Here is a 115,343-nt window from a genome sequence, read left to right as displayed (position 1 = left end):
ACCCGCGACCTGGCGCCGGTGCTGGTCAAGAAGGTTCGGCAGCTGAGCGACGCGGCGTCGCTGAAGTTCGCCCGGATCACCACCTTCACGTTCGTCACGGTCAGCATGCTGATCGCGATCGCGACCAACGGCGAGGGCGTCGTGCTGAAGATCGTCGTCGACCTGGTGGCCGCGACGATGGGCCCGATCGCGATCCCGCTGATGCTCGGCCTGCTGCCGTGGTTCAAGCGCTCCGGGCCGCGGGCCGCACTCGCCTCCTGGGCGATCGGCCTGATCGCCTGGGCGATCGTCAAGTACGGCGTCGGATCCACCGACACCACCCTGGTCGTGGCGTTGCCGCTGGCAACGTCGATGGTCATCTACATCGGCCTCGGGCTGCTGTTCCCCGAGCGCAAGGACGATGTCGACGACCTGCTCGACTCGCTCAACACCGACCCCGACGAGACCGCGGAGGTCGCCGCCCGGCGGGCCGCCGCCCTCGGCTGATCACAACTCTGGAGAAATCTCTTATGCCGAACATCAGTGTCGAACTCCTCTCCGGCCGGACCCTCGACCAGCGTCGTGAGTTCGTCACCGCGGTCACGGACGCGGCGATCGAGATCCTGAACGCCAAGCGCGAGGCCGTCCGGATCGTCTTCACCGAGATCGAGAAGTCCGACGTCGCCAACGGCGGCACCCTGGTCTCCGACGAGAACTAGCCGAACCCGCAGCGCTGCACAATTGCCCTCGACGGCCGCCGCCCACGCTCGGCGGGGCCCGTCGGGGGCTTTTGTGTAGCGCCGGCGGTCCGCCGTTCGAAATCACACCTCGACGGGCGTGGCCAGCGGTTAGGCTGCGCCCATGCGAGTAGGGGTTTTCGGAGCCACAGGTCAGGTCGGCGGCGTGATGCGCGAGTTGCTCGTCGAGCGCTCGTTCGGAGTCGACGAGATTCGGTACTTCGCCTCCGCGCGGTCCGCGGGCGCGAAGCTGCCGTTCGGCGACACCGAGGTCACCGTCGAGGATTCCGCCACGGCGGACTTCTCCGGGCTCGACCTCGCGCTGTTCTCGAACGGGAAGACGGCGTCCAAGGAGCTCGCGCCGAAGGTGGCCGCGGCCGGCGCGATCGTCGTCGACAACTCGTCGGCCTGGCGGATGGACCCCGAGGTCCCGCTGGTCGTCTCCGAGGTCAACCCCGAAGACCTCGACCACCTGCCCAAGGGCATCGTCGCGAACCCGAACTGCACCACGATGGCCGCGATGCCGGTCCTCAAGCCGCTGCACGCGGCCGCGACGCTGACCCGGCTGATCGCGACCACCTACCAGGCCGTCTCCGGCTCCGGCGGCGCCGGCGTCAGCGAGCTGGAGGAGCAGGCCCGCGCCCTCGTCGAGGCCGGCGGCCGGCTGGCCCGCGGCGCCGAGGGCATCGTGCTCCCGGAGCCGAAGGTGTACGCCGGCCCGATCGCGTTCAACGTGCTCCCGCTGGCCGGCTCGATCGTTGCCGACGGCACCGGTGAGACCGACGAGGAGCAGAAGCTCCGCAACGAGAGCCGCAAGATCCTGCACCTGCCGGAGCTCCCCGTGGCCGGCACCTGCGTTCGCGTCCCGGTCTTCACCGGCCACTCGCTGAGCATCCACGCCGAGTTCGCCGAGCCGATCACCCCGGAGCAGGCCACCGAGCTGCTCGCCGCCGCCCCCGGCGTCGCTCTCGCCGACCTCCCGACCCCCCTGCTCGCCGCCGGCCAGGACCCGTCGTACGTCGGCCGCATCCGCCAGGACCAGTCCGTCCCCGGCGGCCGCGGCCTCGTCCTCTTCGTCTCCAACGACAACCTCCGCAAGGGCGCCGCCCTCAACGCCGTCCAGATCGCCGAACTCCTCGCCACCCGCTGACCCACCCCCTCCCGCCCGCCCACCCCCTCCCCGCCCGCCCACCCCCTCCCCGCCCGCCCACCCCGTTTGGTGGGCGGGCCCAGGAGACGGCGGGTGCACCCACCGCACGCAACTCGCCCTCCCACACGTTCGTGGGTCGGCCACGTCTATGGCTGGCCAACCCACGAGTTTGACGGGTGGACCCAGGATCGGCGGGAGGGCGAGTTTGACGGGTGGACCCAGGAATCGGCGGGAGGTCGAGTTTGACGGGTGGACCCAGGAATCGGCGGGAGGGCGAGTTTGACGGGTGGACCCAGGAATCGGCGGGAGGGCTATGTGCCTGCGACTGGCCCACCCACCCGCGGGTTGGTCGGCCCACGACAGGTGGGTATGCCCGGGGCGCGGTGGGTGGGCTCGGGAAACGGGGTCAGCAGCGGTAGCGGTCCTCGGTGTAGATGCCGTTGACTGCTTTGAGGGTGTGGTCGTAGCAGCCGCTGCTGTTGAGCGACTTGAACCGAACAGTTTGGACGCCGGTCGCGTGGCGCTGGTCGCGGGGGACCCCGTAGATCCAGGCCGCGCGACCGTCGTACGTCTCGGTGCTGATCCCGCGGGTGGTCCGGATCGTGTCGTGGATCTTCAGGTCGGTGACGACGTCGTACCCGCCGGGGATCGTTGCGTGCGGCAAGAAAGTGAGCAGTCCGGTCTTGCCGTAGTCGAGGTCGGTCAGCTCGGTTTTCCCGTTACTGGTAACGATTGTGGTGTCCCGCCACTTGGCGTCGAGACGGTCGCGGGACTCACCGGCGTCCCAGGTGTGTTCGGAGGTGTTGCTGATCGTGCGCTGCACCGTCGTACGGACGCGTCCTGCCGATGTGTCGACATAGCCACTGATCTTCGCGGTCCGGCGGGCCTTGGTGTGCACCGAGCCGGCCTGGTTCGGTGTGCCGGTGACCTGGTCGGTCTTGGTGAGCGGGGCGACGTCGTACGCCGTCAGCACGCCGCGGGTCTGCGCGCGCTGCGGGTCCGTCCAGACGTGCAGGTTCGGGACGGTGAACCAGCCGCTCTGCCCGGCCGGGACGCCGTTCACATGGATCCGGAACTGATGCGGTTTGCCGTCGGTGAGCAGGCCGGCGAACGGCGTCAGGTCGTAGGTCAGCGGTTTGATGTCGAACGCGCGCGGTGCGGGGGAAGGGCGCCAGGAGTACGGGTTCGACCAGCCGCCGGTGTAGATGTACGGGTACGGCAGGGCGATCCCGGCGAGCTTGCCGTCGATCGAGACGTCGACCTCCCGGTACGGCGATCCGTCCGGGCAGGAGTAGCCGGTCTCGGCCGGAGCCGACGTGTCCCAGAACTCCTCGCAGCCACCGCCGGAGCCGGTCACGTAGACCTCGCCGAGCAGCCGGGTCGTGTTCCGCGGGAGCGTCGCCGTACCGATCAGGTCGGACTCCTCGCGACGCTGGTCCTGCAGCGGGAGGACGACGTCCGCGGTCTTGGCCGGCTTGGTCCGGCGGTCCGTGGTGTAGAAGTCGAGGGTGACGGTGATGTCGAGGACGCCGGTGTAGGTCTCGTTGACGACGTTGCCGAGCTCCATCACGACGGGCTGGGCTTTCGTGAGCAGTGGGGCGTAGGAGGTGACGTCCTTCTCGACGTCCCAGGTGATGCCGTCGGCGCTCGGCTCCGGGGTCGACGTCCGGAAGACGCCGACGCCGCCGATGGTGATGTGGCCGAGCCGGTCGTACTGGACGCCTTTCACCGCGCCGTGCAGGCGCAGCACGACCTTCGACCACGGGCCCTGGCAGGCGGCCGGGGGAGTGTAGGTCGAGGTGTACGGATCGAAGTTCCGGAACTGGTTGCGAACGATCTGCACCTCGCAGTGCCGAGTGTCCGGGACGGCGACGGCCGGGGCCGGCGTCCGCGGGTCGTCGTAGTCCGTGCCGAACTCCGGCGGGGGCGGCGCGGCCGCGGCCGGGGTCAGCCAGGTCAGCAGCAGAGCGGAGAGTGAGAGGAAGGCCACGGGCCGTATGCGCATGTTGCGGAAACGTAATGGAGAAGGACGAGGTGGGCAAGCGAGTGCCATGGTCAGCGGCCGACGGGTGCACTACTCTCCAGTCACTTGACCCCCGACGGAGGCCAATTATGAAGCCTGTCACCGATTCCGGTCAGTCCGAGCTGCTCAGCGGCCGCAAGGACACCATGGCCCGTATGTTCCTCGACCGGGTGGCGGCCACGCCCCAGCGCGAGGCGTTCCGCTTTCCGTCCGGGGAGACCTGGAAATCAGTCACCTGGGCGGAGACCGACACCCTGGGCCGCCGCCGCGCGGCCGGCCTGATCGCGCTCGGCGTCGAGCCCCAGCAGCGGGTCGGCATCGCCTGCAGCACCCGGATCGAGTGGGTCGAATGCTTCCTGGCGGGCATTCTCGCGGCCGCCGCGACGACCACGATCTACCCGACCACGATGGCCAGCGACGTCGCGTTCATCGTCGCGGACGCCGACGTCCAGGTCGTCTTCGCCGAGAACGAGGAACAGGTCGCCAAACTGCGCGACCACAAGGCCGACATCCCGTCGGTGCGCAAGGTCGTCCTGATCGACGGGACGCCGTCCGCGGAAGACGGCGACTGGGTGATCGCGCTGGCCGACCTGGACGCGCTCGGCGACGAGCACCTCGCGGCCGTCGACGAGCGGATCGCCCAGGTCACGCCGACCGACCTCTGCACGCTCATCTACACCTCCGGGACGACGGGCCGTCCCAAGGGCGTCCGGCTGCCGCACTCGGTGTGGACGTACGAAGGGGCCGCGGTCGAGGAGACCGGCGTCCTCACGCCGGACGACCTGCAGTTCCTCTGGCTGCCGCTCTCGCACGTGTTCGGGCAGGTGCTGCTCGCGGTGCAGTTCCAGATCGGGTTCGCGACCGCGATCGACGGGCGGATCGACAAGATCGTCGAGAACGCCGCGATCGTGCAGCCGACCTTCATGGCCGCCGCGCCGCGCATCTTCGAGAAGGCGCACGCGCGGATCAAGACCATGGTCGCCGGAGACGGCGGCGTCAAGGAGAAGCTCTTCCACTGGGCCTTCGGCGTCGGCGCCCGGGTCTCCGCTCTGCGTCAGCAGGGCAACGAGCCGAGCGGTCTGCTCGCCGTCCAGTTCGGCCTGGCCGACAAGATCGTGCTCTCCAAGATCCGCGCCCGCTTCGGCGGCCGCATCCGCTTCTTCGTCTCCGGCTCGGCCGCCCTCGACAAGCAGCTCGCCGAGTGGTTCCACGCCGCGGGCCTGCTGATCCTCGAGGGCTACGGCCTGTCCGAGACCGCGGCCGGCTCCACGCTGAACCGGCCGTCGTCGTACCGGCTCGGCAGCGTCGGCCTCCCGTTCGCCGGCACCGAGATCAAGATCGCCGAGGACGGCGAGATCCTGATCAAGGGCGACGGCGTCATGAGCGGCTACCACAACCAGCCCGAGCAGACCGCCGAAGTCCTCTCCGACGGCTGGCTGCACACCGGCGACATCGGCCACCTCGAAGACGGCTACGTCTACATCACCGACCGCAAGAAGGACCTCTTCAAGACCTCCGGCGGCAAGTACGTCGCCCCCCAGAACATCGAGGGCCGCTTCAAGACCCTCTGCCCCTACGCCAGCCAGTTCATCGTCCACGGCAACCAGCGCAACTTCGTCACCGCCCTGGTCACCCTCGACCCCGACGCCATCACCACCTGGGCCACCGCGAACGGCCTCGCCGGCCAGCCCTACGCCGACATCGTCACCTCCGACGCCGCCCGCGCCATGGTCCAGTCCTACGTCGACGACCTCAACTCCGGCCTCAACCGCTGGGAAACCATCAAGAAGTTCACCATCCTCGACCGCGACCTCACCGTCGAATCCGGCGAGATGACCCCCAGCCTCAAGCTCAAACGCAAGTACGTCGAGACCGAGTACGCCGAAGTCCTCAACAAAATGTACGACCAGTAACCCCGTCAACTCAGGTTGGGGGTTCGGGGCGGCCGGCTGTGTCGGAGGGCACAGTTACGGTCGCCTCATGAACGAGATGGACGACGGTGAGGAGTACTGGCTCGAGGGTGGGGTCGAGGTTGTCGCGTCGGGTGCGCAGAACGGGTTTCTGCCGGAGGTCGATCGGGTGATCGACCTGCTGGGGACCAACAGATCGTGGCTGGCGTGGTGGCGGGAGACGAGCAAGGCCCCGGTGCTCGAAGTCCACATCATGGTGGTCAAGGCCGGGTCGATGGGTCTTGCCGAGGAACGTGTGGTGCGGGGCCGGAAGCGCCACCTGGTCGACATGTTCGTCGACTTCGCGCAGCTCGACGTACTCGAACCGGATGAACGCCGGCTGCTCGCGCTCCCCGTGGTCCTCGAAGGCATCGCACGCGCGCAATCGGCGCTCAAGCTCTCCGCCGATCGCCCAGAGCTGCCGGACGACGTCCGCCCAGCACCACTCAGCCCCGGAGCCCTCCGCCGGCGTCGGCTCCGCGACCTCCGCGGCCTCCCCAACGCGGCATTGCCCGAAGGCCCCTTCCAGGGCATGACCGAGACGCCGAAGGTGATCCAGATCCCGCTCCCGAGCCCGGACCGCCGAGCGCCGATCCCTTACCTGGTTGAGAATGACCCGGCCGGCGACCAGGTCGTCGTCGAGATTCACGTACCCTTCGGCGCCCCCGGAGCCGACGACGCCTGGATCGACGAGATCCAGGACTTCCTCGACGACGAGTCCAGCGACGGCAGCTTCGACATCTACGACCTGGCCGGCGGCGACGGCGACGCGTACGTCTACTACCTCACCGGCGCTCCGACCGAAGCCCTCCTGCGCACAGCGGCCGAGGTCGCCGCGCTGCCCGGCGTCCCCACCGGCGTCTTCACCGTGATCATCGACGAGGCGTAGCGTCCGGCGGCCACGACATGTGGGGGACGGACTCACTCATGACGCGAATCTGGAGTTCGGCGAGGACTGGCGCGGGCAGGTCGGTGACGTCGATGAGCACGTTGCCTTCGCCGCTCGACAGAAGCCGGAGGGCGCACTCGACGGCGATGGCGGCCCAGAGCAGGTCGTCGCGTGGGGTGGCCGTGTTGAGAACTTGGGCGACCAGGTTGTCGATCGCGTGCAGGTCGAGGGCCCGCCCGGGTGGGGCGGCGGGTGAGGTGAGCCAGATGATGCCGGCGGACTCAGCGGGCGCCGCGATGGCTGAATCAACCGGGGTGGGGGCAGCCAGAGCCAGGCGTGGGGGATTGCGGCGGGAGCTGCCGGTGAGTTGGAGCCGGGACTCCGACTGGACGACGGGGGCCAGGGCTTCGAGGGCGTCGGCGACGTAGTACCCGTCAGGCCCGCGGGCCACGATCCGCGCGAGTGGCCCTTCCAGGCTGATGCCGTGGCCGTCGTCGTGCAGTTCGGTGAAGAGGATGCGGGCCTCGGGGAACATCGCGCGGAGCGAGCCGAGCAACTGCCCGCTGACGACCGGAGTCAACAAGATGTTGGCGGTCGGCGGCGCCTCCTTGATGTCCACGACCAGATAGCCGTCGCCGAGGGTGTCGCTCAGCTCGGAGCGTGCGGCCTCGGACAACGGCATCGCAGTCACGACCAGTACGGCGTCCACACCCTCGAACCTACCCGGACGGCGGGCCGCTCAGCCGCTGCGCCGCCCGGGTGAGGTTGCAGGTTGATGCAGTCAGTCTTCCAACGGGGGAAGGGCGATGCGGATGACGACCAGGGCGAACAAGACGAGCGTGAGGCCGTGGACGACGGTGCACCACAGGCAGATCGCGTTGATGCGGAAGAGCTCGGCCCACACCAGGTACAGCACGAAGACGACCCCGGTCACGACGCCGGCCAGGCGCAGGCGGCTCGGCCAGGGGGACGGCGTCCGCCACAGCGCCGGGAGCGACAGCGCCGTCATCCCGACGAAGAACAGCAGGCCGAGGACGGCGACCGGGATGCCGAGCAGCTCGGAATACTTCGACGAGGTGACCTTCATGCAGTTGACGACGCCGGTCTCCGGGCAGGCGAGCGTCGTCCCGGCGGTGAAGTGCTCGTAGGTGAGGTACGCCGAGACGACGACGCCGAGGACCGAGAGCGTGAGGACCAGCCAGGGGATCACACCGAGCGGTTTGCGCATCAGCTCTTGCCGAGTTTGCCGGCGGCGGCCTTGACGGCGTCGGTGCTGCAGACGTCGGCCGGCTGGTTGTTGGTCAGCTGGCAGAAGGCTGCGGTATAGACGTTGGCCGAGCCGTCGACGGCCTTGGCGATCGGGTCCGACGGGTCTTTCAGCGCGTTGGCGATCTCGGACTGCGTCTTACCGGCCAGCAGCTCGGGGCTCAGCGACGCGCCGGACATCACGAACTTGCCGCCGAGATCGACGAACGGGATCGAGCCGCCGCTCTGCACGTACGGCGGTTTGTTGTAGGTGTCGAATGTCTTCTGGTCCTCGGCGCTCGGGGTGTCGAGCGGCTCGTACTGCCCGTTCACCTTCTCGTTCGTCGTGGTCTCCAGGCCGGTGAACGACAGGTACTGACTCGTGTACTTCGCGCCGTGGTACGACAGCGTCGGGGTGTTCGGGTAGACGTCGTCGGCCGCGGAGTGCGTCGTGCCGAGGTTGCTGAACGTCCCGAACCGGGAGAGCGCAACGGAGACCGGCCAGCGCTCGGCGGCGCAGAACGGGCAGAACTCGGCGCCGATGTAGAGCACCTTCGGCTTACCGTCGGCGGTCAGCGGCGGGGCCGTGATCGTGGACGGCGCCGCCTGGACGTCGTCGCTGCCGACCTTCGCGAAGGTCTCGGCCGGGATCGAGCCGAGCGCGCCGACGATCTGCGCGTCGGCGGTTCCGGACGGACCGGTCGCGGTCTTCGAGTCGCCGCCCGCGAGTTTGATCACCACGAGCCCGCCGACCACTGCCACCACGGCCACGACCGCGCCGACCGCGATCAGCAGCCGCTTCCGCCGCTCCGCCGCCTGCTGCTGCTTCCGCAGCGCCGCAACCCGCTCACGCGCCTGAGCCTTCTGCTCGACCCGCTTGCTCATCGCCCATCTCCTGACTCGTCACCGACCCCCGAATTCCCCTAGAGCACAACTGTCGGTAACGACCGGAAGTTCCGCGTGACGACCTTTCCACCAGATCCGAATACTGTTCGGCAGGCACCGCCACCGGCCTAGGGTCGCGTGCATGGCCGCCGGCGTGACGTACAAGGACGTGTTCAAGGTCCCGGAATTCCGGGCGATGTGGCTGGCCGAACTGCAGTCGGTCGCGGGGGACCAGTTGGCGCGGGTCGCCCTGTCGGTGCTGGTTTTCGCCGACACCGGGTCGGCCGCGCTGACCGGGCTCACCTATGCGCTGACGTTCGTCCCGTCGCTGCTCGGCGGCCTCTTCCTCTCGGGCCTGGCCGACCGGTTCCCGCGCCGCGAGCTGATCCTGTGGATCGACGGGCTCCGCGGCTGCCTGATCCTGCTGGTCGCGATCCCCGGGATGCCGTTCTGGTCGCTCTGCGTGCTGGTCGGGATCGTGTCGCTGCTGCAACCGGTCTTCAAGTCGGCCCAGGTCGCGCTGCTGCCCGACGTCCTCGGCGAGCATCGGTTCAGCACCGGGATGGCGATCCGCAGCATCACCATCCAGTCCGCCCAGATGGCCGGTTTCGCCGGTGGCGGTCTGCTCATCGCGGTCTTCAACCCGTACGTCGTACTGCTCCTCGACGCGCTCACCTTCTTCGGCTCCGCGCTCCTGATCCGCCTGCGCCTCCAGCCCCGCCCGGCCGCGGCCGCCACCGAAACCCCCGGCGGACGCCGAAACAGCCGCGAGGTCTGGGGTCTCCTGTTCGCCGACCGCGGGATGCGCACACTCGTCCTGATGCTCTGGCTGATGGCCCTCGTCGCCGTCTACGAAGGGATGGCCGCCCCGTACGCCGCCCTGTTCGGCGGCGGCTCTGTCACCGTCGGCCTGATCCTCGCCGCCGACCCGCTCGGCAGCGTCGTCGGCGCCTTCCTCTTCAGCAAGTACGTCCCCGAGGCCCGCCGCCCGGCCCTCCTCGGCCCACTCACCATCGCCGCTGCCGTCCCCGTCGCCCTCTGCCTCCTGCGTCCCGGAATAGTTGCCTCGCTCATCCTTTTCACCGTCGCCGGCGCCTTCGGCACGATCGTCGTCATGCAGACCACCACGGCGATGACCCTGCGCCTCCCCGACGCCCGCCGCGGCCAGGCCATCGGCATCTCCAACTCCGGACTCACCTCCGCCACCGGTCTCAGCCCGCTCGCCGCCGGCCTCCTCTCCGACGCCACCAACCCCGCCACCGCCATCGGCGCCTTCGGCCTCACCGGCACCGCCGCCGCCCTCCTCCTCGCCATCGCGTGGGCGCGTTCTAACCGCCCACAACCCAACCTGTCAACGAACTCTGCAACTTGATGCAATTCCCGTAACGGGCCCTGACCGTCGGTCGATGTCGCGGGTGCTGGCCCGCTCGTCGAACCTCCGTTCGCCGGGCGTCCGTCCCTTGGCCTGCCCGACCTGGGAGTCTCTTTGTTCGTCCTGGATCGTTCTCAGCGCGCCCGCGTGCAGCGCTTTCCCCGAATGGTGGCCGCGGTGACGGCCTTCACCCTGATGCTCACCGGCCTCGAAGCCCGCCAAACCGCGGACGCCGCGCCGGTCGTGCCTCCGCCACCGGTCGCGAAGGTGGCGGAGCGACCCGACGTGGTCTCTGCCGCCGTGACGGCCCGCTCACAGGGCGAGCGGGTGGAGGTGAGTTCGATGCGAACGGAAACCGCCACGACCTGGGCCAACCCGGACGGCACCATGACGACCGAGGCCCATGCGGTGCCGGTCCGCTTCAAGACGGCCGCCGGTCGCTGGCAGCAGATCGACCTGAATCTGGCCAAGCACGCCGACGGTACGGTGACCCCGAGGGGGCACAAGCTCGGTCTGCGGCTGGGCAAACGCAGTGGCGCGACCGGCGGCGTGTTCGCGTCGGCCGCCGCGTCGAACGGCGACCCCGTGGAGTGGATCGCGCCGTTCCGGCTGCCCGAACCGACGATCGACGGAACGAAGGCCACCTATTCGGAGGTCCAGCCCGGCGTCGATCTGACAGTAGATGCCCGACGCAACGGTTTCGAGACGGACTTCGTCGTCAAGACCCGCCCGCGGACAGCGCCGGTCTGGCGGTTCCCACTGCGGACCAAGGGCCTGACCGCGCGGACCGCGAAGGATGGCTCGATCGAGTTCGTCGACGCGAAGCACGCCGTCCGTTCCCGGATCCCGGTCAGCCTGATGTGGGATTCGGCGACGGACCCGGCCACCGGTGATCCGATCAACAAGACCGTCGTGAAAGTGACCGTCGAGCAAGCAGCGCGTGGCAAGGCCACGCTGGTGATCGCGCCGGACGCGGAATGGTTCATGGACCCCGCCCGCGTCTTCCCGATCACCGTCGACCCGACGTACGTCTCCGGCACGCTCAAATCGACCTTCGACACCTGGGTCCAGTCCGGCGTCACCACCGACCAGTCGGACGCCGTCGACCTCCGCGTCGGCAAGAACGGCACCGCCACCGCCCGCACCTTCATGAACTTCGCCACCTCGACCTTCGCCGGCAAGGACATTCTGTCGGCGTCGATCTCGCTGTGGCAGTACCACGCGGTGTCTTGTACGCCGACCGTCGTGCAGGTTCGGTCGGCGACGCCGGCCACCACCGCGAGCCGCTGGACCAGCCAGCCCACGTTGGGCGGCGTCTACGGCCAGGTATCGGCGGCGAAGGGCGCCAGCGGCTGCGCCGGCGGACGCATCGCGATTCCGATGACCTCGCTGGCTCGCGCGTGGTCGACCGCGTCCTACCCGACCGGCGGCCTCGCGCTGACCGCGGGCAACGAGGCCGATGTCAACGGATGGAAGCGGTTCTACTCGTTCTCCGGTGTCGCCGACCCGTACGTCACGATCGTCTGGAATCGGCCGCCGGCCAAGCCCGCCGCACCCGAATACGTGTCCGCGGTCTCCTATGCCGCGCCCGGCGGGCCGAGCTACCTCTACACCCCGTACCTGAACCCCTGGGCGGCGACCAAGGCCACCGACCCGGACGGCAACACGGTCAAGTACATCTTCGAGTTCCACACCTCGCCGGTCGGCCCGGACAGCCTGAAGGCGACCTGCACCGGCTCTGTGTATCCGTCCGGGACGACCGCGGGTTGCAAGCCGCCGAACAACCTGCCTGACAACACGGCGATCTACGTGCGGGCCAAGGCCAACGACGGCCGTCTCGACGGGCCGTGGTCCAGCTTCACCCGAGTCCTCGTCGGTGCGGCTCAGCCGGCGCAACCGGTGGTGTCGTGCCCAGCGCCGTACAACCAGAGCGGCACCTGGCAGGACAATCCGCCGACCGAGGACGTCACCTGCACGATCACCGCGACCGGCGTCGGCTTCAACGCCCCCGGCTACCTGCGGATGTTCGTCGACGGCAAGCGCCCGCCGACCAACTTCAGCGGCGGCGCCGAAGGCCAGATCAAGATCAAGCCGTCCAGCGATCCGGCCGTCGCGAAGTACCAGGTCACCTTCCCCAAGAACAAGCCCGGCCTGCACAGCCTCGTCGTTCAGGCCGAATCGCCCGCCGGCCGGCTGTCGTCCCCGAACGTCAACCACACCCTCGGCTGGGGCGGGACGACCATGACGTCGCCGACGGCGTCCCCGCGGATCACCACCGCCGACACCGTGCGCGTGACCGCCGCCGGTCCGCCGAAGGGCACCGCGACCGGCGTGACCGCGAAGGTCAAATGGCGAGTTTCGGGTTATGGAGGCTCGGACGATCTCGTCGGCTGGAACGACGATGTCGCGGTGCCCGTCGTCGACAACGGCGCGGGCGGGGTCGCGGTCAGCACTGTCTGGGACACCAACAATGCCAAGAAGGATGTCAACCTGGACTCCGATCCGGATCTGGAGGGCATCCAGGCCACCGACCTGAACAACCGGATCCCGGTGAAGCTCGACGTCCAGGTGTGTTTCAAGTACAGCAACACCGAACAGTGCACGTGGTCACAGACGCCGGGTACCACGGTGCAGCGCGTGCCCCACGCGTTCGGCGGCAACTTCCCGGTCGCGGACGCCGGGCCCGGCGAGGTCGCCCTGTGGACCGGCGAGTTCAACACCGAAGCGACCGATGTCTCCGTCCCGGGTTACGGCGGCGAACTGTCCGTCTCGAGATCGCACCTGACCTACCAAGGCCCGGCCAACCCGGTCACCGGAGCGTTCGGCCCGGGATGGGTGGCGCAGTTCGACGGCGCTGACGGCGGTGAGGCCGGTCGCGAGGTGATCGACTCCACCCGGCTCGACGGCACGCTGTCCCTGGTCGACGGCGACGGGACGAGCCTGAGCTTCCAGTCCCCGTCCGGAAAGCGCCGTACGACGGCGTTCGAGACCGGCACCTGGGTACCGGTCGATCAGGAAAGCGAGCAGGACGGTTCACGGCTCACGGTCACCGGATCCGGTGTGAACACCTTGGTGTCCTACACGGCAGACGACGGCAGCATCACGACTTGGTTGCCCAGTGCCGCTCCGGCGACGAACACCACGAGCATCTTCCGGCCGAGTGGCGTCTCGGAGCCTGGCGTCGCGACCAAGACGACTTACTCCTACGACGGTGCCGGCCGGGTGACCCGGGTTCTGGCTCCCGCTCCTGCGGGTGTTACCTGTGGCGCTTACAACGCGGCGGACCCGCTGGCCGGGCTGACTGCCGGATGTCGCGCACTGCATTTCACCTACACGACGATCGGTTCGCAAGTCCGGCTGACCGACGCCTGGCTCGACATCTACAACCCGGACAAACCAGGCGGGGCCGGAATGCAGTCGATCAAGATCGCCACCTACGCCTACGACGGGAACGCGCGGCTCACCAAGGTCACCGACCCGCGGTCCGGCCTGTCCACCGACTACACCTATCTGGGCGCCGGTGACGACCTCGCATCGGTGAAGCCTGCCGGCCAGGTTCCGTTCCAGTTCAGCTACGTCACGGTCAACGACCGGCAGAAGCTCGACAAGGTGACACGAGACCGTCCAGCCGGAGACCCGACAGGTGGCACGGCGACGCTGGGCAAGTATGTGTATGACGTACCGCTGTCCGGTGAAGGTCTGCCGGATCTCAGCACCACGTCGGTGGCGCGCTGGAACCAGACGACTCCGCCTACCAACGGTTTCGCGGTGTTCGCTTCAGGCCATCAACCGGCGGGGGCGCCGGGCGCCGCCGACTGGCAGTACGCCGACCTGCAGTACACCGATGCGGCGGGTTACACCGTCAACTCCGCTGACTACGGCGCGGGAGCTTGGCAGTACACGGCGACCGACTACGACGAGAGCGGAAACACCGTTCGTGAACTCGACGAACGCGCGCTGCGGATGGTGATCGACAGCAACGTGCCGGCCGGTGCGAGCGTCGACCAGCTTGCCACCGTGACGCGGTACAACCCGGACATCAAGAACGCGACGGGCGACTCGGTCGTCACAGCCGCAGGTTCGCTGGTGACGGACACCTTCGGACCGGCGCGCTACGCGACGCTGAAAGACGGCACGGTGGCGTGGGTGCGCCCGCACACCGCGACGAAGTACGACCAGGGCGCTCCTAACGGCGGCATCAACCCGGCGACGTCCCTGCCGTACAGGCTCGTGACGACGACGTCGACGTACGCCTACGACCCCGGAACCGGAACAGATCTGGAGATCACCGGTCAGACGCTGACGGACTACACGGCACCGGTCGCCGGCGACGCGGACGGCTGGGGATCGGGCTTGCCGGGCCGGACGGTGACCGACGTCGATACCGACGGCGTGAGCAGTCCGGGCGACATCGTCAGGGTGACCCGCTACGACGCGGAGCGCCGGGTCGTCGAGCTTCGGCAGCCGGCGTCCAACGGCGCCGACGCGGGGACGACGAAAATCGTCCACTACACCGTGGCTCCCAATTCGACCTTCCCCGCCTGCGGTGCCAAGCCGCAGTGGGCGGGCCTGGTCTGTCGCGACTACCCGGCGGCCCAGCCGACGTCGGCGTCCGGTGCGACGCCGACCCTCCCGATCAGCGTCACGTCCGGGTACTCGTACCTTCTGCTCCCCAAGACGGTCAGCCAGACCTCCGGGGCTGTCACGCGGACGATCACGACGACGTATCTGCCCGATGGGCGGCCGGAGTCGACAGCAACGGCCGTCACCGGCCTCACCGGTTCGATGCCGAACACCGCGAAGATCACGACGTATGACGGCGGATCAGGGCTGCCGACGGTTGTGACGGCGAAGAACGCCGACGGCTCCACGAGCGGAACCATCACGACCGGGTATGACGGCTGGGGACGCCGAGTTTCTTATCAGCCCTCTGGTGAGTCGGCCACCACGACGACCTACGACGCGGCCGGCTACATCGCAACTGTCACCGACGCGAACGGGGCAACGACCTACACCTACGACGGTTCCGATGCCAACGGCAACCAAGAGCGTCGTGGTCTGACGACGAAGGTGGATGTCACGACTGCTGGATCCACCTGGACCTCCAGCGTGGCCTACGATCCTGGGTCGGCCGCCGTCCTGCAGAAACTCCCGGGCGGCGTCAAGCAGTACAACGAGGTCGACAACGCCGGTGAGCCGACCGGACTGCGCTACACCGGCCAGGTCAGCACGACGGACGAGGAAGGAAACACGACGATCGATCCGGACGGCGCTTGGCTGGCCTGGTCCTTGGACAACGACGTCCTCGGCCGCGTGGCCCACGAGTGGACTCCGGACGGTTCAGCGTTCACCGGGGACGGTGGCGGCACCGCGCCGGGTGACGCCAACCCGTACGACCGCGCCTACAAGTACGACAATGCCAATCGGCTGGTTGGCGTGAAAGACCGGACCGCTGCAGGCCCTGGCGCGGATCTCGGCGACCCGGGCGCTGCTCCCTGCGTCAGCCGGTCGTACACCTACGACCGGAACGACAACAGACTCGCTCAGGACTCGGTCACCTCAGGTGTCGATGGAGCGTGCACCACTGCTGGCGGCAACACGGTGAGCCGATCGTTCGACACCGCCGACCGGCCGGTCAAGGGAGCGAACGCCACCGGCGGATATGTGTACGACCAACTCGGACGCACCTTGGAGATCCCGAGTGCGGATACGCCGAAGGGGACTCCGACGGGGATCACGGTCGCGTACTTCGACAACGACGCTGTCCGCAAGTTGGTCGCAGGGAACGTCACATCGGAGTACACCCTCGACGCGGCCGATCGGCGATCGATCGAGACGGTGACGACGTCCGGCGACACAACGACCGTGGCTACCACGGTCAGCCACTACACGGATGAGAGTGACAGTCCTACCTGGACGACACTGGGCAACAGCGTCGAGCGGTACGTCGACTTCGGCACCGGACTGGGAATGACTGCGACCGCGGACGGCGCTGCCCTGCCACTCGGCAACCCGCACGGTGACATCGTCACCACCGTCTCGGTGCCGGCACCGGAGTCCACCTCGACCGGTATCGACTCGTGGTCGAACTTCGACGAGTACGGCGTGGCGAGCGGTGCGGCGGCCTCGGCGACTCGCTCGAGCTACGGCTGGCTCGGCGCGAACCAGCGATCGACGACATCGACCGGTTTGATCCTGATGGGCGCTCGGGTCTACAACCCGGCCACCGGCGGGTTCGGCTCGACGGACCCAGTGCGCGGCGGCAACGCCAACCCGTACAACTACCCGACCGACCCGGTCAACCGGTACGACCTCGACGGTCGTAAGAACCTGCACGAGCGTGGCGGTGGTAGAAGCCGCGGAATCAGCAAGTCGGAGATGCGCAGCGTCAAGAAGAAGGTCAAGCGGTACAAGAAGATCCGTAAGAAGATGAAGAAGCGCGCCAAGAAGCAGCGGGACTGGGGGTGTGTGGGCGCCATCGTGGCGCTGTCCGGCGCGATCGTCATCGCAGCCTTCGGTCTTGGATTCGGCTGGCTCTCCGGCGGCACTACTGCCGTCGCCGCGGTCATCGGACTGCTCGTTGCCTACTTCGTCTGGAAGCACGAGTGCTCCGAGTATGGCGCTTAACGGTGGGAAGTCGCTCGCACTGGCCGAGCTGGTGGCTGCCGGCGCCGTAATGGCCGTAGCGATTCGCTCGGGCAGCTGGCTGCTGGCGCTGGCCGGCCTGTTGATCGGCATGCTGAGTGCGGCGGTCTGGCGCAATGCCGGCGGTGCAAAGGTTGCACCGCCGGGGGCCGGTCGGCTGGTCGTGGTCGTCGCCGGAGCTGTTGCAACGGTGGGGATCTTGACTGTCGTCCGGCTGTCGACCGACGACAGAGTGGTTCTTGCGATCAACGCCGTCGTCATGTTGGCGGTGATCGCAAGTGTCCTCTGGTGCGCGTATCGCCTGAGGCGCAAGAACTGAACGCTCGCTGTACAGAGCCTCCGGCAGCGCAACTACCGCTGCCGGAGGCTCGGCGGTCAGGCCGGGGTCAGCGGGGCGGCGTGTTTGCCGGTGGTCAGGGAGTGGCCTCGGTCGAGCATTTGTTCGGTGATGCGGTTGACGGCGGTGGCGAAGGCTTCGGGGTTTTCGGGGGACCAGTCGGCGAGGTGGGTGAGGAACCAGCGGCGGTAGGCGCCGATGAAGGATTGGAAGAGTTCGAGGCCGGTCGGGGTGAAGCGGTAGTGGCCGAGGGTTTCGGAGAGGTGGCCTAGGGCAACTAGTTGGGCGGCGAGGGGTTCGAAGGCGCCGGGTGGGACCTCGAGGTCGCCGGTGATCTCGGCGAGGGTGGCCGAGCCGGACTCGGCGCCGCCGCGGAAGACGCGCATGATCAGCCAGGCCTGGGCGAGGGTGAGCGGGATACCGGACTGGGCGAGGACTTCGGGGGCCGGGTTGCGTTTGTGGTGCTGGACGACGAGGGCGGCGAGTTTCTGGAGTTCGCGCTCGGAGTCGAAGGAAGCGGGGGCGGCGAAGTTCTCGCCGACGTCGCGGGCCGACATGCGGGCGGTGTCGCGGAGCGGGACCTCCTTGAGCAGGAGGGCGGTGAGGAAGCCGAGGGCGGCGACCGGGACGGCCCAGCGGAAGACGACGTGTAGGGAGTCGGCGTACGCCGCGGTGATCACCGTGCGGGCGGCGTCCGGCAGGCCGCGGACGCCTTCGACGGTTGACGCGAGACGTGCGTCGACCTGGGCGGCCTGGACGGCGGGGCCCAGCTTCTCCGGTAGTTGGTGGGCGTAGATCGAGCCGAAGACGGCGACTCCGAACGAGCTGCCCATCGTGCGCAGGAAGCTGACGCCGGAGGTGGCGACGCCGAGGTCGGCGTAGTCGACGGTGCTCTGGACGACGACGGTCGGCACCGGCATGCAGAGGCCGACGCCGACGCCGAGCACGACCATGAACCCGGCGGTGACGATGTACGACGTGTCGTTGCTCAGCAGCGAGAGCAGGAAGAGCCCGAGCGTGATCAGCACGGTGCCCACGATCGGGAAGATCCGGTAGCGCCCGGTCTTGCTGATCACCTGGCCGACGCCGATCGACGCGATCAGCAATCCGCCCACCAGCGGCAGCATCTGCAGGCCGGACTCCGTCGCCGAGGCGCCGTGCACGAACTGCAGGTACGTCGGCAGGTAGGTCACCCCGCCGAGCATCGCGAACCCGACGATGAAGCTCATGATCGAGCAGATCGTGAACACCCCGGAGCGGAACAACCGCAACGGCAGCAGCGGTTCGGCCGCGCGTTTCTCGGCGGCAACGAAGAGGCCCAGGGCAACGATCGACCCGATCGCCATCGCGATGATCACCGTCGACGTCCAGGCGTACTCGTTCCCGCCCCAGGTGGTGACCAGGGTCAGCCCGGTTGCGGCCAGGCCGATGAACAGGATGCCCAGATAGTCGATCCGCGGACTGACCGGCGCCTTCACCGACGGCAGCGTCAGCGAGGCGACGATCAGGACGACGATACCCAGCGGGATGTTCACGTAGAACGCCCAGCGCCAGCTCAGGTGGTCGACGAACAACCCGCCGAGCAGCGGGCCGGCGACCGTGGAGACGCCGAAGACCGAGCCCATCACGCCCTGATAGCGGCCGCGCTCGCTGAGCGGTACGACGTCCGCGATCACGGCCATCGCCGTCACCATCAGACCGCCGGCGCCGAGCCCCTGGATCGCGCGGGAGCCGACCAGCCACAGCATCGAATCCGCCATCCCGCAGAGCGCGGAGCCGGCCAGGAACAGCACGACGCTGAGCAGGAACATCCGTTTGCGCCCGTACAGGTCGCCGAACTTGCCGATCAGCGCGGTCATGATCGTCTCGGCCAGCAGGTACGACGTCACCACCCAGGACAGGTGGTTGGCGCCGCCCAGATCGCTGACGATCGTCGGCAGCGCGGTCGCCACGATCGTCTGATCGAGGGCCGCGAGCAACATTCCGAGCATGATCGCGACCACGACCGCGTTCCGGGTGCCGCGTCCGACCGGCTGAGCCTCGGTGTCCATGAGCTGAATGTAATCAGTCCAGCACGGAGTGCTACTACAGAACGACGGCGATCGGATGTCGATGGCACGAAGGGCAGGAGGTAGTCGAGTTGATCCGGCCGCCGCGCGGTGGGCGGCGGTCCGCTGGAGCCGGATTCGGGGTGGTATTTCCTGTCCTTCGTGCATCCGTACGATGGTGGCGTGCCGTCGACGTTGCCTGAGGGGGAGGTTGCGCCCCAGGATGGGGCGTTACCCGGTGCCGCCGTTCGTGAGGCGGCAGAGCGGCCGTTCGGCTTCTACCTGCATGTCCCGTTCTGCGCCTCGCGCTGCGGGTACTGCGATTTCAACACCTACACCGCCAAGGAGCTCGGCGGTGGCGGCTCGCAAGCGTCGTACGCCGAGTCCGCGGTCGGCGAAGTCCGGCTGGCCCGCCGCGTCCTCGAACGACTGGATCGGCCGGTCGAAACGATCTTCTTCGGCGGCGGGACGCCGACCCTGCTGCCGGCCGCCGACCTGGGCAAGATGCTCAAGGCCGTTCGGGACGAGTTCGGCCTCGCGCCAGGCGCCGAGGTGACCACCGAGGCGAACCCGGAGTCCGTCGATCCCGCCTACCTCGAAGCGCTGCTGGAGGCCGGTTTCACCCGGGTCAGCTTCGGTATGCAGAGCGCCTCGACCCACGTGCTCAAGATCCTCGATCGCCAGCACACGCCGGGCCGCGCGCTCCAGGCCGTCAAGGAGGCCACCGCCGCCGGTTTCGAGCACGTCAACCTCGACCTGATCTACGGCACGCCGGGCGAGTCGCTCGACGACTGGCGCGCGTCCCTCGAGTCCGCGCTCTCCGCCGACCCCGACCACGTCAGCGCCTATGCGCTGATCGTCGAGGACGGCACTCAGCTGGCCCGCCGCGTCCGCCGCGGCGAGCTCCCGATGCCGGACGACGACGACCTCGCCGACAAGTACGTCCTGGCCGACACCCTGCTCAGCCAGGCCGGCCTCACCTGGTACGAAGTCTCGAACTGGGCGCGGACGGACGCCGCCCGCTGCCGCCACAACGAGCTCTACTGGCGCGGCGACACCTGGTGGGGGATCGGCCCCGGCGCGCACAGCCACGTCGGCGGCGTCCGCTGGTGGAACGTCAAGCACCCCTCCGCGTACGCCGAGCGCATCGCCGCCCGCCACAGTCCGGCCCACGCGCGCGAGCTCCTGGACGACGAAACCCGCCGGATCGAGCGCGTGTTGCTGGAGGTCCGCCTCGCGGCCGGTCTGCCGCTCGACGTCCTGGACGCCGCGGGTCGCGCCGCCGTCGAGACTGTCCTCGCCGACGGTCTTGCGACCCTGACCGGCGGCCGCCTGGTCCTCACCGATCGCGGCCGGTTACTCGCGGACGCCGTCGTCCGCGAGCTGCTCCCATAGCAAACTGCTCGCAACTGATCGGTTCTGACCTGTTGACGACCTTTGCGGACACCTGCTGAGGTAAGGCAAGCGCTTACCCAGCCCAAGGAGACGCGATGCCCATCAGCCGCCGCCTGCTGTTGCAAACCGGTCTGGCCGCCGGAGCCCTCTCGACGATCGCGACCACCCCGGCCGCGGCCGCCGACGAGTTCGCCGCCCTCCGCACTCGCTGGTCCGACCTGGCCACCGGCGGCGCGATCGACCCGACGGACCCGGCGTACGCCGACGCGCTCGGAAAGCTGACCCGCCAGGCGCAAGGCTTCCTCGACACCCTGACTCCGGACGCCGACGCGCTCTGGCCGGACCTCCCGCTCAGCCCGACGTCCGGCAATTTCTCCCTGAGCTACAACCGGCTCAAGTCGATCGCCCTGGCCCGCGCGACACCCGGCACCACCCTCAACCAGGACCCTGCCGCCGTCCTCGCGAGCGCCCTCGACTTCCTCAACGAACGCGCCTACAACGAGTCCCTCCCCGAGACCGGCAACTGGTGGTTCTGGGAGATCGGCGCCCCGCGCGCCCTGCTCGACACCTGCGTGCTCGCGTACGACATCCTGTCCGACACTCAGCGCGCCGCGTACCTGCGTGCCGTCGACCGCTTCGTCCCCGACCCGAACCGGCGTACCAACTCGCCGTCCGTCCGCGAGACCGGCGCGAACCGCGTCGACAAGGCCCTGATCGTCGCGCTCCGCGGCCTGGTCGGCTCGGATGCCGCCAAGGTCGCCGCGGCCCGCGATGCGCTCAGCGACGTCGCCGAAGCCGGTAAGAACAGCGTCTTCACCTACGTCACCAGCGGCGACGGCTTCTACCGCGACGGCTCGTTCGTCCAGCACGGCAACCTCGCGTACGTCGGCACCTACGGCAACGTCGCCCTCGGCGGCATCGCCAACCTGCTCGCGCTGCTCGGCGGATCGACCTGGGAGATCACCGACCCGAATCGCGCCGTCGTACTCGACGCGGTCGCCGCGAGTTTCGCGCCGTTCGTCGTGAACGGCCTGATGATGGACGCCGTCTCCGGTCGCGCGATCTCCCGTGAGAAGGCCGGCGATCACCGCAACGGACACGCGACCACCTCGACCGTCCTGCTGCTCGCGAGCGGTGTCGCCGCGCCGTACGCCGCCGACTACCGCGCGCTCGCCAAGGGCTGGCTGACCCGCGATCGCCTGAACGACTACTTGCCCTCGGCATCGATTCCCGACCTGGCCCGCGCCAAGGCGGTGCTGGCCGATCCCGCCGTCCCGGCGGCGCCCGCGAAACCCGGCCACTTCCAGTTCCACCACCAGGATCGCGTCGTGCATCGCCGTCCCGGCTGGACGTTCGCGATCGCGATGTCATCGAAGCGAATGGCCCGCTACGAATGGGGTAACGGCGAGAACCTGCGCGGCTGGTACGTCGGCGACGGCATGACGTATCTCTACAACGACGACCACTCCCAGTTCTTCGACGCCTTCTGGCCGACCGTCGACGCCCAGCGCCTGCCCGGTACGACGGTCAGCGCCAAACCCCGCCAGCCGCACGCCGGGACGGCCGGCACCGGAACGATCGCCGCGTACGCCGAATGGGTCGGTGGCGCCTCGTACCGGAACACGATCGGCGCCGTCGGCATGCACCTGATCAACCACGACAAGTCCTTACAAGCAAAGAAGTCCTGGTTCTGCCTCCCCGACGCGATCGTTGCCCTGGGCGCCGGAATTTCCGGTACCGACGGCTTCCCGGTCGAGACCGTCGTCGAGAATCGCAACCTGCACGCGGACGGCGCCGCCCGGCTGCTCGTCGACGGCCGAACCGGCGCCAATACGCAGTACGCCGATCCGCGCTGGGCTCACCTCGAAGGCGTCGGCGGCTACGTCTTCCCCAACGGCGGCCGCCTCCGGGCGCACCGGGAGGACCGGACCGGCTCCTGGTCGGAGATCAACGTCGGTAACGACACCGGCGGCTCGACCACGCCGCACACCCGCCGCTACCAGTCGCTCGTCCTCGAACACGACCGGGACGCCTACGCCTACATCCTCCTCCCCGGCGCCACGCCCGCGCAGACCGCGCGGCACTGCGGGGTCACGATCGTGGCGAACATCGCGGCCGTCCAGGCGATCCGCTCCGGGCAGGTGACGATGGCCAACTTCTGGACGCCGGCGACCGCCGCCGGCATCACCTCGGACGGCCCGGCCTCGGTCGTCGTCGGCCGTGAGAACCGCACGCTGACCGTCGCGGTCGCCGACCCGTCCCGGACCGCGACCACTGTCCGGATCACGATCGACCGCCGAGCCGGCGCCGTCCTGACCGCCGATCCGTCCGTCACCGTCGTCGAGACCGGCGGCCGGCTCGTCCTCGAGATCGCCGTCGGCGGCAGCCGGGGCGCGACCCACACCGCATCCTTCCGAGACCGATGATTCTCACAGCCCGTGATCACCACACCGTAATCGGCGTGGTTCACAGCGTGACAACGCTGCATAGTATGTACTGACCTGTACTGCTCGGTATCTCAGAGTGATCATCCAGTGCTTGACATACCCGGTGGAGAGCCAAGAAACTCGGCACACTTTCGCGATCCGAGAGCGCTCTCAACCCGTCCAGTTCTCAGGGAGCCATTCCATGCGGCGCAGAAACGGTGCCGGCAACCGCCCCATAGCAATTCTCCTCGCCTGCAGCCTCACACTGCTGGCAGGTGCGTGCGGATCGTCCGGCGGCGCCGGCGATCAGCCGAAGGTCGAGCTGACCATCGCCACCTTCAACGAGTTCGGGTACACCGAGCTGTACGACGAGTACATGGCCGCGCACCCGAACGTCCGGATCGTCGAGCGCAAGGCGGAGACCGTCGACGCGCACATCAAGAACCTCGACACCAACCTGGCCAGCGGGTCCGGGATGGCCGATATCGAGGCGATGGAGATCGGCTGGATCTACAAGTACCTGGCCAAGGCCGACCAGTTCGTCGACCTGCGCGAGTACGGCGCCGCCGAGCTGAAGGACCGCTGGCTGGACTGGAAGGTCGCCGGCGCCACCACCCAGGACGGCCGCGTGATCGGCTACGGCACCGATATCGGCCCGGAGGCGATCTGCTACCGGCGCGACCTGTTCGCCAAGGCGGGTCTGCCGACCGATCGGGCCGAGGTCGCTCAGCTGTTCTCCGACTGGCCGGCGTACTTCGCGGCCGGTCGTCGGTTCAAGCAGAAGGTGCCGGGCTCGGCCTGGTACGACTCCGCCGTCCTGACCTGGGAGGCGATGCGCAACCAGCTGATCCAGGCGTACTACTCCAACCAGGATCGCTTCCTGGGCGCCGAGAACCAGCTGCTCAAGACCACCTGGGACCAGGTCGTCCAGGGCAGTGCGCACGGCCTGTCGGCCCGGCTCCCGGCCTGGACACCCGCCTGGAACAAGGCGTTCAAGACCGACGCGTTCGCGACGATGGCCTGCCCGGGCTGGCTGCTCGGCGTCATCCAGGACAACGCGGGTAACTGGGGCAAGGGCAAGTGGGACGTCGCCGACGTCTTCCCCGGCGGCGGCGGGAACTGGGGCGGGTCGTACCTGACCGTCCCGAAACAGTCCCCGCAGGCCGCCGAGGCGGCCCGGCTCGCCGCCTGGCTGACGGCGCCGGAGCAGCAGGTCAAGGTCTTCAAGAAGGTCGGCTCGTTCCCGTCCACCCTGGACGCGTACGACGACGCCCAGGTGAAGTCGCAGGTGAACCCGTACTTCAACAACGCGCCGGTCGGCCAGATCTTCGTCAACCGGGCCCGGGCGGTGATCCTCAAACAGCACAAGGGCCCGCGCGAGGGCGAGATCAACCAGATCTTCAGCGCCGCGCTGACCAAGGTCGACGAGGGTAAACAGAACCCGGCCGCGGCCTGGACGTCGGCGCTACAGGGCGCCGAGCAGGCGGCCAACACGCGGTCGAGTGGCTGATCCTCCGGACGGCGGAAGTTCCGGGACCGGTAACGCAAGAAAATAACCCCGGAAAGTAATACGGTGTGAAGCCACACCAGCCGACCGCGGGAGGACCGATGAACGATTCAGGTTCGCCCACGCTCGAACAGGTGGCGGCGCTCGCGGGAGTCTCCCGGGCGACCGTCTCCCGGGTGGTGAACGGATCGCCGAAGGTGCTGCCGGAGACGGTGGCGCTGGTCGAGCGCGCGATCGGCGCGCTCGGCTACGTGCCGAACCGGGCCGCCCGCGCGCTGGTCACCCGCCGGACGGATTCGGTCGCGATGGTCGTCCCGGAGCCCGACAGCCGCGTGTTCTCGGATCCGTTCTTCGCCGGCATGCTGCGCGGCGTCAGCCGGACGCTCGCGCCCACGTCGTCCCAGCTGGTGCTGCTGCTCGAGCCCGCCGAGGGCGATGACCGGCGGTTGCTGCGCTACTTGCGTGGCGGCCACGTCGACGGCGCGATCGTGATCAGCCACCACGGCCGCGACAACGTCCTGCAGGAGCTGGCCCAGTTGCCGCTCCCGATCGTCTTCAGCGCCCGTCCGCTGGGCGTCGACGTCCCGGTCGCGAGTGTGGACGTCGACAACGTCGTCGGCGCGAAGACCGCGGTCGAGCATCTGCTGAGCATCGGTCGCCGCAAGCTCGGCACGGTCGCCGGGCCGCTCGACATGACCGCGGGCCTGGATCGGCTGACCGGCTATCAGAGCGCGATGTCCGCAGCCGGCCTGCCGGAGGCCGTCGCGTACGGTGATTTCACGGCCGACGGCGGTGAGCAGGCCGCGGTGAAACTGCTCGACGAACACCCCGACCTGGACGGCATCTTCGTCGCCAACGACCTGATGGCGACCGCCGTGTTGCGGGTGCTGTCCGAGCGCGGCCGCCGGGTGCCCGCGGATGTCGCGGTGGTCGGTTTCGACGACTCCGTGCTCGCGACCACGACGACGCCGAAGCTGACGACGGTCCGCCAGCCGGTCGAGCTGCTCGGGACGCGGCTGGCCGAGATCCTGCTGGCGAAGATCGGCGGCGCCGACCTGACCAGCTCGGAGGTCTACGGAACCGAGCTGATCGTTCGCGATTCTGCCTGAATCGTTGCTCGATCCGCTGTTGCTCTGGCCCGCTTCAGTAACTCATCGTAGTAGTGGTGAGGCAAATGAGTGACCATGAGATCCGGATCGCCCTGGTTCTGAACGGCGGCGTCAGCCTGGCCGTGTGGATGGGCGGCGTGACCCATGAGCTCGACCTGATCCGGCGCGCGTCCGGTCCCGGCGACGCGCCCGGGCCGCGGCCGTACGACGAGATCCTGGCCGAGCGCTGGCGGGAGCTGTGCCACCGCGGCAACGAACGCCGGCGCGTCGTGGTCGACGTGATCGCCGGCACCAGCGCGGGCGGCCTGAACGGCTCGCTGCTGGCGACCGCGATCTCGAACGGCTCGACCCTCGATCCGGACGGCGTCAACGGCCCGTGGCTGCGGGAGAAGTGGATCGGGCTGGGCTCGCTGGAGGTCGGCAAACTCGTTCCGGCGGCCGGGGTGAAGTCGACCTCGGTGCTGGACGGCAACTACTTCCTGCACGAGCTCGGCAACTTGCTGAAGGACGTCGCGGACGCCGGTGAAACCGCGGCCGAGGAGCCGGTGACGCTGTTCGTCACCGCGTCCGGGCTCGGCGTTCAGCAGTTCGAGGCGAAGGATGCGGCCGGTCAGCGGTTCGTCGTCCCCGATCATCGGTACCTGTTCGCGTTCACGAGTGAGAAGACCGCGAAGTACGACGGCACGCAGTTCGTCGACCAGGAGACGAACGGGCTCGCCGACACGGGGTTGCTGGCCAGGGCCGCCCGCGCTTCGGCGTCGTACCCGGCCGCCTTCGGGCCGGTTCTGGAGACGCCGCAACTGGCTGCAGCGCCGCCGCGGATGCGGCCGAACAACAACGAGTCCGGCGCCTGGCTGGTCGACGGCGGTGTGCTCGACAACGCGCCGTTCGGGCCGGTGCTCGATGTGGTCGCGCGCCGACCGGTTGCCGGTCGGGCGAGCCGATACGTGCTGTACGTCGTACCGTCGGCCGGGATCGGGAGCGCCGAGACGGCCTTGCCGGAGGCGAAGGAGCCGAGCTGGCGGGTGGCCGCGCTGTCGGCGGTCCAGTTCCCCCGTGAGGTGGACTTCCGGTCCGACGTCGAGCAGCTCGAACGGCTGCTGCTGGAGGCGGATGCCTCCTGGTCGGACACCCAGCGGCTCTTCGATCGTTGCATCGAGCAACCAGTAGAGCGGGAGCGGTTGCGGACGGCGGCGAAGGCGCTGCAACCGGCGTACGCGCGGGGCCGGGCGGCCGGCGGCGTCTGGGAGGCGGTGACGATCGCGAGTCATGACCAGTCGACCGTGCTGGATGCCGCGAGCGCGCTGTCCGAGGTGGAGATCGACGAGATCCTCGCGACCGATCATCCCTGGGTGCCCGACCCGGACGGCGCGACCGACCCGCTGCGCAAGGATGCCGACGGCAACCCGCTCTGGCTGTGGGGGACCGGCGCCGCCGAGCGGATCATCCGGCTCATCCTGCGCTCGTTGCGGGCGCGGATCGAGGTCGCGCCGGTAGAGGCGCGGCCCGCGCTGGAGTACCGGCTGAAGGCGACCAGCGACTGTCTGCTGCATGTCCAGGCCGTTCGGGATGCATTGACCGACCGGCTGCTGACGGCGGATCTCGACCTCCGGCCGGCCGGAGGCGCCGAGGCGATCGCGGTCGGGCTCACCGACATCTTCGAGGACCTTCAGATCCAGGCCGCGCTCGGGACGGCGTTCGCCGACCTGATCGACGGCATCGGCGCGGAGCTCGTCGACGCCGCGCTCGAAGTCGAGATCGTCTCGCGCTGTACGTCGGCGCGGACGCCGCAGCAGCGCAGCGCGCCGTTCCAGTTCCTCCGGCTCGGGCCGGATATCCCGCTGACCCTGCTGGACGACCTGCCCGCCGGCTCGATCGCCGAAGATCTGAAAGACCGCATCCTGTACGGCAGCCAGGTCGGGCACTTCGGCGCGTTCGGCGCCGCAGGCTGGCGGCGATGGGATTGGCTGATGGGCCGCCTGCACTGCGTCGCCCACCTGGGCGCGATGCTCGGCGCCGACGCGGACTGGATTCGCGAGACCCAGCGCCAGGTGCTGAAAGCCGAGGACTGGAAGCCCGCGGCGGTCGCCGAGCGGATCCAGCGCCTGGCCGAGGACTTCCCGGCCGAAGCCGGGCTGGCCGCGCTGACGACGATGCGCGACGAGCTCAATCAGTCGCCCGAGGGACGCGCGACCACCAAGGGATTGGCCGACCGGATGGTCGATGTCTCCGGGGGCCTCGGCCCGCAGGTCGGCACCGCGATCAAGGCGATGGCCGGGCGCAAGGAGCAGCCGGAGTCCTGGCTGCTGCGGACGGCGCGCTGGTTCACCGCACCTGCTCGGGAGACCGCGTGGGACCGGATTGTGCGCGGGGCCAAGCTGACTCCGGCCAAGCGGCCGTTGCTGTTCGAGCCGTGGCTGCCGCTGGCCGGGCTGGGCGTCGGCGTCCTGTTGCTCGTTGTCGCCGCGCTGGCCGGCAGTGTGCTGTTCGGCGTCCTGGCTGGGGTGTTCCTGGCGCTCGGAGTGGTGCTGGCTGCGGTGACGATGTTCGTGCGCCGGGCGCGGCAGCTGATCCGGGGCTGGATCGAGCGCCGCATCCCCGAGATCAGTCCAGCGTCACGAAATCGATGAGCTCCTCGACCCGGCCGAGCAGCGACGGGTCGAGATCGGCGAAGCTGGTCACCTTGGACAGGATGTGCTTCCAGGCGGCGGCGACGTCGGCCTGGTCGGTGGCCGGCCAGCCGAACGACTGCAGCACGCCCTTCTTCCAGTCCTGGCCGTGCGGGATCCGCGGCCAGGCGGCGATCCCGACCGACGCGGGTTTGATCGCCTCCCAGACGTCGATGAACGGGTGCCCGACGACTTTCACGTACCGGTTGTCGATCTGCGCGGCGATCTTGGACTCCTTGGAGCCCTCGACCAGATGGTCGACCAGGACGCCGAGGCGGCGGCCGGGGCCGGGCTGGAACCGGTTCACGATCCCGAGCAGGTCGTCGATCCCTTCGAGGTACTCGACGACGACGCCCTCGATCCGCAGGTCGTCACCCCAGACCTTCTCGACCAGCTCGGCGTCGTGCCGGCCCTCGACGTAGATCCGGCCGGCCCGCGCGACCTTGGCCCGGACGTTGTCGACGGCCACCGAGCCGGACGCCGTCCGCGTCTTCTTCGCCGGGCCGGCCTTCTTCGGCGCGATCAGGCTGACCGGTTTGCCGTCCAGCCAGAAGCCCGGGCCGAGCGGGTAGGTGCGGATCTTGCCGTGCCGGTCCTCGAGGTCGACGACCCCGTGCTCCCAGCGCACGATCGCGCCGACGAATCCCGACGTCGGCTCCTCGACCACCATGCCCTTCTCGATCTCGACCTCGACGGTCCGCCCGTTCTTGGGCTTGCGCCAGTCCCCACTCAGTACGTCGTTCCCATACCGATCAGCCACGCGGCGACTTTACAAGCTTGCTGAGCGCCAGGTAGGCAACGAAACCGGCGACCAGACCGACTGCCCACGAGTAGTCGTAGAGCGGCTTCAGGAACGGGATCAGACCATCAGCCGGGAACGGGCCGGCGCCGGGGTTGCTGTAAGCGCCGCCGACGGCCAGGACGGCGCCGAACAGCGTTGCGACCACGGCGCGCCAGTTCCAGCCCGAGGCGTACCAGTAGCGGCCCGACGAACGGTAGAGCGCGGGGAGATCGAGCTGCGTGCGGTCGAGGAACCAGTAGCCCGCGATCAGCACGCCCGCGACCGACGCGAGCAGGCCGCCGTAGAACGACAGCCAGACGAAGATGTAGATCGACGGGTCCGAGATCAGCCGCCAGGGCTGGATCACGATCCCGATCACGCCGGTGAGCAGACCCGCCGTCCGGAAGTTCAGCCAGCGCGGCAACGCGTTGGCGAAGTCGTACGACGGGCTGACCACGTTGGCCGCGACGTTGCAGGACATCGTCGCGAGGATCGCCATCACCAGACCGATCGTCACGACCAGCGGGTTCTCGAAGCGGCGGGTCAGCTCGACCGGGTCCCAGATCGCGGAGCCGTAGAGCACGACCGTGCCCGAGGTGGTGATGATCGAGACCAGCGCGATGAACGACATCGTCGTCGGCAGGCCGATGATCTGACCCCAGACCTGCTGGCGCTGGCCCTTCCCGAACCGGGTGAAGTCGGGCATGTTCAGCGACAGCGTGGCCCAGAACGCGATCATGCCCATCAGCGAGGGCGCGAAGATCTTCCAGAAGTCGGCGTCCCAGCCGAGGGCCGACGGCTGGGACAGGATCGGCCCGAGGCCGCCGGCCTTCACCAGGACGGCGATCATCAGCGCCAGGAAGGCCACTGTGACGAGCGGGGCGGCCCAGTTCTCGAACCGCCGCAGCCCTTCGATCCCACGCCAGATCAGCACCATCTGGAGCGCCCAGAAGAACGCGAAACTCAGCCACAGCGTCCACGGGTGCCCACCGATCGCACCCGCGTCCGTCCAGCTCTTCCCGAGCAGCTCGCCGACGATCACGTAGATCGCCTGGCCGCCGATCCAGGTCTGGATCCCGAACCAGCCGCAGGCGATGAACGCCCGCAGCAGGGCCGGGAAGTTCGCCCCGCGGACGCCGTAGAAGGCGCGCGCGAAGACCGGGAACGGGATGCCGTACTTCGTTCCCGCGTGGCTGTTCAGCAGCAGCGGGATCAGCACGATCAGGTTGCCCAGGGTGATCGTGATGAACGCCTGCAGCCAGTTCATCCCGAGCGCGACCAGGCCCGCGGCGAGCAGGTAGCTGGGGATGTTGTGCGCCATCCCCATCCACAAGGCGGCGTAGTTGTACGTCGACCAGTTCCGCTCGGCCAGCCGGGTCGGCGCCAGTTCGGCGTTCCCGTACCTGCTGTCCGCGATCGCGGCCGGATCGGTCAGCTCGACCCGGCCGTCCGGGTGCGTGGTCTGCTCAGTGGTGGCCATGGAACAAGTTGCGCCCTTCCCCCAACTCGTGTCAACGAGTAACTGCTACTTCACCAATCGCAGCGCGAACGGGTACGTGTACGGCTCGCCCTTGCTGGCGGCGATCGTCGCGATGATCGCGAACACGATCGCGGCGACCCAGATCACGAAGCCGGTGATGATGCCGATGAAGACGACCGACAGCACCGCGGACGCGACGTACCCGATCGTCACGGTGATCTGGAAGTTCAGCGACTCGACGGAGTGCGCGCGCACCATCGCCGACTTCGGGCCCTGGACGAGCAGCACGATCAGCGGTGCGAGGAAGCCGAGCACGATGGTGCCGATATGGGCCAGCAGGGCCCAGGTGCGCTCCTCGTCGGGACGCAGCGGCTGCGGCTGGTACGGCGGCTGGAAGTTGTTCTGCGGTTCGGTCATGACCAAACGGTAGGGCTGGGCAAGGCTCCGGGCGATCACTTGTCGAGAACGATCCGGCAGCGGTGCGCCTTCGGGCAATCAGCTGGGGCCGAGCAGCGGGATGGTCGGGCGGCGGGGCGCGCCCAGCACGCCGTACGCGCGCTTGATCGCGTCCTGCAGGCCGGAGACCTCCCAGGGCCAGCCGTCGGTGTGCGCGAGCGCCTTGTCCAGCGGCGTACCGGCGTGGTGCAGATCGGAGATCGTGTTCGCGACCTGGCCGAGATCGGCGGACTGGTTGCGGGCGAACTCGGCGTCCACGACGGCGCCGTGGCCGGGGACGACGATCGCGCCGGCCGGCATCGTGCCGATCACGCGCTCCAGGGTGTCCGGCCATTCGAGCGGGAAGGAGTCGTCGCCGTACTGCGGGGGCTGCGACTCCTCGACCAGGTCGCCGAGGAAGAAGACGTTCACATCCGGGACGACGGCGACCGCGTCACCCGCGGTGTGCGCGTTGCCGAGGTAGAGCAGCTCGACCCGGCGGTCGCCGAGGTCGATCACCTTCGCGACCGCGAACGTCTCCGCGACCAGCCCCTCGACCGCGGCCACGGTGTTCTCGTGCGCGTACGCCGTCGCTCCGGTGAAGACGCTGTTGCCGTTCACGTGGTCGAAATGCGAGTGGGTGTTGACGATCCAGCGCACCGGCAGGTCGGTCAGCTCACGGATGTGCTCCCGCAGCTGCTCGGCCTCTTCGGTCGTCGCCCGGGTGTCGACCACCAGCGCGCCGTCGCTGCCCACCACCAGACCGACGTTCAGATCCCACTCGTCGTACCGCCGGACCCAGCACCGATCGCCGATCTCATTCCACGCGCTCACGCGTCGACAGTACTAGAGCGTCTCGCTTAAGGTCGTTTCCGAATCTTCCGACAGTGATTGCGAAACTTTCGAAGGGCGGTCGGTGTGACGACACGACGTGCGCTGGTGGTGCGAGGCGGCTGGGACGGGCATGTGCCGGTCGAGGCGACCGAGTTGTTCATTCCGTACCTGAAGGAGAACGGCTACGACGTCACCACGTCGGAGTCGACCGAGAGCTACCTCGACCTGGACGGCGTCGACCTGGTGCTGCAGTGCGTCTCGATGGGGGAGACGAAGCCGGAGCACATCCGCGCGCTGCTGGACGCCGTCCGCGGCGGCGCCGGGTTCGCCGGCTGGCACGGCGGCATCGTGGACTCGTTCCGCGACAACACCGACTACCAGTTCCTCACCGGCGGGCAGTTCATCTCGCACCCGCACAACTTCACCGACTACCGCGTCGAGGTGGTCGCGGAGCACCCGATCGTCGAGGGCATCACGCACTTCGACGTCCACACCGAGCAGTACTACCTGCACGCCGACCCGACCAACGACGTGCTGGCGACCACCACCTTCGCCGCGCATCCGGACTACCCGTGGATCGAGGGCGCCGTGATGCCGGCGGTCTGGACGCGCACCTGGGGTGCAGGGCGGGTGTTCGTCTGCACGGTCGGTCACAAGCTCGACGACTTCGACGTCCCCGAAGTCCGGACGATCATCGAGCGGGGGCTGCTGTGGGCGAGCAAGTGACCCGCGTCGGCATTGTCGGCACCGGCGTCATCTCCGGCACCTATCTCGACCATCTGGCCAAGCTCCCCGGTGTCGAGGTCGCTGCGGTCGCGGACCTCGACACCGCCCGCGCTGAGGCCGCCGCCACCGACAGCATCCGCGCCCTGACGCCAGAACAGCTGTACGCCGCCGACGACATCGACCTGGTCGTGAACCTGACCATCCCGGCCGCGCATGCCGCCGTCCATCAGGCGGCGATGGATGCCGGTAAGCATGTGTACGGTGAGAAGCCGCTGGCGCTCGATCGAGCTGAAGCCGAGCCGTTGCTCAAGTACGCCGCTGCCAACGACCTGCGGATCGGCTGCGCACCGGACACCGTCCTGGGCACCGGAACGCAGACTGCCCGCGCAGTGATCGACCGCGGTGACATCGGCGTACCGCATGCCGCTACCGCCTTCATGGTGACGCCGGGGCACGAGCTGTGGCATCCGGCACCGGAGTTCTACTACCAGCGCGGCGGTGGCCCGGTGCTCGACATGGGGCCGTACTACGTGACCAGCCTGGTGACTCTGCTCGGTCCGGTCCGTCGGGTGACCGCACGGGCCGGTACGGCGAAGCAGCAGCGGGAGATCCACACCGGGCCCCGAGCCGGGACGGTCTTCGACGTCGAGGTGCCGACGCACGTCACCGGCGTACTGGAGCACGAGTCCGGTGCACTGACCACTGTGCTGATGTCGTTCGACGTGTGGGCCGGGCGGCTGCCGCGGATCGAGGTCCACGGCACGGACGGCAGTCTGTCGGTTCCGGACCCGAACGGCTTCGACGGGACGGTCGAGATGGTCACTCCGGCGCAGCGGGAGTGGACCGAGGTTCCGGTCGCCGGCGGGTACCCCGGGGCAGGCCGCGGGGTCGGTGTGGCCGATATGGCGCGGGCTTTGCGCAACGGCGAGCCGCACCGGGCGAGCGGCGAACTGGCGTACCACGTGCTCGACGTACTGGAGTCTTTTGTGGAGTCCGCCGTCCGGGACGAGCCGCTTGATGTGGTCAGTACAGTGACGCGCCCCGCAGCCGTTCCGTTGGGAGCGTCGCCCGACAGCGCCTAGACTGGCACTCTGAACTTGTGAGTGCCAAGGTCTGGAGAGGGTGGTGCGCGTGCTGGACGAGCGCAAGCTGGATGTACTCCGCGCCATCGTCGAGGACTACGTCGCGACCCACGAGCCGGTCGGCTCCAAGACGCTGGTCGACCGGCACAACCTCGGAGTCTCCCCGGCCACGGTCCGCAACGACATGGCCGTGCTGGAGGAGGAGGGGTACATCACCCAGCCGCACACCAGCGCCGGCCGGATCCCGACCGACGCCGGGTACCGGCTGTTCGTCGACAAGCTGAGCACGGTCAAGACGCTGTCGGCCGCCGAGAAGAAGGCGATCACGTCGTTCCTCGGCGGCGCCGTCGACCTGGACGACGTCGTCCGGCGGACGGTCCGGCTGCTGGCGCAGATCACCCGCCAGGTCGCCATCGTGCAGTACCCCTCGCTGAACCGGTCGAGCGTCCGGCACGTCGAGGTGGTCACGATGACGCCGCGGCGGCTGCTGCTCGTGCTGATCACCAGCAACGGGCGCGTCGAGCAGCGGATCGTCGAGCTGCCGAACGACATCGAGGAGCAACTGGTCGCCGATCTGCGCTCCCGGCTGAACACGGCCATGGTCGGCCAGCGGCTGACCGAGGCGACGACGACGCTGGCCAACGTCACCGAGACCTTCGCGCCGGCCGACCGGCCGCTGGTCGCGGCGATCGTGACCACGCTGCTGGAGGCCTTCACCGACGAGATGGGCGAGCAGCGGATCGCTGTCGGCGGCGCGGCCAACCTGACCCGCTACGGCGACGACTTCGAGCGGAACGTGAAACCGGTGCTGGAGGCGCTGGAGGAGCACGTCATCCTGCTCAAGCTGCTCGGCGAGGCGACGCACCCGCAGACCCTGACCGTCCGCATCGGGCACGAGAACCCGTACGAGGAGCTGGCCACCACCTCGGTGGTCGCGACCGGGTACGGGTCGAAGTCGGAGGCGCTGGCCACCCTCGGCATCGTCGGCCCGACCCACATGGACTACCCGAGCACGATGGGCGCGGTCCGCGCCGTCGCGCGTTACGTCAGCCAGATCCTGGCCGACTCCTGATGAACGCAACCAACCCCTGGTCTGGAGTATGAGCACCGATTACTACGCCGTCCTGGGCGTCAGCCGTGACGCCTCGCCGGACGAGATCAAGAAGGCGTACCGCAAGCTGGCGCGCCAGTACCACCCGGATGTGAACGACTCCGAGGACGCGCACCACAAGTTCCAGGAGATCGGGCGCGCGTTCCAGGTGCTCAGCGACCCGCAGAAGCGGCAGATGCACGACCTCGGCGGCGACCCGTTCGCCTCCGGCGGCGCCGGGCCAGGGGGGTTCGGCGGCGGGCAGGCGTTCACCTTCACCGACATCATGGACGCGTTCTTCGGCCAGACCGGCGGGGCGACCCGCGGGCCGCGGCCGCGCACCCGCCGCGGTCAGGACGCGCTGATCCCGCTGCGGATCGACCTGGCCGAGGCGGCGTTCGGCACCACTCGTGAGCTCAAGGTCGACACCGCCGTCCTGTGCCCGACCTGTTCGGGCTCCGGCGCGGCGGCCGGCTCCGAGCCGGTCACCTGCGATGTCTGCCACGGGCGCGGCGAGGTCACCCACACGCAGCGCTCGTTCCTCGGCGAGGTGCGCACGATGCGCCCCTGCCCGAACTGCCGCGGGTTCGGCACCACCATCCCGAACCCGTGCGTCGAATGCGCCGGCGACGGCCGCGTGCGCTCCCGGCGTACGGTCACCGTGAAGATCCCCGGCGGCGTCGACACCGGCACCCGCGTCCAGCTCTCCGGCCAGGGCGAGGTCGGCCCCGGCGGCGGCCCCGCGGGCGACCTGTATGTCGAGATCGAGGTCGAGCCGCACGACATCTTCACCCGCCACGGCGACGACCTGCACTGTACCGTCACCCTCCCGATGACGGCCGCCGCCCTCGGCACCACCATCGACCTGCCCACCCTCGAAGGCGAGACCACGCCGCTGGAGATCCGCCCCGGCACCCAGTCCGGCACGGCGCACACCCTCTCCGCCCGCGGCGTCCCCCGCCTCCGCCACGCCGGCCGCGGCGACCTGATCGTCCAGATCATCGTCGAGACCCCCACCAAACTCGACGACGCCCAGGCCGACCTCCTCCGCCAGCTCGCCACCGCTCGCCACGAAGAGCGCCCCCAAGGCCAAGTTCAGGCCGCCCACAAAGGCGTCTTCGGCCGTCTCCGAGACGCCTTCGGCAACCACTAGCCGGTAGGAAGAACTTCATGGGTGTCGCGGTGTTCTACTCGGCTGCGCTCGAGGGCGAGGAGATCGTCCTGGAGGGGGCCGAGGGGCGGCATGCTGCCGTGGTTCGGCGCATCGGGGTGGGGGAGCGGCTGCGGCTTACCGATGGGCGGGGAGCTTGGGTCGAGGGGCCGGTGACGCGCGCTTCCAAAGCTGGGGTGACGGTGGCGGTCGAGGCGCGCGGTGTGGTTGCCGCGCGGGGGCCTCGGGTGGTGGTGGTGCAGGCGCTGCCGAAGGGGGAGCGGGCCGAGTTGGCGGTGGAGATGCTGACTGAGGTCGGGGTGGATGTGGTGGTGCCGTGGAATGCGGAGCGGAGCCAGTTCCGGAGTAATCCGGAGCGGGTGGAGAAGACAGTGAGCAAGTGGCGGGCCTGGGCTTTCGAGGCGAGTAAGCAGTCGCGACGGGCCTGGTTCACCGAGGTGGCGCCGATTGCCACGACGGCTGAGGTGGCGCGGCTGGTGCAGGCGGCGGCGCTGCCGGTGGTGCTGCACGAGGAGGCGACGCGGCCGCTGGCGCAGCTCGAGGTGCCGGACGCCGGCGACGTCGTGCTCGTGGTCGGCCCTGAGGGCGGGATCGCCCCGGCCGAGCTGGCCGCGTTCGGCGTCGAGCCGGTCCGCCTCGGCGACACTGTGCTCCGGACGTCGACAGCCGGAGTCGCGGCCGCCTCCGCTCTGTTGGCGCGCTCGCGCTGGAGCTAGCGGCCGACCTGGATCTGTTTGGAGTCGGCGTCGCTGACCGTGGTCCCATCCTCGTTGGAGACCAGGAAGGCCTCGATCAGCCACGGGCCCGGGTCGAGCCGGAGGTCGAACTTGTAGCTGGAGAGCTTGCTGCCGTCCTCCGACATCGCATAGCTCTCGATGACCTTCCCGGTCTTGAGGTTCGTGGCCCGGTAGTTCACGTGCGCCTCGAACGCCGCGGCCGTACCTGACACGACGACCGGCGACTTCGTCAGTGAGCCTTCGGCCGGCGCGGTGATCGAGACCAGCGCCTGGACGTCGAGCGCCTGCGCGCGACCGATCGGCGTCCGGGTGTCGATCTGGCCGAAGAGCCGGTGGCCGCTCTTGCCGCCTTCAGTGATCTGGATGGGCCGGCTGTTGTCCTGCAGCGCGCCCTGCACGGTGTAGACGAGCTGCTGCACGGCTACCTTGGCGGTCGCCTTGTCCAACCGCGCCTGTGGCAGCCGCTTGAAGTCGACCAGCACCACGTCGTCGAACCGCCGCACCGAGTTCACCTCGGCGCCGCGCCACATGGTCTGGTAATCCGGGTCGCTGGTCTTCCCGTAGCTCATCAGCCGCACCGCCTCGACCGCCGGATAACCCGACACCCGATGGAAGGTGCGGAACAGCCGAACGTCCGACTTCGACGACGACGGCGCGGCCGAGGTGTTGGCGACCCGGTACGCCGTCCAGTACACCGGCACCGAGGCCTCCTTCACCGCGGTCTCCGGCACACCCTTCTGCTTGGGCAGCGGCGCGATGGTCTCGTCCTCGGCCGGCGGCTTCGTCGGGCCCGGCACCGGTGAGGCGCTCGTGACCCGCGGTGAATCCGGCGCTCCGGTCGCGGACGTCGTACTGCCCTGGCCGGCGACCGCGTCACCGTCGTTCGCCGTGTTGGCGTTGCCGTTGAAGACTGTGAACGCACCGATCGCCGCAGCGGTACCAGCCGCGGCCAGCCCGGCGGTGAGCACCCAGGGCCGCCGGTTCACCGGACGGCGTTGGGCATGCGCGCGGGCGCGGATCTCCGGCAGCGCGTCGGTCGGCTCGATCCGATCCGCCTCCTCGGCAAGCGACCGGCGCATCATCTCGTCGAAAGGGTCCTGCGGGTGGTCGTTCATGCGCTCTGCTCCAGTACCTGCCGCAGCGACTTGGTCGCCCGCGCGGCGTGGCTCTTGACCGATCCCCGGCTGATGCCCATCGTGTCGGCGATCTCCGCCTCCGAGAGGTCACCGTAGTAGCGCAGCACCATCACTGTGCGTTGTTTCTCCGGCAGTGTCCGCATGGCCTCGATCACCCGGTCCGTCTCGGCGGTCCGCAGCGCGGCCTGCTCGGCGCTCGGCTCGTCCGGCAGCGAGCGTGGCATGTGCTTGTCGACCACCACAAGATGTCGCTGGCGGGAGCGGCAGCGGTTCACCACAGCGGTACGGAGATAAGCGAGTGCCTTGTGGGGGTCGCGCAGCCGGTGCCAGCGGCCGTGCATCGCCACGAACGCGTCCTGCACGATCTCCTCCGCTGTACCGGTGTCACGCAGCAGCAAGGCGGCGAGGCGGACCATCGACGTGTAGTGCGCCGTGTAGACAGCCGTCAGCGCCTCGTCGGCATTCCACGAGGACTCATGTGTCACGGACTCTTCGTACACCACCACCGGTTGTGCCACACAAAGGAGACGCGGAGACAACGTCCCAGGTTGACAACAGCTGCGAGTGAGCTGCTCCGGTGGCACCCTCTGTACATGAAGCAGCACGGAGACGGGCACTGGTGTGGCCACCGCGACATCACCTACGCCGCGACAGCGCGCCATTTCGACCGCATTGCGGACTCCGACGGCGCCGTCCGCGGGATGTCCCGCCGCGAGTACGCCGAAGCGCTCGACAAGGCCCAGGCGTACCAGGACCGCCCGCTGGGCGCCGGTGTGATCAGAAACTTCGCCGGCTCCGGAAAACCGTTCCCGTACGTCGGTCCCGGGCCGACCGCCCACTCGGCGTACGCGAACCCGGATGCCCAGGCGGCGCACTTCATGGCCGACCCCTACCGCGACGGCCCGAGCAACCTGCACACCAACACGGAGTACATCTACACCGAGCTTGCAGCGGCCCAGACGGCGCAGAACGCGCAGCAGGAGTGGATGCACCTCGGTGCGGCCGTGCACGCGTTGCAGGACAGCTACTCCGGCGCCCACGCCTGGCGCGACCTGTCCGTGTACGACGGCGATCCGACCGCCAAGGTGGATTCGCTGCACGTGTTCACCCCGGGCCACGTCGTCGGTCTGGACAAAGGCCGCAACACGCACGCGGACGAGTTCGACGCGCCGCCGGCCAAGTCCGGATCGACGCTGGCCGCGATCGAAGCGACGTACCGGTTACTGCGGGTGTACGAGCGGACCCGGGACATGCCGCCGCAGGAGGCCGAGCTGGCTCGCCGGGTCGGCCTCGACGAGCTGTTCCGCCCGGGCTCGGACGTGGTGGTGAACAAGGTCCCGGACAAGGAGTGGGCCGCCCAGCGCGACGACCGGCTCAAGCTCGAACACGCCGGGCCCGGCGCGCAGCGTTCGGCCGAGCTGGGCCAGCTCCGGGACGTGCTCGGCGCCAGCCCGCAGCCCGGAAAAGTGTCTCCCGGCGGCGTCCAGCTGCCCGCCGACCGGCCCGCGCGGAGCGTGTCCCGCGAAATTGGCAGTGAGGCTGTCGGCCGGGACGGCTAGCATGGACGAATCAACATCACCGGCATCAGGAGGAAGAGCCTGTCCAGGCCACGCAGTATCGAACCGGAGGCGCGCGCGAACGGCGCGGCCGCCACTTCGCAGGCGTCACACAAGATCGTCGTGCCGAACAGCATCGACATGGTGGCCCTGCTCGGAGCCCGGGACGAGTTCCTCCGCATCATCGAGAAAGAGTTCGCCGCCGACATCCTGGTCCGCGGTAACGAGATCTCCCTGACCGGTGAACCCGCCGAGCTGGCGCTGGCCGAGCGGCTCGTCGACGAGCTGATCGCGGTCGTCCGCACCGGGCACGGGCTGACCGCCGACTCCGTCGAGCGCAGTATCGCGATGATCAAACAGGAGACCGCGGAGAGCCCGCGCGACGTCCTGACCCAGAACATCCTGTCCAGCCGCGGCCGCACCATCCGGCCGAAGACGCTGAACCAGAAGCGCTACGTCGACGCCATCGACAAGAACACGATCGTCTTCGGGATCGGCCCGGCCGGTACCGGCAAGACGTATCTCGCGGTGGCCAAGGCCGTGCAGGCGCTGCAGGCCAAGGAGGTCAACCGGATCATCCTGACCCGGCCGGCCGTCGAGGCCGGCGAGCGGCTGGGCTTCCTGCCCGGCACGCTGTCGGAGAAGATCGACCCCTACCTGCGGCCGCTGTACGACGCGCTGCACGACATGCTCGACCCCGACTCGATCCCGCGGCTGATGACCGCCGGGACGATCGAGATCGCGCCGCTGGCTTATATGCGCGGCCGGACGCTGAACGACGCCTACATCATTCTCGACGAGGCCCAGAACACCTCGCCGGAGCAGATGAAGATGTTCCTCACCCGGCTCGGGTTCGGCTCCAAGATGGTGGTCACCGGTGACGTGACGCAGGTCGACCTGCCGACCGGCACCAACTCGGGCCTGCGGGTCGTCCAGGAGATCCTGGACGGGGTCCAGGATCTGGCGTTCTGCCGGCTCACCTCGCACGATGTCGTCCGGCACAAGCTGGTCGGCCGGATCGTCTCGGCGTACGAGAACTTCGAAGGACAGCGGGCAGAACACCAACGATGAACGTCGAGGTCAACAACGAGTCCGGCGTCGAGATCGACGCGAACGGACTGATGCGGCTCAGCCGGTTCGTGATGTCGTCACTACGGCTGCACCCGGAATGCGAGCTGTCGATCAAACTGGTCGACGAGGACACCATGGCCAGATATCACGTCGAGTTCCTGGACCTTCCCGGTCCGACCGACGTGATGTCCTGGCCGATGGACGAGCTGCGGCCGGGCGCCGACGGCGGCGAGGAGTCCGAGCTGCCGCTCGGGCATCTCGGCGACATCGCGCTCTGCCCGACCGTCGCGGCCGCGCAGGGCGCCAAGGCCGGCCACGGCACCTGGGCCGAGCTCGAGCTGCTGACGGTGCACGGCATCCTGCACCTGCTCGGCTACGACCACGCCGAACCGGCCGAGAAGGCCGAGATGTGGGAGATCCAGGGCCGCCTGCTCGAAGCCTGGCGCGCGCCGGGCAACAGGCTGGGGGAGTGACTCCACTGTGAGCTCCCACGACCTCGTTCTGCTGGTTGTGGCCGCGGTGCTCGTCCTGCTTGCCGGGTTGTTCGCGGCGGCGGAGGCGGCGCTGTCGTCGTACTCGAAGGTGCGCGCGAACGAGCAGGTCGAGCAGGGCAACCTGCGGGCCGTCCGGTTGCGCGCCCTGCTCAGTGACGCCCCGCGCTACCTGAACTCGCTGCTGCTGCTCCGGCTGACCTGCGAGATCACCGCGATCGTGCTCGTCACCCAGGCGCTCTCGGAGGTCTTCGAGGTCACCTGGGAGCACATCCTGATCACCGCCGTGGTGATGGTGGTGATCTCGTTCGTGATCATCGGCGTCGCGCCGCGCACCCTCGGGCGCCAGCACTCGGACCGGTTCGCGATCCTGTCGGCCGGCCCGGTGATGGCCGTCACCCGGATCCTCGGCCCGCTGCCGAAGCTGCTGATCATGGTCGGTAACGCGCTCACCCCGGGCAAGGGGTACGCCGAGGGCCCGTTCGCGACCGAGGCCGAGTTGCGCGCGCTGGTCGACTACGCGGAGAAGTCCGCGGTGATCGAGTCCGGCGAGCGGCAGATGATCCACTCGGTCTTCGAGCTCGGCGACACGATCGTCCGCGAGGTGATGGTGCCGCGCACAGACACCGTCTACATCGAGCGGCACAAGAAGCTCCGGCAGCTCACCTCGCTGGCGCTCCGCTCCGGGTACTCGCGGATCCCGGTGATCGGCGAGTCGCTGGACGACATCCTCGGCGTCGTCTACCTCAAGGACGTCATGCGCCGGGTCTACGACAACGCCTCGGCCGAGTCGACCGAGCGGGTCGAGTCGGTGATGCGCCCGTGTATGTACGTCCCGGACTCCAAACCCGTCGACGAGCTGCTCCGCGAGATGCAGGCGGCCCGGATGCACCTGGCGATCGTCGTCGACGAGTACGGCGGCACGGCCGGCCTGGTCACGATCGAGGACATCCTCGAGGAGATCGTCGGTGAGATCACCGACGAGTACGACGAGGACCCGGATTCGGTCCAGGAGCTGTCGGACGGCGCGTACCGGGTCTCCAGCCGGCTCCCGATCGACGAGCTCGGCGAGCTGTTCGGCGTCCCGCTGGACGACGACGACGTCGACACCGTCGGCGGCCTGATGGCCAAACTGCTCGGCAAGGTGCCGATCCCCGGCGCCGAGGTCGAGATCGCCGGTCTGTCGCTGACCGCGGAGCGGCCGTCCGGCCGCCGCAACCAGGTCGGTACGGTTCTCGTACGCCGCGCGGAGCCCGTCCCCGGCGCACCGGACCAGAACCACCAGCACGCCTAGGAGCGCCCTCTTGTCAGACCTGCCGGCCGAAGACGCCAAACTCGTCACGCTCGCCCGCGCGGCCCGTGCCCGCACCCGGGCCGCCGAGGGCGCCGCCGTCCGGGACTCCGACGGCCGCACGTACTCCGCCTGCACGGTCGCTCTCGACACGGTCGCGCTGACCGCCCTCCAGCTGGCCGTCGCGATGGCGCTGTCCTCGGGCGTCAAAGGGCTCGAAGCCGCCGCCGTCGTCACCGAGTCCGAGACGATCGACGTCAACGTCGTCCGGCACTTCGCCGGCGCCGCAATCCCCGTGGTCCTCGCCGACCCCACCGGAGAGGTCCGCAATGTCCAAAACACCTAAGCCCACCGGCTCCCCGGCCGCCGGTCGCGAGGCCTCCGCCGCCTCCTCTTCTTTCCCTTCCGGCGCCGAAGGCGCCGGCTTCAAGTCCGGTTTCGCTTGTTTTGTAGGGCGACCGAACGCCGGCAAGTCCACCCTCACCAACGCCCTGGTGGGGAAGAAGATCGTGATCACCTCGTCGAAACCGCAGACCACGCGGCATGCGGTCCGCGGGATCGTGCACCGGCCCGACGCCCAGCTCGTGCTGGTCGACACCCCAGGGCTGCACAAACCGCGGACGCTGCTCGGCGAGCGGCTGAACGACCTGGTGAAGACGACCTGGGCCGAGGTCGACGTGATCGCGGTCTGCCTGCCGGCCAGTGACAAGGTCGGCCCGGGCGATCGGTTCCTGGTCAGCGAGGCCGCGAAGGTCGCGAAGACGCCGAAGATCGCGCTCGCCACCAAGGCCGACCTGGTCGAGCCGGAGCGGATGATCGAGCACCTGGCCGAGATCCAGGCCCTCGGCGAGTCCGCCGGGATCCAGTGGGCCGCGATCATCCCGGTCTCGGCGACGTCAGGTTTCCAAGTCGAGCTGGTCGCCGACGAGCTGGTGAAACTGCTGCCCGAGGGGTTCGCCCTCTACCCGGACGGCGATATCACCGACGAGCCCGAGGAGACCCTGGTCGCGGAGCTGATCCGCGAGGCCGCGCTGGAGGGTGTCCGCGACGAGCTGCCGCACTCGATCGCCGTCACCATCGACGAGATGGGCCTGCGCGAGGACCGTCCGAAGGACAAGCCGCTGCTCGACATCTACGCGAACATCTTCCTCGAGCGGGACAGCCAGAAGGGCATCGTGATCGGCCACAAGGGCGCCCGCCTGCGTGAGGTCGGCGCCGCCGCCCGCCGCCAGATCGAGGCCCTGCTCGGGACGCCGGTCTACCTCGACCTGCACGTCAAGATCGCCAAGAACTGGCAGACCGACGCGAAACACCTGCGCAAACTGGGCTTCTGATGCTCCGCAACCCCTCGTACGCCGCCCTCACCGGGCCGCACGCGTCGTTCGCCGAGGTCCGCGGTAACGCGGTCGCCTACCCGAGTGACGTCGCGCCGTTCTGCGGCGTCCCCGCGGAGCCCACCGCGCAGGACTGGGCCGACCTGGCCGCGCTCCTCGGCCCGGGCCGGAGGGGCGCGACCATGCGCCCGGCCCCCGCCCTGCCGGAGTCGCTCAAACTGGTCGACCAATTCGACCTCGTCCAGTTCGTCGCACCCGAGGGCCTCGCCGCCCCGGACGCCGAGGCGGTCGCGCTGACCGTGGACGACGTCCCCGACATGATCGCTCTGGTCGCGCTCACCGACCCGGGCCCGTTCCGCCCCCGGACCATCGAGCTCGGCCCCTACCTGGGCATCCGCGAAGGTGGCGAGCTGATCGCGATGGCCGGCGTCCGCAAGACCCTGTCGGCATACGCCGAGATCAGCGCGGTCTGCACCCACCCCGACCACCGCGGCCGTGGCCTGGCCCGCCGCCTGATCGGCGCCGTCGCGGCCGAGATCACCGCCACCGGCCGGAGGCCGTTCCTGCACACCGGCGGCACGAACACCACAGCCCAGCGCCTCTACTCGGCGCTGGGCTTCACCGTCACCAACCGCATGCACGTGACAATCGTCGAACCAGCCGGCTAGAGCTTCTTCTGGTAGTCCAGGAAGCGGCCGACGATCGTGTAGTTCAGCTGCTCGTTGATACCGATCATGTGGTTGTTCGACTCGGCGTTCCAGGTGTCGATCCGGGCGATCTGCGGCTCGGCCTCGCGCAGCCAGAGCAGCATGCCGGCCTTCAGCAGCGCGCCGAGCCGGTGGCCGCGGTGGTCCCGCGAGACGGCCGTGTCGTGCTGCCAGGCCATCTCCGGCCGGTCGCCTTCGACGCCGATGATGGTGTGGCCGGCCAGCGCGCCGGTCTCCTTGTTCCGGGCGATCAGCCGATAGATACGCGTGCCGCTCTTGGCCTGCGCCTCCTCGTACGCGCGCAACCGCTCGGTGCTGTAGACGTCGTCCTCGATCTCGAGGTCGTCGGTCGGCGCGTCGTTGATCGACTCGGTGACCGCGATCATGTCCTCGAGCATCTCCTCGGGCAGCGCGCCCAGCACCCGGACCAGCTCGTACTCGGCCGACTTCTCGACGGCGCCGTCGTACAGCTTCTGCACGACCTCCCAGTCGAGCCCGGCGATGTCCTGCTTCCGGTTCACCTCGACGGCCTTCTGCACGAACCCGTGCCCGGTGGCCAACGCGATGTCGCGCTCGGTGTCGAAGGTGTTCAGGCCGAGCATCGTCCGCCCGACGGTCTGCGCCTCCTGCTCCGCGAACGCGATCAGCTGCTCCCAGACGTCCCCGTCGCGATGGTCGGGATGGACCCAGACATCCATCCAGAGCTGGTCGGTGTTCTCGTACTTCGGGTAGTGCAGCCCGAGCAGGCCGACGAGGTTCCCGTCGGCGTCCCGGGCCAGGTGCTGGCGGCCTGGGTTCAGGTCCCAGCCGTAGCGCAGCTGGTTGGCCTTGCCGACCGGTGTCGCGAGCACCAGGTCCGGGCAATCCACCTTGGCCACGGCGATCTCCAGCGCAACAGCCGCAGCGCAGCCGCTCTCGTCGTCAGGCGACAGCCTCGTGATCTCCATACCCCCAGACTGCCGCCCGCGACCGGGTCGCGCGAGCCATTTATTGCCCGGGGGCCGGCATCCCGTACGCGTGGTCGACGGTCATCGAGAACAGCAGCCGCTTGTCCTGCACCATGACGCGGCGGTATTCGTCCCAATCGGGGTGTTCGCCCGAGCCCTTGCGGTAGTAGTCGACCAGCTCGTCGACGGTGGCGTCGTGCGGGTCGGCGGCGACCGCGCTGAGCTCGGCCTGGCCCTCCAGGACGACGTACGAGCGGCCGTTGTCGCCGTTGACGTAGATACTGGCCCGCGGGTCGCGACGGAGGTTCTTCGTCTTCGCGCGGTCGTCGGTCAGCGAGATCCGGACGCGCTCGCCGTCGTACACGTAGGTGATGTTCGACAGTTGCGGGCGGCCGTCGCGCTTGAGCGTGACGAGAACGCCGAGGCCGGTGCTGCCGATCCGATTCAGGAGGGAGGTCATGCCGAAAGCCTAGGCGGCTGTGGGTTGGCTGAAGATCGATCCCGGATCCTGGTCCCGCGCGGACCGGGCGGAAACCATCGGGGACATGACCGAGATCAGTGAGCAGGCCGCCGTCCGGCGGCTGAACGACCGCCTGGGGTTCGGCCCGGCGCCGGGGGAGCCGGCACTCGGGTTCGAGGAGACGGTACGGCGATTGCTCGGACCGGCCGCGGATGCCGCGGCCGCCGCGATCGCGCCACCGACCGGGCTGGCCCCACCACCACGGGACAAGGAGAACAAGAAGGCCGATCGGCAGACCCGGACCGCCCAGGAGCGGAAGCTGACCGTCTGGTGGCTGGACCGGATGGTGGCCGGCCGGACGGCGTCCGAACGGCTGACCTGGTTCTGGCACGGGCATTTCGCGACCAGCAACCAGAAGGTCCGCAACGCGGCCTGGATGCTGGCGCAGAACCAGACGCAGCGGCAGCACGCGCTCGGCCGGTTCGGCGACCTGGCGACCGCGATGATCGTGGACAGCGCGACGATCCGCTGGCTCGACGGGCAGCGCAACCGCAAGGGCTCGCCGAACGAGAACCTGGCCCGCGAGTTCCTGGAGCTGTTCACCCTCGGCATCGGGCACTACGCGGAGAAGGACGTCGCCGAAGGCGCGCGCTGCCTGACCGGCTGGGTGCTGGGCAAGGACGGCAAACCCGCGACCTTCCGGCGGCAGCGCTTCGACTCGGGGACCAAGACCGTGCTCGGCCGGAGCGGAAACTTCGACGCGAAGGGGTACGCCGGCCTTGCGCTGGCCCGGCCCGAGTCGGCGCCGTTCGTGATCGGCCGGTTGTGGTTCCGGCTGGTGTCGGCGACACCGCCCGATGCGGCGACGCTCGCGCGGCTGCAGACGGCGTACGGCGCCGAGCGGAACGTGAAGTCGTTGCTGACAGCAATGGTCGGCGAAGCGGCGTTCCGCGATCCGGCGTCGGCGCTGGTGAAACAGCCGGTTGAGTGGGCGGTCGGGTTGCTTCGCGCGCTGCGACTGACACCCGGCAAGCTGGAGCAGCAGGAGCAAACCAAGCTGCTGGCCGGGCTGCGAGGGATGGGGCAACTGTCGTTCCGCCCGCCGAGTGTCGGCGGCTGGCCGTCCGGCGCGAGCTGGCTGACGACCTCGGCCGGCGTCACCCGGCTGCAGCTCGCACAGCACCTCGCCGGACTGAGCGACCTCGGGGCGATCAAGTCCGCGGACGCGGCGGCCGACCTGCTCGGTGTCGACGGCTGGTCGGCGCGGACGAAGGCCGCCTTGGCCCAGGTGAAAGCGCCGGCGCAGCTGGTGGCGATCGCTGCCTGCGCCCCCGAGTACGTCGTGAGCGGATGAGTGGAGGACCGATGGACAACCTGACGAGAAGGCGCTTCCTCACCTTGAGCGGTGTCACCGCTGCCGGTGCGTTGGCCGCGGGCGCGACCCAGGTGCACTGGTCGGACCTGCTCGCGGCCGCCGTCGACGACCCGCTGCCGAGCGATGACTCGGTCCTCGTGGTGATCACCTTGTACGGCGGGAACGACGGGCTGAACACCGTGGTCCCGGCCGCCGACCCGGCGTACCAGAAAGCCCGGCCGGAGCTGGCCTATCAGCCGGACGAAGTGCTCGACCTCGGCGACGGTCTTGGACTGAACCCCGGTCTCAAAGGCCTGAAGGGCTTGTGGGACGACAAGAAGCTTGCGATCGTTCGCGGCGTCGGCTACCCAGAGCCGGATCGCAGTCACTTCCGATCGATGGCGATCTGGCAGACAGCCGCGCCGAAGTCGCCGATCCCGACCGGTTGGCTCGGCCGCTGGCTGGATGCGACCGGGGCCGACCCGCTGCGCGCGGTCTCGGTCGAGCCGACGCTTCCGCCGCTGCTGGCCGGTGCGACGACGGCCGCGGCGTCCTTGCCGCTACGCGGGCTCGCGTTGCCGAAGGGCGCCGTCGGCACGGCGTACGCGGCGCTCGGGAAAGCGAGCCCGGGAGAGGGGCTGTGGCAGGCCAAGGCGGCCAAGTCGGTGCTGGATCTGCAGGAGGTCACCCGCGTCCTGGGCACGGCGGTCAAGACCGGACGGGAGCGTGCGGAGGACGAGGACGAGCAGCGGACACAGGGCGCATCCGCCGGCGGCGCCTCGCAGTTGGGCGCACAGCTCGAACTGATCGCCGGGCTGATCGAGGCCGGCGTACCGACCCGGGCGTACTCGGCGTCCCTCGGTGGTTTCGACACACATGCCGATGAGCGGGGCACGCAGCAGCGGTTGCTGACCGAGCTGGATACGGCGCTGACGCCGTTCGCCCAGCGGCTGGCGAAGACCGACCGCGGGAAGAACACCGTGGTCCTTGTCTACTCGGAGTTCGGGCGCCGGGTCGAGGCCAACGGCAGCGATGGGACCGATCACGGCACCGCCGGACCGGTCTTCGTTCTCGGCGACAAGGTCAGCGGGGGATTCCACGGCGAGCAGCCGAGCCTGACCGAGCTGAGCAACGGCGACCTGGTGGCCGGCACGGATTTCCGCGACGTCTATGCGGCGGTTCTGCAGCAGGTTCTGGGTACTGACCCGGGAAAGGTGCTTGCCGGTCACAACGGCATGATCGACGGCCTGCTGGTGTAAGGATGGGTGGATGGCGCCACGAGTTCTGGTGGTCGAGGACGCGGAACCGATCCGGACCGCGGTCGGGATCGCGCTGGGCGAGGCCGGGCACGAGGTGTGCACCCGGGCCGACGGCGACGCGCTGGAGCGGGAGCTGGCCGCCTTCCGGCCGGACCTGGTGCTGCTGGACGTGATGCTGCCCGGGCGGGACGGGTTCGAGTTGCTGGCTGTGACGCGGGAGACGTCGAACGCGGGCGTCATCCTGCTCACCGCCCGCGACGGCGTCGAGGACCGGCTGCACGGCTTGCGGACCGGCGCCGACGACTACGTGGTGAAACCCTTCGTCCTCGCCGAGCTGATCGCCCGGGCCGAGGCGGTGCTGCGGCGGATGGGCCGGCTGCGGACGGTTCTCGAGATCGGGGATCTCCTGGTCGACGTAGAGGCTGGCTCGGCGGCGCGCGCCGGGGAACCGCTCGAGCTGACCGCGACGGAGTACAAGCTGCTGGTCTTCCTGGCCGGCCGGGCCGGCAAGGTCGTCGGCAAGCTCCAGTTGCTGACCGCCGTCTGGGGATACGACGACTACGCGCCGAACCTGGTGGAGGTCCACATCAGCGCGCTCCGGCGAAAGCTCGGCCCGGACCTGCTGCACACCGTCCGCGGCGCGGGGTACGTGCTGAAAGCGGCCGACGGATGAGTCTTCGGGCGCGGGTGACGCTGACGGCGATCGCCGTCCTGCTCGTGGTGCTGCCCGTGACCGGGCTGGTGGTCAAGGCGGTCTTCGACGCGCAGGCCGAGCGCAGTCTCGACTCGCTGCTCAGCGGGCGGGCGCAGCTCGCCCAACAGCTCGCCCGGCAGAACGTTGCTCCAGGCAACTTGGTTCGCCGGGTCGACGCCGACGGCGTCCGCGTCACGCTGATCCTGCGCACCGGCCAGCAGCTCGGCGCACCACCGGTCGAGGCGGGCGCGACCGTCCGTCAGGTCAAGGCCACCCTGCAGGCCGGGCAGCGCACCCGCGGCGCCACCCTCCTGCTCTCCGCCGACACGGCCCTGGTCGCCGACGCCAGTAGCCGCCTCCGCACTGTCTTGCTCGTCTCCGGGGCCGCAGCTGTCCTGATCACCGCCCTCGCGCTGGCCATCGGCATGCGGTTCGCCCTGTCGCCATTGGACAAAATGACTGCCCTGGCGCGCTCCATCGCCACCGGCGGCCGCGGCGGCCGGCTCCACCCCGCCCGCACCACGACCGAACTGGGCCGCACCGCCGTCGCGTTCGACGAGATGCTCGACGCGCTCGAAGGCGCTGAGCGCACGGCCCGCCGCTCCGAGGACCGGATGCGGGAGTTCGTCGCCGACGCGGCCCACGAACTCCGGACCCCGATCGCCGGCCTCCGGACCGCTGCCGAAACCCTGATCCATCTGGGGCCGCAGGCTCCGGCCGACCGCCGCGAAGAACTGGAGCTCCTGCTGGTCCGCGAATCCCAGCGCGCGACCCGCCTGGTCGCCGATCTCCTCGAACTCTCCCGGCTCGACTCCGGTCTCAACCTTCAGTTGGCTCCGCTCGACCTGCAGGCCCTCGCTGCGGCCGAAGTCACCCGATCCGCCCTGCTCGGCACCGCGGTAACGACCAGTGCCGTCCCGACGTCAGCGGGGATCGTGGTCGGCGACGCCGAGCGGATCGGGCAACTGCTCGCCGGACTCGTGGACAACGCTCGGCAGGCCGGCGCGCGCACCGTGCAGATCCTGGTCCGGCCCGACGGTTTCCTGGTCGCGGACGACGGTCCCGGCGTACCGCCCGAGCAGCGGGAGCGGATCTTCGAGCGGCTGGTCCACGGGCCGCACAGCAAGGGCGCCGGGCTGGGGCTGGCCATCGCCCGGGGCGTGGCCCGGGCGCACGGCGGCGAACTCACGGTGGGTGATCGCGGGGACGGGCGCCGCGGCGCCGTGTTCACGCTCAAGTTGCCGCTCGTCTCGCCGGGTGAGACCCCCGGTTCGACGCCCGGGACGGGTTGTGCATAGACTCACAGTCACTATGCGGCACCAGCTTCTCCTCCTTCGCTGCCGCGGCGAGGCCTGATCAGGCCGGTTCCCTCGCCGCGGAGTTCTGTCGTTCACGCCGGTCGGCCAGCGACTTCCGCACATCTTCCGAGGAGAACCTCTCGTGGCACCGCAGAACCAGCCTCAGCCTGTCCAGCAGCCGTCCGGTATGCCGATCCATCGGTACCGCGCGTTCCCGCCGATCGACCTGCCGGACCGGACGTGGCCGGCCAAGTCGGTCGACCGGACGCCGCGCTGGCTGTCCACCGACCTCCGCGACGGGAACCAGGCGCTGGTCGAGCCGATGTCGCCGGCCCGCAAGCGGCGGATGTTCGACCTGCTGGTGAAGATGGGCTACAAGGAGATCGAGGTCGGTTTCCCGAGCGCCAGCCAGTACGACTTCGACTTCGTCCGCAGCCTGATCGAGGGTGACGCGATCCCGGACGACGTCACGATCTCGGTGCTGACCCAGGCCCGCGACGAGCTGATCGAGCGGACCGTGCAGTCGCTACAGGGCTCGCCGAAGGCGACCATCCACCTGTACAACGCGACCGCGCCGCTGTTCCGCCGGGTCGTGTTCAACGTGGACAAGGCCGAGTGCCTGAACATCGCCGTCCGCGGCACCGAGACCGTGATGAAGTACGCCGACGACATGCTGGGCGACTGCGAGTTCGGGTACCAGTACAGCCCGGAGATCTTCACCGGCACCGAGCTGGAGTTCGCGCTCGAGGTCTGCGAGGCGGTCAGCGACCAGTGGCAGCCGGCGGCCGGTCGCGAGATCATCCTGAACCTGCCGGCCACCGTCGAGATGTCGACGCCGAACGTGTACGCCGACCAGATCGAGTGGTTCGGCCGCAACCTGACCCGGCGCGAGTTCAGCACGATCAGCCTGCACCCGCACAACGACCGCGGGACGGCGGTCGCCGCCACCGAGCTGGGCCTGATGGCCGGGGCCGACCGGGTCGAGGGCTGTCTGTTCGGCCACGGCGAGCGGACCGGCAACGTCGACCTGGTGACGCTGGGGATGAACCTGTTCAGCCAGGGCATCGACCCGCAGATCGACTTCGCCGATATCGACGAGATCCGCCGGACGGTCGAGTACTGCACCCAGATGCGGGTGCCCGAGCGGCAGCCGTACGCCGGTGACCTGGTCTACACCGCCTTCTCCGGCTCGCACCAGGACGCGATCAAGAAGGGCCTGGAGGCGCTCGACAAGCAGGCCGCGGCCGAGGGCCGCCCGGTCGGCGACATCACCTGGGAGGCGCCGTACCTGCCGATCGACCCGAAGGACGTCGGTCGCTCGTACGAGGCGGTCATCCGGGTCAACTCGCAGTCCGGTAAGGGCGGCGTCGCGTACATCATGAAGTCGGAGCACCGGCTCGACCTGCCGCGCCGGCTGCAGATCGAGTTCAGCCGGGTGATCCAGCAGCACACCGACGCCGCCGGCGGTGAGGTCGGCCCGCAGCAGATGTGGGACATCTTCGCGGCCGAATACCTTGCCCCCGGCAAGTTGTCGCTGCTGACGGTGAACTCGTCGTCCGGTGAGGGCGTCGACGATCACCTGCGCGTTCAGGTCTATTCCAATGGCGTTCCGCACGAGCTGACCGGTGAGGGCAACGGCCCGGTCTCGGCGTTCGTCGACGCGATCAAGCCGCTGAAGTACGACGTCCGCGTGCTGGACTACCACGAGCACGCGCTCTCGGCCGGCGGCGACGCCCTGGCCGCGGCGTACGTCGAGTGCGAGGTCGGCGACGAGGTCTACTGGGGCGTCGGGCGGGACGCGAACATTCTCACCGCGTCGTTGAAGGCGGTCGTCTCGGCGATCAACCGCGCCATCCGCTAGACCAATCGGTTATCAAGCGTCGCCCGTCACCGGAAGAGGTGGCGGGCGACGTTTGCGTTGCGGTCCGACGTGATCCAGCACACACCGTGGCAAGATCGCTGCGCAGCGCAATCGTCTGCTCACAATTCGGTGTCTCTGACTTCCGAACATCTGAAACCGTTGACTTGATGCCTGAGTCTGCGCAAACTAGCGCCACTGTGCGCAGATCAATGCAAGAGATCATGCATTAGGTGCACGCGGCTCGTCGGCGGTCCTCGATGGAGGTGAGCAGTGAGCGGTGCGGTCGATCCCCCTGCCCAGCAGCTGATCGAAGGGCCCGCGGACGAACCGAGACCCTCGGCGGCACGGCGGTTCTTCAGCGCCTGGCTGGTCCGCCGGCTGGCGAAAGCCGTCCTGACCGTCTTCCTGGTCTCGACCCTGACGTTCTTCCTCGTCCGGCTGCTGCCGGGCAACCCGGTCGACACCTATATCCAGACGCAGATCGCGCAGACCGGTATCTCCTACGACGACGCCGCGGCGCAGGCCAAGAACCTGTTCTCGCTGGACCCGGACGAGCCGCTGATCCTGCAGTACGTGCAGTACATGGCGAACCTGCTCCAAGGTGACTTCGGGACGTCGCTGCTGTCACCCGGGACGACGGTCGCGCAGGTGATCCAGACCTACCTGCCGTGGACGCTGTTCTCGGTCGGCATCGCGCAGATCCTCAGCTTCGTGATCGGCATCGTGGCCGGGATGATCATGGCCTATCGCCGGGAGAGCTGGATCGACCATCTGCTCACCTCGGTCGGCTCACTGCTGCACGCGATCCCGAACTACATCGTCGCGATCCTGATCGTGGTCTTCCTCGGCGTGAAACTCCAGGTCTTCAACCTGACCGAGGCACGCGGCTCGTACACCCCGGGCGTCGAACCCTCGTTCAGTCTCTACTTCCTGAACGACATCCTGTACCACGCGACGCTGCCGATCCTGGCGTATCTGCTCACCACGGTCGGCTCCTGGGCGCTGGTGATGAAATCCTCGACGGTCGAGACCCTCGGCGAGGACTACGTGACCGTCGCCCGGGCCCGCGGTCTCACCGACGGCCGGATCCGCGCCGGGTATGTCGGGCGCAACGCGGTACTACCCCTGTTCAGCCAGCTCGCGGTCTCCCTCGGGTTCGTCGTCGGCGGCTCGATCTTCGTGGAGAAGATCTTCGGTTACCAAGGCATCGGCTACAGCCTCTACAACGCGGTCTCAGGAAGAGACTATCCAGTCCTGCAAGGCATTTTTCTGGTCGTGACGATCTCGGTCGTGGTCGCGAACCTGCTCGCGGACGTCCTCTACAGCCGCCTGGATCCGCGGATCCGGGTCGGCGGGAAGGCCAAGGGGTAACGCGATGGCCACCGAAACCGTGACGTCCGGCGCCGTCGCCGCGATCGGGACGACGGGCGTCTCCCGGTTCGCCGGCATCCTGAGCGCGCTGCGCCGCAGCCCGGCCGGGTTCATCGGCTTCCTGATCGTCGCGTTCCTGGTCCTGGTGACCGCGATCGGGCCGTTCTTCACGCCGACGGTCGAGCCGAACGTCAAGGAGATCCTGTTGCCCCTCGGGTCGCCCGGGCATCTGCTCGGCACCGACAACGAGGGTAAGGACGTGCTGATCCAGATGATCGACGGCGGCCGGTCCGTCATCTTCATCGGGTTCCTGGCCGCGGCGATCTCGACCGCGCTGGCGATCGTGCTCGGGTCGCTGGCCGCCTACCTCGGCGGCTGGGTCGACTCGGCGGTGGTGACCGCGGCCGACGTCGTCCTGACCGTCCCGCAGATCGTGTTGCTCGCCGTCCTCGGCGCGTTGTTCAAGCTGGACTCGCCGTTCCTGCTCGCGGTGCTGGTCGGCGGGCTGTCCTGGCCGGTGCTGACCCGGGCCGTGCGCTCCCAGGTGCTGTCGCTGAAGGAACGCGAGTTCGTCGAAGCGGCCCGATTACTCGACCTCGGCACCGCGCGGGTGGTGTTCGTCGAGATCCTGCCGAACATGGCCAGCTTCATCCTGATGAACTTCATGATCGGCGTCACCAACGCGATCTACTCGCTGGTCGGGCTCTACCTGCTCGGACTCGCGCCCCTCACCGGATCCAACTGGGGGATCATGCTCAACCGGGCCTGGATCGCCGGGGCGATCTTCAACGACGCGAGTCTGGGTTTCATCCTCAGCCCGGTGGTCGCGATCGTCCTGCTCCTGCTCGGCCTGGTGATGATGACCCGGTCGCTAGAGGAGATCCTCAACCCGCGCCTCAGGGACCGGTGATCGATATGACGACGACTTCTGCCGGCGCCGCGCGCGCCGTCCGCGGCGGCGCGGGCAAACCGCTGCTGTCGATCCGCGATTTCAAGGTCGAGTACCGGACCGGCGCCGGCGCCGTCGTCCAGGCCGTCCGCGGTGTCGACCTCGATCTCTACCCGGGCGAGAGCCTGGCGCTGGTCGGCGAGAGCGGCTGCGGTAAGACGACGTTCGGGCTCGGGTTGCTGCGGCTGCTGCCGCGGCTCGGGCACGCGAGCGGCAAGGTGATCTTCAACCGCGGCGACGGGACCGAGATCGACGTCCTCGGGCTGGACGGGCGGGACCTGCGCAAGTTCCGCTGGCGGGACGCCGCGATGGTTTTCCAGGGCGCGATGAACGCCTTCAACCCGGTGCTGAAGATCCGTGGTCACATGCACGACACGATGCGGGCGCACACCAAGGCCACGAAGCAGGAGATCGAGGAGCGCGCGGCCGAGCTGCTGCGGCTGGTCCGGCTCGAACCCGAGCGGGTGATGGACTCGTACCCGCACGAGCTGTCCGGCGGTATGCGGCAGCGGGTGCTGATCGCGATGAGCCTGCTGCTGGAGCCCGAAGTACTGATCCTGGACGAGCCGACCACCGCGCTCGACATCCTCACCCAGCGCTCGGTCGTCGACGTCCTGCACGAGGTCCGCGAGCGGCTCGGCTTCTCGATGATCTTCATCTCGCACGACCTGTCGCTGGCCGCCGAGCTGGCCGACCGGGTCGCCACCATGTACGCCGGTCGCATCATCGAGACCGGCGGCGTCCGGGACCTCTTCTACCGGCCGCGGCATCCGTACACCCTCGGCCTGATCAAGGCCGTACCGCCGATCGTCGGCGATCTGCCCGATCTGGAGTCGATCCCGGGCGGGCCGCCGAGCCTGGCCGCGTTGCCGGCCGGTTGCTCGTTCCACCCGCGCTGCAAGTTCGCCACCGAAGAGTGCCAGGAGGCGGAGCCGCCGTTGATCCCGATCACCGACGAACCCGGCGACGGCCACGAGGTCGCGTGTATCCACTCCGGCGACGTCCACCTCGATCGGAGCGCGTCGTGAGCGCGGCCGCCGTACCGGAAGCGGTTGCCCGGCCGCTGATGACGCTGTCCGGCGTCAGCCAGGTCTTCGACACCAAGGCCGGCCCGATCCGAGCGGTCGATCACGCGAACCTGTCGGTCAACCCCGGCGAGGTGCTCTGCCTGGTGGGGGAGAGCGGTTCGGGGAAGACGACCGCGGCCCGGATGGCAGCCGGCCTGACCCGGCCGAGCGGCGGCGAGGTGAAGTACGACGGCACCGACATCTGGTCGCTGAACAAGAAGGACTTCAGCACGTTCCGGCGATCGGTGCAGTACGTCCACCAGGACCCGTACGCCTCGCTCAACCCGACCCGAACCATCCAGCAGACGCTCACCGCGCCACTGCTCAAACACGGTGTCGTGAAAGGCGCGAAGGCCGCCGCGGACCGCGCGGCCGAGCTGCTCACCAAGGTCGACCTGACGCCGCCGGAGAACTACCTGCCCAAGTATCCGCATCAGTTGTCCGGCGGCCAGCGGCAGCGCGTCGCCGTCGCGCGCGCCCTGACGCTGGATCCGAAGCTGATCATCGCCGACGAGTCGACGTCGATGCTCGACGTGTCGATCCGGATCAGCGTGCTGGCGATGCTCGGCCGGTTGCGCGACGAGCTGGGCGTCGGCTTCCTGTTCATCACCCACGACCTCGCGATCGCGAAGTACTTCGGCTGGCGCGGGAAGACCGCGGTCATGTACCTCGGCCGGATCGTCGAGTTCGGGCCGACGCCGAAGATCATCAACGCGCCGACCCATCCGTACACCCGGGCGCTGATCGAGGCGATCCCCGAGCCGGATCCGGATCTGACCCGGACGAAGTCCGCCGGATCGCTGCGCAGCCTGGAGATCCCGAGCCTGGCGAACCTGCCGTCCGGGTGCGCGTTCCATCCGCGCTGCGGGCGGTTCGAGCCCGGGCTGTGCGACGGCGAGGTGCCCGAGCTGGTCGGCGTCCGGGCGGGGCAGTCCGCGGCCTGTCACGTGGTCGCGCGGGACGGCGCCGAAGAGCCGGAGCGCTGATGCCACCGGAGCTGGGACGGATGGCATTCGGCTGGGCCGCCTTTCTGGTGCTGGCCAGCGGATTGCTGCTGCTCACGCTCACGCCGGGGACGCCGCAGTTCGTCGTCACCCTGTTCACCTTGTTCATGGGCCTGCTCCTGGGCCTGATCGTCGTCGCCGGGGTCATCTGGACCCGACGGCGAACGAACCGAGAAGACGGTCAGTAGTCACCACGAAGGTTCAGGAAGGACCGAGGATGAGTCCCACCGGTAACAACGAGTCCGGGGCACGGGCCCGGACGAACGCGGTCTCCCGCCGGCACGTGCTCCAGTTGTTCGGTATCGCCGGTATCGGCGCGACCGGTATCGGTGCGGCCGCCTGCTCACCCAGCAAACCCAATGCCCAGGGCAACGACGGCGGCGCGGCCAAGGAGTTCCACGGCGCGTACCCGTTCCAGCTGCCCCCGAAGGGCCACTTCAACCTGGCCGCCGGTGTCCTGGACGGCGTCCAGCAGTCCAGCCCGTACCTCGACCTGATCTACCCGAGCGGCGGGCTGTACTACTGGGCGGACAAGAAGTGGGAATACATGATGGCCGAGTCCGGGACCCTGGACGAGAAGGCCAGCACGTACACGCTGAAGCTGAAGTCCGGGCTGACCTGGAGCGACGGCTCGGCCGTCACCAGCAAGGACGTGATCGCGACGTTCAACCTGCACTGGCTGATGCGCCAGCAGTCCTGGACGTTCCTGTCCGACATGTCCGCGCCGGACGACAGCACGGTCGTCTTCCAGATCGGGACGCCGTCCACCGTGCTGGAGCGCTACATCCTGCGCGCGCCGATCCTGCCGGCCGCCGTGTACGGCGAGTGGGCGACCAAGGCCGAGACCGTCCGCAAGGCCAAGGGCAGCCTGGACGAGGGCGAGGGCAAGACGATCAACGCGGACTTCCAGAAGTTCCGCCCGGAGAACCCGATCGTCTCCGGCCCGTTCAACTACGACCCCAAGTCGATGACGAACGCCCAGATGTCGCTGGTGAAGAACGACAAGGGCCTGTTCGCCGACAAGGTCGGCTTCACCAAGATCGTGCTGTACAACGGCGAGACCTCCGACATCACGCCGACGGTGATGAACAAGGATGTCGACTACGCGACCCACGGGTTCGCGGTGGCCAGTGAGAAGACCTTCGAGCAGAACGGCTTCCGGATCCTGCGGCCGCCGGTGTACTCCGGCCCGGCGCTGGTCTTCAACTACACCACCCGGCCGGAGTTCGCCGACGTCCGCGTCCGGCAGGCGATCGCCTACGTCCTGGACCGCAACGAGAACGGCACGGTCGCGCTCGGCGAGTCCGGCAAGGCGTGCAAGTTCATGGCCGGGTTCTCCGACCAGGCCGTCCCGGACTGGATCTCGGACGCCGACCAGCAGAAGCTGCAGGCGTACGAGAAGAACTTCGACAAGGCCACCCAGCTGCTCACCGAGGCCGGCTGGAAGAAGGCCGGCGACAAGTGGCAGACGCCGGCCGGCAAGCCCGCGGCGTACGACATCAAGTTCCCGACCGAGTTTGCCGACTGGAACCCGGCCGCCACCAACGCGGCCGACCAGCTGACGAAGTTCGGGTTCAACATCACCAAGCGCGGGATCACGTTCACCCAGCTGAACCCCGACGTACTGGCCGGCAAGTTCGACCTGGCGATCCAGAGCTGGGGCGCGTCGTCGCACCCGCACCCGTACTTCTCGTTCGTCCAGGACCTTTACACGTTCAACTACGTGACGGCGGCCAACCAGGGCGGCAAGGGGATGAACTTCCCGCTCAAGCAGAAGACGTCGGCCGGCGACATCGACCTGAAGGCCGTCGTCGACAAGTCCGCACAGGGCCTGAACGTCGACGAGCAGAAGAAGAACGTGACCGCCGCGGCGCTGGCGTTCAACGAGCTGCTGCCGATCATCCCGCTGTGGGAGCGGTACGGGAACAACCCGGCGCTGGAGGGCAAGCGGGTGGCCAAGTTCCCGGCCGAGAACGACCCGCTGCTGAAGAACGCGCCGTACGCCGACAACTTCGTGATCATGGGTATGTACCAGGGCAAGGTCGCGCCGGTCTAGGTAATCGAGTTGGCGGTTGACCCGTTGTGCTGATTGGGTCGGCCGGGTGATCGACGTTCGTGAGATCGACCCGGCCGACCTCGTCCTGTTCGACCAGTGGTACGACGCCCTGTCGTCCGGCGCGCTCGCCGGGCGGGAGGCCGCGCTGCTCGAGACGCGGCAGTCGCTCGCGTACTCGCTGCGCAACCCGTCACCGCTGAAGCGGCGGCTGGCGATCGCCGCGTTCGAGGACGAGCGGGTGCTCGGGGCGCTGCTGTTCGAGTACCGGCTGAGCGACAACCTCGACACGGTCGAGGTCGAGATCGACGTCCCGCCGGAGCACCGGCGGCGCGGGATCGGGACGGCGCTGTGGCAGTGGGCCGTCACCCGGGCGGCGCAGCTCGGCCGGACGATCTTCCAGACCGAGCTCGCGGTGCCGTCCGAGCCGTGGCCGGGCGCGATCTTCGCCGAGCGGCTCGGGTTCGCCGTCGAACATCGCGAGGACCACCTCGTCGTCCCGCTGCCGTACGACGAGCTCCGGCTGGAGGAGCTGCGCTCGACGGCCGGCCCGTTGCAGGGGTACACGCTGACGTCCTGGGCGGGGATCTGCCCGCCCGAACACCAGCAGTCGTACGCCGATCTGCACACCGCGATGGACAACGACGTACCGATCGGCGGGATGACGCGCGAGCTGGTGCCGTGGACGATCGAGAAGCTGGCGGCGGGGGAGCAGCGGATCGACCGCAACTACCTCGCGCTGGTGACGATGGCACACACCGCCGCGGGCGAGCCGGCCGGGTACACGCTGATCTACGTGCCGAAGTCGAATCCGGATCACGTCCAGCAGGACGACACTCTGGTTCTGCGCGACCACCGCGGGCACAACCTCGGGACACATCTGAAGCTGGCCAACCTGGATCAGCTCGCGGCGCACCGCGACAAGCAGCGCTACCTGCACACCTGGACGGCGCTCTCGAACGGCCCGATGCAGAAGGTCAACGCCCGCTTCGGCTTCCGCTCCGTCGAGCAGAGCCAGGAGCTCGAGCTCACCTACCCCAAACTCCGCCCGGCCGCCCGCGCCGTCGTCCTCGACCCTGCGGACCGCATCCTCCTGGTCCGCTTCGAGTTCGACTCCGGCCCGCTCTGGGCCACCCCCGGCGGTGGTCTGGAGGCCTCCGAGACGCTGCTGGACGGCCTGCGTCGAGAGCTCGCCGAGGAGGTTGGTCTCGACGTGCCGGACGGCGTACCGCACCTCTGGCATCAGGAGGTGGTTGCCGAGGGCCACGCCACCGGCTACGACGGCGTCATCAACGATTACTTCCTCCTCCGTACCGAAGCTTTCACCCCGGCCGGCAGCCTCACCGCCGCTGAGCTGGCTGCCGAGAACGTCCACGAAATCCGCTGGTGGACACCGGAAGAAGTCGCTGCCCACCAAGGCGCCTTCGCCCCGCGCGAGCTCCCGACCCTCCTCGCCGATCTCCTCCGCACCGGCCCACCCACCACCCCCACTCACCTCACGCTGTGAGGCGTGTGAGAGGTCTGTGCGAAGCGTGTGAGAAGGTCTCCGCAGCGTGCGGTTTCCGCCCTACCGTCGTCTTGTGAGCAACCGACATCCCGAGGCCTGGTACATCCCCGTCCACTCCGCCGGCGGCGTAGCCTGCACGCTCCAGACCGGCCATCTCCCGACCGGTCGGCCCGTAGGCATCGCCTTCACCACGGCCGCTCGCCTCCGTTCGGCGACTTGTGTCGAGCAGGAGTGGCTCCGCATGACCGAGCCTGACCTCCGCGAGGCCTTGGCCGCACTGGGCATCACCACCATCCAGCTGGACCCGCTCCGGGTGCACATCGGGCTCAGAACGGCCGCAGCCAGCTGAGGCGCCCTTCGTCCAGCAGCGCATGGGCATCGGCGGTCTCGGCGACGGTCGGGTCATGGGTGGCGATCACGACGGCGGCGCCGCGGTCGGCCTCAGCCCGCAGCAGAGCGAGAACGAGCTCGCGATTGGCGCCGTCCAACTCGCTGGTGGACTCGTCGGCGAGGACGACGCGTCCGCGCTGGGCGAGACCGCGCGCGACGGCGACCCGTTGCTGCTCCCCGCCGGAGAGCTCCTCGACGAGATGGTCACCGCTCTCGGCGAGCCCGACCTGGGTCAGCGCCTGCGTGACCACGGTGTCCAGATCCGGCGTGCGCTCCGCGATCAACGGGACGACGAGGTTCTCCCTCGCGGTGAGCACTCGCGCCAACCCGTTCCCCTGCGGGATCAGGACGACGCCGTGCGCCGCGGCGACGGCCCGGGAGCCGATCTGAACCCCATCCACCGCCACCTGACCAGCGGCCGGCGCGACCGCCCCGGCAATTGCCCACAGCAACGAACTCTTCCCGGCTCCCGACGGCCCGCTCACCGCCAGCACCCGCCCGGCCGGCACCGCCAGCGTCACCGACTCCACTGCGGTCACTGCGCCGTACCGAACCGAAACCCCGTCGACGGCGATCATTCGGCTTCCTCCTGCGGGACCGGCGTGATGTGGACGCCGTCCTCGGTGGTGGTCACCTGGACAAGCGTGCCGGCGGGCAGCAGCTCGGCGACATGTGGTGGCAACGGCAGTGAGCCGTCCGAGGCGACGACGGCGTACTCCTCGCCCGAGCGTCCCTCGGCGGCGATCCGGCCGTCGCGGATGGTGATCGTGCGGGGGAGCGTCGCTGCGACCTCGGGGTCGTGGGTGATCAGCAGGACCGTCATGCCCGTCTCCGCATTGATCTTCCGGATCGCCGCGAGGACTTCGTCCCGGGCCTGATGGTCGAGCTGACTGGTCGGCTCGTCGGCCAGCAGCAATCCCGGGAAGGTCGCGATCCCGACCGCTACCGCGCAGAGCTGGATCTGCCCGGGCGTCAATGCGGTCAACGGCGACTGCGCTTGCGCGGCCAGCCCTACCAGCTCCAGAATCTCCGCCGGTTTCGGTAGCACCCGGTCACCCGGTGCGGCCCGCTGCGCGTACCGGATGTTGTCGATCGGGTTCAGGTAGGGGATGAGGTTCCGCCCTGCGCCTTGCAGCACGATGCCGACGTCGCCGGCGCGCATCCGGTCCAGCTCGGCCTCGGTCATCGTCTCGACCTTGTGCTCGCCGATCCGCAACCGCCCGGCGCTCGGCGTCAGCAAGCCGCCGCACAGTTGCAGCAGCGTCGACTTCCCTGCGCCGGACGGCCCGAGCAACCCGACCAGCTCACCCGGCCGGACGCTGATGCCGATCCCCGACAGCGCTGCGACGTCGTGCCCGTGCGCGCGATAGATGTGGACGAGCCCCGTCGTACTGATCGCCAGGCCGCTCACGTCAGCTCCTCCCGGATCCGGGCGAACCCGGCTCGCCTGTTCACCCCGGTCCCCAGCAGTAGCGTGACTGCCGCGAGCACCGCCGTACTGACAGCCCACAGCAGCACCGCGACCGGCCAGTTGACCTCCAGCTCGAGCGGAATCGGCCCACCGGCGTCCGCGAACAACGGAATCAGCGGCAGCGCGATCTGTGCCCCCACCACCCCGCACATCGATCCGAGCAGGACAGCGAGCGCTACCGGCCCGGTCTGCTCCCACCGTGCTGCACGCCCGGTCGTCGCCGCTGGTACGCCGGTGATCCGCAGGCTGGCGTAGTCCTGCGCCCGTGACCGCCACGACGTCACTACTGTCAGCAGCAGGACGACGATCGCGAGCGCCCAGCCGGCGATCCCGACCACCGGTGTCAGCTGCAATGCGAGTGCGCTGGCCGACCGTCCGTACGACGCGATCCGGTCGGTCCGCTGATCGATCAGCTGGGCGCTGAGCCCCTCGGCACGCAGCTTCGCGATGATCGAGTCGGCCTTGGCCACGCCCTCGGCGTTCAGCCACAGCTCGAACTGGGTGGACGCCTCGTCCACCGTCCCGCCGATTCGGCGTCCGGTCTCGAGGTCGATCACCGCGCTGTGCAACGGGAATCTGTTGATCGGGCCGCCGAGCCGGTCCAGCTTGGTGAGGGCGATCGGCGTACCGTCGAATGCCGGTGTGGTCGCCGAAGGGTCCCAGCGGTAGTCGGGCGCGATCAGCGCGGGCACCACCGCCGGTGCGGTCGCGTACTGCAGCACCTGCTCGGCGCCGAAGCTGGTCACGGCCAGCGTGAGCCCAGCACCCGGTTTCGCGGCGATCCGATCCTGGTTGGAGCCGGGCTCTTGCATCGGCCGCCAGTCTTCCGGGCGGCCGAGTTTCAAGGCCGGTTGGTCATCAGCTGACAGCTTCTCGATGTGGACGTCGCCGCGCAGGCCGCCTTGGTCGCCGAGCTCTCGGCTGACGCCCAGCCGCAGCAGCCGGCATCCGTCCCGGCAGTCGAGGGGTGCGCGCAGTACTGTCGGCGGCTTCCCGAGCGGCAGCGGCGGAAAGGTGACCACGTTGCGGGCGCCGGTGCGCAGATCGACGACGTACGCCGTCAGCCGGATGCTCTTCGCCGGAGGCTGCTCGACCGGCGGCGTCGCTCCTGCTGGGACCTCTGGCGCGACCTTCTCGATCGGCCCGGTCGACGCGGTCACTGTCAGCTGCCGGGTGCTGAACTCGATCGGCTCGACGGACGGCGCGGACAGGTCGCGGAACCCGTCCAGATCGGTGAGCTGGTCGCCGCGGTAGGCGATCGTCCGGAAGCTGTCCGGCTCGATCATCACCGTCTGCAGCGCATCGGGGGAGGGCGGCCGGGTGATGAGGACCGGGGTGAGCCAGCGGCGGTCGCGGTCGACCTCGTTGATCCCGTGCATGAACCTGGCGACGTAGCTGGCCTCGACCTTCAGCACGCCCTCCGCGCCGGTTTCGTAACCCGCCCGGGACTCGCGGTTGTGTTCGCCGACGGACGCCGCCTGTCCCGCGAAGGCGACCAGACTCGCAGCCACGGCGACTGCGGCGACGATACGGGTGACTGCGGGCCGCCGGGAGATCTGCAGGGTTCCGAGCGCCAGGCTGAGCCGCCCGCGTCGCAGCGCGCGCCGACTGATCAATCCGGCCAATGGCAGCAGTAGATGTGCGAATGTGAGCCCGGCGGCGAGTGCGAGCAGTGCAGGTGCCAGCACGGGCAGCGGCCCGCGGTTCGACCCGCCCACTGCTGAGAGGAGCCCGGCGACGGCGAACACGATGATGCACAGATCGATGACGCCGATCGCGCGGCGACGGCTCGGTGCGACACGTCGCAAGAGGGTTGCGATCTGCAGCCTGACGACGCCTCGGACCTGCAGGACGACGACACCGAGCGCCACGACCGCGACTGCTACCAGTGCGACCGGTACTGACCACGGCAGCTCGATCGGCGCCCCGTGGCGCAGCCAGGTCGAACGGACGATCAGAAGCAGCGCAAAGCCCAACGGAGCGCCGAGAAGCGTTCCGATCAGCACCGGTAGGCCCAGCTCTACTGTAAGTGTCTTGCTCGTCCGTCTGGCGGTTGAACCCCGCAGTCTGGCCACAGCGAGCTCAGGACGGCGCTGGTCGACCACTACTGCCAGTGCGAGCGCCAGAACGACCAGACCGAACAGTGCGACCTGGACCATCACCAGCGGGATGATTGTCGCGGCCTGGGCGCGTTCGTGCCGGATCTGGTCGATGACACCGGGCAAAGCAGAGGTGTTGTCTGCGCCGAGCTCGATCGCCTTGCCCTGGGAGGCGGTGGTCGCGCTCTCCAGACGGTCCAGATCGTCGAGTCGGACGACGCCGGGGAGCGGTCTGGTGTCGAGAGTGGTGTGCTGGCTCCACAGGTCGCCGGCGAACGTCGGGCGGGCGGTCAGCAGCAGATCGGTCTCGCCGGGTGACTTGTCGGTCGGGGGATGCGAGCGGCCTGTTGGCGGCCGGCCGAACCAGTAGTCCGCCGTACCGTCCTTAGGGCGGTACTGGCCGACCACTTTGAGGACGCCGGGCTGTGCGGCGCCCTCTCCGATGCCCCTGATGGTCTGCCCGGGTTCGATACCCCAGGTCGATTGGTCGACCGTAGAGGCGAGCACCTCGTTGGCAGCGGCCGGGCAGCGGCCCGCCACGATGACGACCTGGTCGCAGACCCCGTCGCGCCAGAGCAGCCGGCTGACAATCGGGTCCTCGGTGCCTGTCCAGCTGACGTCGCTGTGAATGCCCAGTACGGGCTTCGTGAACAGTGGGGCGAGGTCGGCCGGGATCAGGGGTTGCAGCTGCTCCGGCTTCGGTGGCTCGTCGGACAGGTTCCGGACCGGACGTGTCTCGAGCTGCCAGGCCGCGGACAACCGCTGGCCGTGCAGTGTCTCGGTCACCACCGTCTGCTGGACGGCGCGCGCGAACCACGGCCCGAAGACCGCGCACGTACCGATCAGCAGGCTGATGCCGGCCAGCACCAACGCCTGGGACCAGCGATACCGCAGCGCCTGGCGCAGGAACATCTGTCACCCCCCCGTATGTTTCGCCCCCCGGCTCACCTTGCCCGCACGAAGATACGGATTGCGGCGGACGGCGTGGTGCGGGGCGGCGAAATGTCACACAGATGTTGTCCAGACAGGAATGCGGAGGGGTGCGGCTGCTCGTGACGCCGTCCGGCGGTAGGTTCGGGGTATGCCTGAATCCCAGCTCGGTGACCTGACCGTCTCCCGCCTCGGCCTCGGCTGCATGGGAATGTCGCAGTCGTACGGCGTCACGTCGGACGAAACCGAGTCGATCGCCACCATCCACGCCGCGATCGACGCCGGCTGCACGTTCCTCGACACCGCCGATGTCTACGGTTCGGGGGCGAACGAGGAGCTCGTCGGCCGCGCGCTGACCGGCCGCCGCGACGAGGTGGTGCTGGCGACCAAGTTCGGATTCCCGGTTCAGCAGGGCGGCTCCTCGGCCATGCCGACCGGGGTGAACGGGACACCGGCGTACGCGGCCTCGGCCCTGGAGGACTCGCTGCGCCGCCTCGGCGTCGATCACGTCGACCTCTGGTACCTGCACCGGCGCGACCCGCAGGTGCCGATCGAGGAGACGGTCGGCGCGATGGCCGAGCAGGTCGCCGCGGGCAAGGTGCGCTACCTCGGGCTGTCCGAGGTGAACGGCGACACGGTCCGCGCGGCGCACGCCGTCCATCCGATCAGTGCCGTCCAGAGCGAGTGGTCGCTGTGGACGCGCGACCCCGAGACCGTCGTCCTGCCCACTTTGCGTGAGCTCGGCATCGGGTTCGTCCCCTTCAGCCCGCTCGGGCGTGGCTTCCTGACCGGACAGATCCAGTCGCCCGACGACTTCGAGCCGGACGACGCCCGCCGCAACCTGCCGCGGTTCACCGGCGCCAACTTCCAGCGCAACCTCGACCTGGTCGCCAAGGTCAAGGAGCTCGCCGCCGCCCGTGACATCACCCCGGGCCAGCTCGCGCTCGCCTGGCTGCTGGCCCAGGGCAACGACGTCGTCCCCATCCCGGGCACCAAACGCCGCAGCTACCTGGCCGAGAACCTGGCCGCGCTCGACGTCGCCCTGACCGCTGCTGAGCTCGCGACTCTCGACGCTGCCTTCCCGCCCGACGCCGTCGCCGGCGACCGCTACGCTCCCGGCGGCATGGAGCTGGTCGGCAAATGAGCGGCGACCTGATCGGCGTGACCGGCTCGACCGGCCAGCTGGGCTCCCGGATCGCGCGCCTGCTCGCGGACGCCGGTGTTCGGCAGCGGCTGCTTGTTCGCGATGCCGGCCGCGCGCCCGACCTCCCGAACGCGGAGGTCGCGACGGCGGCGTACGGGGAACACTCCGCGCTGCTCGACGCGCTGGACGGCGTCCACACCTTGATGCTGCTCAGCGCCACCGAGTCCGCCGATCGGGTTTCATTGCACAAGGCAACGATTGACGCCGCGGTCGCGGCCGGCGTCCAGCGCATCGTCTACACCTCGTTCGCCGGCGCCGCCCCCGGCGCGACCTTCACCTTCGCCCGCGACCACTGGCACACCGAGCAGCACCTGCGCGCGGCCGGCGTCGATTTCACCTTCCTCCGCGACAACCTCTACCTCGACTTCGTCCCCGGTTTCGTCGCCGAGGACGGCGCCATCCGCGGCCCCGCCGGCGACGGCCGGGTGGCCGCCGTCGCCCGCGACGACGTCGCCGCCGTGGCCGCCCACGTCCTGACGACCGAGGGCCACGGAGGAGCGACGTACGACCTCACCGGCCCCACCGCCTTCACCCTCGCCGAGGCGGCCGCCGTCCTGTCTGCCGCCTGGGGCCGGCCGGTCCGCTACGAGCCCGAAACGCTCGACGAGGCCTACCGCTCCCGTGAGTCCTTCGACGCCCCCGCCTGGGAGGTGGCCGGCTGGGTGACGTCGTACGCCGCCATCGCCAGCGGCGAACTCAGCCATACCTCGACCGCCGTCGCCGACCTCACCGGCCGCGCGCCGATCAGCCTCGAACAACTCCTCACCGGTACTGTCGGCGCCGGGTGAGACACTGTTCCCGTGCCGCTCTACCGGGATCAGGCGATCGTCCTGCGCACCCACAAACTGGGTGAAGCAGACCGCATCGCCACGCTCCTCACCCGCGCCAACGGCAAGGTCCGCGCGGTCGTCAAAGGCGTCCGCCGCACGTCGTCCCGCTTCGGCGCCCGCCTCGAGCCCTTCAGCCACGTCGACCTCCAGCTGGCCACCGGCCGCACCCTCGACGTCGTCACCCAGGCCGAATCCATCGCCGCCTACGGCGAAGGCATCGTCAACGACTACGCCCGCTACACCACCGGCACCGTCCTCCTCGAAACCTCCGACCGCCTCGTCGTCGAAGAAAAAGAGCCGGCCACCCAGCACCACCTCCTCCTCGCCGGCGCCCTCCGCGTCCTCTCCACCGGCGAACGCGAGCCCTCCCTCGTCCTCGACTCCTTCCTCCTCCGCTCCCTCTCCATCTCCGGCTACGCCCCCTCCTTCGGCGACTGCGCCCGCTGCGGCGAACCAGGCCCCCACCGAGCCTTCAACCCCGCCGCCGGCGGCGTAGTCTGCACCTCCTGCCGCCCCCCAGCCTCCGCCATGCCCGCCCCCACCACCGTCACCCACCTGGCCGCCCTCCTCACCGGCGACTGGCCCACCGCCCTCCGCGCCGACCCCCGAACCCGCCGCGAAGCCACCGGCCTAATAGCCGCCTTCTTCACCTACCACCAAGAAAACCAACTCCGCTCCCTCCCCCACCTAGACCTGACCCAGTAACCCCACCCCCAACAGCCGGCACCCCTGTGGATAACCCGCCACCCAGAACCGACCGTATGAAACACTGACACTCTCAGTAACCAACGGTCACGGAGGCACCATGCACAGCCGGCTCACAGCGGCCCTGGCCGTCGCCCAACTAACGCTTGCTCTCACAGCGTGCAGTGGCGGCGACAACCCCAAGCCTCCGCCCTTCACACCGTCTGTAATGCCCTCTGTGACCACGACCACCCCGCAGACTTCGGCCGGAGATGCGGCTGTCGCGGCCTACCGGCGGTACATCGAGGTGACCGATACGCTCGCCAGGAGCGGAGGGACTGATACGCGCGACCTGGCTTCGGTGGCTGACGGAGTCGAGCTGGCTGCGTCGAAGATCCAGGCAGAGAACTACCGGGGCCGTAAGGTCAAGTCCACGGGAACCACCGAGGTCCGGTGGGCGAAGGTGACAAAGCTGGGTGAGCCGGCAGCCGGAAAGGTCACTACTGCTTCGGTACAAGCGTGTATCGACACGTCGAAGACGGATTTCGTCGATGCTGCAGGCAAGAGCGTTCGCCGTCCAGGCACCCCGACGCGGTGGCTGGATACCCGTGATCTCAAGTTCGTCGACAGTCGATGGAAGGTCGTCCACGGCAAGAATCGAGCTGCCAAATGCTGACCACCGCGCTCACTGCCGCCGCGCTCCTCATCGGCGGCTCGGTCCTGGCACCCGATATTGCAGCCTCGCGCCTCGGAAATGAACCGGGTTGCGAGGTCGACCGCCTGAGCGGCGAGTGCAAGATCTCGATTGGTGTCGACCCGACCAAGCCGCAGAAGAACGACGGTAAGAAGCCGGTGAGCCAGACCGGATGTTTCTTCAAAGGCAAGCAGCTGCCCTGCCGCACAGGTGACGGATTCTTCGATGCCGCGTCGGGCTGCTACCTGACCGAGACGGATAAACCATCGACGATGTTCTGGGACGGAACGCCGTACAAGCCCGGGACGAAGTTCTATCGCTGCTGGCACATCCTCGATGTCGTCGACGGACGTCCGGAAGGGCTCGAGCGGTTCGAGTCGGTTATTCGGGAGCCGGGGGAGCCGGTGACCATGGATCCTGCGGAGGCTGCTCGGCAGGTGGTGGAAACCATGAACTTTGTGGCCCCGAATCTGGCGGTGTCGCCGTATGTCCAGAGTGCGACGCGGGAGGGGATTGTGAATGTGCCGATTTGGATGTGGGTTACTGATCCGGGGGTGAGTACTACGGGGCCGCAGACGAAGACGGCGACGCTTGGTGGGGTGACGATTACGGCTACGGGGACGGTCGATCGGATCGAGTGGGCGATGGGCGACGGGCAGATCGTCACCTGCAGGGGTGCTGGCACGCCTTTCACCCGGGCGCATGCGGCCGGCAAAGCGCTGAAGGAGATTGCAGCGTCTCCGACGTGCGGACACAAGTACAGCAAGACTTCGCGCTGTGTGAAGGGCGGCAGTTACCAGGTGTCGGCAACGACGTACTGGAACGTGCATTGGACTGGCGGTGGCACTCAGGGCGACATTCCGCTCGACTTCACGCGGTCATTGCCGCTTCGCATCATTGACTTGCGGCCCGTGCTGGTAGACGGCGATGGCCCGGCCGCGAGCGTCAACCCACCTCCTCGTTCTTGTGGATAGGCAGGGTGTGCTGACAGGGGATCGGGCCTTCCTGGACCGCCGGAGTTAGTGGTGCTCTCTGCTTGGCCGGCCGGTTGGTCCTGGCCGGGCGTTGCGGGGGGCTGCGTTGGGGGTTGTGTCGGTGGGACGGTGGGTCTGGGGGCTGGTGCCGACGGTGAGTGGGCGTGACGAGCGGAGTGGCTGTTGGCCTGCCCAGGCGTGGGCGATTGCTCGGCGGGTGTCCATTTCGGACTGGCGATCGGCCGCGTTGACGGCTGTGACGACGCCGATGGTTGCGAAGCGGTTCAGGCCTGGCTGCTGGTCGAAGAGGTGTCGCCCGAGGCGTGCGCAGGTGTGTGCGTAGGCCGCAGTCCCGGAGGTCGCCCTTGCCAGGCTCGTAACCCAGCGCGTGATGCCCGTCCGATCGGCCGTTGGCCAGATCGAGCATGGAGCGGAGGATCTGACGCCGCAGGACGGACTCCGGTCCTCCTGGCTTCTGCGTGCGGCAGCGTCGATGCGTCGATAGTCCAGGTCGAACGCCGGGCCTGCGATCAGCAGGTAACCTCCGGCCGCTGTCATCGACCGTCCTGGTCCTCCTGGCGGAGCTCCTCCAGAATCTGCTGGGTCTCCGGCCCCATTGCAGCGGCCCAGTCGTCCAGGTTGAGGGGGCGGCTGTCCGGGAGGGGGTGGTTGCTTGGATGCGGGTGGTGGGGTCGTCGAGGACGCCGGGGGGCGGTTCGGGGTCGCCTCTCAGTTGGCGATAGTGGGGGCCGACATCAGCACTGCTTCTGGGGTGGCGATGGCTCCCCAGAAGGTGGGGGTGCTGGAGGCGTGGAGGAGGTCGGGTAGTTGGAGGGCGAGTTCGGCCGGTGTCAGTACGGCGTTGGGGGACGGGAACTTGTCGTCGCCGCCGAGGTCGTCGAATTCGTCGTAGGTGAGCATGACGGCTTCGGGGGAGCCGTTGCCGAAGCTGAAAGCCCGGGTCTGGCCGGCGCGGAAGCGGGTCAGGATGGCCGCCAGGTCTTGGCGGACGCTTTCGACTGAAGGGATTGCCGTCATGGGACGAATCTATTGCGTTCGGGCGTGATCACACGGGAGTTGTCCACAGGCGGGCGGTGGTTACCGTCCGTGAGGGTGGGAGGATTTGGGTATGTCGCGTTTGGGTCTTCGTCGGGGTCGTGGGGTTGAGCGGGTGGGGGAGAAGGTTGTGGTGGCGCCGGAGGGGCACCCGAGTGGGGTGCGCGCGCCGGGGGTGCCGAGGGAGTTGGTGCCGGAGCATGTGGCGATTGTGATGGATGGGAATGGGCGGTGGGCCAAGCAGCGGGGGCTGGCTCGGACGGAGGGGCACAAGGCGGGGGAGGCTTCGCTGCTGGATGTTATTAAGGGCGGGATCGAGATCGGGGTGAAGTACATCTCGGCGTATGCGTTTTCGACGGAGAACTGGGCGCGGTCTCCGGAGGAGGTGCGGTTCTTGATGGGGTTCAACCGGGATGTGATCCATCGGCGGCGGGACGAGCTGGATGCGATGGGGGTGCGGGTGGTGTGGTCGGGGCGCCGGCCGCGGTTGTGGAAGAGCGTGATCGACGAGCTGGAGTACGCGCAGGAGCGGACGAAGGACAACGACGTCATCACGCTGCAGTTCTGTGTGAACTACGGCGGGCAGGCGGAGATCGCGGACGCGATGAAGTCGATCGCCCGGGAAGTTGCCGCGGGCAAGCTGAACCCGGAGCGGATCACCGAGAAGACGATCGCGCGGCATCTCTACCATCCCGAGGTGCCGCCGGTGGATCTGTTCGTCCGGTCGTCCGGCGAGCAGCGGACGTCGAACTTCCTGGTCTGGCAGCTCGCGTACGCCGAGATGGTCTTCCTCGACACCCTCTGGCCGGATTTCGATCGCCGCGACCTGTGGCGGGCGATCGAGATCTACGCGCAGCGCGATCGCCGGTACGGCGGCGCCGTGCCGAACGAGGTCAGCCCCGCGGGTTAGGCAGCAGACCGAGCTCGATCGCGACGGTAACGGCCCGGGTGCGGTCGTCGACGTCGAGTTTGGTGAAGAGGCGTTGCAGGTGGGTTTTCACGGTGGCTTCGCCGATGTAGAGCTCGCGCCCGATCTCGGCGTTGCTGAGCCCGCGGGCGACCGCGGCCAGCACCTGCAGCTCCCGCGGCGAGGGCTGCACCGCCACCGCGGACGGCGTCCGCAGTCGCGACATCAACCGCGCGGCGACCGGCGGGGCCAAGACGGTCTCCCCACGCGCCGCGGCGCGGATGCCGTCGAGCAGTTCGGCATGCGGAGTGTCCTTCAACAGATAGCCCGTCGCCCCGGCCTCGACCGCGTGCAGGATGTCGGTGTCCGTGTCGTACGTCGTCAGCACCAGCACCCGCGTTGCCGGATACCCGGCCACGATCGCCCCGGTCGCCGTGACCCCGTCCGTGCCCGGCATCCGCAGGTCCATCAGTACGACGTCCGGCGCGGCCGACTCGACGATCGCCAGCGCCTCCGCCCCGTCACCCGCCTCGCCGACGACGGTGATGTCGTCGGTCACCGACAGCATGCCGATCAACCCGGATCGCACGACCGGATGGTCGTCGACCACCAGTACCCGAATCACAATGTCTCCTGAGACGTAGGAATGCGCACCTGCACCGTCGTACCGCGCCCCGGCGCACTCTCGACCTGGACCGTCCCGCCGGACTCCTCGACCCGCCCGCGCATCGCAGCCAGCCCGAACCCGGGGGACGGCGCCGCCGTCGAGAACCCGGCCCCGTCGTCGCGAATGGCGATCGCGACCCCGGCGTCGGTGATCCCGAGCGTGATCTGCACCTGCGTGGCCCGCGCGTGCTTGCGGACGTTCGCCAGCGCCTCCTGGGCCGACCGCAACAACACCACCTGCTGGGCCTGCGTCAGTACGGCGACCTCGGCGTCGTCCAGATCCAGCGCCACCGCCACGTTCACCCCGGTCTCGGCGGTGAACCGCTCGGCCTGCCGCCGCAGGACTTCGGACAATGTTGCCTCTGACAACGCAATTGGGGTGAACGCGGCAACCAATGCCCGGGCCTCGGCCAGGTTCTCCCGGGCGGTCGCCTCGATCTGCCCGAGCCGGGCCGCGACGCCGTCACCGGCGCCGTTTCGGGACAACTCGGCCGCCGCAGTCTGCGAGAGCATCACGATACTCGTCATCCCCTGGGCGAGCGTGTCATGGATCTCGCGGGCCATCCGCTCCCGCTCGGCCATTACGCCGGCGCTGTGGTTGACCTCGGCCAGCTCCGCCTGCGCGGCGTGCAGCTGATCGATCAGCACCGCCCGCTGCTCGCTCTGCGCGATCACCCGCTCGATCCAGATGCCGAACACCAGGCTGACCACCAGACTGACCAGCATCCACGGCAAGATCGCCCAGAACGCCTCCCAGCCCCACCCCGCGCTCCACAGCTGCGCCGTCCCGCAGCACACCACCAGCAGCAGGCTGAGCCCGGCGCCCTCCCGGATGTCCTCACTCAGCAGCCAGATCTGCGCGGACGCGATGAACATCAGGAAGACCGCCTGCGGCAGCAGCGCGACCAGCACCATCAAGCTGGCGAGCAGCACCAGCCGGTACGCGTACGCCGGGAGCCGCCGCCGCGAGCCGATCGCGGGACGCCCGACGAACTGGTACGCCGTACTCAGCGCGACGACCGCGCCGAGCGCCGCGAATCGCTTGCCGTCAGGCAGCCCGGAGGTGATGCCGAGCACGGTCAGCATCGCCATCAGCACCCAGAAGACGATGTGCCAACCGATCAGGGTCCGGGCCCAGAACTGCTCGGACCGCTCGCTGGAAGCCTCCACGACGACCATCTTCCTCCACCCCCAGGATCAGCCCGCGTCCCGGCGCGTCCACCGGAAGACCCGCTGGGCGATCACGAGCCCGACGACGAGCCAAACGCTGAGCACGATCGCCCCGGTGCCGAGCTGCCAGGAGCCGCCCGGCTCGACCGCCTCGAACCCGTCCGGCAGGAACACCGACCGCATGCCCTGGGCCAGCCATTTGAGCGGGAAGATCTCGGAGACCGTCCGCATCCAGCCCGGCAGGCTGCTGTAGACGAAGTACACCCCGGAGATGAACTGCAGCAGCAACACGATCGGCGTCACCACTGCGGACGCCGCCTTCCCCGACCGCGGGACGACGGAGAACGCGATCCCGAGCACCGAGCCGGACGCCGTCCCGAGGACGAAGATCCACAGGAAGTTCAGCCACTTGGCCGGCGAGGTCGGGAGGTCGACGTCGAGCAGCAGACCGGCGATCAGCAGCAGTAACGTGAACTGCATGATCGAGGTGGTCAGCACCAGCCCGATCTTGCCGGCGAAGTAGGCCTGCGCGGACATCGGCGTCCCGCGCAGCCGTTTCAGGACGTCCTGGTCGCGCTCGATCGCGATCGTCACCGCCAGCGACTGGAAACTGGTCAGAAAGATGCCGGAGGCAATCATTCCGGGCGTGAAGTAGGTGGCCGCGGTGACGCCGCCGCCGAAATCGGTGCTGCTGAAGACGGCGGCGAAGATGCCGAGGAAGATGATCGGGAAGAAGAAGGTGAAGATCAGCTGCTCGCGCTCGCGGAAGAACTCCTTCACCTCCAGCTGCGTACGGGCCAGGCTGACCTTGGCCGTGGACGGCAAGGCGGTCATCGCAGTGCTCCTTCGAGTTCCTTCGGGGTGCTCCCGATCAGTTCCAGGTAGATGTCTTCCAGGCTCGGTCGCCGCACCTGCAGCTCGGGGACCTCGCCGCCGTACTCCGCGAGTAGGCGGGAGACCTCGGCCGTCGGGGTGTCCGTGCGCACCTCGCGCATCCCGTCCGCCGCGAGCCAGGAGACCCGGGCCGTCCGCGCGCCGCGGCCGCCGAGCGTCTCCGGGGTCGCGACCTCGATCATCCGGCCGTCCGCGATGACGCCGACCCGGTCGGCCAGCTGCTCGGCTTCGTCGAGGTAGTGGGTGGTCAGCAGGATCGTCGTCCCGGCCGTCCGCAGGTTCTCGATCAGGGTCCAGAACTGCCGCCGCGCCTCGGGGTCGAACCCGGTGGTCGGCTCGTCCAGGAACAACAGCTCCGGGTTGCCGATCACGCCGAGCGCGACGTCCAACCGCCGGCGCTGACCGCCGGACAGCTTCCGGCTGCGCGTCTTGCGCTTCTCCTCCAGCCCGACCGCGGCGATCACCTCGTCCGGGTCGCGCGGCGACGGGTAGTACCCCGCGAAGTGCCGGACCAGCTCGGCCACCGTCAGCTCCGGCTCGTCCCGGGTCGTCTGCGCAACGATGCCGATCCGCGCCCGCCACTCCCGCCCGGCCCGCCCGGGATCACTGCCCAGGACGTCGATCTCACCCTCGTCGGCCCGGCGATACCCCTCCAGAATCTCCGTGGTCGTCGTCTTTCCGGCCCCGTTGGGCCCCAAGAGCGCGAACACCTCGCCGCGGTAGATGTCGAGATCCACCCCGGCGACCGCCACCTTGTCCGGATACCGCTTCACCAGCCCCCGGACCCGTACCGCCGTCTCTGTTTCCATGCCCCAACTCTCCCGCCGCCGGCCCCCTCCCCGGGAGCACCGCCCGGTTGACCCCCTGTCCCCCGACCGGTGGACACGGCGGAAAGGACAGGAGGTGGTCCCCGATCTGGCCGCGGCGCAGCGTCGGCTGAGCGTGGCGGTAGGCCCGGGGAGGTTGGTATGTCCTGTCGTTGGCGACGCGCGGGAGGCTGTCAGGACGCGGAAAAGTTGGTTAGCGTCGGGTCATGGGACAGACCGTGCGTGGTGTGGTGGCGGCGGCCAAGGGCGCGCCGGTGACGATCGAGCAGATCACGATCCCGGATCCGGGGCCGGGGGAGGCGGTGGTCCAGGTCCAGGCGTGCGGGGTCTGCCATACCGATCTGCACTATCGGGAGGGCGGGATCAACGATGACTTCCCGTTCCTGCTCGGCCATGAGGCCGCGGGGATCGTCGAGAGCGTCGGGGACGGCGTCACCGACGTCGCGCCGGGCGACTTCGTCGTGCTGAACTGGCGCGCCGTCTGCGGCAGCTGCCGGGCCTGCCTCCGCGGGCGTCCCTGGTACTGCTTCAACACCCACAACGCCCGGCAGAAGATGACGCTGGCCGACGGCACCGAGCTGAGCCCGGCGCTCGGGATCGGCGCGTTCGCGGAGAAGACGCTGGTCGCGGCCGGGCAGTGCACGAAGGTCGATCCGGCCGCGAAACCCGAGGTGGCCGGTCTGCTCGGCTGCGGCGTGATGGCCGGGCTCGGCGCGGCGATCAACACCGGCAACGTCGGCCGCGGCGACACCGTCGCGGTGATCGGCTCCGGCGGCGTCGGTACGGCGGCCGTCGTCGGCGCCCGGCTCGCCGGAGCGGCGAAGGTGATCGCGATCGACCTCGACGAGCGCAAACTCAGCACCGCGCAGGAGCTCGGCGCGACGCACACGATCAACTCCAAGGAGCTCGACCACGACGGCGTCGTCGCCGCGGTCCAGGAGCTGACCGGCGGTTTCGGCGCCGATGTCGTGATCGACGCCGTCGGCCGCCCGGAGACCTGGAAGCAGGCCTTCTACGCCCGCGACCTGGCCGGCACCGTCGTCCTGGTCGGCGTCCCGACCCCGGACATGCGCCTCGACATGCCGCTGCTCGACTTCTTCGGCCGCGGCGGCGCGCTCAAGTCCAGCTGGTACGGCGACTGTCTGCCGACCCGCGACTTCCCGCTGCTCATCGACCTGCACCTGCAGGGCCGGCTACCGCTCGACCGCTTCGTCTCCGAGACGATCCAGCTCGAGGACGTCGAGGCCGCGTTCACCAAGATGCACCACGGCGACGTCCTCCGCTCGGTGGTCATGTTCTAGACCACGAACGAGATCCAGGTGTCGGGCGGCGCATCGGGCCGCCCGCCCACCGGGCGATGCTCCTCGGTCCAGGCGTCGCCGGCGACCGCGGCGGCGACTCGTCGCCAGAACCGGACGGCGGTCTCGTTGTTGTCCTGGAACGCGATCTCACACGGCCCCGGGTGGTGGGCCAGCACCTCGCGGACGGCGCGCAGCCCGAGCCCGCCGCGGCGGACCGGCCGGACGACGAAGAAGCTGTTCAGCACGTGCACCGGCTGCTGCAGCGCCCGCATCAGGCAGTACCCGATCGGGTTCTCCCCGAGGTGGAAGACGTAGCCCGCCCACTCCGGATCGCCGGTCAGCGCCGACTCCAGCCACTCGCTGCGGTATGTGCCGTCCGGCCGCGGCAGCTGCCCCTGGAACTCCGACAGGTCGTGCCGGAACATCAGATACAGCCGCTCCAGCAGCTCCCGGTCCGCGGCGCCGAAACGCCGGACCGTCAGCTCGGGGGTCACGCGTTCTGGCAGTCCTGGCAGGTGCCGAAGATCTCCAGGGTGTGGCTGATGTCGGCGTACCCGTGTTCGGCGGCGACCTTGTCCGCCCAGCGCTCGACGGCCGGCCCCTCGACCTCGACCGTCCGGCCGCAGTTGCGGCAGACGAGGTGGTGGTGATGACCCTTCGAGCAGCGCCGGTACGCCGTCTCCCCGTCGGCCGTCCGCAGGACGTCGACCTCGCGGGAGTCGGCCAGCGCCTGCAGCGTCCGGTAGACCGTGGTCAGGCCGACGGCCTCGCCGGAGGTCCGCAACTGGGCGTGGATCTCCTGGGCAGTCCGGAAGTCGTCGAGCGTGTCGAGCGCGGACGCGACCGCTGCGCGCTGACGGGTCGAGCGTGTTCCGATGGCCACCGTTCCTCCTGTCCTCACCGGCTTTTCCGCGGCATCGCCAGTAATTGTCGCAGAACTCAGCAAATCAGTGCTCATCCCAGTGGTCGCCGTGTGCCGCATGCAGGTGACCGTCGTGCACGTAGTCGACGTGATCGCCGTGTTCGACCTTCTTGTGTCCGCAGTCCGGATTGTGCGCGTGCGGGTGCGTCGGGCTGACGACGTGTGGCGCGGGCGCCGGTACGCCGACCTCGGGCTCCTCGTCGTCGAGCGGCGCGATCCGCCCGGAGCGGCGGCGCAGCAGCGTGCCGACCGTGGCCGCGACGACGAAGCCGGCCAGTGCGAGGACGACGATGGTCGCGCCGGGGGCGACGTTCGCGTTGTACGACGTGATGATCCCGGCCAGACAAGCAGTGACGCCGATCGCACACGCGGTGACGAACGTGCTGCGGAACGAGCGGGTGATCTGCTGCGCGGTCGCGACCGGAACCACCATCAGCGCGCTCACCAGCAGCAACCCGACGGTCCGCATCGCGACGGTCACCGTCACGGCCGCCATCACCGCGATCAGCAGGTTCAGCAGCTGGACGCGCAGGCCGGTCACCCGGGCGAACTCCTCGTCCTGGCAGACGGCGAACAGCTGCGGGCCGAGCCCGATCGCGATCACCAGGACGGCGACGGCCAGCCCGACGACGACGTACAGGTCGCTGGCCGAGACCGTCGTCAGCGAGCCGAACAGGTAGGTGTTCAAGGTGGCGGCGCCCTGCCCGGCCAGGCCGATCAGCAGCACGCCGCCGGCGATCCCGCCGTAGAAGAGCAGCGCGAGCGCGACGTCCCCGCTCGCCTTGCCGCGGGCCCGGACCAGCTCGATCGCGGTCGCGCCGGCGATCGCGACGATGACCGCGGTGAGGACCGGCGCCGTGCCGGTGAGCAGACCGAGGGCGACGCCGGTGATCGCGATGTGGCCGATCCCGTCGCCCATCAGCGACAGCCGCCGCTGGACCAGGTAGGTGCCGATCGCGGGCGCGGACAGACCGGTCAGCAGGCCCGCGATCAGCGCGCGCTGCATGAACTCGAGCTCGAACAACGTCATGAGGTCAGCCACCCCGAGTCGTCGGAATCGGCGTGGGTGTGGTGCACATGCGCATGGGTCTGGGAGGCGTGCGGCGGGCCGTCGTACACGATCCGGCCGCGGCGCAGGATCACCGAGCGGTCGATCAGCGCGTCCATCGGGCCGAGGTCGTGGCTGACCATCACCACTGTGGTGCCGCGGGCGACCCGCTCCCGGATGGCGTCGGCGAAGATCTGCTGGCTGGCCAGGTCGACCCCGGCCGTCGGCTCGTCGAGGATGAGCAGCTCCGGATCCGAGACCAGGGCGCGCGCGATCAGCACGCGCTGCTGCTGCCCGCCGGACAGCTCGGCGACGGCGTCCTTGCGCCGGTCCGCCATGTCGACGACGCGCAGCGCGTCCTCGATCGCGGCCTTACCGGCGGCGCCGAGCGGCGCGAACAACCGCCGCCGCGACAGCAGCCCCGACGACACGACCTCGTAGACGGTCGCCGGTACGCCGCCGGCCGCGGTGATCCGCTGGGGGACGTAGCCGACCCGCTTCCACTGCCGGAAGCGGGGGACCGGCGTCCCGAACAGCCGGACCTCCCCGCGGGCTGCGGGCAGCAGGCCGACCACGGTCTTGATCAGGGTGGACTTGCCGGAGCCGTTGGTGCCGAGGACGGCGACCACCTCGCCCGGGCGGATCTGCAGGTCGACGCCCCGCAGCACGGGACGACCGCCCAGGTCGACCGAGAGATCGGTGACCTGGACGGCCTTCGCGGCGGTGTCGTGGTCCGCGTCTAGGGGTGCTGTCACGTGCAGCTGTTCGCCTTCCGGAGCTCTTGGAGGTTCTCCCGCATCAGGCTCAGGTAGGTCTCTTGGGAGTTGGCGTCCGACAGGCCCTCGATCGGGCTCAGGACGGCGGTCTTGACGCCGACGTCCTTCGCGATCGTCTCGGCGACCTTCGGGCTGACCAGCTCCTCGGAGAAGATCGTGGTGACGTGCTGGGCCTTCACGATCTCCTGGACCTCCTTGATCCGGGTCGGGGTCGGCTCGGCGTCCGGGGTGAACCCCGCGATCCCGACCATCGTCAGACCGTACCGCTTCGCGAGGTAGGCGAAGGCCTCATGACTCGTCACGAACGTCTTCAGTTTGCAGTTCGCCAGCCCGGTCCTGAACTCGGAGTCGAGTTTGCCGACCTCGTCGAGCAGCGTCTTGGCGCGGGCTTTGTAACCGTCCGCGTTCGCGCTGTCGGCGGCGACGAGCTTGTCGGTGATCGCGTTCACGACCTTGGTGTAGCGGACCGGGTCCAGCCAGAAGTGCGGGTCGAGCGCCTCGTCGCTGTGGCCGGCGGCCTCGGCCTCGCCTTCCTCGTGCTCCTCGAAGTTCGCTCCGGTGGCCTCCAGCTCGGCTGCCGGGGCGACGTCGAAGCCGGTCTCCTTGGCGTTCTGCTCGACGGCCTCGTCGACCGCCGGCTGCAGGCTCTTCTCGTAGACGACGACCTTCGCCTGGGCGATTTCACCGACCTGCTTGGGTGTCAGCTCCAGATCGTGCGGCTCGACGCCGGGCGCGGTCAGCGTGGTCACGTTCACCGCGTCACCCCCCACTGTGCGGGCGATGAACTCGAGCGGGTAGAACGAAGTCACGACGTCGAGCTTGTCGCCACCGGATCCACCGGCGGACGATCCGCCGCATCCGGCCAGGGTGATGGCGGCCAGGGCGGCCACGCCGGCGACAACCGCGCGAGTACAAGATCTCATGACAATCATTTTCATTTACCGGGAGATGATTGTCAAAACAGGGAGTTCATCAGGATGGCCAGCCGACCAGTGGGACGCCGCCGAGCCGACCGCCGCAGCCCGCGCCGGGAGCGGCTCGACGTGCCCGCCGGGCACGGTCACGGGCATGGACACGGTGATCATGTGGTGGACACCTCCGTGGTGGACGCCGATGCGATCGTCGCGCGCCGGGTCCGGATCGTCGTCGCGGCCATCCTGGCGCCGCTGATCACGGCTGCGGTGATCACGATGATCGTGCTCTGGCCGGGCGGCGGTGTGAAGGTCGCGTCGTACCAGACCGAGACCGCCCGCGGCGAGGTCACCAAACTGGTGGCCTGTCCCGAGAAGCGGGATCAGTGCGACCTGGCCACGGTCCAGCTCAGCGACGGGCCGGACAAGGGGAAGGCGGCGCCGGTCCAGGTTCCGCAGGCCGGCAAGGCGCCCATCCCGGTCAAGGTCGGCGACACGCTGATGCTCGGCGTCCAGAGCGACGCGACGGATATCGCCGACCGCTACCAGTACGTCGATCACGACCGGACGAAACCGCTGCTGATCCTGGCCGCCGTCTTCGCGCTCGCGGTGGTCGCGTTGTCGCGCTGGCGAGGGCTGGCCGCCCTGGGCGCGCTCGCGGTCACCGCGGTGATGCTGACCCAGTTCATCCTGCCGGCGATTCTCAAGGGCTCGAATCCGTTGCTGGTCGCGGTGGTCGGCGGCACGGTGATCATGGCGGTCGCGTTGTTCCTGACGCACGGGATCAGCGCCGAGAGCTCGATCGCCTTGTCGGGCACGGTCGCCGCGCTCGGGCTGACCGTGCTGCTGGGCTGGTTCTTCACCAAGCTGACGCTGCTGACCGGGATCGCGCCCGAGGGCGCCTCGGCGGCCAAGCAGTTCTTCCCCAATCTCGATCTGACCGGCCTGCTGGTCGCGGGCATGGTGATCGGCGCGCTCGGCGTCCTCGACGACGTGACGGTCACCCAGGCGGCCGCGGTTTGGGAGTTGTCGGCGGCGAACCCGGCCGCGTCCCGCGCGCAGCTGATCGGCGCCGGGCTGCGGATCGGCCGCACGCACGTCGCCTCGGTCGTGAACACGCTGGTCCTCGCGTACGCCGGCGCCGCGATGCCGGTGCTGATCACGTTCGCGATCCAGGGCCTGCCCGGCCAGTACGTCGTCTCGACCGAACTGGTCGCGATGGAGATCGTCCGCGGCCTTGTCGGCAGCCTCGGCATCATCGCCGCCGTCCCGCTCACGACCGCGCTGGCGGCGATGGCCGTGGCGGATCGGTCCCGAGATCTGGCCGGGACCGAAAACAACAACTGAACCACAGCTCTTCCACCGGGGGACCGGGCCTTCTACAGTGCAATTAGGTCACGGAGAGTCCGCCAATGACTACCTTCTGTGGCCGCCCTGACGGGGTGAGGAGCGCAGATGAGATTCCGCCATCGGGACGGCTCGGTCGTCCATCTGGGATATGCGGGGACAGTGCATCCGGCCGCGGATCTGGACGAGCTGGTGCGCTGGCTCGACGGCTGTGCCGGGACGGCGCGCGCCGACCTCGGCGTACCGGTGCTCGGGGTCGGGCTCTGGCTGGTCAGCCCACTCGCCGACCGGCTGGCCAACTCGCCGGTCGCGTTGCGCCGGCTGCGGCGGGCCCTGGTCCGTAACCAGCTCGAGGTCGTCTCGCTGAACGGCGTCGCGCACTCGCTGTACTCCGATCCGATCGTCGGCGCGAAGGTCTACTGCCCCGACTGGACCGACTCCGAGCGGCTGCGCTACACGGTTGACCTGGTCGACATCCTCGCCGAGCTGATGCCGCCGGACGCGGAGTACGGGTCGGTCTCGACGCTCCCGCTGGCCTGGCGGGAGCCGTGGTCGAAAGCGCGGGACGCCGCCGCCCGGGTCGCGTTCGATCGCCTCGAGTTCCATCTCGACCGGACCGAACGCCGGACCGGGCGCAAGATCCGGATTGCGGTCGAGCCCGAGCCCGGGTGCGTGCTGGAGATGGTCGGCCAGGCCGCGGGCTGGCTGAACCGCTACACCAGCCCGGACGCCGGTAAGTCGAAGATCGGCCTCGGTCTGGACTCGTGCCACCTCGCCGTCGGGTTCGAGGAGCCGGACGCGGCCTTCGAGACGCTCTGGCGGGACGGCGTCGACATCGTGAAAGCGCAGCTGTCGGCGGCGCCGCAGCTCGTCGACCCGTCGGACAGCGCCGGTCGGCAGGCGCTCGCCGATCTCGGCGACCCGAAGTATCTGCGGCAGGTGCGGGAGTGGTGTGGGCCCGGGGTGGACGACGTCGATCTGTCGTACCAGCTGTCGGGGCACGCGTGCTGGCGGATGCATGCCCACATCGCTGCACACGTCGCGCCACCACCGCCATTGACCGCGACGAACGCCGTACTCGACGAATGCCTGAAGCGGTTGGTGGGTGGTGGCCATCCGCTCGCACATCACCTGGAGTCGGAGACCTACACCTGGCCGCGGCCGCCGCGCACCCGAGTCCAGCTCGCCAAGCGGCTGGTCAAGGAGCTGGAGTGGTTGCGTGACCGCCTGACCGCGCTGGGGCTGGTACAGATTCTCTAACGACAGGAGGTACGTGACCGCCAGGCGCGGCGGCACGCCTGGCGATAGGCCATCGCGGGCGAAGGGCAGGTGGTACCTCCTGTCCTTCGTGTCAGGCGGACTCGCGGACGATCAGCTCGGTGGGCAGGACGACCGGGGTTGCTGCTCCGGTGCTGAGCAGGTCGAGCAGGAGTTGCGTCGTGCGGACGGCCTGATCGGTCATGGGGGAGCGGATCGTGGTCAGGGCGGGCGCGGTGTAGCGGGCCGCCTCGATATCGTCGAAGCCGATCACGGCGACGTCGTCCGGGACGCGGCGGCCGGCTTCGCGCAGTGTGCGCAGGGCGCCGATCGCCATCAGGTCGTTGGCGGCGAAGACGGCGTCCAACTGCGGGTCGTCGTCGAGGAGCTGTCGCATCGCCTCGGCACCGGAGATCCGGGTGAAGTCGCCGAGCGCGACGATCGAGCGGCGGCCAGTGTCCTTCAAGGTGTCCCGGTACGCCGCCAGTCGCTCCTGAGCCGCGGTCATGTCGAGGGGGCCGGAGATCGTGGCGATCCGGCGCCGGCCCTGGTCGAGCAGGTGCTGCACGGCCTGGGTCGCGCCGCCCTGGTTGTCGTTGTCGACCCAGGGCATCAGGCCTGGTGTCGCGAGCCGGCCGTGGCTGACGATCGGCAGACCGGTCCGCGACAGCGACGCCGGGAGCGGATCGGCGCCGTCCATCGAGACCAGGATCGCGCCGTCCACATGACCGCCGGCCAGGTACTGCTCGACGCGCCGCCGGCTGTCGTCGGACCCCGCGAGCACCAGCGAAACCTGGAAACCGGTGCGCTCCAGCTCACGGCTCGCGGCCCGCACCACCATCGCGAACATCGGGTCGTCGGAGACCAGGCCCTGCGGGGGATCGGAGACGATGATCGCGATCGTGTTCGTCCGCTGGGTGACCAGGTTGCGGGCCGCGCCGTTCGGCACGTAGCCCAGCTCGGCGACCGCGGCCAGCACGGTCTCGCGGATCGACGGCGCCACCGTCGGCTCCCCGTTGATCACCCGGGACACGCTCGACTTCGACACCCCCGCCCGCGCTGCCACCGCGTGCAACGTCGGCCGCCTCATCATCGCTGCCTCCCTGCGTCGAGGATCTCACGGTTCCGGAACCTGTCAACTCTTGACACCGTTCCCTCACAGGCACAGTCTCCCTCTCAGGGAACGTTCCCTGAGTGTGCATTTTCCGACTGCCCCGGAGACGCCCATGCCACCTCTCACCCGCCCGAGAACCGCGGCCGCGCTGGCTGCTTTCTCCCTTCTCCTCGGCCTGCTCGTCGCGCTCCCCGCGCGGGCCGCCGACGTCCTGCTCTCCCAAGGCAAGACCGCCACCGCCTCGTCGGCGGAGAACGCCGTCTTCGGCGCCGCCGCGGCCGTCGACGGCGATGCCGGCACCCGCTGGTCGAGCGCGTTCGGCGACCCGCAGTGGATCCAGGTCGACCTCGGCGCCTCGGCCGCGATCTCCCAGGTGCAGTTGTCCTGGGAGACGGCGTACGCGAGCGCGTTCCAGATCCAGGTCTCCGCGGACGCGGCGAACTGGACAACCGTGCACAGCACCACGAATGGTGCTGGAGGCAACCAAACTCTCACCGTCAGCGGGACCGGGCGCTACGTCCGGGTGCTCGGGACGCAGCGCGCCACGCAGTGGGGCTACTCGCTGTGGGAGTTCAAGGTGTTCGGCTCCGGCAGCGGCCCGGCGCCGGGCTCGCAACTGCTGTCCTACAACAAGCCTGGCGTCGCCTCTTCGCAGCAGCACGACCCGAACTGCTGGGAGTGCACGCCGGCTCGCGCGTTCGACCTCGACGCGGCCAGCCGCTGGGCGACCGCGACCGACAGCGGCTGGGTCGACCCGGGCTGGATCTACGTCGACCTCGGTGCGACCGCGCAGATCGACAAGGTTGTGCTGCAGTGGGACCCGGCGTCCGCGAAGGCCTACCAGCTGCAGGTCTCGAACGATGCGCAGAACTGGTCGACGATCTACACGAACACCAACGGCCCCGGTTTCAAGGAGACGCTCACTGTCTCCGGCAGCGGGCGCTACGTCCGGATGTACGGGACGCAGCGGAACACGCCGTACGGGTACTCGCTGTGGGAGTTCCAGGTCTATGGCACCGGTGGCGCGCCCAACACGCCGCCGACCCCGCCGTCCGACCCGGCGAACCCGCCGCAGCTGATCTGGCAGGACGAGTTCAACACTCCGGCCGGTACGAAGCCGGACGCGACCAAGTGGCGTGCTGACCCCGGTACGGGGCAGAACAACGAGCTGCAGGTCTACACCAACCACGACAACGTTCAGACCGACGGTCAGGGCAACCTGGTCATCGAGGCGCGGCGTCAGGCCACACCTGGTACGACGTGTCCCGTCGACCCGGTCAGCGGTAGCACGACGTGTCAGTACACCTCCGGCCGGATCAACACCGGTACGAAGTTCGACACGACGTACGGCAAGATCGAGGCCCGGATCAAGGTGCCCAAGGGCAACGGCCTGTGGCCGGCGTTCTGGATGATGGGGTCGGACTTCCTGACCGGACGGCCGTGGCCGTACAACGGCGAGATCGACATCATGGAGATCCTCGGCCGGGAGACCACGAAGGGCTACTCGACGCTACACGCGCCGGCGTACAACGGCGCGGGCGGTTACGGCGGCACCTACGGGCTGCCCGGCGGCGCCGACTTCTCGAACGACTTCCACACCTGGACGATGCTGTGGAACTCCACGAGCATCACCTACCAGGTCGACGGTACGACGGTCTTCACGGTCGACAAGGCGCAGCTCGAGGCGACCCGCGGGCCGTGGATCTACGACCACCCGTTCTACCTGATCCTGAACGTCGCCGTCGGTGGCGACTTCCCCGGTCCGCCGAACAACGCCACGCCGTTCCCGGCCCGGATGCTCGTCGACTACGTCCGCGTCTACCGCTGAGGAGGCCGGTGATGAAACGGACCGTTCTGCTGACAGTGCTTGCGGTACTCGGCGCCTTCCTGGTGACGTCGGGCTCCGCACAGGCAGCCGAGGCGCTGCTGTCCCAAGGGCGTCCTGTCCTCGCTTCGTCGACCGAGAACGCCGGTACGCCGGCTGCCGCGGCCGTCGACGGTGACAACGGGACGCGGTGGGCCAGCACCTTCGCCGACAACCAGTGGCTCCGGATCGACCTCGGGTCCACGCAATCGATCAACCGGGTCGCTCTGCGCTGGGAGGCGGCGTACGCGCGCGGCTTCCAGATCCAGACCTCGAACGACGGCAACGAGTGGAGCGCCGTCCATACGACCACGAACGGGACAGGTGGCGAGCAGAGCATCACACTGGCCGGGTCTGGCCGGTATGTGCGGGTGCTCGTCACCGAGCGCGCTACGCAGTGGGGCGCGTCGTTGTGGGAGTTCCAGGTGTACGGCGGGACCGGCGGACCGATCGTTCGGGTGGCGGAGTTCCTGGCCGACTGCCCGTACACGCACCGGCTGCCGGACGACCCGATCGTGTTCCCGAACATGCCGGGCGCCTCGCATATGCACAGCTTCTTCGGTGCGACCGTCACGAACGCGCACACGACGGTCGAGGATCTGGCGAACTCTCCGACCAGTTGCAACCCGGCGACCGACAAGTCGTCGTACTGGGTGCCGACGTTCTACTCGAACAACCAGCCGGTCGAGCCGACCGGGACGACGTTCTACTACCTGGGTGAAGGCGTTCGGGACGACGTGATCGCGCGTACCCAGCCGTTGCCGTTCGGGCTGCGGATCGTGGCCGGTAACGCGAAGGCGAGCGGGCCGAACGACAACACCATCTCGCGGTGGTCGTGTCTGCATGCCGGCGAGGCGGGCTCCGGGCACGACTTCATCACCTGTCCGGCCGGTTCGATGCTGGAGTCGTACTTGGACTTCCCGCAGTGCTGGAACGGGCGTGACCTCGATTCAGCGGACCACAAGAGCCACATGTCCTATCCGGTGAACGGCGACTGCCCGGCGACCCATCCGGTCCCGGTGCCGAAGCTGCGGCAGGTACTGCGCTATCCGGTGAACGGTTCGACGGCCGGCTTCCGGTTGTCGAGTGGTGGAGGGTTCACCATGCACGGCGACTTCTTCAACGCGTGGCCCGTCGCCGAGATGGCGCGCCGGGTCAACGACTGCATCCGCCCGATCATCAAGTGCGGGGCGGACGGCCGCCCGTGAGGAAGTACCTCGTACTGGCGTTGGCCGCCGGTGTGCTCGGAGGATGCGGTTCGGCCCCGCATCCCCCGGCCCCGGCGGCCTCCGTCGTCGTCGCCGACCCGGCGTTCAATCCCACCGACGCCGCCTGGCTCGGGCTGATGATCCCGATGAACGAGCAGTTCTTGACGATCCTCGGCCTGGCCGCCACGCACTCGGCGAACCCCGTCGTACGCCGCCGGGCTGCCGGCCTGACCACCCAGCATGAGGCCGAGCTCGCACAGCTCATCGCCCTCCGCAACCGGGCTCGCCTGCCGACCGCCAACGCGCATGCCGGTCACGACATGCCCGGCATGATGCGGACCGACGAGGTTGCGGCGCTCGAGAAGCTCCGCGGGCCGGCCTTCGACGCCGTCTTCCAGCGCGAAGTCAAGGATCACCTCACCCAATCGGCGCTGGTGACCCGCAGTGTCCTGGCCGCCGGTCAGGAGCCCGGGCTGAAAACCTTCGCCGCCGCGATCGAGAAAGAACGCACCAGCCAGCTCAAGTCGGTGCGGTAACTTCGTGCTGTGCCTGACGCCTTCGAACCGCCTGCTCATCGGGGACTGCTGACCGAGAGCATCGCCCGGCGGCTGCAGAACGACATCCGCTCCGGCGCGCTCCCGGTCGGCGCGAAGCTGCCCTCCGAGCGTGAGCTCGCCGCCCAGTTCGGGGCCAGCCGCAACGTGCTCCGCGAAGTCCTGCGCCGGCTCGAAGCTCAGCACCTGATCGAGGTTGCCCCCGGCCGCGGCTCGTTCGTCATCGACCAGTCGGCCGCCGACGCCCGCTCGTACGACGCCCTCTACCGCGCCGCCCGCCCGACCGTTCGCCAGCTCATCGAGGCCCGCATCCCCCTCGAGGTCGAACTCGCCGGCCTGGCCGCCGAACGCGCCACCGACGCCCAGCTCGCCGAGCTGCGCGCGATCAACGACGCGATGATCGCCGCCACCGACCCGATCATCAAAGCCCGCGCCGATCTCGAGTTCCACGACAAGATCGCCCAGGCCGCCGCCAACCCGGTCCTCTGGACGATGCTCTCCTCGATCAGCGGCATGATGTTCGAGATGATGCTCCGCTCCAACTCCGACCCCTCCATCGCCCGCCCCGGCGTCCCGCACCACCCCGAAATCCTCACCGCCCTCGAAACCCGCGACGCCCCCCAGGCCCGGCACCACATGCGCGAACACCTCTCCCTGGCCCTCCGCACCTACGGCCCCGACCTCGACCTCCCCCTCGACCTCATGGCCGCCCGCCACATCGAAACCCTCCTCCACCCAAACCCCACCACCTGACCCGCTCACCCGGCGCACGTCCGCCACAGCGGCCGGCCCCTTCGCCTGGCCCAACCAGCCAGCGGCCGAGAGGTGGATGGCTGGGGTGCCCGTCTCCGGTGGTCTGGCTCGCGGGCAGCTCGGGCTCGCTTCGCCCGAGCCGCCAGCGGAAGCGGGCATCGGGGAGCCACACCGCGGCCGGTGGGTACTTGAGCCGGGCGGAGTGGGCGGCCGCCTCGACGGAGGCGAGGGGCGGGGTGTGTTATGGTCCAACTGGTAGGACCAGTTGGACCGGCTGGAGGTTGGCGTGGCGGCGGTTGAGCGGGTGATGAGCCGGCGGTTGTTTGGTGGGTTGGCTGCTGGCGTTGCGGGCGGGGTTGTGTTGGGTGGGTGCTCTTCGGGGGCGCCTTCGGCGAGTACGCCGTTGCGGGTGGCGGCGGTGAATCATGTGTGGACTCGGGCGGTGCGGGAGCGGTTGGGGGAGTTCGAGGAGCGGGTGCGGCGGCGGGTTTCGATGTCGCTGCTGACGGGGGATCAGCTGTCGAGCAGTTACAACGTGAAGCTGAATGCTTCGGCGACGGATATCGACGTGATGATGGTGCGGCCGTTGCAGGAGCAGTTGTTGTTCGCGCACAACAACTGGCTGGCCGATCTGAGTGATCGGGTGCAGGAGCCGGCGTTCGGGTGGGCGGACTTTCAGGCGCCGCCGCGGGAGGCTTCGACCACCGGCGGGCGGGTGCTGAGTGTGCCGGTGGTGACGGAGCGGCCGGTGCTCTACTACCGCAAAGATCTGGTGCCGACCCCGCCGAAAACCCTTGCGGAGTTGAAGAGTGCGGCCGAGCGGCTGACGGATCGCAACTCCGGGCGATTCGGGTATGTGGGGCGTGGGCAGCGCAGCGGCGCGGTGACGCAGTGGTCGAGTTTCCTGTACTCGTACGGCGGGGACTTCACCACCGACGGCCGCTCCGCGATCGCGACCCCGGAGGCGATCGCCGCGTACGAGTACTACGGCGAGCTGCTCGGCCGATCCGGCCCGCCGGGCGCGACGAATATGAGCCTCGAGCAGGCGATGCCGATCTTCGCGCAGGGGAAAGCGGCCTTCTACATCGACGCCGACGCGATCTACACCGGCCTGGTCGACCCGAAGGTCTCCGCCGTCGGCAAGACGATCGGGTACGCGCCGTTCCCGACCGGCCCGGCCGGCTCCAAGCCGTACAACATCCCCTCCTGGAGTCTCGGCATCAACCGGTTCTCCAAACTCCAGGACGACGCCTGGGAGTTCATCCGCTGGGCGGCCGGCGTCCAGTTGGTCACCGCGCTGCAGACCGCGGGCATCCCCGGCGCCCGCGCGTCCGTCTGGGCCAACCCGGCGGCCGCCGCCGGGTTCCCGCCCGAGCTGGCCGCGGCGATGCAGGTGAACGCGCGCAACGGCGTCGGCCACGACCGGCCGGAGGTGCTTCAGGTCGGCCGCGCCCGCGACATCGTCGGCCGGCCGCTGGTCTCCGCCGTCCTGCAGGAGCAGGTCGCGCCGGTCGCGCGCGATGCGGACGCCGAGTTCAACGACTTCCTCGTCCGCGACAACCGCCACCGGGAGTCCTGATGGCCAACCGGCACCTGAAATGGCTGATGCTGTCACCGGCGCTGCTCTTCGTCGGCGCGATGATCATCTTCCCGTTGCTCTTCACGCTCAACCTGAGCGCCACCGACGCGTTCGGCGCGGTGAACGCCGGCGCCGACCACATCGGCCTGCGGAACTTCGCCGACGCGTTCGGCGACCACCGCCGCTTCTGGCCGGCCGTCTGGCGAACGATCGGCTTCACCGTCAGCGCCGTCCTGCTGGAGACAATCTTCGGCCTCGCGCTCGCGATGCTGATGCGCCGGGCCTTCCGCGGGATCCGCTGGGTCAGAACGATCCTGATCATCCCGCTGCTCGCGACCCCGGTCGCGATCGGCATCCTCTGGCTGCTCATCCTCGACCCGACCACCGGGATCGCGAATCACCTGCTCGGCGCGCTCGGCGTGCCGCCGCAGGAGTTCCTCGGCTCGGTCCGCGCGTCCCTGCCCACGCTGGTGCTGATCGACGTCTGGCAATGGACGCCGATGATGACGCTGCTGCTCCTGGCCGGCCTGTCGACCCTCTCGGAGGAGCCCGAGGAGGCCGCGAGTATGGATGGCGCCAACGCCTGGCAACGCTTCCGGTACGTCGTCCTCCCGATGCTCGGCCCGACGCTGACCACCGCGCTCGTGCTGCGCGCGGTCGACGGGCTGAAGACCTTCGACATCATCTACGCGACCAAGGGCGCCGGCGGCGGCTCGTCGTTCGAGGCCGAGACGCTGAACGTCTACGCCTACGGGCTCACCTTCGACTACCAGGAGTACGGCCTGGCCGCGGCGGTGCTGGTGTTGTTCACCCTGTTCATCATCGGCGTGGTCCTGGTGCTGCGCCGCCGATCGGCCCGGAGCGCAGCGTGAAGACACTTCGTGGAGTGGCGATCACCGTCGTCGCGCTGTTCTTCAGCCTGCCGATCGTCTGGATGTTCGCCGCCGCCTTCAAAACCAACGTGCAGGTCACCGATCCGTCGGTCGGCCTGATCTTCGAACCCACGCTGGACAACTTCCGCGCCGTGCTGGCCGACGAGCGGATCCTGCCCTCGATGGTGAACTCGCTGATCGTCGGCGTCACCTCGACGGTGCTGTCCGCGATCATCGCCGTCCCGGCGGCCTGGGCGGTCGGCCGGTTCCGGATGCACCGGGCCGGCTCGCTGGTGCTGGTCGCGCGGATCGTGCCGGCCATCTCGCTGCTCGTGCCCTGGTACTACCTGTTCGCGCAGGCCGGGCTCGTCGGCAGCTACACCGTGCTGATCCTGAGCCACATGTTCGTCTCGGTGCCGTTGATCCTCTGGATCATGATCGGCTTCTTCGAAGGCCTGCCGATCGAGCTCGAGGAGGCCGCCCGCGTCGACGGGCTGAGCGCGTTCGGCGCGTTCCGCCGGATCGCGCTGCCGCTCGCCGCACCGGGGACGGCGACGGCGTCCGTACTGGCCTTCGTCGCCAGCTGGAACAACTTCATGTTCGCGCTGATCCTGTCCGACGAGCACACGATGACCGTGCCGGTCGCGCTGTTCTCGTTCATCTCCTACGCCGGCACCGACTGGGGCGGCCTGATGGCGGCCTCGACCGTGATGACGATCCCGGTCGTCGCGGTCGCCGTCCTCGCCCAGAAACATCTCGTCGCCGGCCTGACCGCCGGCGCCACCAAGGGCTGACCCCCTCCGACCAGGAAGAGCTGCAGATATGAAGATCGTCGACGCGTCCGTCGTCGTCGCCAGCCCGGGCCGCAACTTCGTCACCTTGCGGATCACCACCGACGACGGCGTCACCGGCCTCGGGGACGCGACACTCAACGGCCGCGAGCTGGCCGTGGTCAGCTACCTGCGCGACCATGTCGCGCCGCTGCTGATCGGCCTCGACCCGCACCGGATCGAAGACACCTGGCAGCTGCTCTACCGCGGCGCCTACTGGCGGCGCGGCCCGGTCACCATGGCCGCGATCGCCGCCGTCGACGTCGCGCTCTGGGACATCAAGGCCAAAGTCGCCAACCTGCCGCTCTACCAGCTGCTCGGCGGCGCCAGCCGGGAGCGCGTCCGCACCTATGGGCACGCCAACGGCCGTGATCTGCCGGAGCTGTTCGAGTCGGTCCGCGAGCGGCTCGACCAGGGCTACAAGTCGATCCGGATCCAGACCGGCGTGCCAGGGCTGAAACGCGTGTACGGCGTCCACGGCGAGCCGGAGGTGACGCCGGACGGGCATCCGCGTCCACTCGTCGAAGACTGGGACACCGCGGCGTACCTGCGCCACATCCCGACCGTCTTCGAAGCAGTGCGAAGCGAGTTCGGCGCGGAGCTGCCGCTCCTGCACGACGCGCACCACCGGCTCAGCCCGCAGCAGGCGGCGCGCCTGGGTAAGGATCTGGAGCCTTACGACCTGTTCTGGCTCGAAGACTGCACCCCCGCCGAGAACCAGGAGGGCCTGCGCCTGGTCCGCAGTCACACCACGACGCCGCTCGCGATCGGCGAGGTCTTCAACACGATCCACGACTTCCGCACGCTCGTGAACGAGCAGCTGATCGACTACGTCCGCGCCGCGGTCACGCACTTCGGTGGTGTCTCACCGCTGAAGAAGCTGTTCGACTTCGCCGCCCAGCAGCAGATCAAGACCGCGATCCACGGGCCGGAGGACATCTCCCCGGTCGGGATGGCGGCCGCGATCCACCTCGACCTGGCGATCCACAACTTCGGCATCCAGGAGTATGCCGGGTACACCGCCGCGACCGAGGAGGTGTTCCGGCACGCGTTCACCTTCGACGACGGTTACCTGCACCCGGGGGAGGCCCCCGGGATCGGCGTCGAGCTGGACGACGAGCTGGCCGCCGCGTATCCGTACGTACCGGCGTACCTGCCGGTCAACCGGCTCGCCGACGGCACCGTCCACGACTGGTGATCGGGCCCCGGGGCGCCGGCGTCAGGCGCCGGCGATCCGGGAAACCGCGAACAGCAGGATGACCAGGATCGAGAACACCCGGAGGAACTTGGCGCCACCGGCGACCGCGGGCCAGGACAGGAACGCCAGCCAGCCCAGCACGAGCGCCAGCAGGATCAGTGCCGGGATACCGACCGGGACCGGAGCGAAGACTCCGACGATGGCCAGGACGAACGTGATCGCGGGCAGGGTCAGCTTCGGGGCCGCGTGCAGCCGCGCGACGTACGGGTAGCTGATCTTGGTGATCCGCTGCCGCAGCGGGCTCACCGGCTGACTGCTGGAGGAACTCATACCGCCATTGTTCCAGGTTCTAGGGTGGTGAGATCCGGAGGTGATGGAGGTTGGCGGCCGATGCAGCCGAGGGTTGAGCTGGTGCGGGTGTTCCCCGAGGGGCCGGCCGGTGGGAATCCGGCGCCGATCGTGCTCGATGCGGCCGGGATGAGCGACGCCCAGATGCAGGCGGTGGCTCGGTCCTCGGGGCATGAGAGTGGGTTCGTGGTCCCGGCGTCCGCAGCGTCCGGAGCTGACTTCGGGCTGCGGTTCTGGGTGCCTAACCATGAGATGTCGATGTGTGGCCATGCCACGGTCGGGGCGGTCTGGTTGCTGGACCGCGAAGGGCTGCTACCGCGCGACGACGTCCGGATCGAGACGCTGAGCGGGTTGGTGGCGGCCCGAGTCGTGGGACGGCAGGTGGAGGTTTCGCAGCCGGCCGGGGTGGTCGAGGCGGTGCCGGACGACGTCGCGGCCGCGGTCGCCGGCGTCCTCGGGATCACCGCGGCCGAGCTGGCTGCACCGCTGCAGAACGCAAGGACGAGCCGGGTGAAGACGCTGGTGCCGCTGGCGAGTGTCGAGGCGCTGGACGGGCTCCAGCCGGACTTCGGCCGGGTGGAGGCCGTCTGTGCCGCGCTCGGCTCGACCGGGCTGTACCCGTACGCCGTCGGCGACGCCGCCGGGCAGGTCTTTCACGCACGGCAGTTCCCGCGGTCGTCGGGCTACCCGGAGGACGCCGCGACCGGGATCGCTGCCGCCGCGTTGTGTTTCGGCCTGCTGGAGCAGGGCCGGGTGCGCGCCGACGAGACGCCGATTCACGTTCGCCAAGGGCAGGCGATGGGCAGCCCGTCCCGGATCTCGCTGCGCTTCCGGCTGAGTGGGGAGCAGGTCGACGGCATCTGGCTGGGTGGCCGCGTCGAGCTGGCAGCGGGCGACGCCGTACGCTGACAGGCGTGTTCGTGGTGATCAGGTTCCGGGTTTCCGAGGCGGAGCAGGCGGAGTTCGCAGTCCGATTGGACGCGGCGGTCGAGGTGCTCAGCCGGCAGAAGGGTTTCGTCGCGGCCCGCACCGGCCGCAACGTCGACGATCCCGAGCTGCTCGCGCTGAACCTGGAGTTCGAGAACGTCGGCAGCTACCGGCGCGCGCTGTCGCCGTACGAGGTGAAGCTGACGGCGGTTCCGCTGCTGTCGCAGGCAATCGACGAGCCCACGGCGTACGAGAGCCCAGGGCGTGGCTGGTAACTCCCCGCCTACTGCGCTGTGCTCGCTACGGCGCGGAGTTACCACCCACACCCCTCGCGTCGCGCTGATGCGACTTTGACCACCTTCGCCGGTTAGCCTGGACCTTTCCGTACCTCATCCTGTGCCCGTTTCTGGAGTTCAAAAGTGCCCGTGGAAACCGTCGATGCCGTCGTCAGCCTCAGTAAGCGGAGGGGCTTCGTCTATCCGTGCGGCGAGATCTACGGCGGTACCAAGTCGGCCTGGGACTACGGGCCCCTCGGCGTCGAGCTGAAGAACAACATCCGCACCCAGTGGTGGCGGACGATGGTGACGAGCCGGGACGACGTCGTCGGGCTGGACTCCTCGGTCATCCTGCCGACCAAGGTCTGGGAGGCCTCCGGCCACCTGTCCGAGTTCGTCGACCCGCTGACCGAGTGCCAGTCGTGTCACAAGCGGTTCCGCGACGACCACCTCCGGGAGGACTTCGCCCGCCGCAAGGGCAAGAACGCCGACACCGTCGAGCTGGCCGAGATCGCCTGCCCGAACTGCGGGAACAAGGGCACCTTCACCCCGCCGCGGATGTTCAACGGGCTGCTCAAGACCTACCTCGGCCCGGTCGAGTCCGAGGAGGGGCTGCACTACCTGCGGCCCGAGACAGCGCAGGGCATCTTCGTGAACTTCGCGAACGTGATGGGCACCGCGCGGAAGAAGCCGCCGTTCGGGATCGCCCAGGTCGGCAAGAGCTTCCGCAACGAGATCACCCCGGGCAACTTCATCTTCCGCACCCGCGAGTTCGAGCAGATGGAGATGGAGTTCTTCGTCGCGCCCGGCGCCGACGAGGAGTGGCACGAGTACTGGCTGAAGGCCCGCTGGGACTGGTACGTCGGCCTCGGCCTGAACCCGGACAACATGCGGTTCTACGAGCACCCGAAGGAGAAGCTGAGCCACTACTCGAAGCGCACCGTCGACATCGAGTACAAGTTCAACTTCGGCGGTAAGGAGTTCGACGAGCTCGAGGGCATCGCGAATCGGACCGACTTCGACCTGTCCACGCACTCCAAGCACTCCGGCGCCGACCTGTCCTATTTCGACCAGGAGAAGGGCGAGCGCTGGACGCCGTACGTCATCGAGCCCGCGGCCGGGCTGACCCGGAACGTGCTCGCCTTCCTGCTCGACGCCTACACCGAGGACGAGGCGCCGAACGCGAAGGGCGGCGTCGACAAGCGGACCGTGCTGCGCTTCGACCCGCGGATCGCGCCGGTCAAGGCCGCCGTCCTGCCGCTGTCGCGGAACGCCGACCTCTCGCCGAAGGCCAAGGACCTCGCGCAGGAGCTGCGGAAGAACTGGAACGTCGACTTCGACGATGCCGGCGCGATCGGACGCCGCTACCGCCGCCAGGACGAGATCGGCACCCCGTTCTGCATCACCGTCGACTTCGACACCCTCGAGGACCACGCGGTCACGATCCGCGAGCGGGACTCGATGAAGCAGGAGCGCGTCGCGCTCAGCGAGGTCACCGGCTACCTCGCCCAGGCTCTGGTCGGCTGCTGACATGAAGCTGCTCAGGGGCGATCGACTCCGGTTCGGGCTGGCGGTCTTCGGGCTGTCGGCCCTGGCCGTCTTCGTGCTGGCCGGCTGCTCGGACACCGCGCCCGAATCCGGTAACAGCCCGTCCGCCCCGAGCAGCTCCGGCCCGTCGTCCGCGCCGATCCCGACCGCGTCGACACCGACGCTGAAGCCGCTGCCGAAGCCGACCAAGCCGTTCCCGACCCCGGCCGTCACCGGCGCCCCGGAGTCCGACGCCCCGCTGGCCGACCGGATCCGCTTCGCGATCGCCAAGCAGACCCAGGTCACCGCCGGCAAGGCGGCCAGGACCACGGTCAACTGCCCGGGGATCGACACCGCCGACAAACCCGGTGACCACACGCTGAAGTGCACGGTCACCTACGCCGGGCAGCCGTTCACCGGCACCCTCACCGTCAACGCCCAGCCGTACACCGCGACGTACAAGTTCACCTCCGAGAACGTTGCCGTCGTCAAGGAAAAGGTCGTCGACGCCGTCCTCCGCGCCGTCCCCGACGCGGCCACGATCACCTGCACGATGCAGCCGGTCGCCGTCGTCCCGTCCACCGGCGACGGCATCCGCTGCGACGTCACCACCACCGCGAACGCCGTCACCCCCTACAACGCCCGGATTTCCGGCGACGGCAAGATCCTCGTCGCAAAGGCCTGACCATGTTGAAGCTCGGAAACCTGACGATCGAGACGCCGGTGGTGCTTGCGCCGATGGCCGGTATCACGAATGCGGCGTACCGGCGGTTGTGTGCCGAGCAGGGCGCGGGGCTGTATGTCTGCGAGATGATCACGTCGCGGGGGATTGTCGAGGGCGATCAGAAGTCGCTGGACATGCTCACGTTCGACGAGCGCGAGACGGTGCGGTCGGTGCAGTTGTACGGGGTGGACCCGGTGTACATCGGGAAGGCCGTGCAGGTGCTGTGTGATCAGTACGGCGTCGCCCACATCGACCTCAACTTCGGGTGCCCGGTGCCGAAGGTGACGCGGAAGGGCGGCGGCGGGGCGCTGCCCTGGAAGCGCAATCTGCTCGGCGCGATCCTGCAGGCGGCCGTCGGGGCCGCGGCGCCGTACGGGATTCCGGTGACGATGAAGACCCGGATCGGGATCGACCGGGATCACCAGACCTATCTCGACGCCGGCCGGATCGCGGAGGAGTCGGGGGCGGCGGCGATCGGCCTGCACGGCCGGACCGTCGCGCAGGCGTACTCCGGTCAGGCGGACTGGACGACGATCGCCGCGCTGGTCGACCACGTGAACATCCCGGTGCTCGGCAACGGCGATATCTGGGAGGCGGGGGACGCGCTGCGGATGGTCGAGGAGACCGGCTGCGCGGGGGTCATCGTCGGTCGCGGCTGCCTCGGCCGGCCCTGGCTCTTCCGCGACCTGGCCGTCGCCTTCGCCGGCGGCGAGGCGCTCAACCTCCCCACTCTCGGCGAGGTCGCCACCGTCATGCGCCGCCACGGCGAACTCCTGGCCGGCCTGATGGGGGAGCAGCGCGGCCTGCGCGACTTCCGCAAACACGTCCCCTGGTACCTCAAAGGCTTCCCCGCCGGCGGCGAACTCCGCGCCGCCCTCGGCATGGTCGACACCCTCGCCCACCTGGACGACCTACTCGCCCAACTCGACCCCGCCATCCCCTTCCCCACCGCCGAACTAGGCGCCCCCCGCGGCCGCCAAGGCAGCCCCCGCGACCGCGTCATCCTTCCGCACGGCTGGCTGGACAACACCGACGGCCTCACCGAAGACCTCGCCGACGCCGAAATCGGCATCTCCGGCGGCTAACCCCCGGCACCTGCCCCACCCCGCCGGCCCGGCGGCTGACCGTCTCTCCGGAGGTTGCGCACCCGCTCCGCCTCCCCGGGCCGGTGACGACCTCGCCTTCCCTGCCCGGCCTCGCGTTCCCAGCGGCGCCCGCCTCGCTGGCGGCTGCCCCCACCCCCGCCTCCGCGGAGGCTGACCTACCTCCGCCTCTGCGGCGGCTGCCCCACCCACCGCACCTCTGCGGTTGGGGGCGGACCGCCGGCACTCACCAACCTCTTCTGTGGCGGCCCGCAGCTGGTTGGTTGAGCGTGGGGGTGGGGGACTGTGCGTAGTTAGTGAGTGGTGGCGGTTCGTAGGTCGGCGGTCCATTCGGCGGCGAGGGTCATGCCGTTGGGGAGTTGGTCGCCTACTTCCCAGCGCCAGGTGATGACCATGGCGAGCATCAGCAGGCGGCTGTCGTGGAGGACTGCGAGGTCGGCGTCTGGGTAGTGGGCGGCGACTGGGGCGGGGGCGTGGGCCAGGTCGAACTCGACAGGGCCGTGGCACATGGTTTCGAGGTCGATGAAGAGCGGGCCCTCGGGGGTGGCGAGGAGGTTGCCGGGGTGGGGTTCGCCGTGCAGGAGTTGGGTGGGGCCGGCGATGGCCGCGCTGCGCTCTCGCAGCGTGGTCAGGAGCAGGGCGCGGTCGGCGTCGGAGACTTCCGGGGTCAGCGCGCGGTCCATGAGCTTGGCTTCCGCTTCGCGGACCCGATCCCGGACATGCGGCGCGGGGACGTCGGCCGCCCGCATCGCGGCATGCAGCCGGGCGAGCGCGTCGGCGTACTCGGCGGGCGCAATCGCTTGCTGGGTTGAGGTTTCGTAGTACTTCCACAGCGTGATCGCGAACCCGTCACGCTCGTGGACGACGTCCGACAGCGGCGGGACGACGGGGCCGCCGGCCAGCTGCCGGGCCAGCTCGAGCTCCAGCGGGAAGCCGTGTTCGCCGTCGAACGCGACCCGGGCGAGGACGTCGCCGAGCCGCACAATGATCTTGTTCGAGTTGCTCAGCAGCACGGCGTCGTCAGCCGTGCCGACGAGCGATTTGACGACGGCGGTCGCACGTTCGATATCCGGGGCATCCACCCCGGCACCGTAACAACCTCAGCCGATTCCCACCTTCTGATATTCGGGCTCGACGACGAAGACCACCCGGGCGTCGTCGCGCGGGTACGGCTCGTCGGTGTACTTCGCGGACAGCTCGTCGATGATCGCCCAGGCGTCGTCACCCTCGATCCGCTCGACCACCTGCCCCCGGAGCACGATCGGCTCCCACCACTTGCCGGCCGGCACGATCGACACGGCCACCCGCGGATCGGCCTGCAGGTTGCGCGCCTTGCGGGTGTTCGGCCCGGTGAAGAAGACGACCTGCTCACCCCGGGCCCCGATGTAGACCGGCGCGCTGTGCGGCGCGCCGTCCGGACCGACGGTCGCGAGATGGGCGAAGGACGCGGCGTCGAGAACGCTGCGGACGGCGGGATCAAGCATGACAACTCCTCATCGGACGACTGCGTAGCGAAGGTGGGTGACGCCTGGTGCGGGGATCGCCTCGATCAGCCGCAGGTCGATGTGCTCGGTCAGCTCCCGGAAGAGCGGATGGCCGCCGCCGAGCAGGATCGGCACCTGGTGCAGCACGAGCTCGTCGACCAGCCCGGCCTGCAGCGCGGACGTGGTCGCCCCGCCGCCCATAACACCGACATCCTTGCCATGGGCAAGCTTGAACGCGGCCTCCACAGCCGCCTCGATACTGTGCGCGAGCGTCTGCTCCGGCCCGACCTCCACCGGCTCGCGGCTCAGCACGACCAGCGGCGCCTTCGGGTGCGGGCTCCCGCCGCCGAAATGGCTGGAGTGCTCGTACGTCGTCCGTCCGCAGATCACCGCGCCGTCGCGCCCCGCGAGCTCGTCGAAGATCCGCGCACTCGGCGCGCTCAGCTTGAACCCCGGGCCGAACACCGCGCTCGGGGTGTCCCCGTCGAAGTACCAGTCGAACAACCGTCCCGCGTCCCCGAGCCCGCGCCCGAACTCGTCGGTGCCGGACGGCGTCCGCCCGCTGATGTACCCGTCGACCGAAACGGCCAGCGCCACCACGACTCTGCTCATGCGGCTGACCCTAGGCGCGCGCCACAGCGCGACTCTTGAACAAATCGCGCATCCCGGCCAGGAACGGCTCGTACGAACCGGCGTGATCATGCCCGCACGCACATCGGTCGAGGTCGGTGCCGAGCAGTTGCGTCGGCGTCAGCCCGGTCAACCGGACGCACTCCCGGCTGAGATGCGCCTGGTCGGCGTACCCGGCGTCGATCGCCAGGCCTGCGGTGCCGTCGAGGCCGCGGCGTCCGGAGGGCGCGACGCCGGCCTGGGCGAGCGCCAGGAAACCCTGGAAACGCAGGATGCGCTGCAGTACCTTGGGTGTGGTGCCGACGGTGTGCAGACAGCGGCGGCGCAGCTGACTCGCCGAGAGCGCGAGCCGGTTGGCGACAGCGTCGACAGTCGTCGGCTGCCACGGCATCAGTGCGACCGCCGCCGCACGGACCAGCGGATCGGGACCACTCCGAAATCGCTGCAGCAGCTGGGTTTGCAGCGCAGCCAGCGCGTACTCCGGTGTCGCGGGCAGTTCGTCGACCAACGTGTGCCCCCACACCTCCGCCAGCGGGAGACGCTGGTCGACCAGTTCATCGAGGGCGACGGGGAAGGGCGGCGCCGTCCCGGGGTGGAAGCGGATGCCGACGATCGTCGTCCGGGCGGGGATGAGTTCGAGGGCCGGGCCGGTCAGCGGGCCGAGCAGTTGCGGGCGGCCGCCGAGCGGGAAATGCAGCTCGACACCCCCGGTCGGGAGGTGCCGGTGCAGGTGGTCGGCGGGGCCGGTGCGCTGGATCCAGACCGTGCGGACGACGTCGCCCAGCCGCGGGTCGGGGAGGCGCTCGACGTAGTCCACTCGCGCAGTGTTTCCGGGAAATTACTTGTTGTCGATCCCTTGACCTGAGCGGGCCGTGCGAGGCACGTTGGTCGGCATCGGATTTACGAGTCACTTCCGAACATAGTTCGAAAATCAGCTCAGGCGAACATGGAGCGTAAAGCGTTGTCGATCGTGATCGGTGTCGTCACCCACTCGACGCACGGGAAGCTGTTCCGCGAGGCGGCCAGCACCCTGCGCGGAGTCGATCTGGAGTGGGTCAGCTACGACCACGAGGAGAACGTCCGCGAGAAGGTCGCGGAGTTTCTCGCCAACACTCGGCTGGACGGGTTCCTCGCCGGTCCGGTCCCGTACACGGAGAGCCGCGAGCTGCTCCCGCCCGGCCTTCCGGTCGGCGTCGTCCGGCCATCGGCCCTCGACCTGACACTCGCGCTCTACCGCGCCCAGCAACGCGGCTGGGGCCGGACGCCGGTCAGCATCGACACCTTCCCGGCCGAAGCAGTGGACGCCGTCCTCGACGCGCTGGAGCTCAACCGCGACGAGATCGCCAGCCTGCCGTACGCGCCGACCCAAACGGTCGAGGAGATCGTCGACTTCCACCGGACGGCGTACCGGCGGTTCGGCGATCGCGGGTACGTGATCAGCGTCCGCGCCGCCGTCCGCGAGCAGCTCGCGGGTGACGCGTTCGGGATCATGAGCGGGATGCCGGTGCCGGCCACCATCCGCACCGAGCTGCACGAGCTCGCGCTGCGGATCGAGTCCGACCGGGCGAGCGCGCAGCGGTTCGCGGCCGGGGTGTTCCTGGTCTCGCGGACCGCGGACGAGGAGCGGGCCCGGGTCGGCCTGATGAACCTGTTGCTGAACACCCCCGAGTTCGCGGGGGCGTGGATCGAGGACCGCGGCCGCCGCGGCGTCGTGGTCTTCGCGCACAAGGCGCTGTTCGAGCGGGTGACCCGGAACTGGGTCGCCGTCCCGGCGCTGGCCGAGGCCGGTACGGCGCTCGGCGCGCAGGTCGCGGCCGGATTCGGGGTCGGCGTCTCCGCCCGTAACTGCGTGCTGCTGGCCGAGCGGGCCGCGGCCCGGGCCGAGCAGGAGGACGAGCCGTGCGCCTACCTGATCGAGGACAGCGGCGTGATCATCGGCCCGATGGGCCCGAAGTCCACCGCCGATCGGGAGGCGCTCAGCTTCTCCTACCGCGAGCACGGCGACCACGTCGAGCGGCTCGCGAAATCCGTCGGTCTGAGCGCGGCCACCGTGTCGCGGCTGGCCGCCCTCGACCACGAGCTGGAAGGACGCGCGATCTCGCCTGGAGAGCTCGCCGACCGGCTCGGGATCACCGATCAGAGCGGCCGCCGCCTGATCCGCACCCTCGACGCCGGTGGCCTGGTCAGCGACGAGGGGACCGCGCAGCACCACCCGAAAGGACGCCCGACGCGTCTGTACCGGCTACGCATCGCCCAAGCCCTGAAGGGAACACCATGGAGCTCAACCGCCGCCAGGTCCTGAAGCTCGCCGGCCTCGGCGTCACCGCCACGGCCGTGCCCGGCGTCCTCGCCGCCTGCTCGAACGGCTCCGGCGGTGGCGCCGGGGACGGCAGTGTGAAGTTCGAGGGCTGGGACTACGAGGCCACTCTGGTCCAGCAGAACCTGGACAACTTCACCAAGACCAGCAACGTCAAGGTCAACTACACGCCGATCACCAGCGCGCAGTACGTGCAGAAGGTGGTCGCGGAGTTCACCGGCGGCGGCGGGCCGGACGCGCTCTACGTGTACGACGACTCACTCGCGGCCTGGGTCGAAGGCGAGTACCTGCAGCCGATCGACGGCCTGCCCGGCGTGGACGACGTGTACGCCGCGATCTTCCCCGGGAACGCCGAGGCGATGACGTACCAGGGCAAGCGCTACGGCCTGCCGTACTACACCGACTCGAACTGCCTGATCTACAACGCCGACATCCTCGCCAAAGCCGGGTTCAGCAAGCCGCCGGCCAGCCTGGAGGAGCTCGAGGCGCAGGCCGTGAAGATCAAGAGCATGGGTCTGCTGGAGTACCCGATCGGCCTGCCCGCCCAGCTCTCCGACACCTGGTGGGCCTGGGTGTGGGGCCTGGTCTACTCCAGCGGCGGGGACATGTTCGACGACCAGCAGGCGCCGATCATGAACACGACCGACACGGTCACCAAGGACGTCCTGACCTGGTTGCAGAACGCCGCGAACAAGTCGAAGGTGCTCGACCCGGCGTCCCTGCAACTGCTGCCGGTGCCGGTCGACAACGCGATGAAGGCGAACCGGTACGCGTTCACGATCGGCGCCCGGTACGCGCTGCGCGACTACAACGACCCGCAGAAGTCGAAGGCGGCCGGGAAGATGAAGATGGCCCTGGTGCCGAGCCTGGACGGCAAGGTGCACGGGACGATCAGCAACACCCGGATGTACGGCCTGGCCAAGGACACCGAGGTCAAGGACGACGCGTTCAAGCTGCTCACCTACCTCGGCGGTTTCGACGCGAGCAAGCAGCCGTACACGGCGAAGTTCTGGTTCCAGCAGCGCGGCCTCGGCTTCGCCTACAAGGAGCTGGCCAAGGACCCGGAGATCGTCGCGGCGCTGAAGAAGTTCGCCGATCCGGCGATCTACGCCCAGCTGGCCGAGATCGCCCGGCCGCGGAACGTCCTCGGCGTCGCCTGGTACACCGAGTTCGAGACCGAGATGCACAAGGTCGTGCAGGGCGTGCTGAGCAACCAGACGCAGCCGTCCGCCGCGGTCGCGAGTCTCGCGCAGACGGCCGGGACGCTGAAGAAGAAGTACAGCTGACGTGAGCGTCCTGACCGAACGCCGGCCGCTCGGCGACAACGCGAAGGCCTGGGCCCTGAACGCCCCGGCCATCGTGGTGATCTCCCTGCTGGTCGCCTACCCGATCGGCTACTCCTTCTACGTCAGCATGCAGCGCAACAACCTGAAACGCCCGCGGGCGAAACGCTTCATCGGCCTGGACAACTACAAGGCGCTGCTCAGCGACGACGCCTTCCTGTCCGCGCTCAAGGTCTCCGCGTTGTTCGTGCTCGTCGTCCTCGGCATGACGGTCGTGCTGGCCCTGCTCCTGGCCCTGGTCCTGAACGAGCGGTTCCGCGGTCGCGGCCTGCTGCTCAGCCTGGCTTTGTTGCCCTGGGCAATGCCCGGCGTCGTGAACGGCCTGATGTGGCGGACGATCTTCGACGCCAAGACCGGCGCCCTGAACGGCCTGCTCACCCAGCTCGGCCTGATCGACAGCTACCAGGCCTGGCTCACCTCCGGCACCGGCGCCTTCCTCTTCACCGCGCTCGCCCAGGTCTGGAACACGCTGCCGTTCTCGGTGATCATCCTCCTGGCCGGCCTGTCCACCATCCCCTCCGAGCTGTACGACGCCGCCACGGTCGACCGGGCCGGCGCCTTCCGCCGCTTCACCCAAGTCACCATCCCCTGGCTCCTGCACCCCCTCCTCATTGTCCTCATCCTCGAAACAATGAACGCCTTCCGCGCCTTCGACACCATCTACGTCCTCACCGGCGGCGGCCCCGGCGACGCCACCACCACCATCGCCCTCCTCGACGTCCAAACCGTCCTCACCTTCACCGACTTCGGCCTCGGCTCCGCCTACGCATGGGTCATCACCGCCATCACCCTCCTCATCTCGGTCGGCTACATCGGCCTCCTCTACCGGAAGGGAAATTTCGAAGTATGACGACCGTTGTGCAAGTTCCGCTCCGGTATCGGGTTCCGTTCAAGAAGATTGCGTTGTATGTGCTGGCGGTGGCGTTCGGGCTGTATCTGGTGTTGCCGTTCTACTGGATCGTGGCGATGAGTTTCATGCATGAGGCGGATGCGATTGCCGTGCCGCCGAGCTGGGTGCCGGTGCATCCGACGCTGGAGAACTATTTGGGGTTCGTGAATCCGGATGCGGCGCAGGAGCTGGTTGGTGGGCGGGCGGTGTCGGAGACGCCGTACTCGTTGCGGAACAGCTTGGTTGTTGCGACGGCGACTGCGCTGCTGAATCTGGTGCTGGCGACGTTCGCGGCGTACTCGTTCAGCCGGCTGAAGTTCCGGGGGAGTCAGGTGCTGCTGTTGCTGTATCTGCTGACCCGGATGGTGCCGGGGATCGCGATCATCATCCCGTTCTACTTGTTGATGCGGTCGTTCGGGCTGCTGGACACGTATCTGGCGCTGATCCTGTCGTACACGACGTTCGCGCTGCCGATCACGATCTGGATCCTGAAGGACTTCTTCCGGTCGGTGCCGAGGGAGCTCGAGGAGGCGGCGCGGGTGGATCGGTGCGGGTGGTTCCGGACGATGTGGTCGGTGTTCCTGCCGGTCGCGGCGCCGGGGCTGGTCGCGGCGGCGGTGTTCGCGTTCATGACCGCGTGGAACGAGTTCATGTTCGCGCTGTTCCTGACCAGTACGACGGCCGCGAAGACGATCCCGGTGGTGGCGGCGAACTTCGCCACCGACTTCAACACCCAGTTCACGGTGATGGCCGCGGCCGGTGTGCTCGCGGTCGTCCCGCCGCTCGTACTGGCGCTCCTCTTCCAGCGCAAGCTGGTGCAGGGGATGGCCGCCGGATCTGTGAAGGGCTGAGACGATGGCAGAAGTACGACTCGAGAACGTGACGAAGTCCTTCGGCGGCAAGACGGTCGTGGACGATCTGAACCTGACGATCCGCGACCAGGAGTTCCTGACGCTGGTCGGGCCGTCCGGCTGCGGGAAGTCGACCACGCTGCGGATGATCTGCGGGCTGGAGCGAGCGACCAGCGGCAACGTGTTCTTCGACGGGAAACCGGTCAGTTGGCTGCCGGCGAACAAACGCGATGTGGCGATGGTGTTCCAGAGCTACGCGCTCTACCCGCACAAGACCGTCCGGCAGAACATCGGGTTCGCGCTGAAGATGATGCGGGTGCCAAAGGCAACGATCGACGAGCAGGTGTTGGAGGCGGCCCGGACGCTCGACATCGAAGACCTGCTGGATCGCAAGCCGCGCGAGCTGTCCGGTGGCCAACGGCAACGAGTGGCCCTCGGCCGCGCGATCGTGCGCGATGCCGGCGCCTACCTGCTGGACGAGCCGCTGTCGAACCTGGACGCCCAGCTGCGGGTGCTGATGCGCGCGGAGATCAAGCGGCTGCATGTCGATGTGGCCCGGACGTTCATCTACGTCACCCACGACCAGGTCGAGGCGATGACGATGTCGGACCGGATCGCGGTGCTGCGCGACGGCGTCATCCAGCAGTGCGCGACGCCGGAGGAGATCTACGAGCGCCCGGCGAACCGGTTCGTCGCGTCGTTCATGGGGTCGCCGCCGATGAACTTCGTCACCGGTGCGCTGGCCGATGTGGACGGCGTCCGGATGTTCCGCAGTACGGCGCTCAGCCAGCCGATCGCCGTGTCCGACGGCCAGCCGGCGGACGTCGTCCTCGGCGTCCGCCCGGAGGACGTAGCGCTCTCGCCGACCCCGGTCGAGGGGTACCGGCAGGGGCGGGTGTTCGTGTCGGAGCCGCTCGGGCCTGATGTTCTGGTGACGGTGCGGATCGAGGACGAGTTGCTCAAGGCGCGCGTTCCTACCCCGTTCCGGCTCGGGCATGACGCGCCGGTCTACGTCGGGCTCAACCCTGAGCGGCTGCATCTGTTCAGCGCCGCCGACGGCACCGCGCTGCAAGCACCCCGGGACGCCGCATGAGAGACCTGGTCAACACGACGGTCGACGTCACCAGACCGGCGGATTTCGACGACTTCTGGGCTGCGGGGCTCGCGGCGTGCCCACCGCTCGATCCCGTCCTGACCGAGATGCCGACCCTGTCGACCGAGCGGGTGCGCGTGTACGACGTGTCGTACGTGAGTTACGGCGGTCTCCGCGTCTCGGCCTGGTACGCCGTCCCGCGGAGCGACGGGCCGTATCCGGGGCTGATCACGATCCCGGGGTACATCTCCGAGCCGACGATCCCGAAGGAGTGGGCCGAGCTGGGGTACGCCGCACTCGCGGTCGCCCCACGCGGGAAGCTCCGGTCGAACGCGGTCTTCGACCCCGGCTACCCGGGTCTGCTGACGCACAACATCGTCGACCACCACACCTACGGCTATCGCGGTTTCTACCTGGACGTCGTCCGTGCGGTCGACGTCCTGCTCGGGCGGCCGGAGGCCGACAGCGACCGGATCGGCCTGGCGGGGTCGAGCCAAGGCGGCGGGCTCGGGATCAGCACGGCGGCGCTGCGGCCGGAGGTGATCAAGGCCGTGGCCTGCGGCGCGCCGTACCTGTGCGGGATCATGACCGCGCCGACGCTGACCCGCTCGTATCCGTACGAGGAGATCAACGAGTATCTGCGGTTGCACCCGAGGGACGTCGATCGCGTCCGGGAGACGGTCGCGTACTACGACGGGCTCAACTTCGCGCCCGCGGTGCAGGCGCCGACGATGATCTACCTCGGTCTCGAGGACGACGTCTGCCCGCCGGAGACCGGATTCGCGCTGCACCGCGCGCTACCGGGGGAGAAGACGCTGCACACGTATCCGAACTGCGCGCATCACGCTGGGCTGCCCGGCGTCCTGCGCGTGGTCGAGGAGTTCCTGGCCGACCACCTGAAACCGGGGAGCTGACATGGACTTCGACGCCTACTGGCGAGCCGTCGACGACGAGCTGGCGACGGTCGCGGCCCGGCCGGTCCTCGATCCGGTCCCGGCCCGGACGACGGCGGAGGCGACGAGCTTCGCCGTCCGGCTGACCAGCATCGGCCCATATCGGATCTATGGCTCGTTGAGTATCCCGACCGGGGAGGGGCCGTTCCCGGCGCTGCTACAGGTGCCGCGGTACGGCAGCGTCAACAACATGGCGCATGTGAACGACCGCAGCCGGTACGTCGTCCTGACGTTGATGCATCGCGGTCAGCGACTGGCGGACGACGGGTTTCAGGCGGCCTACCCGGGGCTGCTGACGTTGGGGATCGACGACCCGGCGACGTACATCTACCGGGCCATCGTGGCGGACTGCCTGCGGGCGGCCGAGTTCCTGATCGGGTTGGCCGAGGCCGACCCCGCTCGGGTCGCGGTGGCCGGTAACGAGTTGGCGGTGCTGACCGCGGCCCGGCGTACCGGCATCACTGCGGCCCGGGTGTCGGATCTGGTGCTCTATCGAGCGATGGAGGCGCGGCTGCGGTCGAGCCACTACCCGTTGGAGGAGCTCAACGACTACCTCCGAGCCGGGTCCTCGGCCGCGGTCATCGGGCGGACGCTCGACTACTTCGACCCGATCCGGCATGCGCCTTCGGTGACCGCGAAGACCTTGGTCGCGGTCGAGGACGCCGACTGGTACGCGCCGCTCGTCAACGCGCTCCCCGCCGGTGAGGCGTATCAAGTAACGCATCTGGACGGGACGGACGCCGACTACTACGACGCTTGGCTCGCGGAGCGTTGCGGCGTACCGGCGTTGTCGAAGTTCATCCGATGAAGATTCGCCCGGTCATCAATGCCAACGCCACGTTGACCGTTCTCGGCGGTTCGCTGATGCCGCCTCCGGTCATCGAGGCGATGGCCGCTGCAGCCCGCCACTTCGTCGACCTCCCGGAGCTCTACGTCGAAGTCGGCGAGCAGCTCGCAGCGCTGACTCGCAACGAATCGGCCTGCGTCACCGCCGGCGCCGCGGCGGCCATCACGCTCGTCGTCGCCTCCTGCATCGGCGAACCCGCGCAGTCGTTCCCGGTCGACGCCGAGGTCGTCATGTTCGCCTCGCAACGCAACGGCTACGACTACTCGGCCCGCATCACCGGTGCGCGGATCGTCGAGGTCGGTCCATCGGTCGCCGAGCTGGAGGCGGCGATCGCCCGGCGTCCGGCCTGCGTCCTCTGGTTCGCCGGCGCCCACTACGCTGACGGCGCACTACCGATCGAAGAAGTCATCCGGGTTGCCAACGGCGTCCCCGTCATCGTCGACGCGGCCGCGCAGATCCCACCTGTCTCCTCGCTCTGGCACTTCACCACCGACCTGGGCGCGGACGCCGTCATCTTCAGCGGCGGCAAGGGCCTCCGCGGCCCGCAAGCCACCGGTCTGGTCCTCGGCCGCAGTTGGTTGATCGATCGCTGCCGCCGGCACGCCTCCCCGAACCAAGAGATCGGCCGCGGCCTCAAAGTCGGCAAAGAAGAACTGCTCGGCCTCCTGGCCGCCGTCGAGTGGACCCTCGCCCAGAACGAACCCGCCCTCCTCGCCGGCTACGAACGCTCGGTCGACCTCTGGCTCGATGCTCTCCAGCCCCGCCCCGGCATTACCGCCTACCGCGGCTACCCGAGCGAAGCCGGCCAGCCCCACAGCCGCTGCATCATCCGCCACCCCGACCGCCAAACCCTCATCGACGCCCTCTGGAACGGCGACCCCCGCATCTCCGTCGGCACCTTCGGCGTCGCCCCCGACGAGATCGCCCTGAACCCGCAGACCCTCGAACCCGGCCAGGATCGGGTGGTGCTGGATGCGCTGCTCAGGTTGGTCGGTTGAGGGCGGACCCCAGACACTCACCAACTCCTTTCAGAGCCGCTGTGCCACGCTCAGCCAGGCGGCGCGAGCCGGTACTCCGCAAAGTTGGTGAGTGCGGGGCGTCCGCCGCTTAAGCTCAGGGGATGGCGAGCAAGCCGGACGAGACGCGTGACGGGGTCGACCTGACGAATCTGGATCAGCCGCTGTTCGAGGGGGCTGACGCGACCAAGCGGGATCTGGTCGACTATCTGGATGCGGTGCGGGAGTGGGTGTTGCCCGGCTTGGCGGGCCGCCCGTTGTCGGTGGTGCGGATCCGGCCCGGGCAGCCGGCGTTCATGCAGAAGAACGTGCCGAAGTACACGCCGGAGTGGGTGCGGACGACTTCGGTGTGGGCGGAGGCTTCGCGGCGTGAGGTTCGGTACGCGTTGTGCGACGACCGGCGGACGCTGTTGTGGTTCGCGAATCAGCGGGCGGTGGAGTATCACCCGACGTTGCTGCTGGACGGCCGGATAACGCACCTGGTGCTGGATCTGGATCCGCCCGAGGGGGAGGAAGCGTTCGGCAAGGCTGTGCAGGGAGCGTTCCTGGTCCGGCAGGCGTTGGCGGACGCCGGGCTGGCGGGCGCGGTGAAGACGAGTGGCGCCAAGGGTGTGCACGTGATCGTGCCGATCGACGAGTCGGTGCCGATCGACGACGCGGCCGCGGCGACGCGGGCGATCGCGGCGCGGGCGGCGGCGCTCGATCCGGAGGTGGCGACGACGGCGTACCTCAAGGAGGACCGGCACGGGAAGGTGTTCGTCGACTCGACCCGCGCGGGTGGGGCAACGGTGGTGGCGGCGTACAGCCCGCGGGTTCGGCCTGGGACGACGGTGTCGTTCCCGGTCGGCTGGGACGACCTGGATCGGGTCACGCCGCAGGACTTCACCGTGAAGACCGCGGTCGATCAGCTGGGCGGGGTGGATCGATGGGCCGCGCAGTTGCCGGCGCCGCAGAGCTTGCCGGCCGATCTGCTCGAACAGGGGCGGGCGATCCCGATCGCCCGGGTGGTCGCGATGCACGAGGGCAAGCGCCGGAAACGAGAGGCGGCGAAAAAGGAGGAAACGTAGATCCTATAGGATCTAGTTTTTTCCGAATTAATCTTCTACGCTCCTGCCGTCCCGCCCGACGACGTCAGGAGACTGTCGTGAGATCACGTGGTGCTGTGCGTGCCCGCCGCTGGCTGGCCGTGCTGATGGGGAGCGGTCTGGTCGCGTCCGCGATCGCCGTTCCAGCGCCGGCCGCGCAGCCGCCGGCCGATGAGAACCTTGCCCGCGGCCGGACCGCGACCCAGAGTTCGGAGTACGCGACCGCCGCGCCCGCGTCCCGCGCGGTCGACGGCAACCGGGACGGCGGCTTCTGGAACGGCTCGCTGTCCCATACCGACGAGCAGGACGAGGCCTGGTGGCAGGTTGACCTGGAGAGCCGGCGGTCGATCGGCCGGATCGCGATCTACAACCGGACCGACTGCTGCGTCGGCCGGCTCGCGAACTTCTACGTACTGGTGTCGAACGAGCCGTTCGCCGCGGATTCCCTGGAGGCGGCCCGCAAGCAGCGCGGCGTCTCGGCGTACCACGTCGATCGCGTGGCGGGGAAGGTCGAGGTGCCGATCGGACGCGAGGGCCGGTACGTGCGGATCCAGCTCGCCGGGCACAACCCGCTCGCGCTGGGGGAGGTCGAGGTCTACCGCGGCCCGGTCGACGTGCCGAAGTACCGGAACCTCGCGCCGGCCGCGAAGACGACGCAGTCGAGTGTGCTGGACGGCGGTGTGTCGACGCGGGCTCAGGACGTCGACAAAGCCTCCCTCAGCAACACCAAGAGCGAGTACCAGCCGTGGTGGGAGGCCGATCTCCGCACCAGTCAGCGAGTCACGACCATCCGGGTCTTCAACCGCACCGACTGCTGCGCCGACCGGTTGCGTGATTTCTACGTGCTGACATCGGACAAGCCGTTCGCCTCGACCGATCTGGCGCGCACCCTGCGGCAGCCCGGTGTGACCGCGACCCGAGTCCGCAACATCGGCGCCGACCGGACGATCGACGTCCAGCGCACCGCGCGGTACGTCCGCATCCAGTCGACGCTGACCAGCTACCTGACACTCGCCGAGGTGCAGATCTTCGGCAACCAGCCGCTGACGACGCCCGATGTCGCGCGGCACATTCGCGAGAACCAGTTCGGCATGTTCATCCACTACGGCGTCGCGACGTACACCAACGAGCAGTGGGCCACCCCCGGCACGCCGCCGTCCGTCTTCGACCCGACCAACCTCGACACCGATCAGTGGGCCGCGATCGCGAAGAGCGCAGGCATGAAATACGGCGTCCTGACCACCAAGCACCACGACGGTTTCGCCCTCTGGGACACCGCCGCCAACGAGTACGACGTTGCCAAGAGCCCCTATCAGCGCGACGTCGTCCGCCAGTACGCGGACTCCTTCCGCAAGGCCGGCCTGAACGTCGGCTTCTACTACTCGATCTGGGACCGGACCAACGGCGAGAACACCGAGCTGGTGATCAACCAGCTCCGCGAGCTGCTCACCCGGTACGGCCCGATCGAGCAGCTCTGGTTCGACGCGTGGACGTTCGCGCCCGGCTACGGGAAGATCCCGTACGACCAGGTCCGCGACTTCGTCCGCAACGTCTCGCCGGGCACTGTCATCGTCAACAACGACAAGAACGACAGCCTCGCCACCTCCGACGTCCTGGAGTACGAGGACGGTCGCCCGCCGGCCGGCCTGACCGACCCGATCCAGATGTCGGACATGATCAGCAGCAGCAACTGGGACTGGTTCCACAACGACCAGTCGCCCGGCCCGCGCACCCTTGAGGACATCGTCGGCGAGGAGACCTACCAACGCGACCACGGCTACCAGTACCTGCTGAACGTCGGTCCCAGCCGCGACGGCCGGATGGAGCAGCAGTACGCCGATCTCCTCCAGCAGGTCGGTGCGGAACTCAACCCTCCGCGGCGGTGAGGATCTCCAGCGCGAGCTGACGGACGTCGGCCTCCGGGTGGTTGCGCAGGGCAATCAGTAGGTCGCGCCACGCCGGCGCCCACCCGGTCCGGCGTCCGGCCGCGCCGATGATCGCCCAGGCGAACAGCGGCGCGCTGCCGATCAGCTCACGGGCGATCGGCTCCAGCTGCTCGGGTGTCCACTGCGCTTCGGTCTGACTCAAACGCGCGCTGAGGCTGTTGGCCGTCTGGTACGCCGTGAGCGGCCGGTCGCCGATCGCCTCGACCAGCGTCGCCAGCTCACTCCACTCGATTGCCCGAACCAGCAGCCCGAGCTTCAGGCTGAGCAGCTCCGGCCCGACCAGCTCGGCGGCAACTGCCCGCAAGGTCTGTCGATCCGCGACCGTTCGGTCTGGCAGCCGGTCGGCCAAGATGGTCAGCCGCTGCCGGGCCGGGTGGTCGCGATCCGCGGCCGCGTTCGGCAGGTTCGGATCGTCCTCCAGCCGGACGAGCAGGCGTACGGTCGCCAGCAGGTCGTCGAGGCCGAGTTGCGGATCGGCGGCCACGATCGCAACCAGCGCGGACGTCGCGTCGGTCCACGTCCGCGCCCGCAGGTCAGCGATGAATCCGGCGCAGACCGGCGCCACCGACGGACTCCATTGCGCCCACCGCGGCATCGCCCGGAGGGCGGCCCGCACCACCTCGGGTTCGGGCCGATTCGCGACCGCGACGAGCAGATCGGCGTACCGGGCGCGGTACTTGGTCGCCAGCCCGTACGCCGGCCGCTGCGTCAGCACGATCGCAGTCGCATCGCTGTCGTGCACGGCCTGCTGGAGCAGCGCCCAGCTGGCCGGCTCATGTAACAGATAGAGCGAGGCCGCACTCGTGATCGCCGCTCGGACATCGCGATGCGCCGACGTCCAGGCATCCGTCAGTACGGCGCTCGCACCTGGCGCGCGCAGCGAGCCGAGCAGCCGCGCCGCCTCCTTGCGTGACGTCACCTTCATGCCGGCACCGATCAGGATCGGATGCAGCAAACCCGGCAACAGACTCGGCCGGACGAACCGCGCCGCCCGCGTCGCGGCGTACATCGCGACCCGGGCCCGATCATCACCGGCATGCGCCAGCAACACCGGCAGCACTTCCTGCGGCGAGTCCGTCCACGCCAACGCCTTGAGCGCCGCCTCCTGCACCAACACGTTCTCGTCGTCCAGGAACGGTTCCAGCGCGGCGCGCCCCACCTGAGGAACCCGCCCCAACGTCGACACCGCGTTCGCCCGCGCCCACTCCGGCATCCGCTCATCCGCCGCGGCTCCGGCCACCAACTCCGCATACCGAGCCTGCTGCCGCGGCAACCAGTGCCGGAGATCTTGGTCTCGAACGGCCCACGCGCGATGGGTTCGCTCGAATCGGCGGATCTTCGCCGGGTGATTGAGGACGGTGTCGAGCAGATCGGTGCGCAGACCGGTGACGGCTTGCCAGACCGCATTCCAGCGAGCCATGCCGACATCGCGTTTGATGATCCGCTCGATCCGGGCGGCGCGGGTCCGGCTTGGCCGCAACCAGAGCTCGGTCGCCTCGTTGACGGTGTTCTCCTGGTTCGACCAGACCGCCGCCTCCAGGACCTCCTGGAGGTGTTCGATCGTCCACCCGCGCTCGTCGAAGGCGCGCGCGATCGCGAACGGCAGCTGGAATTCCTTCCGCGCGACGGCGTGATCGACGTACGGGCGGAGCGCCGCATAGACGGCGACCTCTTCGCCGCGCGGCAGGCCGTCGATCACTCCGTAGAGCGAGATCGTGCCCTTGTTCTCGGTGATCCGGGCGTGCGCCTGCAGGCCCCACTCGAGCAGGCCGAGCCGACGGTGCATGGCGCCCTGCCGGATCGCCGTCTCGGAGATCCTGGTCAGCCAGCGCTGCGTGTTCCAGTCGGAGTCGCGCGCCTCCAGCGCGTCGGTCAGCAGCGTCTGCAGGGTGGGGACGAGCGCGTCCGCGAGCATCGAGGGCGGGAGCTCGCCGACACCTTGCAGGACGCTCGTGCGGACGGCGCTGCGGTCGTTGCGCACGCGGGTGGCCCAAGAGAGCGCGCTCTCGATCGCCGCGGGCCGGCGGGAGTGGCCGGCGGCCTGGATCACCGACCGGTAGACCGTGGCGCGTTCGTCGGCGTCGGCGCGACGCACCTCCGGATCGAGCCGGGCGAAAGCTTCGTCGTACGGGAGGAACGCAGTGATCCGCCACTTCTCGTGGAGGTTGTCGGTGACCTTCGGCAGGGTCAACATCCGGCGGGTCTGCTCGGCGCGCAGCTTGTGCGGAAGCGCCGTCAGAAGCTCACCGGGCAGGACGCGTTGGCCGAGGTCTACCGACCGGGTGACGGCGGTGAAGATCTTTGCCCGGCGGCTGGGTGGGAGGTCTTCGAGGAGTGGGGTGAGGTCGGGCCGGAGGAGGTGGCCGAGTTCGACGAGATCGTCGTCGGGGTAGCGATACAGACGGCGGCGGACGGCGGGGGTGAGGGCTTGGGGGAGGGCATGGGCGATGTCGGGGTCGAGGAGGATCTCGAGCACGAGCGGGTCGTGGTCCAGGAGCCGGCCGAGGACCTCGATGATTGCGGTGGGCAACTGACCGGGCGGGAGGGCGCGGATCAGGAGCAGGGTCGCCTGGGTGGGCTGCCGGTCGAGAGCGCCGAGGACGCCGTACGCCGGGCCCTGCCACCACTCGTCGCGGTCGGGGCCGGACGGGAGGATGCTGGTGGTGTGGGCCAGGACGGCGTCCGGGTGCCGGGCGCCGAGGCGGCGCCATTCGCCGGGGCCGAGGCAGTAGGCGAGCTCGGGGAGCAGGCGTTCGACGGTCGCGGCATCGGTCGCGTTGAGCAGGCCGGCCGCGGCTTGGTCGCCCCAGCGTTCGCGGTGGTCGTCGATCAGGCGAGCGGCGAGCAGTGTGCGGCGGGTTTTGCGGATCAGGTGCAGGAGCCGGGTACGGAGGGCGGCTGGGGCGTCGTCGTACAGGATCCGGAGGTCGTCGTCCGAGACGGGGACGCCGTTGCCGACGGCGGCGAGCGCTTGGGACTGGACGGCGGGGACCGGGTCGCGGAGTAGCCTCGTGACGTAGGCGACGTCGCTGGTCGCTTGGGCGATGGTCAGGCCGAGACTGCGTTCGAACGGGGTGCCGGCGGCCAGCTCGGCCAGGAGGGTCTGCCGCTCGGCGGCGGGCAGGGCACGGCCGTCGATCGAGAGCCGGCGCAGGCGCTCGCCGTACGGGAGATCGTCGATCGACCGGAGCAGCTCCTGGGCACGCATGGGCCCATCCTGCCGAATGAGCGAGTCAGCGGGGGAGGGACGCGTCCAGGATCAGCGTGGCGGCCTCGCGGGCGCGGAGCGCGGGGTCGGGGGAGCCGGAGATCGCGGAGCGGGTGATCGCGCCTTCGCTGAGCAGGATCAGGTGGTCCGCGAGGCGCTCCGCGTCGGTCGCGCCGGCTGCGGTCCCGAGCTGGATAAGCGCTTGGCGGAAGCCCTCCTTGTGCTGGAGGGCCATTTCGGCGACGCGCGGTGAGACCGTGCCCAGCTCGCCGAACGCGTTGATGAACGCGCAGCCGCGGTAGTCGCGCTGGTTGGACCAGGAATAGAGGAAGTCGA

At 69.1% G+C, this 115,343-nt stretch carries 104 protein-coding genes (2 of these 104 cut by a window edge); 70 read left to right on the top strand and 34 right to left on the bottom strand.

All coding sequences use genetic code 11. From position 1 onward, the window contains the following. From HPO96_RS03765 to HPO96_RS03755, 3 genes are all read left to right on the top strand, one after another. Positions 1–486 carry the 3' end of a sodium:solute symporter family protein gene (locus tag HPO96_RS03765; protein WP_171671006.1) on the top strand. The gene continues 1,026 nt to the left of window position 1, outside the view, so 486 of the gene's 1,512 nt are visible here — the last part of the coding sequence; the start codon falls outside the window, past its left edge; its stop codon occupies positions 484–486. Positions 487–509: 23 nt separating this feature from the next. Further along, positions 510–698: a tautomerase family protein gene (locus HPO96_RS03760; protein WP_171671005.1), complete on the top strand. Its 189-nt coding sequence runs from the start codon at positions 510–512 to the stop codon at positions 696–698. A 142-nt stretch (positions 699–840) separates the two neighbouring features. Further along, on the top strand, positions 841–1,866 hold the full coding sequence (locus HPO96_RS03755) for an aspartate-semialdehyde dehydrogenase (RefSeq protein ID WP_171671003.1): 1,026 nt from the start codon (positions 841–843) through the stop codon (positions 1,864–1,866). A gap of 406 nt (positions 1,867–2,272) precedes the next feature. Here the strand turns inward: HPO96_RS03755 and HPO96_RS03750 are convergent, their stop codons facing one another. Continuing rightward, complete coding sequence (locus HPO96_RS03750; RefSeq protein ID WP_171671002.1) at positions 2,273–3,871, bottom strand: peptide-N4-asparagine amidase; 1,599 nt, start codon at positions 3,869–3,871, stop codon at positions 2,273–2,275. A 107-nt stretch (positions 3,872–3,978) separates the two neighbouring features. On the opposite strand from HPO96_RS03750, the gene HPO96_RS03745 reads away from it, so the two are divergent. Together HPO96_RS03745 and HPO96_RS03740 are read left to right on the top strand one after the other, a co-directional pair. Then, on the top strand, positions 3,979–5,802 hold the full coding sequence (locus HPO96_RS03745) for an AMP-dependent synthetase/ligase (RefSeq protein WP_171671000.1): 1,824 nt from the start codon (positions 3,979–3,981) through the stop codon (positions 5,800–5,802). Positions 5,803–5,869: 67 nt separating this feature from the next. Then, positions 5,870–6,727 (top strand): hypothetical protein, encoded by an 858-nt coding sequence (locus tag HPO96_RS03740; protein ID WP_171670999.1) that lies wholly within the window; start codon positions 5,870–5,872, stop codon positions 6,725–6,727. On the opposite strand, the gene HPO96_RS03735 is transcribed toward HPO96_RS03740, so the two are convergent. The 3 genes from HPO96_RS03735 to HPO96_RS03725 form a co-directional block, all read right to left on the bottom strand. Further along, complete coding sequence (locus HPO96_RS03735; protein WP_171670997.1) at positions 6,711–7,436, bottom strand: hypothetical protein; 726 nt, start codon at positions 7,434–7,436, stop codon at positions 6,711–6,713. The two genes, HPO96_RS03740 and HPO96_RS03735, sit on opposite strands and share 17 nt — an antisense overlap. 72 nt (positions 7,437–7,508) lie before the next feature. Continuing rightward, the gene (locus tag HPO96_RS03730) at positions 7,509–7,955 is read right to left on the bottom strand and encodes a vitamin K epoxide reductase family protein (protein WP_171670995.1); all 447 of its coding nucleotides are present in this window, start codon (positions 7,953–7,955) and stop codon (positions 7,509–7,511) included. Further along, positions 7,955–8,857: a DUF929 family protein gene (locus HPO96_RS03725; RefSeq protein WP_171670994.1), complete on the bottom strand. Its 903-nt coding sequence runs from the start codon at positions 8,855–8,857 to the stop codon at positions 7,955–7,957. Before HPO96_RS03725 ends, HPO96_RS03730 begins: the two co-directional genes overlap by 1 nt. Before the next feature lie 142 nt (positions 8,858–8,999). Here HPO96_RS03725 and HPO96_RS03720 point away from each other — a divergent pair, with 142 nt between their 5' ends. The 3 genes from HPO96_RS03720 (at position 9,000) to HPO96_RS03710 (ending at position 17,193) form a co-directional block, all read left to right on the top strand. Further along, on the top strand, positions 9,000–10,229 hold the full coding sequence (locus HPO96_RS03720) for an MFS transporter (protein WP_171670992.1): 1,230 nt from the start codon (positions 9,000–9,002) through the stop codon (positions 10,227–10,229). A gap of 177 nt (positions 10,230–10,406) precedes the next feature. After that, positions 10,407–16,856 carry an RHS repeat-associated core domain-containing protein gene (locus HPO96_RS03715; RefSeq protein ID WP_337796500.1) on the top strand — a complete coding sequence of 2,150 codons (6,450 nt, stop codon included), beginning with the start codon at positions 10,407–10,409 and terminating at the stop codon, positions 16,854–16,856. After that, positions 16,846–17,193 (top strand): hypothetical protein, encoded by a 348-nt coding sequence (locus tag HPO96_RS03710; protein ID WP_171670989.1) that lies wholly within the window; start codon positions 16,846–16,848, stop codon positions 17,191–17,193. Before HPO96_RS03715 ends, HPO96_RS03710 begins: the two co-directional genes overlap by 11 nt. Before the next feature lie 56 nt (positions 17,194–17,249). Here the strand turns inward: HPO96_RS03710 and HPO96_RS03705 are convergent, their stop codons facing one another. Then, entirely contained in the window at positions 17,250–19,262 is a 2,013-nt protein-coding gene (locus HPO96_RS03705; RefSeq protein ID WP_171670987.1) for an MDR family MFS transporter, read from the bottom strand. 180 nt (positions 19,263–19,442) lie between these two features. Between HPO96_RS03705 and hemW the strand changes: the two genes are divergently transcribed. From hemW to HPO96_RS03680, 5 genes are all read left to right on the top strand, one after another. Continuing rightward, complete coding sequence (gene hemW / locus HPO96_RS03700) at positions 19,443–20,654, top strand: radical SAM family heme chaperone HemW (RefSeq protein WP_171670985.1); 1,212 nt, start codon at positions 19,443–19,445, stop codon at positions 20,652–20,654. 95 nt (positions 20,655–20,749) lie between these two features. After that, positions 20,750–23,080 carry a polysaccharide lyase 8 family protein gene (locus tag HPO96_RS03695; RefSeq protein WP_171670984.1) on the top strand — a complete coding sequence of 777 codons (2,331 nt, stop codon included), beginning with the start codon at positions 20,750–20,752 and terminating at the stop codon, positions 23,078–23,080. 202 nt (positions 23,081–23,282) lie between these two features. Continuing rightward, a complete protein-coding gene (locus HPO96_RS03690; RefSeq protein ID WP_171670982.1) occupies positions 23,283–24,590 on the top strand; it encodes an extracellular solute-binding protein in 1,308 nt (435 codons plus the stop codon). A gap of 98 nt (positions 24,591–24,688) precedes the next feature. Beyond that, positions 24,689–25,696 carry a LacI family DNA-binding transcriptional regulator gene (locus HPO96_RS03685; RefSeq protein WP_171670980.1) on the top strand — a complete coding sequence of 336 codons (1,008 nt, stop codon included), beginning with the start codon at positions 24,689–24,691 and terminating at the stop codon, positions 25,694–25,696. Positions 25,697–25,761: 65 nt separating this feature from the next. After that, entirely contained in the window at positions 25,762–28,326 is a 2,565-nt protein-coding gene (locus tag HPO96_RS03680; RefSeq protein WP_171670978.1) for a DUF3376 domain-containing protein, read from the top strand. On the opposite strand, the gene HPO96_RS03675 is transcribed toward HPO96_RS03680, so the two are convergent. From HPO96_RS03675 to HPO96_RS03660, 4 genes are all read right to left on the bottom strand, one after another. After that, complete coding sequence (locus HPO96_RS03675; RefSeq protein WP_171670976.1) at positions 28,301–29,125, bottom strand: DUF3097 family protein; 825 nt, start codon at positions 29,123–29,125, stop codon at positions 28,301–28,303. The genes HPO96_RS03680 and HPO96_RS03675 overlap by 26 nt on opposite strands. Further along, positions 29,118–30,626, bottom strand: a complete 1,509-nt coding sequence (locus tag HPO96_RS03670; RefSeq protein WP_171670975.1) for an NCS1 family nucleobase:cation symporter-1 — start codon at positions 30,624–30,626, stop codon at positions 29,118–29,120. Before HPO96_RS03670 ends, HPO96_RS03675 begins: the two co-directional genes overlap by 8 nt. 45 nt (positions 30,627–30,671) lie before the next feature. Beyond that, positions 30,672–31,043 (bottom strand): DUF4870 domain-containing protein, encoded by a 372-nt coding sequence (locus HPO96_RS03665; RefSeq protein WP_171670973.1) that lies wholly within the window; start codon positions 31,041–31,043, stop codon positions 30,672–30,674. 78 nt (positions 31,044–31,121) lie between these two features. Beyond that, on the bottom strand, positions 31,122–31,895 hold the full coding sequence (locus tag HPO96_RS03660) for an MBL fold metallo-hydrolase (RefSeq protein WP_171670971.1): 774 nt from the start codon (positions 31,893–31,895) through the stop codon (positions 31,122–31,124). An 84-nt stretch (positions 31,896–31,979) separates the two neighbouring features. On the opposite strand from HPO96_RS03660, the gene HPO96_RS03655 reads away from it, so the two are divergent. From HPO96_RS03655 to HPO96_RS03635, 5 genes are read left to right on the top strand one after another with little or no spacing between them, the layout of a single operon-like run. Further along, positions 31,980–32,621, top strand: a complete 642-nt coding sequence (locus HPO96_RS03655) for a ThuA domain-containing protein (protein ID WP_337796499.1) — start codon at positions 31,980–31,982, stop codon at positions 32,619–32,621. Beyond that, positions 32,606–33,703: a Gfo/Idh/MocA family protein gene (locus HPO96_RS03650; protein WP_171670969.1), complete on the top strand. Its 1,098-nt coding sequence runs from the start codon at positions 32,606–32,608 to the stop codon at positions 33,701–33,703. Before HPO96_RS03655 ends, HPO96_RS03650 begins: the two co-directional genes overlap by 16 nt. A 49-nt stretch (positions 33,704–33,752) precedes the next feature. Beyond that, on the top strand, positions 33,753–34,775 hold the full coding sequence (gene hrcA / locus HPO96_RS03645) for a heat-inducible transcriptional repressor HrcA (RefSeq protein WP_171672347.1): 1,023 nt from the start codon (positions 33,753–33,755) through the stop codon (positions 34,773–34,775). Between the two features lie 28 nt (positions 34,776–34,803). Further along, positions 34,804–35,946, top strand: coding sequence for a molecular chaperone DnaJ (gene dnaJ, locus HPO96_RS03640; protein ID WP_171670968.1), 1,143 nt, complete (start codon positions 34,804–34,806; stop codon positions 35,944–35,946). 17 nt (positions 35,947–35,963) lie between these two features. Next, entirely contained in the window at positions 35,964–36,680 is a 717-nt protein-coding gene (locus HPO96_RS03635) for a 16S rRNA (uracil(1498)-N(3))-methyltransferase (protein WP_171670966.1), read from the top strand. Here the strand turns inward: HPO96_RS03635 and HPO96_RS03630 are convergent. Together HPO96_RS03630 and HPO96_RS03625 are read right to left on the bottom strand one after the other, a co-directional pair. Next, positions 36,677–37,816, bottom strand: coding sequence for a Gmad2 immunoglobulin-like domain-containing protein (locus HPO96_RS03630; protein ID WP_171670960.1), 1,140 nt, complete (start codon positions 37,814–37,816; stop codon positions 36,677–36,679). The genes HPO96_RS03635 and HPO96_RS03630 overlap by 4 nt on opposite strands. Further along, a complete protein-coding gene (locus HPO96_RS03625) occupies positions 37,813–38,322 on the bottom strand; it encodes a SigE family RNA polymerase sigma factor (RefSeq protein WP_337796498.1) in 510 nt (169 codons plus the stop codon). The genes HPO96_RS03630 and HPO96_RS03625 overlap by 4 nt, the downstream gene beginning before the upstream one ends. Before the next feature lie 108 nt (positions 38,323–38,430). On the opposite strand from HPO96_RS03625, the gene HPO96_RS03620 reads away from it, so the two are divergent. From HPO96_RS03620 to HPO96_RS03590, 7 genes are all read left to right on the top strand, one after another. Beyond that, positions 38,431–39,396 (top strand): hypothetical protein, encoded by a 966-nt coding sequence (locus HPO96_RS03620; RefSeq protein WP_171670958.1) that lies wholly within the window; start codon positions 38,431–38,433, stop codon positions 39,394–39,396. 138 nt (positions 39,397–39,534) lie between these two features. Next, positions 39,535–40,464, top strand: a complete 930-nt coding sequence (locus HPO96_RS03615) for a PhoH family protein (RefSeq protein WP_171672344.1) — start codon at positions 39,535–39,537, stop codon at positions 40,462–40,464. Next, positions 40,461–40,937, top strand: a complete 477-nt coding sequence (gene ybeY / locus HPO96_RS03610) for an rRNA maturation RNase YbeY (protein WP_171670957.1) — start codon at positions 40,461–40,463, stop codon at positions 40,935–40,937. The genes HPO96_RS03615 and ybeY overlap by 4 nt, the downstream gene beginning before the upstream one ends. Before the next feature lie 7 nt (positions 40,938–40,944). Further along, positions 40,945–42,249, top strand: coding sequence for a CNNM domain-containing protein (locus HPO96_RS03605; RefSeq protein ID WP_171670955.1), 1,305 nt, complete (start codon positions 40,945–40,947; stop codon positions 42,247–42,249). A gap of 10 nt (positions 42,250–42,259) precedes the next feature. Beyond that, the gene (locus HPO96_RS03600; RefSeq protein WP_171670952.1) at positions 42,260–42,592 is read left to right on the top strand and encodes a cytidine deaminase; all 333 of its coding nucleotides are present in this window, start codon (positions 42,260–42,262) and stop codon (positions 42,590–42,592) included. Then, positions 42,576–43,580, top strand: a complete 1,005-nt coding sequence (gene era / locus HPO96_RS03595; protein ID WP_171670950.1) for a GTPase Era — start codon at positions 42,576–42,578, stop codon at positions 43,578–43,580. The genes HPO96_RS03600 and era overlap by 17 nt, the downstream gene beginning before the upstream one ends. Then, on the top strand, positions 43,580–44,248 hold the full coding sequence (locus HPO96_RS03590) for a GNAT family N-acetyltransferase (RefSeq protein ID WP_171670948.1): 669 nt from the start codon (positions 43,580–43,582) through the stop codon (positions 44,246–44,248). The genes era and HPO96_RS03590 overlap by 1 nt, the downstream gene beginning before the upstream one ends. On the opposite strand, the gene HPO96_RS03585 is transcribed toward HPO96_RS03590, so the two are convergent. Then, on the bottom strand, positions 44,245–45,234 hold the full coding sequence (locus HPO96_RS03585; protein ID WP_238354686.1) for a GNAT family N-acetyltransferase: 990 nt from the start codon (positions 45,232–45,234) through the stop codon (positions 44,245–44,247). The two genes, HPO96_RS03590 and HPO96_RS03585, sit on opposite strands and share 4 nt — an antisense overlap. A 40-nt stretch (positions 45,235–45,274) precedes the next feature. Next, on the bottom strand, positions 45,275–45,694 hold the full coding sequence (locus tag HPO96_RS03580; RefSeq protein WP_171670946.1) for a PPOX class F420-dependent oxidoreductase: 420 nt from the start codon (positions 45,692–45,694) through the stop codon (positions 45,275–45,277). Positions 45,695–45,779: 85 nt separating this feature from the next. On the opposite strand from HPO96_RS03580, the gene HPO96_RS03575 reads away from it, so the two are divergent. From HPO96_RS03575 to HPO96_RS03515, 13 genes are all read left to right on the top strand, one after another. Then, complete coding sequence (locus HPO96_RS03575) at positions 45,780–47,048, top strand: DUF1800 domain-containing protein (RefSeq protein ID WP_171670944.1); 1,269 nt, start codon at positions 45,780–45,782, stop codon at positions 47,046–47,048. A gap of 11 nt (positions 47,049–47,059) precedes the next feature. Beyond that, complete coding sequence (locus HPO96_RS03570) at positions 47,060–48,307, top strand: DUF1501 domain-containing protein (protein ID WP_171670942.1); 1,248 nt, start codon at positions 47,060–47,062, stop codon at positions 48,305–48,307. Positions 48,308–48,317: 10 nt separating this feature from the next. After that, a complete protein-coding gene (locus tag HPO96_RS03565) occupies positions 48,318–48,980 on the top strand; it encodes a response regulator transcription factor (RefSeq protein ID WP_171670941.1) in 663 nt (220 codons plus the stop codon). Next, positions 48,977–50,299 carry a HAMP domain-containing sensor histidine kinase gene (locus HPO96_RS03560; RefSeq protein ID WP_171670939.1) on the top strand — a complete coding sequence of 441 codons (1,323 nt, stop codon included), beginning with the start codon at positions 48,977–48,979 and terminating at the stop codon, positions 50,297–50,299. The genes HPO96_RS03565 and HPO96_RS03560 overlap by 4 nt, the downstream gene beginning before the upstream one ends. A 187-nt stretch (positions 50,300–50,486) precedes the next feature. After that, a complete protein-coding gene (gene leuA, locus HPO96_RS03555; RefSeq protein ID WP_202885654.1) occupies positions 50,487–52,160 on the top strand; it encodes a 2-isopropylmalate synthase in 1,674 nt (557 codons plus the stop codon). Between the two features lie 270 nt (positions 52,161–52,430). After that, complete coding sequence (locus HPO96_RS03550; RefSeq protein ID WP_337796497.1) at positions 52,431–53,531, top strand: ABC transporter permease; 1,101 nt, start codon at positions 52,431–52,433, stop codon at positions 53,529–53,531. Between the two features lie 4 nt (positions 53,532–53,535). Further along, the gene (locus HPO96_RS03545; RefSeq protein WP_171670936.1) at positions 53,536–54,441 is read left to right on the top strand and encodes an ABC transporter permease; all 906 of its coding nucleotides are present in this window, start codon (positions 53,536–53,538) and stop codon (positions 54,439–54,441) included. A 5-nt stretch (positions 54,442–54,446) separates the two neighbouring features. After that, entirely contained in the window at positions 54,447–55,508 is a 1,062-nt protein-coding gene (locus HPO96_RS03540) for an ABC transporter ATP-binding protein (RefSeq protein WP_171670934.1), read from the top strand. Continuing rightward, the gene (locus tag HPO96_RS03535; RefSeq protein ID WP_337796496.1) at positions 55,505–56,533 is read left to right on the top strand and encodes an ABC transporter ATP-binding protein; all 1,029 of its coding nucleotides are present in this window, start codon (positions 55,505–55,507) and stop codon (positions 56,531–56,533) included. Before HPO96_RS03540 ends, HPO96_RS03535 begins: the two co-directional genes overlap by 4 nt. Continuing rightward, on the top strand, positions 56,533–56,739 hold the full coding sequence (locus tag HPO96_RS03530) for a hypothetical protein (RefSeq protein WP_171669885.1): 207 nt from the start codon (positions 56,533–56,535) through the stop codon (positions 56,737–56,739). Before HPO96_RS03535 ends, HPO96_RS03530 begins: the two co-directional genes overlap by 1 nt. 29 nt (positions 56,740–56,768) lie before the next feature. After that, positions 56,769–58,607, top strand: coding sequence for an ABC transporter substrate-binding protein (locus tag HPO96_RS03525; protein WP_171670932.1), 1,839 nt, complete (start codon positions 56,769–56,771; stop codon positions 58,605–58,607). A 46-nt stretch (positions 58,608–58,653) separates the two neighbouring features. Continuing rightward, positions 58,654–60,111, top strand: a complete 1,458-nt coding sequence (locus HPO96_RS03520; protein ID WP_171670931.1) for a GNAT family N-acetyltransferase — start codon at positions 58,654–58,656, stop codon at positions 60,109–60,111. Between the two features lie 73 nt (positions 60,112–60,184). Then, positions 60,185–60,460 (top strand): SAV_915 family protein, encoded by a 276-nt coding sequence (locus HPO96_RS03515; RefSeq protein ID WP_171670929.1) that lies wholly within the window; start codon positions 60,185–60,187, stop codon positions 60,458–60,460. Here the strand turns inward: HPO96_RS03515 and HPO96_RS03510 are convergent. From HPO96_RS03510 to HPO96_RS03500, 3 genes are read right to left on the bottom strand one after another with little or no spacing between them, the layout of a single operon-like run. Continuing rightward, a complete protein-coding gene (locus HPO96_RS03510; protein ID WP_171670927.1) occupies positions 60,438–61,079 on the bottom strand; it encodes an ATP-binding cassette domain-containing protein in 642 nt (213 codons plus the stop codon). The two genes, HPO96_RS03515 and HPO96_RS03510, sit on opposite strands and share 23 nt — an antisense overlap. After that, positions 61,076–61,912, bottom strand: a complete 837-nt coding sequence (locus HPO96_RS03505; RefSeq protein WP_171670925.1) for an ATP-binding cassette domain-containing protein — start codon at positions 61,910–61,912, stop codon at positions 61,076–61,078. Before HPO96_RS03505 ends, HPO96_RS03510 begins: the two co-directional genes overlap by 4 nt. After that, the gene (locus tag HPO96_RS03500; protein WP_171670923.1) at positions 61,909–64,983 is read right to left on the bottom strand and encodes an ABC transporter permease; all 3,075 of its coding nucleotides are present in this window, start codon (positions 64,981–64,983) and stop codon (positions 61,909–61,911) included. The genes HPO96_RS03505 and HPO96_RS03500 overlap by 4 nt, the downstream gene beginning before the upstream one ends. 169 nt (positions 64,984–65,152) lie before the next feature. Between HPO96_RS03500 and HPO96_RS03495 the strand changes: the two genes are divergently transcribed. The 5 genes from HPO96_RS03495 to HPO96_RS03475 all read left to right on the top strand — a co-directional run bounded on the left by HPO96_RS03495 (position 65,153) and on the right by HPO96_RS03475 (position 69,387). Further along, positions 65,153–66,145 (top strand): aldo/keto reductase, encoded by a 993-nt coding sequence (locus HPO96_RS03495; protein ID WP_171670921.1) that lies wholly within the window; start codon positions 65,153–65,155, stop codon positions 66,143–66,145. Then, positions 66,142–66,993, top strand: coding sequence for an SDR family oxidoreductase (locus HPO96_RS03490; RefSeq protein WP_171670920.1), 852 nt, complete (start codon positions 66,142–66,144; stop codon positions 66,991–66,993). Before HPO96_RS03495 ends, HPO96_RS03490 begins: the two co-directional genes overlap by 4 nt. A gap of 12 nt (positions 66,994–67,005) precedes the next feature. Further along, a complete protein-coding gene (recO, locus tag HPO96_RS03485; protein WP_171670918.1) occupies positions 67,006–67,740 on the top strand; it encodes a DNA repair protein RecO in 735 nt (244 codons plus the stop codon). 217 nt (positions 67,741–67,957) lie between these two features. Then, positions 67,958–68,395: a hypothetical protein gene (locus tag HPO96_RS03480; RefSeq protein ID WP_171670916.1), complete on the top strand. Its 438-nt coding sequence runs from the start codon at positions 67,958–67,960 to the stop codon at positions 68,393–68,395. Next, complete coding sequence (locus HPO96_RS03475; protein ID WP_171670914.1) at positions 68,389–69,387, top strand: hypothetical protein; 999 nt, start codon at positions 68,389–68,391, stop codon at positions 69,385–69,387. The genes HPO96_RS03480 and HPO96_RS03475 overlap by 7 nt, the downstream gene beginning before the upstream one ends. 729 nt (positions 69,388–70,116) lie before the next feature. On the opposite strand, the gene HPO96_RS03470 is transcribed toward HPO96_RS03475, so the two are convergent. After that, positions 70,117–70,425 carry a hypothetical protein gene (locus HPO96_RS03470; RefSeq protein WP_171670913.1) on the bottom strand — a complete coding sequence of 103 codons (309 nt, stop codon included), beginning with the start codon at positions 70,423–70,425 and terminating at the stop codon, positions 70,117–70,119. A 91-nt stretch (positions 70,426–70,516) separates the two neighbouring features. Between HPO96_RS03470 and HPO96_RS03465 the strand changes: the two genes are divergently transcribed. Beyond that, the gene (locus HPO96_RS03465) at positions 70,517–71,353 is read left to right on the top strand and encodes an isoprenyl transferase (protein ID WP_184999620.1); all 837 of its coding nucleotides are present in this window, start codon (positions 70,517–70,519) and stop codon (positions 71,351–71,353) included. Here HPO96_RS03465 and HPO96_RS03460 read toward each other — a convergent pair. The 4 genes from HPO96_RS03460 to HPO96_RS03445 are packed head-to-tail and all read right to left on the bottom strand — an operon-like array spanning position 71,337 to position 74,889. Beyond that, positions 71,337–71,975 carry a response regulator gene (locus HPO96_RS03460; RefSeq protein WP_171670911.1) on the bottom strand — a complete coding sequence of 213 codons (639 nt, stop codon included), beginning with the start codon at positions 71,973–71,975 and terminating at the stop codon, positions 71,337–71,339. The two genes, HPO96_RS03465 and HPO96_RS03460, sit on opposite strands and share 17 nt — an antisense overlap. After that, positions 71,972–73,195, bottom strand: coding sequence for a sensor histidine kinase (locus HPO96_RS03455; protein ID WP_171670909.1), 1,224 nt, complete (start codon positions 73,193–73,195; stop codon positions 71,972–71,974). Before HPO96_RS03455 ends, HPO96_RS03460 begins: the two co-directional genes overlap by 4 nt. An 18-nt stretch (positions 73,196–73,213) precedes the next feature. After that, on the bottom strand, positions 73,214–74,020 hold the full coding sequence (locus tag HPO96_RS03450) for an ABC transporter permease (RefSeq protein ID WP_171670907.1): 807 nt from the start codon (positions 74,018–74,020) through the stop codon (positions 73,214–73,216). Further along, complete coding sequence (locus HPO96_RS03445) at positions 74,017–74,889, bottom strand: ABC transporter ATP-binding protein (protein ID WP_171670906.1); 873 nt, start codon at positions 74,887–74,889, stop codon at positions 74,017–74,019. Before HPO96_RS03445 ends, HPO96_RS03450 begins: the two co-directional genes overlap by 4 nt. A 224-nt stretch (positions 74,890–75,113) precedes the next feature. On the opposite strand from HPO96_RS03445, the gene HPO96_RS03440 reads away from it, so the two are divergent. After that, entirely contained in the window at positions 75,114–76,208 is a 1,095-nt protein-coding gene (locus tag HPO96_RS03440) for an S-(hydroxymethyl)mycothiol dehydrogenase (RefSeq protein ID WP_171670904.1), read from the top strand. On the opposite strand, the gene HPO96_RS03435 is transcribed toward HPO96_RS03440, so the two are convergent. The 5 genes from HPO96_RS03435 to HPO96_RS03415 all read right to left on the bottom strand — a co-directional run bounded on the left by HPO96_RS03435 (position 76,205) and on the right by HPO96_RS03415 (position 79,877). Further along, the gene (locus tag HPO96_RS03435; protein ID WP_337796495.1) at positions 76,205–76,702 is read right to left on the bottom strand and encodes a GNAT family N-acetyltransferase; all 498 of its coding nucleotides are present in this window, start codon (positions 76,700–76,702) and stop codon (positions 76,205–76,207) included. The two genes, HPO96_RS03440 and HPO96_RS03435, sit on opposite strands and share 4 nt — an antisense overlap. Then, positions 76,699–77,091, bottom strand: a complete 393-nt coding sequence (locus tag HPO96_RS03430; protein ID WP_171670903.1) for a transcriptional repressor — start codon at positions 77,089–77,091, stop codon at positions 76,699–76,701. The genes HPO96_RS03435 and HPO96_RS03430 overlap by 4 nt, the downstream gene beginning before the upstream one ends. A 64-nt stretch (positions 77,092–77,155) precedes the next feature. Next, positions 77,156–78,160, bottom strand: coding sequence for a metal ABC transporter permease (locus HPO96_RS03425; RefSeq protein WP_171670901.1), 1,005 nt, complete (start codon positions 78,158–78,160; stop codon positions 77,156–77,158). Further along, positions 78,157–78,933 (bottom strand): ATP-binding cassette domain-containing protein, encoded by a 777-nt coding sequence (locus HPO96_RS03420; protein WP_171670899.1) that lies wholly within the window; start codon positions 78,931–78,933, stop codon positions 78,157–78,159. Before HPO96_RS03420 ends, HPO96_RS03425 begins: the two co-directional genes overlap by 4 nt. Next, a complete protein-coding gene (locus HPO96_RS03415; protein WP_171670897.1) occupies positions 78,930–79,877 on the bottom strand; it encodes a metal ABC transporter substrate-binding protein in 948 nt (315 codons plus the stop codon). The genes HPO96_RS03420 and HPO96_RS03415 overlap by 4 nt, the downstream gene beginning before the upstream one ends. Before the next feature lie 54 nt (positions 79,878–79,931). Between HPO96_RS03415 and HPO96_RS03410 the strand changes: the two genes are divergently transcribed. Together HPO96_RS03410 and eboE are read left to right on the top strand one after the other, a co-directional pair. Next, a complete protein-coding gene (locus tag HPO96_RS03410; protein WP_171670896.1) occupies positions 79,932–81,212 on the top strand; it encodes a YibE/F family protein in 1,281 nt (426 codons plus the stop codon). Positions 81,213–81,320: 108 nt separating this feature from the next. After that, positions 81,321–82,472, top strand: a complete 1,152-nt coding sequence (eboE, locus tag HPO96_RS03405) for a metabolite traffic protein EboE (protein WP_171670894.1) — start codon at positions 81,321–81,323, stop codon at positions 82,470–82,472. A gap of 91 nt (positions 82,473–82,563) precedes the next feature. On the opposite strand, the gene HPO96_RS03400 is transcribed toward eboE, so the two are convergent. Further along, on the bottom strand, positions 82,564–83,562 hold the full coding sequence (locus tag HPO96_RS03400) for a LacI family DNA-binding transcriptional regulator (RefSeq protein ID WP_202885476.1): 999 nt from the start codon (positions 83,560–83,562) through the stop codon (positions 82,564–82,566). 133 nt (positions 83,563–83,695) lie between these two features. On the opposite strand from HPO96_RS03400, the gene HPO96_RS03395 reads away from it, so the two are divergent. The 8 genes from HPO96_RS03395 (at position 83,696) to manD (ending at position 92,441) form a co-directional block, all read left to right on the top strand. Continuing rightward, positions 83,696–85,411 carry a galactose-binding domain-containing protein gene (locus HPO96_RS03395; RefSeq protein ID WP_171670892.1) on the top strand — a complete coding sequence of 572 codons (1,716 nt, stop codon included), beginning with the start codon at positions 83,696–83,698 and terminating at the stop codon, positions 85,409–85,411. A gap of 11 nt (positions 85,412–85,422) precedes the next feature. Then, a complete protein-coding gene (locus tag HPO96_RS03390; RefSeq protein ID WP_171670891.1) occupies positions 85,423–86,655 on the top strand; it encodes a DUF1996 domain-containing protein in 1,233 nt (410 codons plus the stop codon). Beyond that, entirely contained in the window at positions 86,652–87,191 is a 540-nt protein-coding gene (locus tag HPO96_RS03385; protein ID WP_171670889.1) for a DUF305 domain-containing protein, read from the top strand. Before HPO96_RS03390 ends, HPO96_RS03385 begins: the two co-directional genes overlap by 4 nt. Before the next feature lie 9 nt (positions 87,192–87,200). Continuing rightward, complete coding sequence (locus tag HPO96_RS03380; protein WP_171670888.1) at positions 87,201–87,962, top strand: FCD domain-containing protein; 762 nt, start codon at positions 87,201–87,203, stop codon at positions 87,960–87,962. A gap of 427 nt (positions 87,963–88,389) precedes the next feature. Further along, positions 88,390–89,541, top strand: coding sequence for an extracellular solute-binding protein (locus tag HPO96_RS03375; protein WP_202885475.1), 1,152 nt, complete (start codon positions 88,390–88,392; stop codon positions 89,539–89,541). Next, the gene (locus HPO96_RS03370) at positions 89,541–90,413 is read left to right on the top strand and encodes a carbohydrate ABC transporter permease (protein ID WP_171670884.1); all 873 of its coding nucleotides are present in this window, start codon (positions 89,541–89,543) and stop codon (positions 90,411–90,413) included. Before HPO96_RS03375 ends, HPO96_RS03370 begins: the two co-directional genes overlap by 1 nt. After that, positions 90,410–91,207 (top strand): carbohydrate ABC transporter permease, encoded by a 798-nt coding sequence (locus HPO96_RS03365; protein WP_337796494.1) that lies wholly within the window; start codon positions 90,410–90,412, stop codon positions 91,205–91,207. Before HPO96_RS03370 ends, HPO96_RS03365 begins: the two co-directional genes overlap by 4 nt. 28 nt (positions 91,208–91,235) lie before the next feature. Then, positions 91,236–92,441 (top strand): D-mannonate dehydratase ManD, encoded by a 1,206-nt coding sequence (manD, locus tag HPO96_RS03360; protein WP_171670883.1) that lies wholly within the window; start codon positions 91,236–91,238, stop codon positions 92,439–92,441. Between the two features lie 21 nt (positions 92,442–92,462). Here manD and HPO96_RS03355 read toward each other — a convergent pair whose 3' ends face one another. Then, on the bottom strand, positions 92,463–92,771 hold the full coding sequence (locus HPO96_RS03355) for a DUF6703 family protein (protein ID WP_171670881.1): 309 nt from the start codon (positions 92,769–92,771) through the stop codon (positions 92,463–92,465). A gap of 60 nt (positions 92,772–92,831) precedes the next feature. Between HPO96_RS03355 and HPO96_RS03350 the strand changes: the two genes are divergently transcribed. The 5 genes from HPO96_RS03350 (at position 92,832) to dusB (ending at position 97,327) form a co-directional block, all read left to right on the top strand. Next, positions 92,832–93,698, top strand: a complete 867-nt coding sequence (locus HPO96_RS03350; protein ID WP_171670880.1) for a PhzF family phenazine biosynthesis protein — start codon at positions 92,832–92,834, stop codon at positions 93,696–93,698. A 5-nt stretch (positions 93,699–93,703) separates the two neighbouring features. After that, the gene (locus tag HPO96_RS03345; protein WP_171670878.1) at positions 93,704–93,991 is read left to right on the top strand and encodes an antibiotic biosynthesis monooxygenase; all 288 of its coding nucleotides are present in this window, start codon (positions 93,704–93,706) and stop codon (positions 93,989–93,991) included. Between the two features lie 144 nt (positions 93,992–94,135). After that, positions 94,136–95,521 (top strand): glycine--tRNA ligase, encoded by a 1,386-nt coding sequence (locus HPO96_RS03340; protein ID WP_171670876.1) that lies wholly within the window; start codon positions 94,136–94,138, stop codon positions 95,519–95,521. 1 nt (position 95,522) lies between these two features. Beyond that, positions 95,523–96,203, top strand: a complete 681-nt coding sequence (locus HPO96_RS03335; protein WP_171670875.1) for a hypothetical protein — start codon at positions 95,523–95,525, stop codon at positions 96,201–96,203. Between the two features lie 2 nt (positions 96,204–96,205). Continuing rightward, a complete protein-coding gene (gene dusB, locus HPO96_RS03330) occupies positions 96,206–97,327 on the top strand; it encodes a tRNA dihydrouridine synthase DusB (protein WP_171670873.1) in 1,122 nt (373 codons plus the stop codon). A gap of 311 nt (positions 97,328–97,638) precedes the next feature. Here the strand turns inward: dusB and HPO96_RS03325 are convergent, their stop codons facing one another. From HPO96_RS03325 to HPO96_RS03310, 4 genes are read right to left on the bottom strand one after another with little or no spacing between them, the layout of a single operon-like run. Continuing rightward, positions 97,639–98,427: a phosphotransferase gene (locus HPO96_RS03325; RefSeq protein WP_171670871.1), complete on the bottom strand. Its 789-nt coding sequence runs from the start codon at positions 98,425–98,427 to the stop codon at positions 97,639–97,641. A gap of 18 nt (positions 98,428–98,445) precedes the next feature. Continuing rightward, complete coding sequence (locus tag HPO96_RS03320) at positions 98,446–98,829, bottom strand: TIGR03618 family F420-dependent PPOX class oxidoreductase (protein ID WP_171670870.1); 384 nt, start codon at positions 98,827–98,829, stop codon at positions 98,446–98,448. Positions 98,830–98,838: 9 nt separating this feature from the next. Beyond that, positions 98,839–99,441, bottom strand: a complete 603-nt coding sequence (locus HPO96_RS03315; RefSeq protein WP_171670868.1) for a dihydrofolate reductase family protein — start codon at positions 99,439–99,441, stop codon at positions 98,839–98,841. Between the two features lie 10 nt (positions 99,442–99,451). Next, positions 99,452–100,276, bottom strand: coding sequence for a DUF6597 domain-containing transcriptional factor (locus HPO96_RS03310; protein WP_171670866.1), 825 nt, complete (start codon positions 100,274–100,276; stop codon positions 99,452–99,454). A 129-nt stretch (positions 100,277–100,405) separates the two neighbouring features. On the opposite strand from HPO96_RS03310, the gene HPO96_RS03305 reads away from it, so the two are divergent. The 10 genes from HPO96_RS03305 (at position 100,406) to HPO96_RS03260 (ending at position 111,739) form a co-directional block, all read left to right on the top strand. Next, the gene (locus HPO96_RS03305; protein ID WP_202885474.1) at positions 100,406–101,761 is read left to right on the top strand and encodes a MarR family transcriptional regulator; all 1,356 of its coding nucleotides are present in this window, start codon (positions 100,406–100,408) and stop codon (positions 101,759–101,761) included. Next, the gene (locus HPO96_RS03300) at positions 101,734–103,062 is read left to right on the top strand and encodes an extracellular solute-binding protein (RefSeq protein ID WP_171670865.1); all 1,329 of its coding nucleotides are present in this window, start codon (positions 101,734–101,736) and stop codon (positions 103,060–103,062) included. Before HPO96_RS03305 ends, HPO96_RS03300 begins: the two co-directional genes overlap by 28 nt. Before the next feature lies 1 nt (position 103,063). Further along, entirely contained in the window at positions 103,064–103,969 is a 906-nt protein-coding gene (locus tag HPO96_RS03295; RefSeq protein ID WP_171670863.1) for an ABC transporter permease subunit, read from the top strand. Then, positions 103,966–104,859 (top strand): carbohydrate ABC transporter permease, encoded by an 894-nt coding sequence (locus HPO96_RS03290; protein ID WP_238354685.1) that lies wholly within the window; start codon positions 103,966–103,968, stop codon positions 104,857–104,859. Before HPO96_RS03295 ends, HPO96_RS03290 begins: the two co-directional genes overlap by 4 nt. Before the next feature lie 4 nt (positions 104,860–104,863). Continuing rightward, positions 104,864–105,952, top strand: a complete 1,089-nt coding sequence (locus HPO96_RS03285) for an ABC transporter ATP-binding protein (protein WP_171670860.1) — start codon at positions 104,864–104,866, stop codon at positions 105,950–105,952. Then, positions 105,949–106,866 carry an acetylxylan esterase gene (locus HPO96_RS03280; RefSeq protein ID WP_171670858.1) on the top strand — a complete coding sequence of 306 codons (918 nt, stop codon included), beginning with the start codon at positions 105,949–105,951 and terminating at the stop codon, positions 106,864–106,866. The genes HPO96_RS03285 and HPO96_RS03280 overlap by 4 nt, the downstream gene beginning before the upstream one ends. Position 106,867: 1 nt before the next feature. Then, entirely contained in the window at positions 106,868–107,713 is an 846-nt protein-coding gene (locus tag HPO96_RS03275; RefSeq protein WP_171670856.1) for an acetylxylan esterase, read from the top strand. Then, entirely contained in the window at positions 107,710–108,750 is a 1,041-nt protein-coding gene (locus tag HPO96_RS03270; protein ID WP_171670855.1) for a hypothetical protein, read from the top strand. The genes HPO96_RS03275 and HPO96_RS03270 overlap by 4 nt, the downstream gene beginning before the upstream one ends. 122 nt (positions 108,751–108,872) lie before the next feature. Next, positions 108,873–109,835: a DNA polymerase domain-containing protein gene (locus tag HPO96_RS03265; RefSeq protein ID WP_171670853.1), complete on the top strand. Its 963-nt coding sequence runs from the start codon at positions 108,873–108,875 to the stop codon at positions 109,833–109,835. Positions 109,836–109,912: 77 nt separating this feature from the next. Beyond that, positions 109,913–111,739 carry an alpha-L-fucosidase gene (locus HPO96_RS03260; protein ID WP_171670852.1) on the top strand — a complete coding sequence of 609 codons (1,827 nt, stop codon included), beginning with the start codon at positions 109,913–109,915 and terminating at the stop codon, positions 111,737–111,739. Here HPO96_RS03260 and HPO96_RS03255 read toward each other — a convergent pair. Together HPO96_RS03255 and HPO96_RS03250 are read right to left on the bottom strand one after the other, a co-directional pair. Next, complete coding sequence (locus HPO96_RS03255; RefSeq protein ID WP_171670850.1) at positions 111,720–115,007, bottom strand: HEAT repeat domain-containing protein; 3,288 nt, start codon at positions 115,005–115,007, stop codon at positions 111,720–111,722. The two genes, HPO96_RS03260 and HPO96_RS03255, sit on opposite strands and share 20 nt — an antisense overlap. A 25-nt stretch (positions 115,008–115,032) precedes the next feature. Then, positions 115,033–115,343: the 3' portion of a TetR/AcrR family transcriptional regulator gene (locus tag HPO96_RS03250; RefSeq protein WP_171670848.1), read on the bottom strand. It continues 262 nt past the right edge of the window; the window shows 311 of its 573 coding nt (coding positions 263–573); its start codon lies beyond the right edge, outside the window — the gene reads right to left on this strand; the stop codon is at positions 115,033–115,035.

The organism is Kribbella sandramycini, from assembly GCF_013131805.1.
Taxonomy (GTDB): domain Bacteria; phylum Actinomycetota; class Actinomycetes; order Propionibacteriales; family Kribbellaceae; genus Kribbella; species Kribbella sandramycini.
The sequence above is the reverse complement of the archived record's forward strand: the minus strand, read 5'-3'. Positions and strand labels throughout refer to the sequence as shown.

Bases quoted from the DNA above. Each gene is read 5' to 3' on its own strand.
- HPO96_RS03760 (WP_171671005.1), top strand. From the start codon at position 510: ATGCCGAACATCAGTGTCGAACTCCTCTCCGGCCGGACCCTCGACCAG.
- HPO96_RS03755 (WP_171671003.1), top strand. From the start codon at position 841: ATGCGAGTAGGGGTTTTCGGAGCCACAGGTCAGGTCGGCGGCGTGATG.
- HPO96_RS03750 (WP_171671002.1), bottom strand. From the start codon at position 3,871: ATGCGCATACGGCCCGTGGCCTTCCTCTCACTCTCCGCTCTGCTGCTG.
- HPO96_RS03745 (WP_171671000.1), top strand. From the start codon at position 3,979: ATGAAGCCTGTCACCGATTCCGGTCAGTCCGAGCTGCTCAGCGGCCGC.
- HPO96_RS03740 (WP_171670999.1), top strand. From the start codon at position 5,870: ATGAACGAGATGGACGACGGTGAGGAGTACTGGCTCGAGGGTGGGGTC.
- HPO96_RS03730 (WP_171670995.1), bottom strand. From the start codon at position 7,955: ATGCGCAAACCGCTCGGTGTGATCCCCTGGCTGGTCCTCACGCTCTCG.
- HPO96_RS03725 (WP_171670994.1), bottom strand. From the start codon at position 8,857: ATGAGCAAGCGGGTCGAGCAGAAGGCTCAGGCGCGTGAGCGGGTTGCG.
- HPO96_RS03720 (WP_171670992.1), top strand. From the start codon at position 9,000: ATGGCCGCCGGCGTGACGTACAAGGACGTGTTCAAGGTCCCGGAATTC.
- HPO96_RS03710 (WP_171670989.1), top strand. From the start codon at position 16,846: ATGGCGCTTAACGGTGGGAAGTCGCTCGCACTGGCCGAGCTGGTGGCT.
- HPO96_RS03705 (WP_171670987.1), bottom strand. From the start codon at position 19,262: ATGGACACCGAGGCTCAGCCGGTCGGACGCGGCACCCGGAACGCGGTC.
- HPO96_RS03695 (WP_171670984.1), top strand. From the start codon at position 20,750: ATGCCCATCAGCCGCCGCCTGCTGTTGCAAACCGGTCTGGCCGCCGGA.
- HPO96_RS03690 (WP_171670982.1), top strand. From the start codon at position 23,283: ATGCGGCGCAGAAACGGTGCCGGCAACCGCCCCATAGCAATTCTCCTC.
- HPO96_RS03685 (WP_171670980.1), top strand. From the start codon at position 24,689: ATGAACGATTCAGGTTCGCCCACGCTCGAACAGGTGGCGGCGCTCGCG.
- HPO96_RS03680 (WP_171670978.1), top strand. From the start codon at position 25,762: ATGAGTGACCATGAGATCCGGATCGCCCTGGTTCTGAACGGCGGCGTC.
- HPO96_RS03670 (WP_171670975.1), bottom strand. From the start codon at position 30,626: ATGGCCACCACTGAGCAGACCACGCACCCGGACGGCCGGGTCGAGCTG.
- HPO96_RS03665 (WP_171670973.1), bottom strand. From the start codon at position 31,043: ATGACCGAACCGCAGAACAACTTCCAGCCGCCGTACCAGCCGCAGCCG.
- dnaJ (WP_171670968.1), top strand. From the start codon at position 34,804: ATGAGCACCGATTACTACGCCGTCCTGGGCGTCAGCCGTGACGCCTCG.
- HPO96_RS03635 (WP_171670966.1), top strand. From the start codon at position 35,964: ATGGGTGTCGCGGTGTTCTACTCGGCTGCGCTCGAGGGCGAGGAGATC.
- HPO96_RS03630 (WP_171670960.1), bottom strand. From the start codon at position 37,816: ATGAACGACCACCCGCAGGACCCTTTCGACGAGATGATGCGCCGGTCG.
- HPO96_RS03620 (WP_171670958.1), top strand. From the start codon at position 38,431: ATGAAGCAGCACGGAGACGGGCACTGGTGTGGCCACCGCGACATCACC.
- HPO96_RS03615 (WP_171672344.1), top strand. From the start codon at position 39,535: ATGGTGGCCCTGCTCGGAGCCCGGGACGAGTTCCTCCGCATCATCGAG.
- ybeY (WP_171670957.1), top strand. From the start codon at position 40,461: ATGAACGTCGAGGTCAACAACGAGTCCGGCGTCGAGATCGACGCGAAC.
- era (WP_171670950.1), top strand. From the start codon at position 42,576: ATGTCCAAAACACCTAAGCCCACCGGCTCCCCGGCCGCCGGTCGCGAG.
- HPO96_RS03590 (WP_171670948.1), top strand. From the start codon at position 43,580: ATGCTCCGCAACCCCTCGTACGCCGCCCTCACCGGGCCGCACGCGTCG.
- HPO96_RS03585 (WP_238354686.1), bottom strand. From the start codon at position 45,234: ATGGAGATCACGAGGCTGTCGCCTGACGACGAGAGCGGCTGCGCTGCG.
- HPO96_RS03580 (WP_171670946.1), bottom strand. From the start codon at position 45,694: ATGACCTCCCTCCTGAATCGGATCGGCAGCACCGGCCTCGGCGTTCTC.
- HPO96_RS03575 (WP_171670944.1), top strand. From the start codon at position 45,780: ATGACCGAGATCAGTGAGCAGGCCGCCGTCCGGCGGCTGAACGACCGC.
- HPO96_RS03570 (WP_171670942.1), top strand. From the start codon at position 47,060: ATGGACAACCTGACGAGAAGGCGCTTCCTCACCTTGAGCGGTGTCACC.
- HPO96_RS03565 (WP_171670941.1), top strand. From the start codon at position 48,318: ATGGCGCCACGAGTTCTGGTGGTCGAGGACGCGGAACCGATCCGGACC.
- HPO96_RS03560 (WP_171670939.1), top strand. From the start codon at position 48,977: ATGAGTCTTCGGGCGCGGGTGACGCTGACGGCGATCGCCGTCCTGCTC.
- leuA (WP_202885654.1), top strand. From the start codon at position 50,487: ATGCCGATCCATCGGTACCGCGCGTTCCCGCCGATCGACCTGCCGGAC.
- HPO96_RS03545 (WP_171670936.1), top strand. From the start codon at position 53,536: ATGGCCACCGAAACCGTGACGTCCGGCGCCGTCGCCGCGATCGGGACG.
- HPO96_RS03540 (WP_171670934.1), top strand. From the start codon at position 54,447: ATGACGACGACTTCTGCCGGCGCCGCGCGCGCCGTCCGCGGCGGCGCG.
- HPO96_RS03530 (WP_171669885.1), top strand. From the start codon at position 56,533: ATGCCACCGGAGCTGGGACGGATGGCATTCGGCTGGGCCGCCTTTCTG.
- HPO96_RS03525 (WP_171670932.1), top strand. From the start codon at position 56,769: ATGAGTCCCACCGGTAACAACGAGTCCGGGGCACGGGCCCGGACGAAC.
- HPO96_RS03510 (WP_171670927.1), bottom strand. From the start codon at position 61,079: ATGATCGCCGTCGACGGGGTTTCGGTTCGGTACGGCGCAGTGACCGCA.
- HPO96_RS03500 (WP_171670923.1), bottom strand. From the start codon at position 64,983: ATGTTCCTGCGCCAGGCGCTGCGGTATCGCTGGTCCCAGGCGTTGGTG.
- HPO96_RS03495 (WP_171670921.1), top strand. From the start codon at position 65,153: ATGCCTGAATCCCAGCTCGGTGACCTGACCGTCTCCCGCCTCGGCCTC.
- HPO96_RS03490 (WP_171670920.1), top strand. From the start codon at position 66,142: ATGAGCGGCGACCTGATCGGCGTGACCGGCTCGACCGGCCAGCTGGGC.
- HPO96_RS03475 (WP_171670914.1), top strand. From the start codon at position 68,389: ATGCTGACCACCGCGCTCACTGCCGCCGCGCTCCTCATCGGCGGCTCG.
- HPO96_RS03470 (WP_171670913.1), bottom strand. From the start codon at position 70,425: ATGACGGCAATCCCTTCAGTCGAAAGCGTCCGCCAAGACCTGGCGGCC.
- HPO96_RS03465 (WP_184999620.1), top strand. From the start codon at position 70,517: ATGTCGCGTTTGGGTCTTCGTCGGGGTCGTGGGGTTGAGCGGGTGGGG.
- HPO96_RS03455 (WP_171670909.1), bottom strand. From the start codon at position 73,195: ATGGTCGTCGTGGAGGCTTCCAGCGAGCGGTCCGAGCAGTTCTGGGCC.
- HPO96_RS03450 (WP_171670907.1), bottom strand. From the start codon at position 74,020: ATGACCGCCTTGCCGTCCACGGCCAAGGTCAGCCTGGCCCGTACGCAG.
- HPO96_RS03445 (WP_171670906.1), bottom strand. From the start codon at position 74,889: ATGGAAACAGAGACGGCGGTACGGGTCCGGGGGCTGGTGAAGCGGTAT.
- HPO96_RS03440 (WP_171670904.1), top strand. From the start codon at position 75,114: ATGGGACAGACCGTGCGTGGTGTGGTGGCGGCGGCCAAGGGCGCGCCG.
- HPO96_RS03425 (WP_171670901.1), bottom strand. From the start codon at position 78,160: ATGACGTTGTTCGAGCTCGAGTTCATGCAGCGCGCGCTGATCGCGGGC.
- HPO96_RS03415 (WP_171670897.1), bottom strand. From the start codon at position 79,877: ATGAGATCTTGTACTCGCGCGGTTGTCGCCGGCGTGGCCGCCCTGGCC.
- HPO96_RS03410 (WP_171670896.1), top strand. From the start codon at position 79,932: ATGGCCAGCCGACCAGTGGGACGCCGCCGAGCCGACCGCCGCAGCCCG.
- eboE (WP_171670894.1), top strand. From the start codon at position 81,321: ATGAGATTCCGCCATCGGGACGGCTCGGTCGTCCATCTGGGATATGCG.
- HPO96_RS03400 (WP_202885476.1), bottom strand. From the start codon at position 83,562: ATGATGAGGCGGCCGACGTTGCACGCGGTGGCAGCGCGGGCGGGGGTG.
- HPO96_RS03395 (WP_171670892.1), top strand. From the start codon at position 83,696: ATGCCACCTCTCACCCGCCCGAGAACCGCGGCCGCGCTGGCTGCTTTC.
- HPO96_RS03390 (WP_171670891.1), top strand. From the start codon at position 85,423: ATGAAACGGACCGTTCTGCTGACAGTGCTTGCGGTACTCGGCGCCTTC.
- HPO96_RS03370 (WP_171670884.1), top strand. From the start codon at position 89,541: ATGGCCAACCGGCACCTGAAATGGCTGATGCTGTCACCGGCGCTGCTC.
- manD (WP_171670883.1), top strand. From the start codon at position 91,236: ATGAAGATCGTCGACGCGTCCGTCGTCGTCGCCAGCCCGGGCCGCAAC.
- HPO96_RS03355 (WP_171670881.1), bottom strand. From the start codon at position 92,771: ATGAGTTCCTCCAGCAGTCAGCCGGTGAGCCCGCTGCGGCAGCGGATC.
- HPO96_RS03350 (WP_171670880.1), top strand. From the start codon at position 92,832: ATGCAGCCGAGGGTTGAGCTGGTGCGGGTGTTCCCCGAGGGGCCGGCC.
- HPO96_RS03335 (WP_171670875.1), top strand. From the start codon at position 95,523: ATGAAGCTGCTCAGGGGCGATCGACTCCGGTTCGGGCTGGCGGTCTTC.
- dusB (WP_171670873.1), top strand. From the start codon at position 96,206: ATGTTGAAGCTCGGAAACCTGACGATCGAGACGCCGGTGGTGCTTGCG.
- HPO96_RS03320 (WP_171670870.1), bottom strand. From the start codon at position 98,829: ATGCTTGATCCCGCCGTCCGCAGCGTTCTCGACGCCGCGTCCTTCGCC.
- HPO96_RS03315 (WP_171670868.1), bottom strand. From the start codon at position 99,441: ATGAGCAGAGTCGTGGTGGCGCTGGCCGTTTCGGTCGACGGGTACATC.
- HPO96_RS03305 (WP_202885474.1), top strand. From the start codon at position 100,406: ATGGAGCGTAAAGCGTTGTCGATCGTGATCGGTGTCGTCACCCACTCG.
- HPO96_RS03300 (WP_171670865.1), top strand. From the start codon at position 101,734: ATGGAGCTCAACCGCCGCCAGGTCCTGAAGCTCGCCGGCCTCGGCGTC.
- HPO96_RS03290 (WP_238354685.1), top strand. From the start codon at position 103,966: ATGACGACCGTTGTGCAAGTTCCGCTCCGGTATCGGGTTCCGTTCAAG.
- HPO96_RS03285 (WP_171670860.1), top strand. From the start codon at position 104,864: ATGGCAGAAGTACGACTCGAGAACGTGACGAAGTCCTTCGGCGGCAAG.
- HPO96_RS03280 (WP_171670858.1), top strand. From the start codon at position 105,949: ATGAGAGACCTGGTCAACACGACGGTCGACGTCACCAGACCGGCGGAT.
- HPO96_RS03275 (WP_171670856.1), top strand. From the start codon at position 106,868: ATGGACTTCGACGCCTACTGGCGAGCCGTCGACGACGAGCTGGCGACG.
- HPO96_RS03270 (WP_171670855.1), top strand. From the start codon at position 107,710: ATGAAGATTCGCCCGGTCATCAATGCCAACGCCACGTTGACCGTTCTC.
- HPO96_RS03265 (WP_171670853.1), top strand. From the start codon at position 108,873: ATGGCGAGCAAGCCGGACGAGACGCGTGACGGGGTCGACCTGACGAAT.
- HPO96_RS03255 (WP_171670850.1), bottom strand. From the start codon at position 115,007: ATGCGTGCCCAGGAGCTGCTCCGGTCGATCGACGATCTCCCGTACGGC.